Raw genomic sequence first — 110799 nt, 5'->3', positions numbered from 1 at the left:
ATCCGCGTGTCGCCGTCGATCATCACCCACGACGCCCAAAGGGTGCTGTTACCGTCGAACAGGCCACGACCGGAAAAGTGCTGCGAAGGGGTGGCGACGAATTGAAGGCCATCGACCTCGGTGCTCTGCCACCAATCCAGTTGGCGCACTTTGCTGGCATCGATTCCCCATTTGATCAGGGTGTCGCCCACACCCAGCGGGGTGAGGAAGTATTGCGTTTTGTCCGCCAGTTTGAGCACGGCCTGATAATCGAGGTGGTCGTAGTGATCGTGAGACAGGATCACCGCTTCAATCGGCGGCAAATTTTCGAGGCTGATCGGCGGCTGATGGAAACGCTTCGGGCCGGCCCATTGCACCGGAGAGGCGCGCTCGGCGAAGACCGGGTCGGTGATCCAGAATTTGTCTCGCAGTTTCAGCAGTACAGTGGAATGACCAAGGCGATAGACGCTGTGGTTGGGCGCAGCGATCAGCGCTGCCTGGGTCAGGGTTTGCACCGGGACGGGGGCGGACGGCCGGGTGTCGCGCGGTTTGTGGAAGATGAAGTTCCACAGGATGCGCAAGGTTTTGCGAAAGCCTTCGCGCTTCAACGGTACATGATTTCGATACTGCCCTTGCGCCTGTCGTGAAGCTTCAGGCGTTGAGGCGTTATCCGCTGGAGAAGTTAAAGTGGCCATGACTGAATGACTCCAGGAAAACCGCAGTTCGCAATTTTCCCCTTGGGGACGATAGATGGCCAAAGCACGCACGCATCAGCCGTAGATTCTATTTTTTACTGGTCAGGATTAACAAAACATTACACTGCACAGTGTAGTTTCAAGGTTGCATCAAAGCCGTTCACAAGTAAACTGCCAAGTGTAGTTCTCCACTTCTTTCTGCCTAAGCGTATTTATGACAGCTCCACAACGCCTCACCGACCGTAAACGCGAAGCCATCATCCAGGCGGCGATTGCTGAATTCCGTGCCAATGGTTTCGACATCACCAGCATGGACAAGATCGCCGCCACCGCTGGCGTGTCGAAGCGCACCGTGTACAACCACTTCCCGAGCAAGGAAGAGTTGTTCGCCGAAATCCTCAATCAACTGTGGGCGCGGGTAACGGCCGAACAGGAAACCGCCTACCGCCCTGACCTGCCCCTGCGCGACCAGCTGCGTCGGATGTTGCAGGCGAAATTGCAGATGCTGGCCGATGACAATTTTCTCGACCTGGCGCGAGTGGCGATCGCCGCCACCATCCATTCTCCCGAGCGCGCGCAGAACATGGTTGCCCGAATGGGTGAACGCGAAGAAGGAGTGACTGTATGGATTCGCGCCGCTCAGGCCGATGGCCGATTGAAACCGGTCGCACCCGAATTCGCCGCACAACAGGTCCAGGGATTGCTCAAGTCCTTTGCGTTCTGGCCGCAGATCTCCATGGGCCAGCCAGGCTTGTCGCCCGAGATGCAGCACACCGTTGTGGAGTCGGCCCTAGACATGTTCCTGGCCTGTTATCAGCTCTGAATCGGGTTGCAAAAAATGACAATGTCCGCCGCGTTATCGCTGACAGGTCGCTCTGAGTAGAAACACCGAAATGTGTTTCAGAATGAAACTGGCGCTGGGTCTATAGTGAGCCTCAGTCCCAGCGGCCATGCAGAGAGCACCATGAGCACCCCGACCCGCGAAATCGAAACCGAACCCACTGGCCCCGTCGATCACCTGCGCTTCCATCGCCCTCACGCTCATCTGGCACCTACTTTCGGTACCGACCGTTTTGCCCTGCGCGCCGAGGCCTTTGCGCGATTCTTCGGCACGCCGACTTTTCTCGGCGCCCAAACCCTGATTGTGGTGGTCTGGATTTGTCTGAACCTGTCCGGCGTGACCGATTTCGATGTGTACCCGTTCATCCTGCTTAACCTGGCGTTCAGCCTGCAAGCGGCCTATGCCGCGCCGCTGATTCTGCTGGCCCAGACGCGCCAGGCGGCGCGGGACAAGGCCCACTCAGACGCCGATGCGCGACATCGTGAAGCCTTGGCCGTGGCCAACAGCGATCGTCAGGCCCAGGCCGCGCGACACACCGCGCAACTGTTGGAACTGCTGGAGCAAAACACCCGGCTTACCGAAATCACCAAAACCCTGACCGAGCGTATCGAAAGTCTGACGTCGGAAATGCATCAACACTTCGTAGGCAAAGAGCCACCGAAGGCGTGATCCGACTCAAGGCAACTTCAGCGCGCGCCCCAACTCATCGAACAACGTCACCACCGAGCGCAATGCGCGGCAGTCTGGGCGAGTCAGCAGCCACAGGGCCGTGTCGTAACCGTGCAAGGGCTCGGTCAACGGTTGCAGTCCGTCACCGATGAGGAAGTCTGGCAACGCCGCGACACCCAGCCCGGCCCGCACTAACTCGGTCACTGACAACATGCTGTTACAGCGATAACCAGGCGTCACGCCAGGCAACTGCTGACGCCGCCAGGCGACGGTGGGGTGATCGGGCAAGAAGTCGTCCGGGGCGATCCAGGTCAATGCAGCCAGGTCGTGGGAATCGACTGATTGCAGATAGGCCGCGCTGGCACAGACCCGGTAGGAAATATCCGCCAACCGCCGACCCACCAAATGTTCGGGCGGTGTGCGGGTCAAGCGCAAGGCGATGTCGGCGTCGCGACGGCTGAGATTGGCGAAGTCGTTGGAGGTGCAGAGTTCAATGGTCAGCGCCGGATAGGACGGCATGAACCGCGCCAGCGCCGGCAACAACAAACTTTGCAGGACTGAATCGGTGCACGTCAGGCGCACAGTGCCGCTGATGACTTCACCGCCCTGCTCCACGCCAATGCGCGCCGCCTCCAGCGCTTGTTCGGCGCGTTCAGCCTGCTCGGCCAGGGCCTGCGCCAGCGTGGTCGGCAGGTAACCGGCGCGGCTCTTCTCGAACAGTTGCTGACCCAACGCGGCTTCCAGTCGGCGGACGGCGCGAAACACCGTCGACACGTCGACCTTCAACAACGCCGACGCCCGGGCCAGAGAGCCGCCGCGCACCAGGGCGAGGATCAGGGACAGGTCCGGGTAGTCCAGTCGATAGTGCGTCGGTGCATTGATCACTTGGGATAACGCCAATATTGATTGCGTGAACGCCAATCTATAGTGGGTGCCAGGAATCAACAAGCGTCGAGATCACTCATGGAAACCAGCGCCATCCGCATCGCCCTGATCGGCGATTACGACCCACAGGTCACCGCCCACCAAGCCATTCCCGTCGCCCTCGGCATGGCCGCCGAACACTCAGGCCAAGACATACAGTTTCAATGGTTGGCCACCGACCGCATCAACGCCGAGACGCCACTGGATGGCTTCGATGGTTTCTGGTGCGTGCCCGCCAGCCCTTATCGCGACATGGACGGCGCATTGCGGGCGATCCGTTTTGCCCGCGAGCAGCAGCGACCTTTCCTCGGCACTTGCGGCGGTTTTCAGCACGCAGTACTCGAATTCGCCCGTAACGTTCTGGGCTGGAGCGACGCCGAACACGGCGAGACCTCGCCCGACGCGACGCGGGCGTTACTCACGCCGCTGACCTGTTCGCTGGTGGAAGCCGTCGACAGCATTCATTTGGTTGAAGGCTCGTTGATCGCCAAGGCGTACGAAAACGCTGAAATTCGCGAGGGATATCGCTGCCGTTATGGTGTGAATCCCGAGTTTGAACGGGAGCTGCTGAAACAACAGTTGCACGCGGTGGGCCACGATTCAACGGGAGGGCTGCGGGCGGTGGAGCTAAAAGATCATCCGTTCTTCGTCGCGACGTTGTTCCAACCGGAACGCGCCGCGCTCAAGGGCCATCTGCCGCCGTTGGTTCGCGCGTTGATCGAGGCTTGTGCGAGGTAGAAATCATGTCCAGCGGGCGTATCTGTTTGAGCAGTAATAATTGCGGCGTGCTTTAGGCCGCCATCGCGAGCAGGCTCGCGATAGGGCCAGCCAAGTCATCGCAATACTCACCCCCGCACCAAACTCCTCACCGCCGAAATCTGCGGCACTTCCCGCCGATTCATATACACCCGCAACGGTTCGGTGATGTTGATCCGGTCATCGATGTTCTGGTCCAGCAGCAACTGGATCAGTTCTCGCTTGAGCGTCATGGTCTGCTCGGGGCCAGGAGCCCAGACGAATTCACTGGTGGGGATGATGCCGTCATCAGCCACGTCCATGCCGAACGAGTCTTCGCTGAAGCGCACGATGTACTGGCCGGTCTTGCGATTGAGGCCGACGAAGCCTTTGAGTTGGTCGGCGGCCTGGCAAATGAGCTGGGAAGTGATGCGCATGATAAACCTCACAAAAGGTCGCAAAGGACCGGTGATCGATGGTTTACACGCAGGGCAAGCGAACGGGTTTCCCTCTGCCGGGGAAATTGCCGGGGCCAAGAGTACTGCAAAGAACCGCACAAATGCGCTGAAAAAACTCCTTTAAACACGTTTATGTCGGTCTGGCGATAGCGCAAGCGGCGCTCAGTTGTTAAAAGATACGTCTTTGAAAACCCATCGCAAAAGGACTTCGAGCATGCCTGTTAACTTCACCAAGAGCGCCTTGCTGCTGAGCCTGATGCTCGGCCTCGGCCAGGCACAGGCCACCAACGAACCAGGCCCCACCGCGCTGGCGACCCGTCTGGGCATTCCGCACCCGGCGGTGATCGCCCACCGCGGCGCGTCTTTCGATGCACCGGAATCCACCGCTGCGGCCTACAAACTGGCCCGTGATCTGGGTGCCGATTACCTGGAATTGGACCTGCAACGCAGCAAGGATGGCGTGCTGTTCGCCCTGCACGACAACAACCTGCAACGCACCACGGATGTCGCCACCAAGTTCCCTGAGCGCAAGGACAGCCTGGCCAACGAGTTCACTATTGCCGAACTCAAAACCCTGGATGCCGGCAGCTGGTTCAACCGCGCTTACCCGGATCGCGCGCGTCCGGGCTACGCGGGTCTGAAGATCCTGACCCTGGACGAAATCATCGATATCGCCCAGGGCAACCCGCTGCACAAGCCGGGCCTGTACATCGAAACCAAAGAGCCCAAGCAGTTTCCCGGCATCGAGCGCGACCTCAAGGAGAAACTCCAGGATCGCGCCTGGCTGAGCCCGGTCGGTTCGAAACTGGCGAAGAGCGAACTGGCAGTCGGCCAGGGTAAAGGCAAGGTGGTGTTGCAAACCTTCGAGAAGAGCAGCCTCGAACTGCTTGAGAAGGAAATGCCGCAAGTGCCGAAAATCCTGCTGTTGTGGGTGGGCGAAGGCAGCATCGAGCCGAAATCCAAAGTGACGTTCGCCGAATCCGGTGACAAGGATAAAGCGAGTTACTACGCCAAACAGGAGCCAAAAGACAAAGCCGAATTCCAGCAATGGGTCGAGTACGCCAAGGCCCAAGGCGCTATCGGTACCGGCCCTTCGGCCGCACTGACCAAGGGTGGCGATCAGAGCTACTCGGATCTGGTGAAACCGTGGATGAATCAGTACACCCACGATCAGGGCCTGTTGGTGCACGTCTACACCATCGACGATGCGGTGGATTATCAGAAAGTGGCGGATGCCGGGGTCGATGGCATCTTCACCAACCGCGCCAGCGAACTGCTGAAGTTCTATAAGCGTCCGGCGGCGGCGAGTGTTGCGCAGTTGTTGCAGAACAACGGTTACTGAGTGACGCAAAATACCGAGTGGACAGGCCACCTGTGGTTAGGGCGTGATTATGGTCTGATCCACGGAAAGCTGGGGCGCACTGCGCCCCATGCCCATTACGCCCATCAACTGATCCTGGCCCCTGATCGACCGGTCACCGTCAATCTCGACGGCGTGAACCAAACGGCCCATCGCCTATTCATCCCCTCTCAAATCTGCCACTCCATTGTCGAGGCACCGGATGCGGTGTTCACGGTCTATGCAGAACCACTGATGTTCGACAACCAGGCGCTGAACAACGTCGTCTTCAAGGCCGCATTGTCCCTTGAAGGCCTCGACCACGCCGTTCGCCATTGTCCACGCCGATCCCTTGGCGATCCTCGGATCGAGCGCGCCTTGTCCACCCTCGACGGGTTGCTGACGACCAAGGTGCCGGCAAGTGCATTGGCTGCCGAGGCACACCTGTCCTTAAGTCAATTACAACGGCTGTTCGCCAGCCACCTGGGCCTGCCTGTGCGCAGGCTGGTGCTATGGCGGCGACTGCGGCTGTCGATGGTGCTGATCCTGGCCGGCAGCGCCGTGACTGACGCCGCGCACGAGGCCGGGTTTGCCGATTCTGCGCACTTCTCCCGGAGTCTGAAAAAGCTCTTCGGCGTGACCGCTCGCCAAGCGTTGCAACACATCGATCTGCGTCTACTGGCTTGATTCAGCGCCGCAACGGCTCAGGTACCGCGGGTTCTTTGCTCAACGACACCGGCCCGAACGGGTCCAGCAGTTGCGCTACGTAGTCCCGAGGGAAGTCTGGTCGGCTGCCGATGCCCAGGTCGCCCTGACGGATTTCATAATCCGCCGTGTAAAACCCGGTCCCCAGAAGCCAGTCCCACAGGTTGAAGAACAAGGCGAAATTCACGTCGCCGGCCCGTCCATATTTCATGTGATGAAAGCGATGCACCGGCGCCCAGGCGAATATCCAGCGCAAGTACCCCAGCTGCATATCGACATTGGAATGTTGCAGCAGCAACTGGATGGCGATGGCAAATGCCAGCAGTGCCGCCACGTCCAGCGGGATGCCCAGCAGCAACAACGGCAACAGCCCCGCAGAGGCTTCCAGCAGTTGATGCAACGGATGTTTCATCAAGCCATTGAAGCCGTATAGCCGTTGAACGCTGTGATGCACCGCATGCAGACGCCACAACCACTGCACGCGGTGGCTGGCGTAGTGCATCAGGCTGAGACCGGCGTCGGCGATGAAAATCGCCAGCGCCAGTTGCAACCACAGCGGCCACCCCCTTGGCCATGCCCCATCGAACGACAGCAGCGCCACCAGGCCCGGTAACGCCAGCAAACCGAGAGCATTCAACGCCTCGTTGACCAACCCGTGAACGATGTCACGAGCGCGATCACCGACCGAGCGATTCCAGCACACCTCATAGGGTAAAGCCCATTCGGCCAGAAACGACAGGGCCAGGGCTGCGAGAAACAGCGGCAACAGCCACCCCTCTCTTAACCCGGCAACTCCCGTTAGCCAAAGGCTGGCCCCAATAAATCCGCCCCAGAACGCTGGGGCATAGATCCGCGCAAAGATGTATTTCATCACCACCTCCATTGATCGAGGTCGCAGCATGAAAGATTGTCGGGATGACGGAATTGAACAAACGGCGCAATCGAAGCCCGAAACGTTTTTTAAGGGTGAATTAAGTTGCGCGAGCTAACCTGATCCCACTTAAACAGTTCACCCAAGGAAAGAACTTCATGAAAACTTTAACTGCCCTGTTCACCGCTGCTGCCCTGACCCTCACCGCTGGCCTGGCCCAGGCTGACGTTCGTGTCGACCAGATCCCCGAGTTGGTCAAGAGTGGCAAGATCAAACCCCTGGAAGAACTGAACCAGGCTGCCTTGAAGTTGCACCCGGGTGCCACGATTACCGACACCGACCTGGATAACCACTTCAACGGTTACGAATATGAAGTTGAACTGCGCAAGGCTGACGGCACCGAGTGGGATGTGGACTTCGATGCCACTACCGGCAAGGTTCTGAGCAACAAACAAGACAAATGATTCAACTGCAAAAAAAGCCGCACGACTTTAGGGTCGTGCGGCTTTTTTGCGTTCGGTTCAGGCCGTTCGCTGAAGCGACGAACGAAGTCGCGACAATTCACACAAGCCCGCTAGAATCCCACAAAACCATTCGGCATGTTGAAGCAGAGAACCAAGGATATGGGGCAAACAGCGGCAGCAGACATCGCCACAATTGGCCGAATCAGCGCGGTGCCGGCGATTCTCCGGGTGATCAGTGAGTTGACCGGTTTGCGATTCGCCGCGGTAGCCCGTGTTACCGAAGGCTCCTGGACCGCCTGCGCGGTGCTTGATCGACTGGATTTCGGTTTGAAGGTGGGCGATGAGTTGGACCTGGTGTCCACCCTGTGCAACGAAATTCGCCAGGGCCACCACTCGGTGGTGATCGACAAGGCCAGCGAAGATCCGCTCTACCGCGATCACCACACGCCTCAGACCTATCAATTCGAAAGCTACATTGCCGTCCCGATTTTGCGCACTGACGGACGCTTTTTCGGCACCATTTGTGCCCTTGATCCCAATCCGGTGCCGCTCAAGTCCAGCACGATCCAGAGCACCATGGAATCGTTCGCCCGGATGCTCGCGCTGCAGATCGAGGCCGAAGAAGCCCTGCAACAGACCGAAGCGGCGCTGATCAAGGAACGCCAAACCGCCGAACTGCGCGAACAATTCATCGCCGTGCTCGGCCATGACCTGCGAAACCCCTTGTTCGCCATCAGCGCCGGTGCCGAAATGCTCCTGCGTAAACTTTCCGACCCCGCGAATGAGCAGCGCGCCCGACACATCCTCACCAGCGCCCGACGGGCAATCAAACTGGTGGACGATGTGCTGGATTTTGCCCGGGGGGCACTGGGCCGAGGCATCCCCGTACATATCGAGCCATGCCCGGATCTGGCGGATGCATTGCGGCATGTGATTTCCGAGATCCAGAGCATTCACCCTAAACGCATCATTCAATCGTCGATTGGCGACCTGAGCAACATCCATTGCGATCGCGAACGGGTGGCGCAATTGCTATCCAATCTGGTGGCGAACGCCGTTGTCCACGGAACTCCCGATGACCCGGTCGAGGTCAGTGCGCAGGTCGAAGATGGACACTTTGTGTTGAGCGTGAAGAACCAGGGGCTGATTGCCGAAGATGCGCTGCCGCATCTGTTCCTGCCCTACTCGAAACCAGCCGGCGGCACACCGCAGGTCGGCCTCGGGTTGGGGTTGTACATTGCCAGTCAGATTGCGCAGTCCCATGACGGGAAACTGGAGGTGCTATCGACCGAGCAACAGGGCACGACGTTCACCTTCAGCTTGCCCTCACGGGCTTAAGCAAATCCGTCATCGACGGGCGCGGCACGAACTTGAGAGTGACTGTGTACCGACTCGGTAACCGAACCGATACACAGCCCATTTCACTAGGCGCTCAACCGCGCCGTCACTTCATTCAACTGCCCCGACAAGCCATGCAGATTGTGGCTGGCCGCTTCGGTGCGCTGCACGTTGTCCAGGTTGGTACTGGCGATGCAGGTGATTTCGGTGAGGTTGCGCGAAATGTCTTCGGCCACTGAAGTCTGCTCTTCAGCGGCGGTGGCGATCTGGCGGTTCATGTCGCGAATGGCCTCCACGGCATGGGTGATGCGCTCGAGCATGGCGCCGGCCTGGGTCACTTGCTCGACGCTTTCTTCGCTGCGCGACTGACCGCTTTCGATAGCCTGGGCCGCGTCCACTGCGCCGGTTTGCACGGTTTGAATGATCTGGTTGATCTCGATGATCGACGCCGCCGTGCGCTGGGCCAGGCTGCGTACTTCATCGGCGACCACCGCAAAACCACGCCCGGCTTCACCGGCACGGGCCGCTTCGATTGCGGCGTTGAGCGCCAGCAGGTTGGTCTGTTCGGCGATGCCGCGAATCACTTCCAGCACTTTACCGATGCGCCCGCTGTCGGCTTCCAGACGACGGATGACCGTGGCGGTGTTGGCGATTTCGCCGCGCATTTGGGTGATGGTGTGAATGGTGCCCTGCATGACTTTTTCGCCCTGCTGGGCGGACTGGTCGGCGTCATCGGCCGCACGTGCCGCGTCGGCTGCGTGGCGCGCGACTTCTTGCGCGGTGGCGGACATTTCGTTCATCGCCGTGGCCACCTGATCGGTGCGGTTGAATTGCTCGTTGGTGCCGCTGGCCATGAGGCCGGCAATCGAGTTCAACTCGCCGCTGGCGCTGTCCAGATCCGTCGCACTGCGCTGCAAACGGCTGAAGGTTTCGGCGAGGAAATCGCGCAAGGTGTTGGCGGCCTTGGCGAGGTTGCCCAACTCGTCCTGACGGGTGCTGGCCACGCGCTCGGCGAAGCGCCCTTGGCTGAGCTGCGCCACGTAGTCGATCAGTTTGCGGATCGGCTCCACCAGGTTGCGGTTGACCAGCCACAGGCTCAACAAGCCAATCAGCAGACCCGACACCAGCATCACCACGAGCCCCAGCAACACCGTCTGATCGGCGCTGGCACTGATCAGCTTCGATTGCTCGATGCTCTGCTTGCGCAGTTCGCTGACCAGTTCATTCATCTGTTCGCTGGCGGCACGGTCCACGCCTTTGACCGCATTGTCGCCGGCCACTGGGTCGGCACCGGCCGCCACGTAGGCATCACGGCCCTTCTGATAGGCCGCGCCTAATGCACGATGCTCTTCACGCAGGCGTTCGATGCGGGTCTTGAGTTGCGGCTCGATGCCCTTCTGCCCGGCCAGCTCACTCAGGATGCCCTGTACGTCGCGCTGACCGTTCTCGAACTGCTTCCAGTATTTGTCCAGGTTCGCAGGTTCCTTGCCGCGCAGCAGAACGTTCTTCCACTCCTGAACCTGCACCTTGAATTGCAGGTTGGCTTCATCGATCAATTGCGACGTGTGCAACGGACCTTCAATCAGGTTCGCGTAGTTCTGAACGCCATTGGACAGGAAGTGAAAGCAAGCCAAAGCGATCAGCAACATCGCCAACAGGCTGCCGCTCAACAGGGCGAGGATTTGCGCTCTCAGGGATTTTTGCAAAAACATCGAGTGATATCTCATGACAGGGATAAGGCACGCCCAAGTGGCGCGCAAGTCTGGACATCCCTGTCAGCGACGCTGGTTCACCACCAGAATCGGAAGATCGACATCAGCGTCATCGGCGGGCCAGAGCCTTTCTTGAGCCCTTCCGACCATCGGTAGGAGGCCGGATTTGCGGCGCCCTCCAACTGTCACAAAACCTTCAAGGTACGTTGCGATGATGAGGCTCAAGTGAACCTGTGAAACCCGCGACAGGCGCTTCCTCGCAGCGAGACCTCATGAACCACAGCATCGACCAGCGCCATCGCGATTCCGACCTGTTCGGCCTGCTTTACGGTTTCAGTTTTCGCCCTGGTGAACGCGGCCGGGAGATCGACTCGGCCAAGGCTCTGCACCGCCTGCACCAACCTGAGGACAGCGACGAATTCCTCTGGCTGCACCTGAATCTGGCCCATGCCGCCTGCGAGCGCTGGATGAAAAGTCATCTGGCATTGCCCGATGAATTTTTCGAAGCACTGCACGAAGGTTCTCGCTCGACGCGCATCGAGCATGTCGATTCGGCGTTGCTGGCGGTGGTCAACGACGTGGTGTTCAACCTCAGCAGCATGGTTTCCTCGGATGTCTCGACGCTGTGGGTCTGCGCTCGCAGTCGGCTGATCGTCAGCGCACGCCTGCAACCGCTGCACTCGGTGGACAAGCTGCGTTCGTCGGTGAAGGCCGGTGAATGCTTTCGCTCACCGCTGGAGCTGCTGGTGCATTTGCTGCGCGATCAGGGCGAAGTGCTGACGCAGATCGTGCGCAAAACCAGCCTCAGCGTCGATCAGATCGAAGATGAGTTGTTGTCTTCGCGCCTGTCGACCAACCGCGCTGAACTGGGCGCCAACCGCCGGGTGCTGGTGCGCTTGCAACGGTTGCTGGCGCTGGAGCCGGGCTCGTTGCTGCGCCTGCTCAATCGCCCACCGCAATGGTTGCAGAAGGAGGACGTCAAGGAGCTGCGCAAGTCCACCGAGGAGTTTGCGCTGATCATCAACGACCTCACGGCCCTCGGTGAACGGATCAAGCTGTTGCAGGAAGAAATCGCCGCCAACCTCAACGAACAGAGCAACCGCACGCTGTTCACCCTGACCGTGGTCACGGTGCTGGCGCTGCCGATCAACATCATTGCCGGCTTCTTCGGCATGAACGTCGGCGGCGTGCCGCTTTCCGGTGATCCGGAGGGGTTCTGGATTCTGGTGGCGCTGGTCGCGACGTTTACCCTGATTGCCGGGCGCTGGGCGTTTCGCAAGCGGCAGGATTATTAAGATCGAAAGATCGCAGCCTTCGGCAGCTCCTACGCCGATTGGGTACATCCGTGATTATGGTTGTACTCAATCAATGTAGGAGCTGCCGAAGGCTGCGATCTTTGCTTTTAAACCTCGCAAGCCCTGCGCACCAAAAACCGCTCACGCACCACGTCGTAACCCCAGTGGTACACGTAGGTGTAGGGCAGGAAAAACAACAGCACGCCGATGTCCAGCAGGAACGCCTGCCACAGGCTGACCTTCAGCCACCAGGCAATCAACGGCACGCCGAACGCGACCAGACCGCCTTCGAACAACAGCGCATGCACCACACGCACCCAAGCGTTACGCACAATCGCAAAGCGTTTGAGCAACCGGTCGAACAGGCCGTTGAAGACCACGTTCCAGGCCAGCGCAAGGGCTGCAATGGCCATGGTGACCGCACCCATTTCCAGCATGGGTTTGTCCATGATCCAGGCCAGCAGCGGGGTACAGATCAATATCGCCAGCAGTTCGAAACCGATGGCCTGGAAAATTCGTTCAGTGATGGATTTGTTGGCGTTCATGGCCAGACTCCCTGAGTGACTATGGTTGCCATGATCCGTGATCACACCGATACTTCATAACCAATAACCATCGATCAGGGCGATAGTTCATGGCTTCCCACGAAGTGCTGCTGGCGTTTGTCCAGGCGGCGACTCAAGGTTCGTTTTCCGCCGCGGCGCGCAAGCTCGGTCGCAGCCAGTCAACCATCAGCGCCGCCGTGGCCAGCCTGGAAATCGACCTGAACCTTGTCCTCTTCGACCGCAGCAGTCGCAAGCCGAGCCTCACCCCGGCCGGGCACGTCATGTTGCAGCGGGCCGAGGAGATTCTGGCCGCCACCAGCCGCCTGGAAATGACCGCCAGCCAACTGTCCCAAGGTGTCGAGCCGAAGCTGACCGTGGCGATTTCCGACACTTACCAGTCCGACCGTTTTGAAGCGGCGCTCAGTGCTTTTGAGCAGCGCTATCCAGACCTGGAATTGGAATGTCTGATCGCCGAATGCGATGACCTGGTGGCACTGGTGCAACGCGGTCGAGCGCATGTCGCCTTCGCAGAGATGCAGGACAGCTATCCACCGGATCTGGTCAGTTCGACGGTGGACGAGCGCACGGAAATCGCCCTGTTCGTGTCCCACGCTCACCCGTTGGCGAAGCTGAACGCAATCGATCAAGACGTGCTGCAACAGCACCGTGAGCTGCGTCTGGCGACAATCGTCAATCCGTATGAAAGCCGGGCGAAGGGGCGCGTCTGGTCGGCACCAAGTTACCTGATGCTGCTGGAAATGGCCCAGGGCGGGTTCGGCTGGGCACCGTTGCCTCGGTGGTTGGTGGGGCGGTTCGGGGCCGGCTCGCTGGTGGAGCTGAATGTGCGCGGCTGGCCGAAACCGGTGTGCGTCGATGCGCTGTGGTCACGGCTGCACCCGCCGGGGCCGGCGGGGAGTTGGTTGCTTGGCAAGATGCTGGAATAGCGGTGCTGCCATCGCGAGCAGGCTCGCTCCCACATGGGTTCTGTGTCGGACACAAACTTTGCATACATCATCGATCCACTGTGGGAGCGAGCCTGCTCGCGATGGGGCCGGTGAAATCACATCACTCCAACGCCCGCAGCCGCCCCTCAATAAACCGCCGCTCCGGCACCTGCTGCGTCAATTCCAGCGCCCGCTCATACGCCGCTCGCGCCTCTTCCACCCTCCCCAACTGCCGGTAAAACTCTGCCCGCGCCGAATGCGCCAGGTGGTAATCCAGCAATTCGCCCCGCGCCAGAATCCCTTCGATCAACATCAACCCGGCCTGCGGGCCATCGCGCTTGGCCAGCGCCGCCGCGCGGTTGAGTTCGATCACCGGTGATGGCACGGCCCGCAGCAGCACGTCATACAGACCGACAATCTGCGGCCAGTCCGTCTCCGCCGCCGTCGGTGCTTCGGCGTGCACCGCCGCAATCGCCGCTTGCAGGCAATATGGCCCGAAGCGCCGCGTTGTCAGCGCCCGTTCCACCAGTGCACAGCCTTCGGCAATCAGTTCGGCGTCCCACAACGAGCGATCCTGTTCATCCAGCACAATCAGTTCACCGCTCGATGAGGTCCTGGCCGGGCGCCGGGACTCATGCAACAGCATCAGCGCCAGCAGCCCCATCACCTCCGGTTCGGGTAGCAATTCCATCAACAACCGACCGAGACGAATCGCTTCACGCGTCAGGTCTTCGCGGGTCAATTCGTTGCCGATAGACGCCGAGTAGCCTTCGTTGAACACCAGGTAAATCACCCGCAGCACGCTGTCGAGACGTTCAGGCAGTTCCGTCAGGGTGGGCACCTGATAAGGGATTTTCGCGTCACGAATCTTCGCCTTGGCCCGCACGATGCGTTGGGCGATGGTGGCCGGCGCCGAGAGAAAGGCCCGGGCGATTTCTTCGGTGGTCAGGTCGCAGACTTCACGCAGGGTCAACGGCACTTGAGCATCCGCCGCCAGTGCCGGGTGACAACAGGTGAAGATCAGCCGCAAGCGATCGTCTTCCACATCTTCATCACTCCAGTCAGCCTGCTCCAGCTCTTCCAGTTGAGCGATCAACATCGGCCGGGACGCATTAAAACGCGCGCGCCGACGCAACACATCGATGGCCTTGAAACGCCCGGTGGACACCAGCCAGGTACGCGGGTTGTCCGGCACACCGTCACGCTGCCAGCGTTCGACCGCGACGAAGAACGCCTCGTGCAGCGCTTCTTCGGCGAGGTCGAAATCGCCGAGCAGACGGATCAGAGTCGCCAGAATCCGCCGCGAATCTTCGCGGTAGACCTGCTCGACTCGCGCCTGTACCGACTCGCCGGACATCAGTACGGCATACCTTCGACGGGCATTCGTTGCAGGGGTGGCAGACTCATGAAAGAACTCCTGTTGTGCTGGTTATTCAGGGATTGAGCTGGCGAACGGGCCGCACCTCGACACAGCCGACCCGGGCCGCCGGGATGTTGCCGGCGACCTGGAGGGCTTCATTGAGGTCCTTGGCATCAATCAGGTAGAAACCGGCCAACTGCTCCTTGGTTTCAGCGAACGGGCCATCGGTGATCGACATCTTGCCGTTGCGCATGCGCACGGTGGTCGCGGTCTGTACCGACTCCAGCGCTTCGGCGGCGAGCATCCGCCCACTGCCCTGGATCGATTCGGCGTAGGCCATGCACTCAGCGTCCTGGGGGCTTTCGGGCAGCGAGTGCAATTCCTGCTCATTGCTATAGACCAGGCATAAATACTTCATGGGGGCTCTCCATTTCTTGGGGACTGTGCCCTGATCGAACGGATCAACTATGGCTGCGGATTGGCATTTTGGCGCCCTTTCCAGACGATCAGCCCGACGATCAGGGTTCCAGGTTGAACAGCACCGCGCCGCTCGTCATGTCGAAAGGTGCCGACCAGTGTTCGTGGACGATTTGCCATAGCCCCGCTTCCTGGCGGTAGCACGCGGTGACGCGCATCCAGCAGGCCTGGGTTTCACCCTTCTCATTGGTGCCGCCGCAATGCGCCAGCCAGTGCGCGAAAGCGATCTCCTGCGACGGCACGATGTCGATCTCGTGGAACTCGAAAATGTGCGGACCGGGGCACATCTCCATGCATTCCTGCCAATGCGCACGGTAGGCCGCCTTGCCCTTGAATTGCAGGGCTTTGACCGCGTCGAAGGAGACGATGTCGTCGGCGTACAGGTCCATGACCTTTTCCACGTCCTTGGCGATGACCGCCTGACGATAGTTCTCGATCAGGTTATGAATTTGTGTCCGAGCATTCATGATGGTTCTCCGTGGTTTTTTTGTTGAAGACACCCTTAGTCGTCTGGCGAACAGCCAAATCGACAACCGAAATAAAAATAATCCATGGGAGCAAATTCGCTAGAATCCGAGGCTCATTTCCGTTGGAAAAAGGACACTCCAGTGACAGCCCGACTCGTGCCTTACGAAAGCCTGAACGCCCTGCAGCGCCAACAGGTCGAGGCCATCGAAATCCACGCCGAACAAATCAAATTCTCCGGCGACATTCATGGTGCGTTGCACACGTTGTTGTCCAAGCCTGGCCCCGGCGTCAAAGGCTTTGCCCTGTTGGTGGAGGATGTTCCGGTGGCCTTCCTGCTGCTCAAGCGCCCGCCAGTGCTGCCGGCCTGGGCCAATGAACACAGCGCGACCCTGCACGCCCTGCAAGTCGATCGCCGCGCCCAGGGCAAAGGCTATGGCAAAGCCTGCCTGCAAGCCCTGCCCGAGGTTGCGCGCCAGGCCTGGCCGGAAATCAAAGGGCTGGAGTTGTCGGTGGATGCGGACAATGAGTCGGCCATCGCGCTGTATGCCAAATATGGCTTTGTCGACAGCGGCGAAGCGTACAAGGGCCGGATCGGTTATGAACGGCGGATGGGGCTGGTTTTCTGATTCGTAGAGGGATGAACGATGTTGAATTCAATCGAAGCGCTGGAAGCGATCTACGGCCTGCCCCATGAGCGTGCGGTGCGCAAGCAGATCCCGTTTCTGAACGAGGACTATCAGGCGATGGTCCGCGCCTCGCCACTGGTGATAATCAGCTCGGTCGGCCCCGACGGCATGGACGGTTCGCCGCGTGGCGATACGCCGGGTTTCGTGCGGATCGTCGATGAACGCACGCTGGCGATTCCGGATCGACCGGGCAACAACCGTATCGACACGCTGCGCAATGTCGTGCTCGATTCGCGGGTATCGCTGCTGTTCATCATCCCGGGGATCGGCGAGACACTGCGGGTCAACGGCACGGCGCAGATCAGCGCCGAGCCCGAGTTGCTGGAGAGTTTTGCAGTCAATGGCAAACCGGCACGCACGGTGATGCTGGTGACGGTGCAAGCAGCGTATTTCCACTGCTCGAAAGCGATTGTGCGTTCGGATCTGTGGAACCCGCACAAACACCTCGAACGCTCTGCGCTGCCGACCGCCGGGGCGTTTCACAAGCGCCTGAACGATGGACAGTTCGATGCCGAGGCGTATGACCGGGAAGCACCGGTGAGAGTGCGGGATAGTCTCTACTGACACGATGACTAGCCACTGTGGGAGCGGGCTCATGTGGCGAGGGGGCTTGCCCCCGTTGGACTGCGAAGCAGTCCTAAACCCTGCCCCCCTCGTTCAGCCAGGCATACCGCATACGCCGGATTTGCGACTGCTTCGCAGCCGAACGGGGGCGAGCCCCCTCGCCACATAAGCCCGCACACATTAGATCAGCGAACCGCCACAACCCTTTAGACACAGGCTCCGGCGGTTTTTATGGTCACTGGAATTTCATTAAAACCCTGCTGTACTCAGCCAAGGTACTGGAGATGGTTCTGTAGTCCATCTGCTGGATGCACAACGACAGTGTTATCTCGACAGGGAAACTCGCTATGTCTTTGTTCAAACGTTCGGCTACAGAATTAGTAGGTACGTTCTGGCTGGTGTTGGGGGGTTGCGGCAGTGCGGTCCTGGCGGCGGCGTTTCCAGACGTAGGGATCGGTTTGCTGGGGGTGTCCTTGGCATTCGGTTTGACGGTGCTGACGATGGCCTTCGCTATCGGCCACATTTCGGGCTGCCATCTCAACCCTGCGGTTTCGGTCGGGCTGGTGGTCGGCGGACGATTTCCTGCCAAAGAACTGCCCGCCTACATCATCGCCCAAGTGATTGGCGGGATCATCGCAGCGGCTCTGCTGTACTTCATCGCCAGCGGCAAACCCGGCTTCGAACTGGCCAGCGGCCTTGCATCCAATGGCTACGGCGAACACTCGCCCGGCGGCTACTCGATGGCGGCGGGGTTTGTCAGTGAACTGGTGATGACCGCCATGTTCATCCTGATCATTCTCGGCTCCACCGACAAACGCGCCCCGGCCGGGCTGGCGCCCATCGCCATCGGCCTGGCGCTGACCCTGATCCACTTGATCTCGATTCCGGTCACCAACACCTCGGTCAACCCGGCCCGCAGTACGGGCCCGGCGCTGATTGTCGGCGGTTGGGCGATTCAACAACTGTGGCTGTTCTGGCTGGCGCCGATTCTGGGTGCGGTCATCGGCGGTGTGATGTATCGCTGGCTGGGCAAAGAAGACAGCTGACAAGGGACATAACGCGAAGATCAGCCTTGCCGGTAAGGCAAGGCAGTCTTCGCTTCTTCTGCATACCCCATGACCCCGACCCGCTCACGCTCAAGGAAGTCTTTCACCGCCGCCTTCAAGCCCGGGTGTCGCAGGTAATGCCAGGAATGGGTGATCACCGGTTCAAAGCCTCGAATCAACTTGTGCTCGCCCTGAGCGCCGGCGTCAAAACGCTGAAAGCCGTTGGCAATCGCGTAATCCATGCCTTGATAGAAACAGGTCTCGAAGTGCAAACGATCGAACTCCGCCAGGCAGCCCCAGTAACGGCCATAGAAGCTGTCGCCACCGACCAGACTGAAGGCCATGGCCACCGGTCGTGAACCTTGCTTGGCTAGCACTACACGGATCGACTCCGGCATGCGCTCGGCCAACAGACTGAAAAACTCCCGCGTCAGGTACGGCGCCTGCCGACGCACCGCGTAGGTATTGGCGTAGCAGGCATACACAAAGTCCCACTGCGCCTGATCCAGTTGCCGTCCTTCCAGCCATTCGAAGTCGATGCCCTGCCCCGCCACTTGCTCACGCTCCTTGCGCATTTGCTTGCGCTTGCGCGAACTGAGGGCGTCGAGGAAGTCCTGAAAATCCCGATAGCCGCGATTCTGCCAGTGGTACTGACAGCCAATGCGCTGCAACCAGCCAGGCTGTTCGGCCAATGCCGCGTCGGTGAATGGATCGGTGAAGTTGATATGCGCGCTGGAGAGTCCTTCGATCTCAAGGTAACCCGGCAGGCTCTGCAGGAGCTCGAAACCGTCCTCGATCGTCGCCGCCAGCAATCGCGGCCCGCTGACCGGGCTGAACGGTACCGCCGTCAACAACTTGGGGTAGTAGTCGATGCCGGCACGCTCACAGGCTTCGGCCCAGGCATGGTCGAACACGTACTCGCCGTAGGAATGCCATTTGCGGTAACTGGGCAGCGCGGCGATCAGACGATCGCCTTCAACATGCAACAGATGCTCGGGCTGCCAGCCGGAATGCGGGCCGAGGCTGGCGCTGTCTTCCAGCGCGCTCAGAAAGGCATGACGCAGAAACGGCTGAGTTTCCGGTACCAGCGCGTCCCAGGTGTGCGGCGCGATTTCGGACAGACTTTCCAGACGTTGCAGCGGCATCAGTATCCCCGACCATCATTTTCTACAGATGGGAGGAGTATCGCTTATCTGATTGCCTAACCCGAAACAAAAAAAAACCCCGCCGAAGCGGGGTTAAACGAGAGGAGCTTTAACGGATGAAGAAAGAGCTCTTACAGCGTTTACTGCAATTTAGAACACGTATTGAGCGCGGACCACGAAGCCGTCACCGCTGTCATCACCGGTGCGACGGGCAGGCGTCGTGCCGCTGGCCGCAGTGGCGTTGGTCACGTTGTCCGTCTTGGCCTTGAGGTAGGCGCCAGTGATTTTCACCGCTTCGTTGGCGTACCAGTTGACGCCCAGGGTGTGCACCTTGGCTTCGGCATCGCCGACATCGCGGGTCAGGCTGGCGGTGGTGATGTTGTCGTCTTCGACGGTCAGGCTGTCGTAACGATAGAACAGCTCCCAGGCGCCGATGGATTTGTTGGCTGGCTTGATCGCGTCGAACTTGCCGACTTTATAGCCACGGGCTTCGCCGGTGAGGGTGTAGGCACCCTGAACGTAGAAACCGTGACCTTTGATGTCTTCACGGCTGCTGTCATCGGCCTTGGTTTTGCGGGCGACGTATTCACCCTGGATCGAGGCCGGGCCCATGGCGAATGCGGCTTCCAGGCCGACAGCGTCGTCACGGTCATAAGAGCCGGCAGGTGATGTGGAACTGCCACCCAGCACCGGACGGTTGCCGTTGGTGCCGGCATCGTTGCCGCCGAGGGTTTCAACGCCACGCATGCCCATGCGGGTGCGATAACGCGAATCGAAGGCCGTGTCGGAGACATCACGGGACGCGACGTTCACACCGAAGTGCAGCACATTGCCGGCGTCATGCATCGGCGCGAAGACAAAACGGCCGTTGACCTGTTTAACGCTGTTGCCATCGGTATCGTCGGTGTCTTTGCTGAACACGCCGGCGGAAGCGTAGAACGAATCAGCGAAGGTGCTGGAGGCTTGCAGGCCCAGACCATTCTGGTGGCTGTTCGCCCAATCGACCATGTCGTACGCCATGTTGCGTTCTGGCGCAGTGACCCACTTGGAGCTGGTGGCTTTTTCCAGGCCGAAGTCCGGGTCGAAACGACCGACTTTGATCGAGACCGGTTTGAAGCCGTTGTAGGCCAACGACGCTTCGTCGAAGTAACCGTTATCGGAATCGCCGCTGTTGTGGGAGAAGTCGTAGTTGATGGTGTAAGCCCAATCCGTGTACAGCACACCAGACAGCTCCAGGAAGCCACGACGGATGTAGGCAGCGTCAGCGGTATCACCGTTTTTGGTGTAGACACCATCGAACTGGCTGTAGTCAGCCTGCAAGCGACCGCCGAGTTTGAAGCTGAATTCTTTATCGGTGGTGGCGACTTCGAGGCCGCCCTTGGTTTTGACTACGATATCGGCGCCGTCAGTGGTGACGGTGCCAGCGAAAGCCTGGGCGGTTACTGCCATGGCCAATGCGCTGGCGGCAAAACCGGCGAAGTGCTTACGGATCATCGAAGAGTTCCCCTAATTGGTGGTCTGTAGCTTGGAAACACGCGGGTCTGGCCCGCTTGTGTTGGGAGGGAATCTTGGAGGCGGGGTATTTCAGCCGGGTTGCTGATAGATAAAGATTTTATGACAGGGGAACTTTTTTACTTCGAATCGAAATAACAGAAAAGGGATGAGCTGCAAGCCGCAAACCAGAGCGGCTGAAGGGATATGTTACGGGCGGAAAAAACTACGGTTTGTTCTTCAAATGTTCCTTGGCGAGTCGCTCAGCCAGCGCATCCAGGTCAGGCACAGGCGGCTCGGGCATCACTTTCAGGGTGGCCTGCATCAACCGCATCTGCCGAATGAACCGCCGGCAATTAGGGCAGAACATCAAATGATGCCGCACCATCAGTCGCTCTCGAAAACTCAACTGGCCATCGAGATAATCACTGGAGCGCGCCACTTGTTCCTTGCAGGTCAACATTCGCCGGTTTCCTCAAAATGCTCCACGGTCGCAAAGACCTTCAACCGTGCCCGATGCAGCAGCACACGAACATTGGAGAGCGAGATCTCCAGAAGATTACAGATCTCCTCCAGCTCCAACCCCTGTCGCTCACGCAACAGCAAAACACTGCTTTGCAGTTCCGACAGGCTGAGCAGCGTGTGCTCCAGACATTCGCGCAGCTCGTTTTCGGTCAACAGGGCCTCTGGCGTGTCCTGATGCCAGGCGTACGGCGCCACCAGCCAATGTCCATCAGTCGATGAAAAACGATCGTCATCGAGGGTGCCGTGAGGCGACGGCAGGTCATCGAGCAGCACTTCCCGGCGGTTTTGCTTGTAGCGGCTCTTGGCCGAGTTGGCGGTGATGGTCAGCAGCCAGGTCTTGAGGCTCGAACGCCCCTCGAACCCGCCGAGATTGCGCACCACCGACAGCCAGGCATCCTGTACCACCTCGTCGACATGTCGGTTGCCGACGATGGCATAGGCCACCGCGCGCATGGCGCTCTGGTAAGTGCTGACCAGTTCCTTGAAAGCCCTCTGCTCGCCCGCCAGCAGGCGTTCGAGCAATAGGGTGTCGTCAGCTGCGGCCATGCAAACCTCGTTTCAGAACCATCGATGTTCCAGCATCAGACAACATTGTGGCGAGGGGGCTCGGTGGCGAGGGGGCTTGCCCCCGTTGGGTGGCGAAGCCGCCCCAAAATCAGCCAGCGCGGACATTCAGGCAAATCGCGGTAATGGGTTTACGACTGCTTCGCAGCCGAACGGGGGCAAGCCCCCTCGCCACAACAGCCCACTCACCACAAGCTCACTCACCACACAAGCATCAGCGCTTGCGCAGAATCACGCTGCCAATCGAGTAGCCGGCGCCGAACGAGCTGAGTACCGCCAGCGAACCGCTGACCAGATCGTCCTGATACTTGTGAAACGAAATCACCGAACCGGCAGAACTGGTGTTGGCATAGGTGTCGAGAATCACCGGGGCTTCTTCTTCGGTGGCTTCGCGGCCCAGCAGCTTCTTGACGATCAAGTGGTTCATGCTGAGGTTGGCCTGGTGCAGCCAGAAGCGCTTCACGTCGCTGACGTTGAGCTGGTTTTCTTCCAGGTGCGTGGCGATCAGCTCGGCGACCATCGGGCAGACATCGCGGAACACCTTGCGGCCTTCCTGGACGAACAGCTTGTCGGGGGCACCGATGCCCTCTTCCGCAGCGCGGTTGAGGAAGCCGAAGTTGTTGCGGATGTTGTTGGAGAACTTGGTCAGCAGTTTGGTGCTGACCACGTCGAACTGGTACTTGGACGTCGCGAGATCCGCACGCTCGATGATCACCGCCGTGGCGGCGTCGCCGAAGATGAAATGGCTGTCGCGGTCGCGGAAATTCAAGTGACCGGTGCAGACTTCAGGGTTGACCATCAGGATCGCCCGAGCCTGGCCCAGTTGCACGCTGTTGGCCGCTGCCTGGATGCCGAAGGTCGCCGAGGAACAGGCGACGTTCATGTCGAAACCGAAACCCTGAATGCCCAGCGCTTCCTGGACTTCGATGGCGATGGCCGGATAGGCGCGTTGCAGGTTGGAGCAGGCGACGATTACGCCGTCGATGTCAGCGGCGGTCTTTCCGGCGCGCTGCAAGGCTTGTTCGGCCGCGCCGATGGCCATCTGGCAAAGCACTGACCACTCGTCGTTGGAACGTTCTGGCAGGCGTGGTGCCATGCGCTGCGGATCGAGAATGCCGTCCTTGTCCATGACAAAGCGGCTTTTGATGCCGGACGCTTTTTCGATAAACGCCGCGTTGGATTCGGTCAATGCCTCGACTTCGCCGCGCGCGATGGCTTCGGCGTTGTCGGCGTTGAACTGCGCGACGTAAGCGTTGAAAGACTGCACCAGCTCTTCATTGGAAATGCTGTTGGCCGGGGTGTACAGGCCGGTGCCGCTGATGACGACGTTATGCATGGTCGTTTCTCTAATCCGTTCAGGCAGAAAGCGCTGGCACCGACGTACCAACACACAAAGGGTCTATTCCAGGTCCGGACGCAAACCTGGCATCGCTTTATTCCGATCCGCCCGGGCCCGTGAAGGCTCAAAACCGCGGGGCTGGCGTTTATAGGCGCGAAGTTTGCCATAAACGCTGGCTTTTGGCGCCTTTTGCAAAAGCACAGCATACGTGTGGGAGCCGGTGTGGCGAGGGGGCTTGCCCCCGTTCGGCTGCGTAGCAGTCGTAAAACCAACGCACTCGGTATACCTGATACACCGGGGCCGCAGGTTTGGGGCGGCTTCGCCACCCAACGGGGGCAAGCCCCCTCGCCACAAAAGCTCGCTCCCACCGGGGTTATGGTTCGACCTGGCTCCATTGCTTGTTCAGGCGCTTGTCGGAGATCGGCACCTTGGTCCCCAATTGCTGCGCGAACAGCGAGACCCGGTATTCCTCCAGCCACCAGCGATAGAGTTCCAGCTGCGGATCGCGCTTGCCTTCCTGGGCGTGTTTGTTGGCGCGGGTCTGGTATTGGGCCCAAAGGCCGGACAACTCGCCGCTCCAGACCCGATCCCGCTGTACCTGCGCACCGATTTTCTCGAAGCGCTGCTCGACTGCTTTCAGATAACGCGGCAGCTCCTTGAGCCACAGCATCGGCGTTTCACGCACGAAGCCCGGATACACCAGATGGCTGAGCTGCTGCTTGATGTCGTTCAAGGCCACGGCTTGCGCCAGGTCGATCTTGCCCTTGAAGCGTTTTTGCAGGCCGTGCCAGAGCTTGAGAATCTCCAGCGTCAGCTTCGCCAGCCGTTCGGCGTGCTCGGTCCAGCCGCCACGTTTGCGCTCGGCCAGCGACGCCAGCCCGGCGCCATCGCGTGGCAACGGGTCTTCGCCCTCGAGAATGCAGCTGTCGAGACTGGCCAGCAGAATGTCTTCCACCAGGCTGTCGACTCGCCCCATGTCGCGGTACATCAGGCCCAACTCGGTCAGCCCCGGCAACTTGCCGCGCAGGAACTTCGCCGGTTCCGCCAATTGCTGCATCAGCAAGCGCTGCAAGGCCCGGCGATGCTGGAACTCGGCTTCGGCCGGGGTCGAGAATCGACCTTCCTTGACTGTGCCGCCCTCTTCCACCAGCGCCGGATACACCGTCATCGATAGCCCGGCGATTTTCTGCTGGGTTTTCTCGGCCACGGCGGCAAAGACTTTCGGCTCCACCGGTTGTTGGCTCTTCGCCGTTTGCGGCACCGCCAACGCAGCCTGGCTCGCCTCGGCAAAGCGTGCGGTCAGCTCGGCCAGGTCACGGCCTTCGCCGAGGAACTTGCCCTGACCGTCGACGATTTCCAGGTTCATCCGCAAATGACTTTCGACCTGTTGCGACGCTTCGGCCCACGCCTCATCGCTGACCCGCGCACCAGTCATGCGCAATAACTCGCGGCCCAGCGCCAGAGGCAACGAGCCCTCGGCAAACGTGATGCGCTGCAAGGCGGCTTTGACGAAGTCCGGCACCGGCACGAAATTCTTGCGCAACGCTTTAGGCAGGTTGCGCACCAGCGCAATGCACTTGGCCTCGATCACGCCCGGCACCAGCCATTCCAGTCGTTCCGGCGGCAGCATCGGCAACAGCGGCGCCGGCACGCGCAAGGTCACGCCGTCGCGAGGATGGTTGGGTTCAAAGTGATAACTCAGCGCCAGTTCCAGATCACCGATGTGCAGGGTGTCCGGGTAATGCGCGGCGGTGACTTCGCTGGCTTCGCGGGCCAGCACGTCTTCTTCGCGCATGATCAGCAGCTGCGGGTCTTTCTGACTGTTGACCCGGTACCAACTGTCGAAGGTCGCAGTCTGGTGAATCTCTGCTGGCAGTCGCGCATCGTAGAAGGCGAACAAGGTTTCTTCGTCGGCGAGGATGTCGCGGCGGCGCGCCTTGGCTTCCAGTTCGTCGAGCTGTTCCAGCAACTGTGCATTGGCAGACAAACACTTGGCCTTGGATTGAATCTCGCCGCGCACCAGACCTTCGCGAATAAAAAACTCACGAGACACCACCGGGTCAATCGGCCCGTAATGCACCGGCCGGCGCCCGACCACGATCAGCCCGAACAGGGTGATTTGCTCGAAGGCCACGACCTGACCGCGCTTCTTCTCCCAATGGGGTTCGAAGTGGTTTTTCTTGATCAAGTGCCCGGCCAGCGGCTCGATCCAGTCGGCGTCGATCTTGGCGACCATCCGCGCGTAGAGTTTGGTGGTTTCCACCAGTTCGGCGGTCATCAGCCATTGCGGACGCTTCTTGCCAAGGCCCGACGACGGGTGAATCCAGAAGCGCCGCTGACGGGCACCGAGGTAATCGCCGTCTTCGGTTTTCTGGCCGATCTGGCTGAGCAATCCGGACAACACGGCTTTGTGCAGTTTCGGGTAATCCGCCGGTTCTTTGTTGAGGCTCAGCTGCATGTCGCGACAGATCAGGCTCAACTGGCGATGGGAGTCGCGCCACTCGCGCAGGCGCAGGTAATTCAGAAAATTCTTGCGGCACCAGTTACGCAGCGGGCTGGCGGTCAAGGCCTGGCGTTGCTCTTCAAAACCACGCCACAGATTAACCAGCCCGACGAAGTCCGAGTCCACGTCTTTCCACTGCGCGTGGGCTTGATCGGCGGCTTGCTGACGCTCCGGCGGACGTTCGCGGGGGTCCTGAATCGACATGGCACTGGCGACGATCAGCACTTCCTGCAAGCTGCCAAGTTTCGCTGCTTCCAGCAGCATGCGGCCCATGCGCGGGTCCACAGGCAGCCGTGCCAGCTGGCGACCAAGCGGCGTCAACTGACTGTTGCGGTCCACCGCCGAGAGTTCTTGCAGCAGGTTGAAACCATCGCTGATGGCCTTGCCATCCGGCGGCTCGATAAACGGGAAATCGGTGATCTCGCCGAGGCGCAGATGGAGCATCTGCAAAATCACCGCCGCGAGGTTGGTACGCAGGATTTCCGGGTCGGTAAATTCCGGGCGGCCGATGAAATCTTCTTCGCTATAGAGGCGGATGCAAATGCCCGGTTCGACCCGCCCGCAACGGCCTTTACGCTGGTTGGCACTGGCCTGGGAAATCGCTTCGATGGGCAGGCGTTGCACCTTCGCGCGGTAGCTGTAACGACTGATGCGCGCGGTGCCACTGTCGATCACGTAACGGATGCCCGGCACCGTCAGCGAGGTTTCGGCGACGTTGGTCGCCAGTACCACGCGACGTCCAGGGTGAGACTGGAAAATCCGCTGCTGCTCGGCCGGCGACAGCCGCGCGTACAACGGCAGAATCTCGGTGTGTTTGAGCTGGGCCTTGCGCAGCATGTCGGCGGCATCACGAATCTCGCGCTCGCCGGGCAGGAACACCAGCACGTCGCCGGGGCTCTTGCGCTCGCTGCGTTCGAACGCGGCAATCTCGTCGAGGGTGGCGAGAATCGCCTGATCCACGGTCAGGTCATCCTCGACGCGGTTGCCCTCCTCGTCCTGCTCCAGGGTCAGCGGGCGGTACCAGGTTTCTACCGGGAAGGTACGACCGGAGACCTCGACGATCGGCGCATCATCGAAGTGCTTGGAGAAACGCTCCAGGTCGATGGTGGCCGAGGTGATGATGACTTTCAGGTCCGGACGACGCGGCAACAGGGTTTTCAGGTAACCGAGCAGGAAGTCGATGTTCAGGCTGCGTTCATGGGCTTCGTCGACGATGATCGTGTCGTAGCGTTCGAGGTAGCGGTCGTTCTGGGTTTCCGCCAGCAGGATGCCGTCGGTCATCAGTTTGATCAGGGTGTTGGAATCGCTCTGATCCTCGAACCGCACCTGATAGCCGACCAACGCGCCCAACGGCGTCGCCAGTTCTTCGGCGACCCGGCTCGCCACGCTGCGGGCGGCGATTCGACGGGGCTGGGTGTGGCCGATCAGGCCGTGCTGGCCGCGACCGATTTCCAGGCAGATCTTCGGCAACTGGGTGGTTTTACCCGACCCGGTTTCGCCGGCAATGATCAGCACCTGATGCTTGAGCAGCGCCTCTTTGATTTCGTCGCGCTTGGCGGCGATTGGCAGGCTGTCGTCGTAACGAATCACCGGCAGGCTGGCGCGCCGCGCCAACACCTGATCGCAAGACGCCTGCGTGCGCGTCACCCACTGGGCCAGTTTGGCCTCGTCAGGTTTCTTGCGCAGCTCCAGCAACTGCCGCCGCAGCCGGTGGCGGTCGGCGAGCATGGCGTGATCGAGGTTTTTCAGAAGTTTGTCGATTGAAGGCGATTCGTCAGTCATCAGGTACGCAAAAGTCGTCTAGTGGCGCAGGGGGCGGATTGTCGCAGATTTGCGCCCCCATGTGATCGTTCCCACGCTCTGCGTGGGAATGCAGCAAGGGACGCTCTGCGTCCCAAGAGCGGACGCGGAGCGTCCGGGGAGGCATTCCCACGCGGAGCGTGGGAACGATCAGTGTCAGGTGCGGGCTACTCGTTATCGAGGCCTTTACGGCGGTAGGGGAACACATCAATCACCTTCCCCGCCCGTATCGCCTCCTGCAAACTCTTCCAGTAATCAGCGTTGTACAACTCGCCATGCAACTGATCAAACAACCGCCGTTGCCCCGAATCGGCAAACAGGAACGGTGGAAATTCCTCGGGGAATACATCCAGTGGCCCGATCGAATACCAAGGCTCGGAAGCCATTTCGTCTTCCGGTGTACGCGGTTGCGGGATGTGGCGGAAGTTGGCCTCGGTCAGGAAACAGATCTCGTCGTAGTCATAAAACACCACACGACCGTGACGGGTGACGCCAAAATTCTTCAGCAACATGTCACCGGGAAAAATGTTCGCCGCCGCCAGTTGCTTGATCGCCAGACCGTAATCCTCCAGCGCCTCGCGAACCTGCGCCTCGTTGGCGTGTTCCAGATAAAGGTTCAATGGCGTCATCCGGCGTTCGGTCCAGCAGTGACGAATCAGCACCGTATCGTCCTCCACCGAGACCGTGGACGCGGCCACTTCGAGCAACTCCTCAAGGCATGCCGGCTCGAACTTGCTCAAGGGGAAACGGAAGTCGGCGAACTCCTGGGTGTCGGCCATCCGTCCGACCCGGTCGACGCTTTTCACCAGGCGATACTTTTCGATCACTGTGGCGCGGTCGACGTTTTTCGACGGCGAGAAGCGGTCCTTGATGATCTTGAAGACGGTGTTGAAGCCCGGCAGGGTAAACACGCTCATGACCATGCCGCGCACGCCGGGGGCCATGATGAACTGGTCGTCAGTGTTGGCCAGGTGATTGATCAGCGCGCGATAAAACTCGGACTTGCCATGCTTGTAGAAGCCGATCGAGGTGTACAGCTCGGCGATGTGCTTGCCCGGCAGGATGCGTTTGAGAAAACCGATGAATTCCGCCGGCACTGGCACATCGACCATGAAGTACGAACGGGTGAAGGAGAAGATGATCGACACCTCCGCCTCGTCAGTGATCAGCGCATCGATCTGGATGCCCCGGCCTTCGCGGTGCAGCAGCGGAATCACCAGCGGCCATTGCTCGTCGGGGGTGTAAATGCGCCCCACCAGATAGGCGCCCTTGTTGCGGTAAAGCACCGAGGAAAACAGTTCGACGCTCAGCTCCGGGTCCTTGCAGACCCAGTCCGGCAGGTTCTCGCGCAATTGCGCTTCGAGGCGACGCAGGTCGCCGGCCAGATCGGCGTAATCTTCGCTGAAGCGGTAGTCGGCAAAGATGCTCGTGAGCATACCGGACAACTGCCCCTGCGGCTTGTAGGTGCGGGTTTGCGCGGCCCGGGCGCGGCGCAGGCTCGGCCGCGTGGTGTGAATGAACATGCAGCCATCGCTGATCAGGTCGTGGCTGAACAGGCCGCAGAAAATCGAGTTGTACCAGGTCTCGGACAGTTCATCGTCGAAGCGCAGGTCGATCAGGCTGATGTAAGCGCTTTTGACCAGCGGCCAGTTGCTGACGTCCATCAGCACATCGGTCTCGAACGAAGCATGCAAGCGCCCTACCGTTTCGCCGACCTTTTCTTCGTAGAGGTTGATCCGCGCCGCCGACGCGACTTGCGTCTCCTGCCATTGGGCCTGCTCGAAACGGGCTCGGGCGCCGTCGGTGATCTGACGGAAATGCTCGCGGTAATCGTCAAAGCCATCGAGGATCATTCGGGCGATGTCGGCGGCTGGCCATTGCTGCGGCATAGGTAAAACCTCGGCGGCTGTTCTTGTCGTTGGAGCCTGAGCTTAGTGGCCCTGTGTGACGCAACGCAACCATTGCCTTGCGCCCTGACTGGCGCGACACTTGCGCGCCAATCAAGGAAGGAAAGCGCTGTGAACCCCGTCGATATCCTGCGTATGTTGTCGCTTGCCGCCATTTGGGGTGCGAGTTTTCTGTTCATGCGCGTTATTGCCCCAGTGATTGGCACAATCCCCACTGCTTTTTTTCGCGTGTCGATTGCCGCCGTCGGGCTGCTGGTGATCCTTGGGCTGATGCGCATCAACTGGGATTTCAAAGGCAAACTCAAGACGGTGATGCTGCTCGGGCTGATCAACTCCGGGATTCCAGCAACCCTCTATTCCGTGGCCGCCCAGGTGCTGCCGGCCGGTTACTCGGCGATTTTCAACGCCACCACGCCTTTGATGGGGGTGTTGATTGGCGGATTGTTCTTCCATGAAAAACTCACCGCCGCCAAGTTGGGCGGCGTCTTTCTCGGCCTGTTGGGCGTGGGCATCCTCACCCGCGCCGGGCCGGTGGCGTTCAACATGGAACTGCTGATGGGCGCACTCGCTTGCCTGATGGCCACCACCTGCTATGGCTTTGCCGGGTTCCTCGCCCGGCGCTGGCTCGACCATGCCGGGGGTCTCGACAGTCGCCTTTCGGCGCTGGGCAGCATGCTCGGCGCGACGTTGTTGTTGCTGCCGTTGTTTGGCTACAGCGTGATCAGCCAGCCACCGGTGAGCTGGGGCGGCTGGAGTGTCTGGCTGTCGTTGCTGGGGTTGGGTTTGGTCTGCACAGCCTTTGCCTACATTATTTATTTCCGTTTGCTGACGTCGGTTGGCCCGGTGAAATCGATGACCGTGACCTTCATGATCCCGCCGTTCGGCGTGTTGTGGGGGGCGCTGTTGCTGGATGAGCCGCTGTCGATGGCGCACCTTTATGGCGGGGTGTTGATTGCGCTGGCGTTGTGGCTGGTGTTGAAGCCGGCAGTGGTGAAGGCGCCTGAGGTGGTTGCCAGGTAGTGATGTGGTGTTGCTGATGACGCCTTCGCGGGCAAGCCTCGCTCCTACACCGGAAATGCATTCCCCCTGTAGGAGCTGCCGAAGGCTGCGATCTTTTGATCTTGCTCTCCGGCAGCCCCGAAAAGATCGCAGGCTACGCCAGCTCCTACACTGGATCGGTGTTACGACGAAGATCCAGTGCAGGAGCTGTGCCTGGAGCGGCCTTTCGGTTTCAAGCGCTCTTACGGAACACAAACACCAGGCCGACGATGATCAGCCCCATTCCCAGCAGGCTCAACGCCGCCAGTCGGTTGCCAAAGATCAGGTAATCCATCACCGCCGTCACCGCCGGCACCAGGTAAAACAGACTGGTGACATTCACCAGATTGCCCCGGGCGATCAGCCGATACAGCAGCAGCGTCGCCAGCACTGATACCACCAACCCCATCCACAACACCGGCACGATGAACCCTGTGCTGTGTTCGAATTGAAACGGCTGGAACGGTACGAAGATCCCGCAGAGCAACAACCCCGCCAGATACTGCACCGGCAGTGTGCCGAGAGGATTATCGGTGATGCGTTTCTGCATGATCGAGCCGAACGTCATGCTCGCCAGCGCCAACAGACCGAAGAGCATGCCAGCCAATGACATGCCGGCCAGACCGATGCCTTGGTAAACCACCATAATCAACCCGGCCAGGCCTAGCGCAAGACCGAAGATCCGGCTTATTGATCGGTGCCGCTCCATGATCACTACGGTGAGAATCGGTTGCACGCCCATGATGGTTGCCATCATGCCGGGGGTGACCTTCAGGTCCAGGGCCAGCAGATAGAAAATCTGATAAGCCCCCAGCAACACCACGCCCGTGGCCATTGCATACAACATCGGCTTGCCGCCCTTGGGTAGTTTCAGCTTGAGCAACGGCATCAACAGCACCAGCCCGCACAGGGCGATGGCGAAACGAATCAGCAAAAAGGCGAAGGGTGATGCGTGCGCCAACCCCCATTTGGAGAAGATCGCCCCGCTGCTCCACAGCAAAACGAACAGGCTCGTGGACGCCGCCGCGAGCGCGGATTTTTTCGAAAGGACAAACATGAATACCACCTGTAGTCAGGCACAAAGCCAACTCAGCCGAAGCTGAAATTCAGTAGTTTTTTCAGGCGCTTTTTCAGATGGGCACAGGAACAGCAGAAAAAAGCTGATCAGCCCGAGAAGCCAACGCCTGGCGGTGATACGACTGCGCACACCGGCGTGCTACTGACAGGTGGGGGGTAATGACTGATCTGCGCAGGCTGCTGATTCCCGCACGGCAAGACGCCAGCGTTGACCGCTGAATCGACTACCGCGTTGATGGGGGAAGCTGGCATGGGCTGATCTTTTTTGATGGGTGAAAGGGTGGTTCGGGAAACCACCGAGGGCCGACTATAACCAGCGTGTGACATGGATTGCAATGAGTTAACGTCAGAGCCGAGAAACAGGAGCCTGACACGATCCCTGTGGCGAGGGGGCTCGCCCCCGTTCGGCTGCGAAGCAGTCGTGAACCAGGCATTGCATTGGTTCTGAAAGAGATGGGATCGTTGTTTTTTGGGGCCGCTTCGCGACCCAACGGGGGCAAGCCCCCTCGCCACAGGTCGCTCAGTAATCGGTCTCAACCAAACAGCCAATACCCCAACAACGCCAACACCACCACCGCCAGCACCGGCCGCAGTACGCGGTAAGCCTTGGGATTACGACGCTTCCACTGTTTGACCACACCGCTGAACTTGTCGCTGAAGTTCTTACTCCAGGCATAGGCCTGATTGATCCCGCCAACGCGTTCATCGTCAAGGTTCTGGGGTGCCGTGGCGCGCCCCAGCAAGCCGCTGATCGAGCGGTTGATACCGGTCATGAGGCGGTTGCTCATCGGTCGCTCGATGTCGCAAAACAGGATGACCCGGGTTTGCTCGGTTTCGTTCTTGACCCAGTGCACGTAGGTTTCATCGAACATCACGTCTTCCCCATCACGCCAGGCATAGACCTGACCATCGACGAAGATGCGGCAATGATCGGAGTTCGGTGTCGACAGCCCCAAGTGATAACGCAAAGAACCGGCGAACGGATCGCGATGCGGGTTGAGGTGACTGCCACCGGGCAGTAGCGCAAACATGGCGCCTTTGACGCTGGGAATACTGCTGACCAACGCCACGGTTTTCGGGCACAAGGTTTCGGCCGACGGCAGGGGTTTGTCATACCACTTGAGGTAGAAACGCTTCCAGCCCTTCTTGAAGAATGAACCGAAACCGGCGTCGTTGTTCTTTTCGGCAGCGCGAATGTAGCCCTCGTCGAACAAGTGCATGGCTTCGTCGCGAATAACTTCCCAATTGTCCCTGAGCACATCCAGTTCGGGGAACTTGCTGCGGTCCAGGTAGGGTTTGGATGGCACGCTGGAGAACAGGTACATCAGGGCGTTATAAGGTGCGAACAGGGCCGAATGATTGACGAACTGACGCAGAACCGGCAAACGCGCCTTGCCACGCAAGTGCACATAGAGCGTGCTACCGAGAAACAGCAACAACACCGACGCCTTCGCGACAAAGGAAAAGTTCATCTACAACTCCTTGATAGTAGGTAACTTTGCACAACGCCATTTACCCGACGTGGCAATCGGCCATGATAAACACTACCGGCCTCGGGAAATACCCGCATCACTCAACATTCAGTGTTAAGGATTACGCAACAAACACTTATTAACACAAAGTTCCTGAACGGGGGCTGACCTGAATCACCCCCCTTTCATACGCGATTCAAAAGCAAGATCAAAAGATCGTCCGAACGCGGCCCGAACCTTCGGCAGCTCCTACTGCTGATTCTCCTGTTCGGTAAACAGATCACTGAACAGCATGCTCGACAGGTAGCGCTCGCCAGAGTCGGGCAGAATCACCACGATGGTCTTGCCCTGCATTTCCGGAGTTTCGGCCAGCCGCACAGCCACCGCCATGGCGGCGCCGCACGAGATACCGCTCAAAATCCCTTCTTCCTGCATCAGGCGCAGGGCCATTGCCTTGGACTCATCGTCGCTGACCAGTTCGACCCGGTCGACCATCGACAGGTCCAGGTTCTTCGGCACAAAACCAGCGCCGATGCCCTGAATTTTGTGAGGGCTCGGCTTGATCTCTTCACCCGCCATCGCCTGGGTGATCACTGGAGACACCACCGGCTCCACCGCCACCGAGATAATCGGTTTGCCCTGGGTATTCTTGATATACCGCGAAACCCCGGTAATGGTTCCACCTGTCCCGACACCCGCCACCAGTACGTCGACCGCACCGTCGGTGTCGTTCCAGATTTCCGGCCCGGTGGTTTTTTCGTGAATGGCCGGGTTGGCCGGGTTTTCGAACTGCCCCGGCATGAAGTAGGTCGATGGATCACTGGCGAGGATTTCGGCGGCTTTCTCGATCGCGCCTTTCATGCCTTTGGCCGGTTCCGTCAACACCAGTTCGGCGCCAAGGGCTTTGAGCACCTTGCGCCGTTCGATGCTCATGGACGCGGGCATGGTCAATACCAACCGGTAACCGCGGGCAGCGGCAACGAACGCCAGGCCGATGCCGGTATTGCCCGAAGTCGGTTCGATGATGGTCATGCCAGGCTTGAGTTTACCGGTGCTTTCGGCGTCCCAGATCATGTTCGCGCCGATCCGGCACTTGACCGAATAGCCGGGGTTACGCCCTTCGATCTTGGCCAGGATGGTGACACCGCGCGGGGCGATACGGTTGATCTGAACCAGCGGCGTATTGCCAATGGAATGGGCGTTGTCAGCATAAATACGGCTCATGGCTGGGTCCTTATACAGCGTTGAATTAGCTGTCCAAGGTATGCCTGTTACCCGTGGTCGTCCAGTCAGTCGAACGTCCGCTTACCCCCGCAGTCAATCGCTTTATACCGCCAGAGATTTGCCGCCATGAAGCGTCGATACAGTTGGCCCCTGTGGACCCTCGCCGGCCTCGTTCTGCTGCTGGTTGCCCTGCACATTGCCCTGCCCTACGTGGTGCGCGATTACCTCAACGAAAGATTGGCGAACATGGGTGACTACCGCGGGCAGATTACCGACGTAGACCTGGCCCTGTGGCGCGGCGCCTACAAAATCAATGGACTGAAAATCGTCAAGGTCAATGGCAAGGTTCCCGTGCCTTTCGTCAACGCGCCATTGATTGATCTCTCCGTCAGCTGGCACTCGCTCTGGTATGACCACGCGGTGGTGGCCGAGGCGCAGTTCGACAAACCCGAGGTGAACTTCGTCGACGGCGGTGCCAACAAGAAAAACTCCCAGACCGGTGAGGGCACCGACTGGCGGGCACAATTGGAAAAATTGCTGCCGATTACCCTGAACGAAGTGCGGATCAACGACGGGCGGGTCACCTTCCGAAACTTCAACTCAAAACCGCCCGTGAACATGAATGCCACTCAGGTCAATGCCAGCATTTACAACCTGACCAACGTGGTCGACACCAAAGGCAAACGCGACGCCCGATTCGACGGCAAGGCTCTGTTGCTGGGCCATGCGCCACTGGAAACAACGGCAACCTTCGATCCGCTAAGCGACTTCCAGGACTTCGAATTTCGCCTGCGCGCCAGGAACCTTGAACTCAAACGCATGAACGACTTCGCCTCGGCCTACGGCAAGTTCGACTTCAATGCCGGCCATGGCGACGTGGTCATCGAAGCCGAAGCCAACAAGGGCCAACTCACCGGCTACATCAAGCCGCTATTGCACGACGTCGATGTGTTCAACTGGCAACAAGACGTGGAAAACAAGGACAAAGGGATTTTTCGCTCCATCTGGGAAGCACTCGTCGGGGGTACCGAGAATGTGTTGAAGAACCAGCCGAAAAACCAGTTCGCCACTCGCGTCCAGCTCAGAGGGAGCGTGCATCAGAAAGATATCAGCGCATTCGAGGCTTTTTTGCAGATTTTGCGAAATGGTTTTATCGAGGCGTTCAATGCCCAGTACGAGCGGCCCAAGCCGGATACAGACTAGGATTTACGTGTAACGGTGTAGCGACCGGTATCCTCCGCCGCTCGCGCCGGGTTTGATTGCTGTTGCAGAAAGTCCCAGCCCAGACAGGCCAGCGCCAACGACCGCGGCACAGCTTCACGACCACTGCTGTAGCGACTGATACTGCGGGCACTAACCCCCAACGCCTCTGCCGCCTGATTCAACGGTAGCCCGGTGCGAGCACGCCAATCGATGAAAATACGGGTGTTTTCATCTGCCGCATTTTGCGCCAGAGCATCCAGATACAGCGTGTCTGCGCCTATCTGGATATCCAGTTCGGGCCACTCCACGCTCCAGCCATCGTCACCCAAAGCGGCGCCTTCAAAAGCATGCCCCTCCAGCAATGGTTGCAATCCTGGGTACGAACGCAGATCACGACTTAAATCCAGGCTCAGTTGCTGACCATCGATAAAGGTCAGCGCCAGACGGTAATCCGGCAGTACCTGCACAGCCGACAGCCGTGGTCGTTTCATGGGTAACATCGTTTCCAATCCTCCAGCAATTGCACCTGATGGGCCCTGACCCACTCCAGCGCTTCCTTGATAATCAGCGGCGGCGCCTTGCCCATCATCACTTCGAGGGTTTGCAGGCTGAGCATCACGTCCAGGCCGCCACCTGTCAGATGGACATGGGGCGGCGGGTGATCCTTCTCGCGCAACTGAATGCGGTACGTATCGCGAAATCGGTATTTAGTAGACATGCCCCGCAAGCTATCGCCAAAATGGCGATAGCTCAATACTGGCTAGCGGCCGAGACTGAGTCAAGATGTGACGCCCCATTCAGAGACTGAATAAGCCGTCTGCGTTCACAGTCGACCGGGCACCGCGTTATAGTCGGGTACTACAATTATTGCGCCCCGCCCTGCCTCGTTCAGGTCGGCGTTACCGTTCGAGGATTAGCAGATGAAGTTCGAAGGCACCCAGGCCTACGTCGCCACCGATGACCTGAAGCTGGCGGTCAACGCCGCCATCACTCTGGAACGGCCACTGCTGGTCAAGGGCGAGCCAGGCACCGGCAAGACCATGCTCGCCGAGCAACTGGCCGAGTCCTTCGGCGCCAAGTTGATTACCTGGCACATCAAGTCCACCACCAAGGCGCATCAAGGCCTGTACGAGTACGACGCGGTCAGCCGCCTGCGAGACTCGCAGCTGGGCACGGAAAAGGTTCACGACGTTCGCAACTACCTGAAGAAGGGCAAGCTCTGGGAGGCTTTCGAGTCCGAAGAGCGGGTGATTCTGCTGATCGATGAAATCGACAAGGCCGACATCGAGTTCCCCAACGACTTGCTGCAAGAACTCGACAAGATGGAGTTCTACGTTTACGAGATCGACGAGACCATCAAGGCCAAGAAGCGCCCGATCATCATCATTACCTCCAACAACGAGAAAGAGCTGCCGGACGCCTTCCTGCGCCGCTGCTTCTTCCATTACATCGCCTTCCCGGATCGCATCACGATGCAGCGGATCGTCGACGTGCATTACCCGAACATCAAGAAAGACCTGGTCAGCGAAGCGCTGGACGTGTTCTTCGACGTGCGCAAGGTGCCGGGGCTGAAGAAGAAGCCATCGACCTCCGAACTGGTGGACTGGCTGAAACTGCTGATGGCCGACAACATCGGTGAAGCGGTACTGCGCGAGCGCGATCCGACCAAGGCCATTCCGCCACTGGCCGGCGCCTTGGTGAAGAACGAACAAGACGTGCAATTGCTTGAGCGTCTGGCGTTCATGAGCCGTCGCGGCACTCGATAAGGGTCAACGCCATGTTGCTCAACCTGTTCAATGAAATGCGCGCAGCCAAGGTGCCGGTCTCGGTGCGTGAGCTGCTGGACCTGATCAACGCGCTGAAACAGCGCGTGACTTTCGCCGACATGGACGAGTTCTATTACCTGTCCCGGGCGATCCTGGTGAAGGACGAAAAGCATTTCGACAAGTTCGACCGGGCGTTCGCTGCCTACTTCAATGGCCTGGAAAAGCTCGACGATCACCTTCAGGCATTGATCCCGGAAGACTGGCTGCGCAAGGAATTCGAGCGTTCCCTGACCGATGAAGAGCGGGCCGCGATCCAGTCCCTCGGCGGCCTGGACAAGCTGATCGAAGAGTTCAAGAAGCGCCTGGAAGAACAGAAAGAACGCCATGCCGGCGGTAACAAATGGATCGGCACCGGCGGCACCAGCCCGTTCGGCTCCGGTGGCTTCAACCCGGAAGGCATTCGGGTCGGCGATGCCGGCAAGCGTCAAGGCAAAGCGGTCAAAGTCTGGGATCAGCGCGAGTACAAGAACCTCGACGATTCGGTCGAACTGGGCACGCGCAACATCAAGGTCGCCCTGCGGCGCCTGCGTAAATTCGCCCGTCAGGGTGCGGCGGAAGAACTGGACATCGACGGCACCATCGACCACACCGCTCGCGATGCCGGGCTGCTGAACATCCAGATGCGTCCGGAACGCCGTAACACCGTCAAGTTGCTGTTGCTGTTCGACATCGGCGGCTCGATGGACGCCCATGTGAAGATCTGCGAAGAACTGTTCTCGGCCTGCAAGACCGAGTTCAAGCATCTGGAGTACTTCTACTTCCACAATTTCATTTATGAATCGGTGTGGAAGAACAACATGCGTCGCACCTCTGAGCGCACCGCCACCCAGGACCTGCTGCACAAGTACGGCGCCGACTACAAAGTGATCTTCATCGGCGATGCCGCCATGGCGCCCTATGAAATCACTCAGGCCGGCGGCAGCGTCGAGCACTGGAATGAAGAAGCCGGGTACGTGTGGATGCAGCGCTTCAAGGAAAAGTACAAGAAGCTCATCTGGATCAACCCATATCCGAAAGACACCTGGGGCTATACCTCATCGACCAACATCGTGCGGGATTTGATTGATGACCAGATGTTCCCGCTGACGTTGCGGGGGTTGGAGGAAGGGATGCGGTTTCTTTCCAAATAGAGCGCTGATCGTTCCCACACTGCTGATCGTTGATCGTTCCCACGCTCTGCGTGGGAATGCATCAAGTGACGCTCCGCGTCACAGGGACGCGGAGCGTCCCGGGCGGCATTCCCACGCGGAGCGTGGGAACGATCAGTGCGAGGCAAACCGGCGCAGGTACTCGACTTGCTCCCGATGAGCGACATCCTGCACCACCGGCCTCAACCGCACCTTCGCCCCCGGCAAACACTGCGCCAATCGCGCCAAGGCCAATGGCGTCAACGCCCCCAGGCGCGGATAACCGCCAATGGTCTGCCGATCATTGAGCAGCACAATCGGCTGCCCGTCCGGCGGCACCTGGACCGCGCCCAGCGGGATGCCCTCCGAGATCATCGGCTTGCCCTGGTACTGCAACGCCGTTCCCAACAGGCGAATACCCATGCGGTCGGCGCGGCTGTCGAGGGTCCAGACGCTGTTGAATGCGTCGAACAAACTCTGTCCACTGAACTCGCCGATCTGTGCGCCGAGCACCAGGTCCAGCGGCGCATTGAGTTTGAAATCCGGCACTTGTTCGGGCACCAACTCCCGCAGCAGTAGCAGCGAGCTCCCCGAGTAGCTCAACTGCGCCTCTTTGGCCAACGCCCGACCCATGCCATCCAGCCCACCGAGCTCCTCACGGACCACCGTTGCGCTACTGCCCAACACCTTTGGCGCATCAAATCCGCCCGGGGCCGCCAAATAAGCCCGAGCGCCAAGCAGTGGCTGGGTGAATTGCAATTGCTGACCTTTGTTCAGCCTGAAACTGCGCCACGGCGCCAATGCCTCGCCATCCACTTGCGCCCCCAGATCCGCCCCGGCCAATGCCAGCACGCAATCTTCCTGAGCAACGACCGTAAACCCGCCGAGGGTGATTTCGATCACCGACGCATCCAGCCCATTGCCCAGCAGCCAATTGGCCCACGACATCGATCGCCAATCCGCCGCCCCGCCCTGAGTCACGCCCAGATGCCGCACGCCAAACCGCCCGGCGTCCTGCAACAGGCACAGCGGTGTACTTGCTTCAATCGTCAGTCGGCTCATGCCAGGGCCTCCAACGGCGTGTCATCACCGCCCAGGTTGATGAACTCGGCATGGCTGACCGCTTCGAACCGCACGGTGTCGCCCGGTTGCATCAGGCTGTAGCCGTCGCGTTCGCGGTCGAACAATTTGGCCGGGGTGCGGCCGATCAGGTTCCAGCCGCCGGGGGACACCACCGGATAAGCCGCCGTCTGGCGTTCGGCGATACCAACACTGCCGGCAGCCACTTTTTTGCGCGGAGTATTCATACGCGGTGCAGCCAATATTTCCTCTACCAATCCCATGAAGGCAAACCCCGGCGCGAAGCCCAACGCGAACACTTGGTACTCATGTCCGCTGTGGCGGTGGATCACCTCTTCCACCGTTAATCCGCTGCGCTGAGACAGTAACGTCAGTTCCGGACCGACGCTCAGGTCATACCAGACCGGCAACACATGGCATTTACCGCTAGTGCGAGCATTGGGCGACAGATCGATCAAGGCTTCAGTAATCAATTCCCGCGCCTGAGCCGGGTTCAGCGCCATCAAATCGTAATGCACCATCAGTGTCGTGTAGGACGGCACCAGATCGATCAAATGGCTGGCGAACGCTTCTCGCAGACGCTCGCTGGCCGCGAGCATCCACGGCATGTTGGCTTCGCTGATTTCATCGAACAGACGCACCATCAGGCAATCCAGCGCCACCACTTCTACCCGTGGCTTCATGATGCACTCTGCTGATTCAAGGCTTCGCGAATGCGCTGCACGGCGGCCACCGAACTGGCGTTGTCGCCGTGTACGCACAAGGTATTGGCCTGCAAGTGCAAGGCGCTGCCATCGCTGGCCGTGAGCATGCCACTGCGGGCAATGATCAGCGCCTGTTCAATGATTTTCTCGGGGTCGTGATGCACGGCTCCCGGCAGTTGCCGCGAGACCAGCCTACCTGCGCTGTCGTAAGCGCGATCGGCGAAGGCTTCGAACCACAACGTCACGCCATATTCATCGCCGAGTTGCTGCGCGGCACTGTTGTCGCGGGTCGCCATCAGCATCAATGGCAGCGTCCGGTCATAGGCCGCCACGGCCTGAATCACCGCGCGCAATTGCGCCGGGTTGGCCATCATGTCGTTGTACATCGCGCCGTGGGGTTTGACGTAACTCACCCGCCCGCCCTGTGCCCGGCAGATGCCGTCGAGGGCGCCGATCTGGTAATGCAACAGGTCCTGCAGTTCCTGGGCGGTGTAAGCCATGGATCGGCGACCGAACCCCACCAGATCCTGATAGGCCGGATGAGCGCCAATCTGCACCCCGTGGCTCAGGGCCAGGCTGACGGTCTTGCGCATGATGCTCGGGTCGCCGGCGTGGAAGCCACAAGCAATGTTGGCGCAGTCGATGAAGGGCATAACCTCGGCGTCCAGACCCATGGTCCAGTGGCCAAAACTTTCGCCGATGTCGCAGTTCAATAGCAGGCGGTTCACGGTGAACACTCCTGTAGGCTTTTATCTTCTTAGCTGAAGGACATATGCCCCTCAGATTATCAGTTACCGGATATTCGGTTATTGAGCGTCGAGTTGCTTGCCACGGGTTTCCGGCAGGCTCAGGGCCGCCAGGATCACTACCCCGTAAGACACCGCCGCAAAAGCCCCGATTCCCACACTCAGCGGCACCTTCTGGCTGAGCAAGCCGATCAACAGCGGGAACAGCGCCGCCAATGCCCGACCGATGTTGTAGCAAAAACCCTGGCCCGAGCCGCGAATCCTCGTCGGAAACAGCTCAGTCAAAAACGCACCCATGCCGCTGAAGATCCCCGAAGCGAAGAAGCCCAAAGGGAAACCCAGCCAGAGCATCACACCGTTGCTGACCGGCAATTGGGTGTACAGCAGAACAATGGTGAACGAGCCGACCGCGAACAGAATGAAGTTCTTTTTACGACCGAGGATGTCAGTCAAATACGCGCTGATCACGTACCCGACGTAGGACCCGACGATCACCATCGCCAGATAGCCACCGGTGCCGAGTACGCTCAAGCCCCGTTCGTTTTTCAGAAAGGTCGGCAGCCAGGAAGTGATCGCGTAGTAACCGCCGAGGGCGCCGGTGGTCAGGATCGAAGCGCGAATCGTAGTGAACAGGATGCCTGGGGCGAAGATCTCGTAGAACTTGGCCGGGTTGCTTGGCTCTTGTTTAGCTTTGGCTTCGCGATAGATTTCCGGATCCTTGACCAAGCGACGGACGAAAATCACGAAGATCGCCGGCACGATGCCAAGGAGGAACAGAGCACGCCAGGCGTCTTCCGGCGGGAGCACCGAGAACAGCAGCGCATACAGAATCGCCGTCAGTCCCCAACCCAGCGCCCAGCCCGATTGCACCATGCCGACGGCTTTGCCACGGTCCTTGGCGCGAATCACCTCACCCATCAGCACCGCGCCAGCGGTCCATTCACCGCCGAAACCGAAGCCCATCAACGTGCGGCTGATCAACAGTTGTTCGTAGTTCTGGGCAAAGCCGCAGAGGAAGGTGAAGAAGGCGAACCAGAGCACCGTCAGTTGCAGGGTGCGTACCCGACCGATGCGGTCAGAGAGAATCCCCGCCACCCAACCACCGATGGCCGAGGCGATCAGGGTGCTGGTGTGAATCAGCCCGGCTTCGCCAGTGGTAATGCCCCACATGGCAATCAGGGTCGGCACCACGAAGCTGAGCATTTGGGTGTCCATGCCGTCCAGGCCATAGCCGATCTTGCAGCTCCAGAACGTACGACGTTCCTGCTTGTTGATGTTGTGGTACCAATCGAAGGGTCCCGGGCGAGCCGTAGCTTTAGGAACGAGGGTGTCGGGCGCACTCATGGCAAGTCTCCGTGCAAATTTTATTGGTATTGTTCTGAGCCCCGACGACGCCTATCGTGGGAACCGGATGCGTCGATTTTTGGACGCTTGGCCCTGCTGCGTCCAACTAATAAAAACCCGGCCAAGGCATAAGAAAAAGTTGATCCCATGAACCTGAAGTTTCTCGAGACCTTTGTCTGGGTCGCCCGACTCAAGAGCTTTCGCCTGACGGCAGACAAACTCTTCACCACCCAGGCGTCGATTTCCAGCCGTATCGCCGTGCTCGAAGGCGAGCTCGGGGTGAAGCTGTTCCTGCGCGATTCTCGCGGCGTGAGCCTGACGCCCGAAGGCTTGAAAGTGCTCGAATATGCCGAGCAGATGATGGACACGATGCAGGCGCTCAAGCACTCGATCGAGACGCGTTCGAGCAAGGTCGGGCGGGTCCGGATCGGTGTCATGGACACCGTGATCCACACTTGGCTTAGCCCCTTGGTGGCGCAGATGATGGATCACTACCCGCTGGTGGAAATCGAGTTGGTGGCCGATACCGCGCTCAACCTCTGCGATCAGCTGCAAAAAGGCTTTCTCGACCTGATCCTGCAAACCGACCTGTTGCGTCAGGAAAGCGTGCGTAGCCTGGAGCTGGCCAGTCATCCGATGGGCTGGATCGTCGCCAGCAATTCCATCTACAACCGCGAGTATTCGGGTGTCGCCGATCTGGCGCGGGAGCGGATCATCACCTATTCGAAAAATTCCCAGCCACACCAAGAGATTCTTGCCCTGATGCAGGCCAACGGGGTCATGGCGCCCCGGCTCAACTGCGTGAATTCAGTGTCGGCGATTACCCGATTGCTGAGGGACGGCTTCGGCATTGGTGCGTTACCGCCGGTACTGGTGGCCGAAGAGTTGGCACGAGGGGAATTGACCTTGCTGGCCATTGATCAACGACCGCCGAATTTGCAGGTGGTGGTGTCGTGGCGGGTTGGCGTGGAATGGGTCGAAGAAATCGTGGCGTTGTGTCAGCAAGTCGTGGAGCGCTATGCGCATAAAGTGGGCGAGCAGTACATCGTCTTGAGCAAACCATAGGCCGGAATCTGAAGGATATTTCTCAAACTCTAAATATGAACCACTATCATTTGCATTATTTTTTCAAGACGGTATTCTCTGCGCGCTTTCAGCTAATCAATTGTCCAGAAGGAGTCGGACCTGATGCGCGGCTACACGCAAAAACAGCAACAATTGCTCGCTCACTGGAGCGAAGCGCTTGGCACTCAGGCTTTCCAGTCCCACCGCATTACTCTCGATCATTTGAGCAATGCGCTGGAGCCCGCCGCTCAACGCTGTTTCCAACGCCTGATCCAGGCGCTGTTTCGTGAAGATCTGATCAACCCCGCCACCTGCGAATACGACGACTCTAGCCGTTGCTGGCTGCCACTTGGCGATGGCGCGCATCTTTGCTTCGAGCACTTGTCCGGCGGCAGAATGAACAGCTGGGACGTACGCGGTAGCATCGTCCTGCACACCCCCGACAGACTGCCCCACAAAATCCAGTTGCCCAGCGAACTGCTCGCTCATCTGAGCACTCAGCTCAACCCGCCAGCCTCCCCGCAGGTACTGGAACGTCTGGCCCGGGAGCTGGATGACAGCTTCAGCAACGACACCCTTTGCCTGGCGTTTCATCATGGATGGACCGAGCGCCTGAGAGAGCAGATCGATACCGGGTACGACGACAATCTGCTCGCGTGGCTCAAAGCCGGCTCCAGCCACCAGAACCCTACGTCATTGCTCGAACAGTGGGGCACTCTCGGCCATCCGTGGCACCCGAACTACAAGACCAAACTGGGCTTGAGCGCCGCTCAGGTCATCGCTTTCTCGCCAGAATTCGAAGCGAGCTTTCCGATTGTCCTGTGCGCCCTGCACCGCCAGTACGCACACGTCGAAGCGCTGGCCGGCACCACCGATTACTGGGACTGGTGGCAAGGTCACTTCCCACAGGCCGCCGAACAATTGCAACGCCACTTGCAGCAACTGGGCCTGGACGCAAAGGACTACCTCCCGCTCCCGTCGCACCCATGGCAAGCCCATGAAGAACTGCCACATTCGTTCGCCAACGAGATCGCCGACAACCTGCTGATCGTCACTGACATCGTGGCTTTTACCGGCCACCCGACCATGTCCTTCCGCACAGTCCTGCCGCAGGCCAGTCGCACGGCGCCGATGGTCAAACTGCCGGTGGCTCTGCGACTGACCAGCGTGCAGCGCACCGTGTCGCCGCGCTCCGCCCGGATGGGGCCGCGCATCAGCCAACTGGTATTGGATATTCTCGATCAGGAGCCGCAGATTCAGCGTCTGCTGAACATCGTTCCAGAGCGCATCGGCGTGCACTACGCACCACTACCGTCCGATGACGAGCGCTCCCGGCATGCTGGCGTGCTGTATCGCGACAACCCGCTTACCCTCCTGCAAGAAGGCGAGTTGGCGGTGCCGGTTGGCAGTCTGTTCGCCGTCAACGAATTCGAACAACCGTTGCTGCGTGATTGGGTAAGGCTGGCTCAGGGCAGTGACGACAGCGAGGCCATGTTGGCGTTCTTCGAGGATTACCTGTCGATTGCCGTACCGAGCCTGCTGGGCATTTACCTGATGTACGGCGTGGCGTTCGAAGCGCATCAGCAAAACAGTTTCATGGTGATGGGCGCTGACGGGCAGTTGAATCGGCTGCTATTGCGTGATTTCGGCGACGTTCGTATCGATCGCAAAACCCTGCACGCCAAGGGCCTGGATATCCAGTTGCACGATCCGAAAATGACCCTGTATGACGACGCAGGTTTTGTCCGTGACAAACTCCTGCACACCACCTTCATGTGCCACCTCGGTGAGCTGACGTTGCTTTGTGCCCGTCACTGGAATGTGCCGGAAAGTAGCCTTTGGGAGCGGTTGGCATCGCACGTTGCACAGTGCTTCGAGACCTTGCGCGAGCGCGTTGAACCGACACGTTGGGAAAGCGAGCGCCGGGCCTTGCTGGAACAGGATTGGCCCGCCAAATCGTTCATGCGCATGCGCTTGCTCGACAGTCATGCCGACATCGTCGGACGCCTGAGTAACCCGCTGCGACCCAACCCCCATGCTCGCTGACGGTCGCGCCTTGCGACTGCTGATCGTCATCCAGTTTGTCTCCATGGGCGCAATGGAAATGAGCGGCCCGTTCTGGCCCTTGCAGATCCAGCATCTGCTCGGGCCGGAGGGCGCCGGCTACACCGCGCTGTTATCGGCGATGGTCTATGCCGGTCCGATGCTGGCGGCCATGCTCCTGACGCCCATGTGGGGCCGGTTGGGGGATCGCACCGGACACAAACCGATGATTGTCCGGGCGTTGCTGGCCCTCGCGCTGTGCCAAGGGTTGGCGGCCATCACTCTCGATCCCTGGCTGCTGGTGGGTATTCGCGTGATGCAAGGCGCATTGGCCGGTTTTCTCGCTGCCGCGCAAGCCTATGCCCTGGCCTGCTGCGACAGTTCCAGCCGTGGTCACACCTTGGCGCGCCTGCAGTCGGCCACCGCCGTCGGCTCATTGATCGGCCCAGTGCTGGGTGGCTGGCTGATGGACGTCTCGGGGTTTGCCCTGCTCTGTTATGGCGCGACGGCGATTTGCCTGCTGTGCGCACTGGGGAGTTTTTTCCTGCCGGCCGACAAGGCCAGGACTTCGAAGAAAAAAGCCGTTGAAGCGGTCGCCCTGCCCAAAGGCTGGCTCGGTGGAATCCTGTTGGTGATCGTGTTGATTCAGGCCGCGAAGATGATGCCGCAGTCGTTTTACGCGCTGTATGTCGCGAACATTCTGCATGCCCCAAGCTGGCTGATCGGCGCCACCTACGCGGCGAGCGCCGCGACCCTGGCCATTTCAGCACCACTGTGGGGACGCCTGTTCGACCGCTGGCAGCCGGCCTACACGTTGCGTGTCATCGAAGGCGTGGCCTGGCTGTGTGCGCTGACGCTGGCGGCCACGGCATTGGCCAACGAATGGCTGGGTTTTCTCGTCAGTCGACTCGTCTGGGGCATCTGGCAAGGCGCCCTGCTGCCCGTCGCCTATGCCCTGATCGCCAACTCCATTTCCATCACCCAGCAGGGCTTCGCGCTCGGCCTCGGCAATAGCGCGGCAAAGGCTGGCGCTCTGCTCGGTGTCGTCCTTGGCGGGATCGGCATGGGCCTGGTTGGCCTGGCTCACAGTTTCTGGCTGGTGGCGCTGACCTACGCCATAGCCGCCATCGGGATCCGCTGGGTGCGCTCGTTAAACTCCGCGCCCGACCGCTCGACCTTATCGCCCCACACTTATCACAACTAAAAAAGACCACGTCATGATCCGAACCAAACTCTCTCTGCTGATCCCGCTGCTCGGTACCTTCAGCGCCCAGGCCTGGGCCGAGGATGCTGAACAGCAACCCGGCACCTTGAACATGCAACCCACCGTCGTCTCCGCTACTCGCAGTGAAGCGAGCATTGCGTCGATTCCGGGCTCGGTCCAGGTTATCGACGAACAGCAGGTCCGTGAGCAGAGCGGCGCGGGTCGCCGGGTCTCCGACATTCTCGGACAATTGGTCCCCGGTCTTGCGCCGTCCAGCGGCGGGATGAGCAACTTCGGTCAGACCCTGCGCGGGCGCAACATGCTGGTGTTGATCGACGGCGTATCGCAGAACGCCACGCGCGACAACTACCGCCAGCTCAACAGCATCGCCCCGGCCAGCATCGAACGCATCGAAGTGATCTCCGGCGCCAGCAGCATCTACGGTGCCGGCGCTTCAGGCGGCATCATCAACATCATCACCAAGCGTAATCAGGGCCAGGACATTGCCTACAGCAGCAAACTGGGCCTGACCAGCGGCAACAACCTCAACCGCAAAGGCTTCGCCTACGAAGCCTTTCAGAGTGCGACGGGGCGCAAGGATGCTCTTGACTGGTACGTCTCCGCCGACCTGACTCAGCGTAACGATCAGTACGATGGCAACGGCAAGCGCATCCCTCAGGACACTTCCCAGGGCAGCAACATGGATACCGAAACCTATGACCTGCAAGGTCGTTTCGGTTACGAACTGGATGCCGACAAAAAACTCAGCCTGTCGCTGCAGGACTACAAGGACAAGCAGGACACTGGCTACACAAAAGACCCGACAAACCGGCAGGAAGCCGTGGCAGTCAAAGGGCTGAAACTCGACGACCAGCCCTATACCCATAACCAGGCGGTCAACCTCAACTACACCGACAAGGACTTCTACGGTCAGGGCCTGCAACTGGAAAGCTACTGGCGTCGCGCCGATGCATTGTTCTTTCCAGACCTGTCGCGAGGCAGGGCCGGGATCTCCGACAACAACAGTGTGCAAGATGTCTACGGCCTGCGCGCGGCCATCGACACGCCGCTGCCGGCGATCGGGAGTGCCACGGGTAATCTGGTCTGGGGCGCCGACTATGATAATGAGCGCTCCCGCCAACGAGGTGATCAATACAGGCTCAATGGCCTGACCTACTCCAAGACCGGCACCACCTACGAGCTGGGCCCGGACATCGAAACCACCACCAAGTCGCTGTTCGGGCAGATGTCCTGGGACATCGGTGACTGGACTTTGCGTGGCGGTGTGCGCCGTGAATGGATCGAAAGCGACGTCTCCGACAGCATCGCTTATGGTCAGATCGTCCAGACCGGCATACGCGCAACGCTGCCTGGCGACACCCTCAAATACGATGCCACCCTGTACAACCTGGGGGCGGTCTACCACCTGAGTGAAAACCAGGACGTCTTCGCCAATTACAGCCAGGGGTTTTCGCTACCGGATATCCAGCGCTTCATGCGTGATGTCAGCAGCACCTTCGACATTCAGACCCTCAACGCCCAAGCCATCAAGGTCGACAGTTACGAACTGGGCTGGCGCGGTAACTGGGATCAGTGGCAGGCCGATGTCACCGTGTACGAAAACACTTCGGACGTGACCCAGTTCTACGATGCCAATGATCGCGTATTGCGCCTGATCAACCAGAAAGAGCGAGTTCGCGGCATCGAAAACAGCCTGACCTACCGCGCGACCGATCACTGGTCGGTGGGTGGCACTTATGCCTGGGCCAAAGGCGAGACCGAGCAGAACGGCAAATGGATCGATCTGCCGGCTACGCGCATCTCACCGGCCAAGACCACACTGTTCGTCGGCTACACCGAAGACGACTACACCCTGCGCCTGCAAGGCATGCATTTGTCCAGTTACGACGCCGCCGCCAAGGACAACAACGGGCGCGAGATCGAAGGTTATACGCTGGTGGACCTGCTCGGCTCCGTGCAACTGCCGGTCGGTCGTCTTGAAGGCGGCGTGTACAACCTGACCAACCGCACGTACCAGAACCTGTTCACCCAAGCCAACGCCAGGGCGCCGTACGCCAACGCCGAAGGTCGCACGTTGAGCATGAGCTACTCGGTGGATTGGTAAAAGACAGGAGCCGGCTTGCCAGCGATGCGATCTGCCAGGCATTCGTGTCGCGGCAATCGCCGGCAAGTTGGCTGTAGGAGCTGCCGAAGGTTCGGGCCGCGTTCGGACGATCTTTTGATCTTTTTCTTACAACCCGCGCACATCCCGGTCTTCAATCGGCCGACTCTGGCGCAAACGCTTGCCGCCCAGCACCACCCAGTCGATCAGCCGGAACAGGCATTCAATGCCGAACGACAGCAGCAACGCGCCGCTCATGCCCCAAATCATCGCTTCCGGCGTCAGCAGGATCTGGTAGCTGTAGCCGTTCCAGGTTTCCTTGCGAATATCCGGGTCGGCGGCCAGTGCAACTTGCAGGACGCGTATGTACCACGGACCCTGCATGGCCTGGAATTGCTTGTCCAGGGCCAGTTGACGGGTGAGCAAGGTGCTCAGGCTGTCGGCATCGCTGCGAAAGATCGGGTCTTCGCTGGCACGGTAATGGGCCACCAGCGCTTGCATATCGCCCTTGAAAAACTGATTGGCGGTGCCCTGAAAACCGCTCAGACCGGTCTGCGCCTCGACCAGATGCGCCTCGACCCGCTTGGCATAATCACTGATGAACCCAGGCACCTGGACACCGATCAACAGGCCTGCCGCGAACAACACCAGCCGAAGATAACTGAGCAACATGGGGGAGAGATCCTTATTCGGTCTTGCCTTGGCTGACGCATTCACCGCGTCGCCAGAGGCTCCATTGGCCCGGTTCGTAGCGGGTCCAGGTTTCGTTTTCGGTCAAGGGTTCTGTGGCGATCACCGTGACGACGTCGTTGGGCGTGGTTTCGGCCTGGAAGTCGACGATCACATCGACGTCCTTCAACCGCGCCGGGCCGAACGGTGCTCGGCGGGTGATCTGCGCCAATTTGCTCGAGCAGTAGCAGAACAGCCAGTCGCCATCGCTGAGCAAGCAGTTGAACACGCCTTTGCTGCGGTACTCGGCGCAGGCGGCCACCAGGTCCGGCAACAGTGCTTCGATCTCTACCGGCTCGGGGAACGCAGCGCGTACCCGATTGAGCAAATCACAAAACGCCGCTTCGCTGTCGGTGTCGCCAACGGGGCGGTAAAAACTGGCGGTCGGGTTGAAATCGGCCAACTGGCCGTTGTGGGCGAAACACCAGTTGCGCCCCCACAACTCGCGCACGAACGGGTGGGTGTTGGACAGGCAGACCTTGCCGACATTGGCCTGGCGGATGTGCCCGATCACCACTTCGCTTTTGATCGGATAGCGCTGTACCAGGTTCGCCACTTCCGACTCGCTGCTCGCCGCCGGGTCCTGGAACAGCCGCAGGCCACGGCCTTCATAAAAAGCGATGCCCCAGCCGTCACGGTGCGGCCCGGTGCGGCCGCCACGCTGCATCAGCCCGGTGAAGCTGAACACGATATCGGTCGGGACATTGGCGCTCATGCCCAATAACTCACACATGCTCGGACTCTCGATTCAGTACAGGGGCGCGGTTACAGGCGCGGTTCGACCCGCGAACGCTGAGGGTTGCTCGGCACCGGTGGCCGGCCGTAACGATCATCGCCGGCACCGCCGAAAGGCTGTTCGTCATCAGGCTCGTCGGCCCGCGCCGCTGCCTTGGCGGCAGCCGCCTGTTCCTTGCGAGCGTTGGAGGCGCGCTCGATGGGAAAACGGATGGCCACGAAAACCAGGTAAATGCCGAAGGCAATCATGCCGTACATGAACAGATCAGAAACCGCCCGCCAGGCGTTGTTGCCGACCTTGAACAGCAAGTCGAGGGCCGTAATGGCGATGGCCGGGGCGACCTTTTCTTTCACCGGGTCGATGATGGTCGGGCTGAACAGCAACACCGCCACCAGCAGCCGCAGCGGCTCACGCAGCCAACGCCACATCCAGCGGGTGATGCGCATCCACACCAACAGGCAGCCTAAAGCGGCAAAGGCGTAGAGGCCCCAAGCGATCAGATAGTCGTTCTCGGTCATGGTGTCCATGGCAAGGCAGGCAAGTCGGGTAGAGACAGACCATTGCTGGTCTGCCTCCCCCTAAGAACCGTACGTGCGCCTTTCGGCGCATACGGCTCAAGTCTTTAGAAAGCCCCTTGCGGAGCCGGCTTGTTAACTGTCAATCCACGGCTGTGAAGCTGTTGGTGACAAACTGGATGCAATAGTACCCGGTTATCCAAGGTGTCTCCACCGCCTTGGGAGCGGTGGATTATGTGATGGTCGTGCCATCCACTGACCTTGGTTATGGGTTGCATGCATAACGGACACACTCCTTTTTGGCTCTGGTATAGGCTAAGTATCTGCTTCCGGTACTTCAGCTTTTTACGCATCCGCTCCATCCGCAGCTTCTCACCCATTTCTTCCATGGAAGGATCAAAGGGGTTATATCCCCCGCTCACCTTCTTGTGCCGCTCAATCGGTGTACTCGCTATCGAATACAGCGATACCAAGCGTTCCTTCCCAACTTCATCCCTTACCATGGAGGCGAAGACCCAATTCCTTCCTTCATGACTCAGAAAATAATTCTTCCTGATCCAATCCAGCGATTTGTTCGGGTGACGCCGTTTCGCCCAATGCCATAAAACGTGGAAAATGGAATTGTCCATGCGACTGTACGCTTTCTTGGCTACTACGGGCTGGTGATATAACGCCCAACCTCGCAGCATCGGGTTCAATAGGCGGATCAGATCCTCCTGCCTCGCCGTCTTTTGGGTACTGATGACTTCCTTCACTTTGCAATAGAACGTTTTAACGTTTTTCTTGCTCGGTTTGATCAGGAGCTTCCCGTCGTACTTGCGGAAATTCCATCCCAGAAAGTCGAAGCCTTCATCAATATGGACGACATGGGTTTTCTCCGGTGACAGCTGCAGTCCCCGTACCGTAAGGAACTGCTCCACCCAAGGTTTGATCTCGTTTTCCAGTATCTCTTTCGAGCTACCAGTGATCACAAAATCATCCGCATATCGCACCACATTGATCTTCAGCTTCTTGGCCCTTGTCACGCCCAGATGTTGCTTGAGCTGTGTTTCCAGACCATCCAGCACCATGTTTGCCAAGGTGGGCGAGATAATCCCGCCCTGCGGCGTACCCGCATTCGTTGCCTGTAGCTGGCCTTTGTGAATCACACCAGCTTTCAACCACTTCCGAAGGATCGTTTTGTCCGTAGGGACGTTGGCGATCAGCCAGTTGTGGTTGATATGGTCGAAGCAACCTTTGATGTCCGCCTCCAGTACCCATTCGGCCGAAACCTTCTTGGATAGGCAAACGAACAGCTGGCCCATCGCATCTGCCGTCGAGCGTTCGATCCTGAAGCCGTAACTATTCGGATCGCCCGTGGTTTCTGCAATGGGCGCCAGCGCCAGCAGGTATAAAGCCTGCATGGCTCTGTCCGCCATGGTCGGAATGCCCAAAGGGCGTTCCTTCCCATTCGACTTCGGAATGAACACACGCCGTAAAGGCCGTGGCTGATATCCGTGGCGCTTCAATCCGTTTGCCGCTTTCCATTTAGCGTCGGGTGTATCCCAGAGCACGCGGTCGACTCCCGCCGTGCGCTTACCCTGGTTTTCAGTGACTCGCCGTACGGCCAGGTATCTGGCCATTCGAGAGCGGGTCAGCATCCGTTGCAAGGCTTTCACCCTGCGCCATCGGCCTTCCCTACAAGCCTTCGCAATCCGTACCTGCATTGCCCGAACATTCCGCTGAACACGACGCCAATCGATGTCGTGCCACTGCTGCGGAACGCCGGAGGGCGCAGACACGGCCTTTAGGCTGTGTTCTATCATGCTGCCTTCCTCTCAAGTTTCCCCGGACAGAAGACGTACGCATCCCCCGACGGGAATGGACGTTCCCGTCAGGGTTGGTTTAATTGGAGACCACTACTGCTGGCCTCTAAGATCATTGAGACAGGTTCAGTCAGAGTTCATGCGACGAAAGACCACGCAGAAGTCTGCCCGGTTTCCCGTGGGGTAATGTCCCAACCCCTATCCGAGCCATTACAGCCCGGCGTTCGCTTTCTCTGCGATCCCATACCCGCACAGCCAACAGATCCCCTTGCGGTTCACCTGCCCGAAGGCAGCTATACGGGCTTACCACGTTCCCTGCCTGTCACACGATTGGATTAGGGTCTGCCTTTCCACCGGTGGCGTTGATGACGACGTACCTCCAGCCTCTACAGAGGTAACCGACCACATGCCTTTTGGCGCAAGCCTGATAGCAGTTTTGGCTTGTTTATAATTACGACGTTTATCAGCAGTTCACATGAGTTACCCAAGCCAATCAGCCTAGCGCCTCAACCCGGTACTGCTCCGAGCATCCACACTCCCACCTCACGGCGAAAGCACACCCTGACGGGGGCTACATTGTAAGAAGAGCTTCACACCCCACCGTTACCAGTGACGCATGTCTTCGTAGGCTATCGTTGGTCGCACAACGAGTCCGCTGCTACCTTGCAAGCAAGCTAGATGGACAATGACAGACAGAGCTTTCGCTCATGTCTCCGAGAGTTGACGAGAGCAGGAACTGCTTATGCAGCATGCTCGAAGAAGTGTTGCCTCGTGTGTCTGAGGCGGGAAATAACCCCTGCGGGAATTATTTTCCGCAGGGTTGTGCCTAGAAACGGGCTGGGATGAAACGAGATGAAAGTGCACTCAAGAACCGGGAGTACCGGTACTTTGGTCAGCGAATAGAGTGCGATCCGACCAGGGCATTTGCAACCGCCGCAGCGGCCAAGTCCTTGAAGCATATGGACTTCTGGGTATTTCTCAGGCTTGTCACCTGAGCTCAAGTTCTCTTCAGAGAGAACCCTTCTGGATGCTTTGCACCCCGAAGTTCGGAGACACGCTACGCGTGTCGCACAGAGGCGCTTATAGTAACGACTTTTCGCACGTCAGGCTTGTCCCAATACCAGTCGGGCAAGACACAGACCCTGTGGGAGCGGGCTTGTGTGGTGAGAGGGCTTATCTGTGGCGAGGGAGCTTGCTCCCGTTGAACTGCGCAGCAGTTCCTTTTTAGGGGCCGCTGCGCAGCCCAACGGGAGCAAGCTCCCTCGCCACAAAAGCCCCCTCACCACAGGCCCGCTCCCACAGGTTGCGAAGCCCTTATTCCGTACATTGTTCGAGAGCCATTCATGCCCCTATCCGCCAACGTCACCAGCGCTCCAATTGCCCACAAGGCCGACGGTTGCGACCCGTATGCCTGGCTGCAGGAGCGCGACACCGACGCGGTGCTCGATTACCTGAAAGCTGAAAACCGCTATCAAGAGGCACAAACCGCCGATCAGACCGGCCTGCGTGAAACCCTGTTCGAAGAGATCAAGGGGCGGATTCTCGAAACCGACCTGTCGTTGCCCTCGCCCTGGGGCCCCTACCTGTATTACACCCGCACCACCGCTGGCGACGAATACGCCCGCCACTACCGCTGCCCGCGTCCGGCCGATGGTAGCCTGCAGATCGACGAAAGCCAGGAACTACTGCTGCTTGATCCGAACGTGCTGGCCAAGGGTGGCTTCTTTTCCCTGGGTGCGTTCAGCATCAGCCCGGACCACCAGCGTCTGGCCTATAGCATCGACTCCAGCGGCGAAGAGATTTACACGCTGTTTGTGAAGGAATTATCCAGCGGCCGTGTCAGCGAGCTGGAGTTCCAGAACTGCGACGGCAGCATGACCTGGGCTAACGACAGCCTGACGCTGTTCTTCGGTGAGCTCGACGACACCCATCGCCCGCACAAACTGTTGCGCTATCGGCTGGACGGCACCGCGGCCGAAGAAGTGTTCCATGAGCCGGATGGCCGATTCTTCCTGCATTGCTATCGCTCAAGCTCCGAACGGCAACTGCTGTTGTCGCTGGGCAGCAAGACCACCAGCGAAGTCTGGGTACTCGACGCCTCGCTGCCGCATCAGGCCTTTACCTGCCTGGCGCCGAGGGTCGAAGATCATGAGTACGATGTCGACCACGGCAAACTCGATGGCGAGTGGACGTGGCTGATCCGCACCAACCGCGACGGCATCAACTTCGCCCTGTACCAGGCCGCCGATACTGGCGTCGCGCCGACCGAAGCCGACTGGCAGAACCTGATTCCCCACAGCGACACGGTGATGCTCGACGGCATGAGCCTGAACGCCGAGGCCATGACCCTGAGCCTGCGCGAAGGTGGCCTGCCGATCATCGAAGTCCGCCCACGGGATTTAGTGCCCTATCGCGTGCAATTGCCGGACGCGGCCTACAGCCTGCATGTGCAGAACAGCCTGGAATTTGTCAGCGACCGGATCCGTCTGCGCTACGAAGCCTTGAACCGTCCGGCGCAGATCCGCCAACTGATTCTGACCACCGGCGAGCAGCAAGTCCTCAAGGAAACCCCGGTGCTCGGCCCGTTCGACGCCGATGCGTACGTCAGCCAGCGGCTTTGGGCGACGGCACCGGACGGTACGCAAGTGCCGATCAGCCTTGTGGTCAAACGCGAGTTCCTCGGCAAGCCGACGCCGCTTTATCTGTACGGCTACGGCGCCTACGGCGAAAGCCTCGACCCGTGGTTCTCCCACGCGCGCCTGAGCCTGCTGGATCGCGGCATGGCGTTTGCCATCGCCCATGTGCGCGGTGGCGGTGAGCTGGGCGAAGCCTGGTACCGCGCTGGCAAGCAGGAACACAAACACAACACTTTCAGCGATTTCATCGCTTGCGCCGAACACCTGATCGCCAACGGTTTCACCACCCCATCGCAACTGGCGATCAGCGGTGGCAGCGCCGGTGGTTTGCTGATCGGCGCGGTACTCAATCAACGGCCGGAGCTGTTCGGTGCAGCAATTGCCGAAGTGCCGTTCGTCGACGTGCTCAACACCATGCTCGACCCGGAGCTGCCGCTGACCGTCACGGAATACGACGAGTGGGGCAACCCGCAAGAGCCGGACGTCTATGATCGGATCAAGGCCTACGCACCGTACGAAAACGTCACCGCGCAAGCCTATCCGGCAACGCTGGTGATCGCCGGTTACAACGACAGTCGCGTGCAGTACTGGGAAGCGGCCAAGTGGGTGGCGAAATTGCGCGCGACCAAAACTGACACCAATCCCCTGCTGCTCAAGACTGAACTGGGCGCCGGGCATGGCGGCATGAGCGGTCGTTATCAGGGATTACGTGACGTAGCCCTCGAATACGCATTTGTTTTCAAGGTTTTGGGCATCGCCTGAGGAACTTGGCCCGGCGTGCCGGTCTTAACACCAGACACCGGATGCCGATACAACACACATCCCCTGTGGGAGCGAGCCCGCTCGCGATGAGGGCATCACTTCAATATCCATGTTGAATGTGCCTCCGCCATCGCGAGCAGGCTCGCTCCCACAGGGATGATGGGTGACTGAGGGCCCGGAACAGACACAGACACAAGAAAAAGACCGTGACGACATGTCAGAACCGACCTTACTGAACAACGAAATTCGCGACTGGCTGATGGACTGCGGCCTGTTCGATCAACTGTTGCCGGCAGACTTCGTGGCGGCTTCGGGTTACTTCAGCATCAGCACCATCGCCGAAGGTGAAGAGATTTTCCATGAGGGCGATGCCGGCAGTTTCATGTGCATCATCCACACCGGCCAGGTCGCGGTGCAGAAGACCAACAGCGACGGGCAACGAGTGACCATGGCCACCTTGCGCAGCGGTCGGGCGTTCGGCGAAATGGCTGTGCTCGACGGTGAACGACGCTCAGCCAGTTGCGTGGCCGCGAGCAATTGCCAGTTGCTCAACCTGGGCAAGGACTCCCTGGAAAAGATGCTCAACGACGCGCCGAAAATCGCCGCCAAGATCATCCGCGCCCTCGCCGTCTCCCTTTCCAAACGCTTGCGTATGGCCGATGGGCAACTGCTCTCGCAACAGGTCTAGCCTCCCGGTGTTTTGATTTTCGTCGTGTTCGGTTCAAGGCCCGGCAGGGTCTGGTCCTTGGGTGGATTGGGCATTTCGATCGGCGGCAACAGCGGTGGCCCGCCACTGCCGGTACCGGCCTTGGGCACGCTGGTCGGGGTGATCTGCGGATACGGTGTCGGAGTGGCGGTGCCGGGTGAACCGGGTATCGGCGCGGGACTGGTGGGGATGGTTTGCAGCTCTTGGGCCTGCACTGCAGTTATCGAGAGCGCGGCCAGGGCAATGACCGTTAGAATGGTGCGCTTCATCAATGGCTCCGTTGGCCTTGTGGTCTTTTTGCAGGCTACTCCCAACTGCGCGTGTTTGCCTTCCTCCGTATGTCAATTTCTCCTCAAGAGCGCCCCATGAAACGTTTCGTTCTGCTCGACACCACCCCCATCCCTGAAAACGGCGGTGCCTTGTGCCTGTTCGAATACGGCGAGGACTTCGTTATCAAGATTCAGGGTGGTGACGGCGGGCAGTTGATGAATACCCGCATGCACGGCTCCGAAGATGCCCTGGCCGAAATCCCCTGCCGCAAGGTCGCCGGCCGGCCGAATTCGCGAGTATTGATCGGTGGCCTGGGCATGGGCTTCACCCTCGCCTCGGCGCTCAAGCATTTGGGCAAAACGGCTGAAGTGGTGGTCGCCGAATTGGTGCCCGGCGTGGTGGAGTGGAATCGCGGGCCGCTGGGCGAAAAAGCCGGCAACCCGCTGCTCGACCCGCGCACGGTGATCCGTATGGAAGACGTGGCCAAGGTGCTGCAAGCCGAGCCACAAGGTTTCGATGCGATCATGCTCGACGTCGACAACGGCCCCGAAGGTCTGACCCAGAAAGCCAACAGCTGGCTCTACTCTGCCGGTGGCCTGAGCGCGTGTGCCAAGGCCTTGCGGCCAAAAGGCGTGCTGGCGGTGTGGTCGGCCAGCGCCGACCGGCAGTTTTCCGACAAGCTGAAAAAGGCCGGCTTCAAGGCCGAGGAAGTGCAAGTCTTCGCCCACGGTAACAAGGGCACCCGCCACACCATCTGGATTGCCGAGAAGCTCAAGGGCTGAGCTAAACTCACGTCATAACCGTCATCAGTCTTTTTTTCAAAGGTGAACCCATGAGTTCGTCCACCCCAACCAACACGTCAAAGCTGGACCGCATCCTTGCCGACAACCAGCGCGACAAGGAAATGGGTTACCGCGACAAAGCCCTGAAGATGTACCCGCACGTGTGCGGCCGCTGCGCCCGTGAGTTCTCCGGCAAACGCCTGAGCGAACTGACCGTGCATCACCGCGACCACAACCACGACAACAACCCTCAGGATGGCTCGAACTGGGAGCTGTTGTGCCTGTATTGCCACGATAACGAGCACTCACGGTATACCGATCAGCAGTATTTCGACGAAGGCTCGCTGAGTACGCCGAAGATTGCCAAGGCAACGCACAACCCGTTTGCGGCGTTGGCCGGGTTGATGAAGAAAGAAGATTAAAGATCTTCGGTGCCCTAACTGGCCTCATCGCGAGCAGGCTCGCTCCCACAGGGGATTGATCGTTCCCACGCTCTGCGTGAGAATGCATCCCGTGACGCTCTGCGTCACATTCGGAAGCGGAACGCGGAGCGTCCCTGGCGGCATTCCCACGCAGAGCGTGGGAACGATCACTGAACACCCCTCCCCCAATCCCCGTATAATCGCCGTTTTTTCCCCGAAGGCACCCCGCTCGTGGCAGACAAACGGTACAGCTGCATTGGTTTGTATAACCCCAAATCACCGGAGAACGTCGGTTCGGTAATGCGCGCCGCCGGCTGCTATGGCGTGGCGTCGGTTTTTTACACCGGCAAGCGCTATGAACGCGCCGCCGATTTCGTCACCGACACCAAGCGAGTCCACTACGACATCCCGCTGATCGGCATCGACGACCTGAAGAAAATCCTGCCCTTGGGCTGTGTCCCGGTCGCCGTGGAACTGGTCGACGGTGCCCGCTCGCTGCCGGAATACACGCACCCGGATCGCGCCCTCTACATCTTCGGCCCCGAAGACGGTTCGCTGGATAAAGAAATCCGCGACTGGTGCGAAGACGTGGTCTACATCCCGACCACCGGCTGCATGAATCTGGCGGCCACCGTCAACGTTGTGCTGTACGACCGCATGGCCAAAGGCAACAACACCCGCTCCGGGCCGAAATTCCGCTGAATTGCCGCATATTCGATGGAACAAGCCGCTCGCCCAGGCAGTCAGCTAAATATCTATTGCTGAAGCAACCCTTCCCTGCCTGGAGACCGATCATGCGCGAGTTCAATCCTGTAGAACGTATCGAAACCACCCCGTTCCAGAGCCCTTCCGAACAGAACGTTCATGGTTGGGAACGCGCCGGCTCCCTGGCGGGTGGTGTGGTCATGCTAAGCAAAGGTCTGCGACGCGGCGGCGTATTCGGATTGATTGAAATAGCCATTGGCGGCATGGCCCTGGCCCGGGGAATCACTGGGCATTGCTCGGCGAAAAGACTGTTGGAAAAGAACCGTCAAGACATGGAAAACGCACGCGCGAGGATCGAACGCGCCGGGGATGAGCTGGCCCGCATGAAAGCCAATGCAGAAGCCGCGACCAGCACGGCGACCGTGACGGGAAATGATTCGTTGAACTCGCCGAAGGCTGGGGTCTGATCCGGAATCGATGCAGAAGCTCAGGGCCTCTTCGCGGGCAAGCCCGCTCCCACAGGATTTGTGGCGTACACAACATGTGTGAACACCGCCAATTACTGTGGGAGCGGGCTTGCCCGCGATGGCGATGCTACTGAAGCAACCCGGTATCGAGCACCTTGGAAGACTCGCCAATAACGTTTTGCGCGAGCTGGACGAATTCCTTCGTATCCACACTTTCCAAATGCATCGCTCCACGCAGCACATCATCGAGCGAGCGCTTGTTGCGGGTTTTCAGACGAATCTCGCGGTCCAGTTCCTGTAGCAACACCACCGCTTTGGCCACCTGCGCCGGGTTGATCTGTTCACCGCGCAACGTGCTGACCTTCTGGCTGTCCTTGACCAACTTGCTGTGCAGGCTTTCATACCGCTCATCACTCATGCCGCCTGCGCGGCGCACCAGTTCGATGGCGTAGTACTCGGCAAACCCTTCGCTGATCCAGTCACTGCGCTGGCTGTCGTTGATCCGCCCGAACACCTGAGCCAATTCGCGCACCAAGGCACTGGTGCCGCTTTCGCTGACCAGCGGCAGACGGCTATTGAGGTAGATCGAGTCATGGGCGCCCAGGCTGCCGCGCCACATCGGGTCGTTGCCGCCGACAATCAGCAACTTGCCGGGATGACGCGGAAAAACTGCCTGCACTTGCGGCCAGACAAAGGTCAGCAGCGTCAGCACGTCCATGCGGCGCATGCCCTGACCTTGAGGCGAGGCGACGGTGACTTCGGTTTCCCCCAGCCGCGCACGACGACTGCCGAGATGGCCGGCGAGCATCCAGCCAGTGGGACGGTCGAACAGACGCGAGGCATTGTCGATCCGGAACCTGTTCTTGCCGATCCGCGGCCAGGCGGTTTCGACGCTTTTCCAACCGCTGGGTAATTCGAATTCAAGGCGTGAAACCAGTTCGATGCCGTCCTGCTGATCGAGTTTGGCCGCAGGCACCAGGTCATCGCCACGCATCAGCGCCCAGGTCGGGGTCATGCGGGTGTCGAAGCTTCCGCTCTTGCGCCCATGGCTGATGCGCACGCGGTAGGTCAGGCTGGCCTTGTCGCCGGCGGGGCGCCAAACACCACGGGCCTGTTTGCCGGGTGTGAGTTGCCATTGGCCATCGGCCTTGAAATCGCTGTAGTGACCGCCATCGCCCAAGTCGAAATCCAGACTGCGCACCGCCGAGCCCTGGGCCAGGGTCAGGCGCACTTCGGCCTGATCGCTTTGCGGCAGCAGGCGCACGTGATAATCCAGATCGACTTTCTTCGCCGCCCACACCGGCAAACTCAGGGCCAGCAGCCCGACAGTCAACGCCAGCCGCACTCCCACAGCCATACACACTCCTAGTGTGGCGAGCGAGCTTGCTCGCGCCGGGCTGCATAGCAGCCCCAAATTCTTCTAATCACTGCTGATTTTGTGAGTGCTACGCACTCAAGCGGGAGCAAGCGCCCTCGCCACAAAGCAGTGGGAATTAACCCGCGCGAAAAATCAGATGGTCTTCCCAATCCTCTTCAGCCACGCTGCCCTCGGCGAGCATACGCCCGGACTGGGAAATACGTTCGTGATGCACCGCCTCGCGATCACCGCATACCAGATGATGCCAGAGCGGCAAATCCTTGCCTTCGCTGACCAGTCGATAACCGCAGGTCGGCGGCAGCCATTTGAACTCATCGGCCTTGCCCGGCGTGAGCTGAATGCAATCGGGCACCGAGTCGCGACGGTTGGGGTAATCGGTACACTGACAGGTTTTGAGGTCGAGCAATTTGCAGGCGATACGCGTGTAGTACACGGAGTTGTCGTCTTCGTCCTCGAGTTTTTGCAGGCAGCACAGGCCACAGCCATCGCACAGCGACTCCCATTCCTCTTGATCGAGTTGATCGAGGGTTTTGCGTATCCAGAACGGTTCGACTTTGGCGGCCATGGCTCAAGCATCAACATCAGGTGGTGAAAAGGCCGCCAGTCTAGTACCAAGGCACCGACGGGCCAAGCATTGGCGACTGCCGGTACAACGGAACTTGTCAGTTATAGCGCCCCCAAGTAGCTTTGCCGTCGCAAGGAGCCATGCTCAAATGCCATTAACGCTCAACCGCGTTGCATTCAGGTGAACTACCCAGGCTCTCGAAAAACCTCATCGCTCAGCTCAACTGCGCCCGCAGGTTTCAGACGACCCTCACTTTCAAACGTAAAGGAATCTCTTGATGAGTGCTAATCCACGCGTTGCCGACTACGCCATTCACCCTCAGTTCACTGATCGCTGGTCGCCCCGCGCGTTCACCGGCGAAACCATTCCCGTCGAGACCCTGCTGAGCTTCTTCGAAGCCGCGCGCTGGGCGCCATCGGCGTACAACTCGCAACCTTGGCGGTTTCTTTACGCACGTCGCGACACGCCGAACTGGGAGCGTTATCTGGGTCTGCTGAACGAGTTCAACCGCAGCTGGGCACAGCACGCCTCGGCGCTGGTGATAGTTGTCTCGAAAACCACCTTCGCGGTACCTGGCGCCACCGAAGAAACACCGGCGCTATGGCACACCTTCGACACCGGTTCGGCCTGGGGCCACCTGGCGCTGCAAGCGAGCATCAGTGGCTGGCACACCCACGGCATGGCCGGTTTCGATCAGGAGCTGACCCGCAAAGAGCTGAATATTCCTGAGGGCTATGCGCTGCACGCGGCGGTGGCGATCGGCAAGCTGGGCGACAAGGCGACGCTGGCCGAGTACCTGCAAGCGCGCGAAGAGCCAAGTCCGCGTCGTCCGCTGAGCGAGTTGGCGGCCGAGGGTGATTTCACCCTCTAAACGCGCCGGACTCGATCGTTCCCACGCGCAGCAAAGGAATGCATCCCGTGACGCTCTGCGTCACATCCGAAGCGGAACGCGGAGCGTCCCTGGCGGCACTCCCACGCGGAGCGTGGGAATGATCAGCTGGGTGAATTCAATACCCGCGATTGAAATCCACTTCCCCACGCAACGCTTCACCCGCCTGATACGCCCGCAGGTTTTCGACGAACAACTTCACCATCATGGGTGGCGAAGTCGGTGCCGAACTGTGCCCCGTCAGCAGCAGGCCCCACGCGGTCCAGAACGGATGGCGTTGCGGCAGCGGCTCCTGACGGCAGACGTCGATCACGGCCCCGGCCAGATGCCCTTCCTTCAAGGCTTCCACCAGATCCGCATCGACCACCGCCACGCCGCGCCCGACGTTGATGAACAACCCGGTCGGCTTGAACTGCTTGAACAGCGCGGCGTCGTACAGGTCGTGAGTATTCGGGGTGTTCGGCAGCAGATTGATCACGTAATCCACTTCGCCGACCAGTCGCGGCAAGTCGCTCAGCGCGCCGACTTCGACAAAGGGCGCCTGCTCGCGGGCTTCGCTGGCGATGCCGTACAACTCGACACCAAATGGCACAAGGAACTGCGCCACGGTCTGGCCGATGTCACCGGTGCCGACGATCAACACCTTGCGTCCAGCCAGGCTTTGCCCCTGGCGACTGTCCCACTTTCGCTCGACCTGGCTCACCAACCGCGGCAGTACTTCGCGCTCGTGGCCTAGCATGTAAGTCAGTACGTATTCGGCCATGACCTGACCGAAAATCCCTACCGCGCGAGTCAGGCGATAGTGCCGTGGCAGGCCGTCGGCCAGCAATGGCGTAATGCCGGCCCAGGTCGACTGCAGCCATGCCGGCGTGTGGCCCTGACGCAGCAGCGTCGCCAGCAGGTCCGGCTGACCGAGCCAGACCTGGCACTCGGCGGCCTGACGGGCCAGTTCGGCGGAGTCGCCGCTGGTCAGTACTTCCAGATCAGGCGCTGCCTGACGCAACAGTTGGGCATACACAGGGTGGTCGTGTTCAGCAATCAGAACGCGCATGGTTCAAACCTTTCAAAAACAGTGCAGACGGCCGCCGACGGAGTATCACTCCATCGCCCTGGCCATCGCCAAAATCATTCCAGTGTTTCATAAAGGCTCTGAACAGAGCCTGTCTCGATTACATCGGGTCGTTGCGTCGCAGCAATTCTTCCGGCAGATGCTCGATGTATTCGTCTTCGGCCGGCGGCATTTGCAGGTGATAGCCCTGCTTCTCGAGGTTTTCCAGCACCACGGCGATGTCTTCGCGCGACAGCTTGCGCTCGGGCGTCAGCACCAGATCGAAAGCGTGGTGCGGTTTGCCGAAGGCCGCCATCAGACTTTCCGGAACGCGCTCCAGTGCATCGCTTTTGAGCACATAGAGGTACATCTCGTTTTTCTTCAGGCTTCGATAGATGGAGCAAATACGTTTCAAGGCTGTTCTCCGGCGGTGGCCAGGCTGTCGAGCAGCGCCTGGCCCATCAATTCGCGGCGCCAGCCACGCAGCGAATCAGGCAATTGGTAAGGACCATTGGGGAAGCCGCTCTTGAGCAGCGCTTCCAGGGTTTTCTTGCGCAGCATCAGTTCTGGCGCGATGTTCAGGCGTTCGGCTTCGGCCTGGCCGATGGCGCGCAGCTGTTTGACCAGCGCGGCGGCGTCCACCGGCAACGGCTCCGGCACCGCCGGTGGCCATTGATCAGGCGACACACTGCCAGAGCGCTTGATCAGATCAAGCAGAAATTCGCCGTCCTGACGCACGGTACGCGGGTGCATGTCTTCGATTTTCGCCAGCGCGCCGAGGTTGTCCGGTTGCGTGCGCGCCAACGGCCACAGGGAATGTTCACGGACGATGCGGTTGCGCGGCAGATCACGGGCACGGGCTTCGCGTTCGCGCCAGGCGCAGAGTTCACGCAGCACGGCGAGTTGGGCGCGGGACAGCTTCCAGGCCAGTTTGGCGTCGCGATAGACCTCATACGGGTCGACCTCGCGACGCAGATTGGCCACCAGCTCGGCACCGTCTTCCAGGACCCAGGCGTATTTATCGTCAGAAAGCTTCGGACGCAGCTGTACGAAAACTTCCGCCAGATGCAAGGCATCCTCGGCGGCGTAGCTGATCTGGGTGTCGGACAGTGGACGTTGCAGCCAGTCGGAACGGGTTTCGCCCTTGGGCAGGTCGATGCCGAGCACTTCCTGCACCAGCCGCGAATAACCCATGGAAAAACCCAGGTTCAGGTAAGCGGCGGCCAGTTGGGTGTCGAACAACGGCGCTGGCAGGCTGCCGGTCAGACGCAGTAGCACTTCGAGATCTTCGCTGCACGCATGCAGGACTTTGACCACGGCCGGATTTTCCAGCAACGCGGCCAACGGCTGCCAATTGTCGATGGTCAGTGGGTCAATCAGGTAAGCGCGTACGCCATCGCCGATCTGCAGCAGGCCTGCGATCGGGTAAAAGGTGTCGACCCGCATGAATTCGGTGTCGAGGGCAACGAATGGCAACTGCTGCCACTCGGCGCAAAACTGACCGAGGCTATCGTTGTCGCGAATCCAGTGAATATCGATGGCCACACGGCTCTCCCTTGAAGAATGGCGCGCAGTATATATCGCCCCCGGCGATTTCCGCGCATCCACTGAACAAGAGCTTTAGCGAAAATACCTGCTGGACCGCAAGAATAGTCTGACAGAAGGGAACTAGCTGCCCTTACGCAGCACGTAGACGCGCATCCGCGCACAACCCGGCAGGAAGTCCTGATGGCTGAGCAAGTGGAAACCCGCCTGCCTGAACTCGGCCTCAAGCTCGGCCTTGCTCGCCTGTGGCTGGGCCTGTGCGCCTTCCACACCGGATCGGTGCAGTTTGAAATGCGCATCAGCCCGCACCGCCACGATCACCGTGTCGCGACTGACCCGATGGAACTCGCCCAGCATGGCCAACCGATGCTCAGGACTGGCGATGTGTTGAAACAGTTGCATGCAAAAAATGCAATCAACCGCGTTCGCCGACAAACCGATGGTGAAGGCTGAACTCTGAAAGGTCTTGATCCGCTCCAGCAGGTGTGGCGGATGGTGGGTGCGGGCATGATCGAGCATGTCCTGAGACGGATCGGTCGCAAGAATCACCCGATTCGCATGCTCGGCCAGTATCGACCAGAAGCGCCCGACACCGCAGGCTACATCAAGAATCAATCCCGGTTCGCCAGCGACCTGAAGCGCATTACGCACCAGTTGCTCGTCGCGCCAGAACGTCAAACGCCCCGCCAGCCCACGCGGTCGCGACTGAAGGCAGACGCGGGCATGTTCCTGATCGTAGCGCCGGGCGAACTCAAGTTCGATGGCGGATGGGGGCAGCGCAGACATGTGCAAGGGCTCTTGTTGGAATATCGACTGGCGGCAGGTTAACGACTGGCGCGTGAAAAAAAGGTCGACGGACTCATTTTTTGGCCAGCACACCGTCAATCACTGCGCCGCGGCAGCCGGCAAACATGTCCAGTCCCGGGTCGTAGACCTTGCTGTTGACCTCCAGCAGGCCAAGCATGGAATGGAACAGGTTGTCCTGGCTCAAGGGCTTTTCGCGACTTAATTGCAGGCAATGAGTGTCCACCGAGAACGATTTTTGATAGCTGTCGGAGAACCACGCCAGCATCGCTACATGCTTCTGTTGTTCCGGCGCCAGCATGTAAGGCGTGCCATGAAGGAACAGGTTGTATTCGCCCAGGGATTCGCCGTGGTCCGACAGATAAAGCATGGCGGTATCGACTTTGTCCTGATTACTGCGCAACAGGTCGATCAGGGTCGACAGCACATGGTCGGTGTACACCAACGTGTTGTCGTAGCCATTGACGATACTTTCGCGGCTGCAATTGTTCAGTGCATTGCTTTCACACACCGGGGTGAAGTGTTCGTATTCTTTCGGGTAGCGCTTGAAGTATTCCGGACCGTGACTACCCATTTGGTGCAGTACCAGCACGGTGTCTTTATCCAGCGTGTCGATGAAGTGCTGCAAACCTTGCAGGAGAATTTCATCGCGGCACTCGCTATTGGCACACAACACCGGGTCTTTCAGATTACTCACGTCGTCGACAGTGACCCGATCGCAAGTACCTTTGCAGCCCGACTGATTATCCCGCCAGATCACCTCGAGACCGGCGTGCTTGAGCACGTCCAGCAGACCTTCCTCATTCTTTGCCTTGCTGGCGTTGTAATCCTTGCGGCCCATGTTGGAGAACATGCAGGGCACCGACACGGCCGTTTCCGTGCCGCAAGAATGCACATCGGTGAAGGCAATCAGGCCGGCTTCCTTATCCAGTTGGGGGGTGGTGTCGCGGTTATAACCCAGGATGCCGAAGTTCTCGGCCCGGGCACTTTCGCCCACCACCAGTACCGTCAGGGATTTACGGCCGTGGGTTTGCCAGACCGGGTTTTTCTCGGCATCTTCACCGAGTTTGACAAAGGGTTGCCGGGCAGAAACGACTTGCTCGCGCAGATAACCGAGCGAGGCACCGATGTAGTTGCTTGGCACCACCATCAGGCGCAATTCATGATGATTGCGAAACAACGACGACAAGCCTTGATAGTTGACCAGGGCGACACCGCCGATCACCGCAACCGATGCGACACTCACCAGCACTTTACTTAATAACTCACGGTGCCAACGACGGTAATTAACCGGCGTCTTCCACAACAACCACGTCGGTAAAACCCCGAGAAACATAATATAAACAAACAACTTCACGGACAGTAAGTCACGCACTTCTGTCACATTGGTTTCTGCGAAGTTACGAAACATACCGGCGTCGATCAATACACCGTATTGGCTCATGAAATAGGCCACGCCGGCACTGACCAAAAAGATCAGCGTCAACACGGGTTTCATCACAAACCGGAATGCCAGCAAGGTCAGCACAATGTTGAAGACCGCCAGGATCATCACCCCGAAAGCGACACGCATGGTGATGCCTTGACCGTCTGCAGCGGTGATATCGAAGAGGTGTTGCCAGAGAACTGAATTGAACCCTGCCAATAAAAAGGCACTGGCAATCAACGTCACCCACTCGGGGCGTACGGCTTTTAACTTCAACATGATGATCGGCTGTTCCTGGAAGAAGTGCCCGCGGCAAATGTGAAAATTTCATTTACCGCGACAACACAAATCTTAGGCAGCCAACCATCAATTTTTCGTGAAAAAGAAGCCAACGATTAGTTGGCTCATGGCATCAGGCTCAAACTTTCAATTTCAATAATGCAGACTCGTTTCAGGCCTGATGCAGATACCAGCGCCAATCCTGCTCACCGACTTCACCCATGAACTGCCGGTATTCGGCACGTTTCACCGCCAGATACACACCAAGAAACTCACTGCCGAATGCCTCCCGCGCCCAGTTCGACGCCTCCAGCGCTCGCAACGTGGTCAACCAGTCGGTGGGCAGCAATTCCGTAGCCTGGGCGTACCCGTTGCCCTCCACGGGTGCTCCAGGGTCAAGCTGCTCGCGGATGCCGCGATGAATCCCGGCCAGGATCGCCGCAGCCGCCAGGTACGGGTTGGCGTCGGCACCACAGATGCGGTGCTCGATATGCCGGGAGAATGCCGGCCCGCCGGGCACTCGCAAACTCACGGTGCGATTGTCCACGCCCCAGGTGGCCGCCAGTGGTGCGTAGCTATTGGTCTGGAAACGACGATACGAGTTGGCATTCGGACAGAACAGCAGCAACGAATCCAGCAACGTGCTGAGCATTCCGCCGACCGCTTGTTTAAGCAGCGGCGTACCGTCCGGGGCTTCGCTGGCGAACAGGTTATTGCCCTCCTTGTCCGCCAGGCTGACGTGCATGTGCATGCCGGTGCCGGCCAGATCATCAAAAGGCTTGGCCATGAAACAGGCCGCCATCCCATGCTTGTGGGCCACGCCCTTGACCAATCGTTTGTAGCGCACCGCTTCGTCCATCGCCTGCAAAGCATCGGTGCGGTGTTCGAGGGTGATTTCCACCTGCCCTGGCGCGTATTCGGAGATTGCCGTGCGCGCCGGAATGCCCTGCAGTTTGCAGGCGCTGTAAAGGTCGGCCAGAAACGGCTCTATTTGCTCAAGCTCACGTAAGCCATAGACCTGCGTGGAGCGTGGCCGCCCACCATCGACATCCCGCGCCGGCTGCGGCCGACCGTTGCTGTCGCGCTGCTGATCCAGCAAATAGAACTCCAGCTCCGCCGCCATCACCGGGTAATAACCGTCGGCCTGCAAGCCTTCGATGACCTTGGCCAGCAGGTGCCGTGGGTCGGCGATGGTCGCGGGCATGCCCTCTTTTGGATGCATGCTGACCTGCACCGCCGCCGTGGGAATCAATCGCCACGGCATACGCTGCAAACTGCCGCTGATCGGGTAAGCCCGGCAATCGATATCACCGACGTCCCAGACCAGCCCGGAATTTTCCACGTCATCGCCATTGATGGTCAGGCCCAGAATGGTACTCGGCAGCGGCCGCCCGCTCTCGTACACCGCCAGCAGTTCATCGCGATGCAGCAACTTGCCCCGTGGCACACCGTTGTTGTCGAGGATGAACAGCTCGAACATCTCGATATCCGGATTGTGTTCCAGGAAGGACAGGGCTTCTTCTTTCGTGGCGAAGGATGTCGTGGCACAGCTCATGGGAATTCTCGTCTATCCGCGTCAGGCAAACGCACAGGCGCCGCCGGTTTGATCCCGGCGCACAGCGCGGGACCTGTCAGAACAATCAGCGGGACAGGCAAGAATCCGGCGGGCGGGCGTGGCGGCAGTGCCACAATGCCCAGAAGGCCAGTTCGGAAGGGAGTGCGACCGGACGACCGTCCATAGAGAAGACCGCAGTAAACAGATGACCAGCAGCGTCACACGGGTGGTTAAGTCGTTAAATCGGGATTTGAAGAACCTTGGGTATGGATTGGCTAAACATTCACTAAATACCTTAAGTGAACAAAATCTACCGAACACTCCATCCCCTGTGGGAGCGGGCTTGCTCGCGAAGGGGCCGTCACATCCGACATTTCTATTGACTGACACTCCGCTTTCGCGAGCAAGCCCGCTCCCACATTGGACCTGTGTTGCATCAAGCTATTTAATTTTTAAATACCGCTCCAGACTTTCTGATTTGCGGCCTCCGGGGCTCGCGCGCCTAATCGGCTCCTTGTTTTTGAAGGTCCGATTATGGAAAACGTTCGCGCAACCTCCCGCCCTGCCTTCTGGCTGATGTTCGGCATCATTCTTGTCGCCCTGAACCTGCGTCCATCCATGGCCGCTGTCGGTCCTTTGCTATCAGCCATCCGCGGTGATATCCCGCTGAGTTTCAGCCTGGCCTCGCTCCTGACAATGTTGCCAGTCATGGCCATGGGACTGGCGATGTTCTTCGGTATCGGTGTCAGTCAGCGGCTGGGCGAGCAACGCACCGTGGTGCTGTCGCTGCTGATCATCGGCCTGGCCACGGTGTCGCGGCTGTTCCTCGATTCTGCGGCGGAACTCATCTTGAGTGCCGTGTTGGCTGGCATCGGCATTGCGTTGATCCAGGCGATAATGCCCACCCTGATCAAGTCCCGTTTCAGCGACAACGTTTCCGTGTGCATGGGCCTCTACGTGACGTCGATCATGGGCGGCGCGGCAATCGCCGCGTCGTTTGCGCCGCTGGTGATGACCCGCACCGACAGTTGGCGAGTGGGTTTGGCGATCTGGGCGGCGCTGGCGCTGTTGGCATTGCTGTTCTGGTGCGCTCAACGCTCGGGAATGCCTGCGCGGGATGCCAAATCGTCAGGCAAAGAATCCTTTTTCACCCATTCCCGCGCCTGGCTACTCGCAATCTTCTTCGGTCTCGGTACGGCGTCCTACACCTGTGTGCTGGCCTGGCTGGCGCCGTACTACGTGGAAAAAGGCTGGAGCGAACAACAGGCCGGTTTGTTGCTGGGCTTTTTGACGGCCATGGAAGTGTTGTCGGGTCTATTGGTTCCCGCCATCGCCAACCGCAGCCGAGACCGGCGCCTGGTGCTGGTGGTGTTACTGACGCTGATCATGGCCGGTTTCTGCGGGCTGATTCTGAGCCCGCAACACCTGAGCCTGCTGTGGCCCTGCCTGCTCGGACTGGGCATCGGCGGGCTGTTCCCGATGAGTCTGATCGTGTCGCTGGATCATCTGGACAATCCCCAGCGCGCGGGCGGGCTGACTGCCTTCGTGCAGGGCATCGGTTACCTGATTGCCGGCCTCTCGCCGCTGATGGCCGGGATAATTCGCGATCAGCTGGGCAGTTTCGAATGGGCCTGGTGGTCACTGACCGGCGTTATGGCGTTGATGATTCTGATGGCTCTGCGCTTCGATCCGCGGCATTACGCCAAACACATTCACTGACCCGGAAACCCCATCATGAAACGCACAGGTTTTGCTGCGGCTCACGTCGGCATGCTGCTCTGGGCACTGTTGATTGCCGTCTCGTTTTCCGCGGCAGCCCAGGTCAGCCAGGCCATCGACCCGATTCTGCTGACCGGTTTGCGCTTGCTGTTTTGCGCCCTGGTATTTTTGCCCCTGCTACTGTTCAAGGGCGATACCGCCATGAACATCCAGGGACTGCTCAGCCACGCTGTACTCGGTATGCTGCTGGCGCTGTATTTCGGCTCATTGTTCGAAGCACTGCGCTACACCTCGGCGGTCAACACCGGAACGATGTTCACTCTGGTGCCGTTGCTGACGCTGCTGTTCGAAGCCTTCCTGATGCCCGACAGCAGCCTGAAAAAGCGCGTATTGCCCATGCTGACTGCCGCAGCGGGTGCCGTGCTGCTGGTGTTAAAAGGTGCTGGCCCCGATGAGCTGCCGTCGTTGTATGCGCTATCGGTGTACGGGATCGGTTGTTTGGCGATGGCGCTCTACTCGCCCCTGAGTCAACGGCTCAAGACCAATAGCCTCAAGGGTCGCGGCCCGGTGGGCATGACCTTCTGGAATATGCTGTTTGGTGCGCTGTTTCTATTGGCGTTCTGTGGGTTCAGCGGCGGCTGGCGATCGGCTTCGTTACTGACCGCGAGCGATCTTTGGTGGTTGATGTACCTGGCACTGTTCGCCACGCTGGCGACCTTCTGGCTACTGCATCGAGCGATTGGCGTCATCGCCCCTTCCTCGGTCATTTCCTACATCTACCTGAGCACTCTGTTCATCACGCTGTTCCACTGGTTCTGGCTACGCGAGTCACCACTAGCCCTGGAAATCATCGGCGCATTACTGGTGTGCATCGGCATGTTGGCGCTGCTAATATCCAGCCGCGACGCGATCCCCGCGCAGCCATCAGCGTTAAAGGCCTCTGGCCAGCTTTCAAGAGATTGAATTCATAGGTCGTGTTCGCAACATTTTCTGTCCCACAACTGACCATGAAAAATCCTACAAGGCATTCTCTTGGCACCATCGTTCCGTTAGGATCGTTCGCACACGTTTGCGCACAGTCAGCGCAAGGAGCACAGCGAGACAGAACGGATGCTGAACAGTAACTTGCTTAGAAAGCTCGATATGCAGGACCTCATGGTGTTTGTCGCCGTGTATGAGCAAAGCAGCGTCACCGGTGTGTCGGAGGCGCTCTGCGTCAGTCAGTCCACCGTGAGTTACTGCCTGAAAAAACTGCGCACCAGTTTCGAAGACGAATTATTCATCAATACCCGTATGGGTATGCGCCCCACCTACAAAGCCAGCACCATGCATACCCATGTGCTGAAAATCCTCGAAAGCATCAACCTGTGTCACGCCGGGATACCGACCTTCGACCCGACCTTGCAACCGGTCACCTTCAATATCTGCGCGCCGGAGTACTTCGAGCAGTTGATCCTGCCGCGCCTGTTGAAGAGCTTCGATTTTGCCGACCTGCCAGTGATGGTCAACATGCACAAGTTCGAAACCGACATCCCGGCCGAAGAACTGCGCGACGGCAGCCTCGACCTGGTGATCTGTTTCGGCCCGAATTTTCATCGCAGCCACACCGATTTCAACTCCAGGAGGCTGCTGGAAGATGACTTGGTCTGCGTCTTCGACAAACGCGCCACGCCGCTGGAACCGCGCTTGAGCCTGCAAGCGTTCACTCAACGCCGGCATGTGTTCCCGACGCCTTGGACATCTACCACCAATATGGTCGACGGTTGGCTTGCTCAACAGGCCCACAAACGACAGATAGTCGCGCGATCCAACAGTTATAGCGCGGCGCTGAAGATGATCACCGGCACCGATTTCATCCTGACCTTGCCTCGACGCATCCAGCAATTGCTGGCCAACGAGGCAATCTTCAATCACTGCGAAGCGCCCAACGGCTTGCCGGGCTTCACCCTGGACATGCAGTGGAGTCAAAGCGTCGATCAGGACAGCGCCAACACCTGGCTACGCGAGCAAGTGATCAAAGCCTGCGCCGAGCAGGAAATGGCCTGAAACTCAGTGGCCGATGGCGGTCTTGGTGTAGGACTCTCGATCGATATCGAGGATTTCAACACACAGCTGGACCTCAACTTCTGCCGGCCACTCACACACATCCTGCACCACGGCCAGCAGGCTTTCAGACAACTGCTTTTTGATCTCCGGCGAACGACCGCTCAACAGCGCCAGCTTCACATGCACGAACGCCCGCTCGCCCAGTGCCGTGCCCACCTTGAAAGTCTCGACCTTCACTGCACGAGACTTGATATCGAACTCAGCACCGAACTGGCCGGACGCGACCAGCGCGTTGTTGAGTCGCATCAACGCCACATCGGCATTCAACTCGGGCAAGTTGGCGGTGTATTCCATGTGCAGGTGGGGCATAACGGGGCTCCTGAAGATTGGTAGAAAGGTCGTACATATAACACAGAGCCGCCCTACTCACTGGGACGGCGCAAGAGTCGCACGCTCACTCATGAACGCCTCCAGACGCGAGCGCAGCCAGCGTTCGGCCGGATCGCTGTCGACATGACTGAGCCAGACCATGGACAGGTCCAGGGTCGGCGTCTTGAACGGAAACGGCTCCTTGAACAGTTGGCCGGACGCGGCCATCGCCTCGGCCGTGTAATCCGGCAGGCTGGCGATCAGATCGGTGCCGGCAAGCAAGGCCGGCAACGAGCTGTACTGCGGAACGGACAGCACTACCTGGCGTGTACGACCGATCTCCGCCAGCCATTCATCGGCGTAGCCACTGACATTCGCGGTATGGGACACCAGCACGTGCGGCCGCGAGCAATATTCATCAAGGGTCAGCGGTGTGTCCGAGGCGTCTGCGCGCAAAATACTGGGCTGGATGTGTCGCAACAATTTGCGCTTGGCGTTGGCCGGCAGGCCGCGGGTCTGGCTGATACCAACGGTGATATCACCAGACGCCAGCAGGTCGGGAATGCGCCAGTAGTCGACATGCTGAACCACAAACACCACCTTCGGCGCTTCCTGGCGCAAAGCACGCAGCAATGGCGGCAACAGGCCGAACTCGACATCGTCCGACAGCCCGATGCGAAACGTCATGGTGCTGCTGAGCGGATCAAAATCATGGGTCAGGCTCAAGGCCACCGACAGCGAGTCCAACGCCGGTGACAGGTGCTGAATAATCTCCTCGGCCCGCGCCGTCGGCTCCATGCGATGTCCGACCCGAATGAACAGCGGATCGTTGAACATCGTCCGCAAGCGGTTCAGCGCCGCACTGATGGTCGGCTGACCGAGGAACAGTTTCTCCGCCGCCCGTGTGACGTTGCGTTCGAGCATCAATGTCTCGAACACCACCATCAGGTTGATGTCGGCCTTGCGCAGTTCATTGCGATTCATCCATTACCCCCCGATCCCAGACGGCGGACAGTTTAGGGAGGTCTTGCGATCGGCGTCTATGCAGGTTGGCAAATGACCCGATCCCTAAAAATCCGCGGCACTTATACGAGCGTTCGGAAAAAAAAAGAAGCTGCTCTGACTGAGCAGCTTCACCGCCCTGGAGTCTATATCTCCTTGACCGGGGTCTGATCATGAGTCCCTTTGATCAAACTGATGGCATGCACGCAATCAGACTTGTTGACGTAAGCCTCCCCACTGGCAATCGTTTCATGGTTCCCCGCCCGCAAACGCCAGCGCCATTGGCCCTTGCCAGTTTGTGCGATACCACGGGTTTGCCTGTAAATCTCAAAATACATTGATCGCTCCTTGCGACTGCTGATTACGACAGGTCAGTGACCTGCAGAACCAGAGTAGATGAGGAATTTTTGCGGCAATGTCTTTCAATGTGAGGGGATATTTCGAAGATAACTTCTTGATTCACGAAGCGATCAACAAATACAGGGGGTGGTAATTAAAGCGACTCAGCGGAGGTACTTTTCTTGGGAACAGGCATATTTTTCTTACGCTGTTGAGCTGATTTATCCGACGCTGAAAACCTGAGGCAAATGCAGTGAAAGTGGCCAGTCGGAAAAATCCGCGTAAACGAAAAAGCCCCGTAGATTTTCATCTACGGGGCTTTTTCTATGTAATGGCGGAGAGATAGGGATTCGAACCCTAGGTACCGGTGAAGGTACAACGGATTTCGAATCCGTCCCATTCGGCCACTCTGGCATCTCTCCAACGGCGCGCATCATAACAACACTTTTGCCGGAAGCGAACCCCCTAAGCGAAATTTTTCCGTGCTATCAGATGCTTGCGTCGATTACAGCGGTACGCCCAGACGATTGGCGACTTCTTCGTAAGCTTCGATGACGTCACCGAGGCCCTGACGGAAGCGGTCCTTGTCCATTTTCTTGCCGGTGGCCTTGTCCCACAGGCGGCAGCCGTCCGGGCTGAACTCGTCGCCCAGGACGATGGAGCCGTCGGAGAAAACGCCGAATTCCAGCTTGAAGTCGACCAGCAGCAGGCCGGCGTCGTCGAACAGTTTGCTCAGGACTTCGTTGACCTTGAGCGACAGTTCTTTCATGCGAACCAGTTGCTCGGCGGTGCCCCAACCGAATGCCACGACGTGGGATTCGTTGATGAACGGGTCGCCCTTGGCGTCGTCCTTCAGGAACAGTTCGAAGGTGTAAGGGTTGAGCTTCATGCCCTCTTCAACGCCCAGGCGTTTGACCAGGCTGCCGGCGGCGTAGTTACGCACGACGCACTCAACCGGGATCATGTCGAGCTTCTTCACCAGGCATTCGTTGTCGCCCAGCAGTTTGTCGAATTGAGTCGGCACGCCGGCTGCTTCGAGTTTCTGCATGATGAAGGCGTTGAACTTGTTGTTCACCATGCCTTTGCGGTCGAGCTGCTCGATGCGCTTGCCGTCGAACGCCGAGGTGTCGTTGCGAAACAGCAGGATCAAGCGGTCAGCGTCGTCGGTCTTGTAAACCGATTTGGCTTTGCCGCGGTAGAGTTCTTCACGTTTTTCCATGATGGGCTCCGCTTGCTAAGTAGGTGGGCTAGGCGATGTGTCGCCAGTCGAGCCCTGAATCTTGATCGGCCAGTTGCAGCCAGTCCGGGTCGCACCCGAGGGTGTCGACAAAACATTGCCGGGCCAGCTGCGGCAGGTTGTTCTTGCTGCTCAGATGGGCCAGGACCAGGTGTTGCAGGCCTTGCCAGCCCAACTCGGCCACCAGGAATGCCGCCTGATGGTTGTTCAAATGTCCCAATTCACCGCCCACCCGCTGCTTGAGAAAGTACGGGTAGTGACCGCGAGCCAGCAAGTCACGGCAATGATTGGACTCGATCATCAATGCATCGAGGTCCCGATAGCCGTCCAGCACCTTGTTGCAATATGAGCCCAGGTCGGTCAACAAGCCGAAACGCCGCTGACCGTCGCTGAAGACATACTGCGTCGGCTCCTGTGCATCATGGGCCACGGCAATGACGCCGATGCTCAGGTTACCGATTTGCAGTTGCTCGCCGCCAGCCAGAAAGCCTGCGGGTTCAATCGGTTTGCGCATCCCGCGCAGGGTCCCGCGACTGAGGTAGACAGGCAGATTGTAACGCCGAGACAGCAAACCCACGCCATGCACGTGGTCGGCATGTTCGTGGGTCACGAGTATCGCGCTCAGCTGCGAAGGGTTCACACCCAGTCGCAGTAGGCGTTTTTCGGTTTCCCGCAGGGAGAAACCACAATCCACCAGCACATACGTGTCGTCGCTGGCTATCAGCGTGCCGTTCCCTTGGCTACCGCTGCCGAGAACGGCAAAACGCATGTGATCAGCCCAGGTTGTCCTGAATCACGCTCAACACTTTGCGCGCCACTTCTGCTGGCGCCACGGTGTTGATGTTTTTCTCGACGGTGACTTGCACGTTCTCGCCAACCTTGCTCAGGCGAACCTGATAACGCTCGGCGCGGGCTTCAACTTCTTCCTTGTCCGGCTTGCTGCCGAACAGACTGCCGAAGAAACCTGGCTTCTCGTCCTTCTTCTCGGCTTTTTCGGCGAGGTTGATGTAGTACAGGCCCAGGCTGCGGTTGATGTCTTCAACACGCCATTCGCCCTGCTCCAGCGCACGACCGACACTCGACCAGGCACGATCCAGATCGGAACCGACGTTGAGCACCGGGTTGCCGCTGCCATCTTCGGTCAGGCTGACACGACTTGGCGTATCGAAATCACGAGAGGCCAGCATGGAGACCGAACCGCCCTTCTCCGAGGTGCGGCTCATGCTTGCCAGCATGTCGTCGACCAGTGCTGCGTCCAGGCCGGTGTTAACCGAACGATTGGTGAAATCCACATTGGCGGTGCTGCCGGCAGGACGCTCGGCGCTGACCACGTAGACTTCACTGGTGTTGCGCTGCACGCCTGGTTCGATACGCACCCGCACACGGCTTTCACTGTCGGCGCCGACACCGGCTGCGCTCAAGCGCTTGGCCATTGCTGCGGACAGTTCGTCGGAACGCTGCCAGGTGGTGGTGAATTCGCCAGTTTGCGGGCGTTGCTCGTCCAGACGGAAACCGTTGTCCTGGAAGAACTGCACGGCCACGGGCCAGACTTCGGCCGGTGGGTGCTGGGCCATGACCCAACGCGAATCGCCGCTCTTCTGCAGGGTGTAGTCGCTGGCATCAGCCGCGGCCGACAGCGGCTGCGGACGAGGCACGATGTATTCGCCCTTGGCGGTGTCGTCAGCCACGTTGCGCGGGATCGGCAACAGCGGATCCAGACGCTTGGCGGTGCTGACGTCCGGTGGCAGTTGCATCGGTGCAGTCTGTTGCGCTTCCAGGTAGTCGCTACCACGGTCACGGAAATAACCTTCCGGGCCCCAGATCCATCCGCAGCCACTGGTGCTGGAGATAATCAAGGCAAGTGCGGAAAGTCCGGCCAATCGCTTCATGCGTAGTACTTCCTCAATTAAACCAGGACGCCGGACTGGCGCATGGCCTGCCGCAGCGGTTCGTGACAGGCAGCGCTGAGCCAGGTGAGCGGCAGACGGATACCGTCCGGCATCAAGCCCATTTCATGCAGTGCCCATTTCACGGGGATAGGGTTGGATTCGATAAACAGGGTTTTATTGAGCGGCATCAGCTTTTCGTGGATCGCCCGGGCTTTGACGGCATCACCGGCCATGGCCGCGGCACACAACTCGCTCATGGCGCGCGGTGCGACGTTGGCGGTCACCGAAATATTGCCCTTGCCGCCGAGCAGCATCAGCTCGACCGCGGTCGCGTCGTCACCGGAATACACCAGGAAGTCGCTGCTCACGCCGGCCAGGATGTCCTTGGCGCGCTGCAGGTCGCCCGTGGCTTCCTTGATGCCGATGATGTTCTTCACGGTCGACAGGCGGATCACCGTCTCGGCCTGCATGTCGCAGGCGGTACGGCCCGGCACGTTGTAAAGGATCTGCGGGATGTCGACGGCTTCGGCGATGGCCTTGAAGTGCTGGTACAGGCCTTCTTGCGTCGGCTTGTTGTAATAAGGGGTTACCAGCAGGCACGCGTCGGCGCCGGCGTTCTTCGCGTTGGTGGTCAGTTCGATCGCTTCGCGCGTCGAATTGGCGCCCGTACCGGCGATCACCGGAATACGCCCTGCAACCTGGGCAACCACGCGACGAATCACTTCGATGTGTTCGTTCACGTCAAGCGTGGCCGACTCACCTGTAGTGCCGACCGCCACGATGGCGTTGGTGCCCTCTTGCAGGTGGAAGTCCACCAGTTTGCTCAGGCTGTCCCAGTCGAGACGACCCTGTGCATCCATGGGTGTGACCAGTGCCACCATACTGCCCGCAATCATGCAACCGCTCCTGCCGGAAAAAGAGAGCGGTAATGGTACTGGCGCCAAGATGCTTGTACAAGCGAAGTACTGCGCTGCTGCCATTCCCCTTGGCGCTGCTTTTCGCTACCCTTCAGACTTTGATCGGTACTGATAAGCTCGTACGCCGCGTTCCAGCCTCCATTTTCGGCATCACAAGCCCCGATCCAGCGTTGCCACCCCTCGCTCTCGCCACTCTGGAGCACGTCGCAACCTTCGGCCGGGTTTTCTGAATTCGCATCCGCAGGCTCGTCCCGGTAAAAAAGCCCATAAAAGTATCGACCGCTCATCGCTTTAGGAATGCTGCATGTCCACCCCCACAGTTCGCGAACAATTCCTTGTCATCAGTGCCCTCGGCGCCAACCCCATGGAGCTGACTAACGTCCTGTGCCGCGCCAGCCATGAAAACCGCTGCGCCGTGGTCACCTCTCGCCTGACGCGTCATGGCGAATGCAGTGCGTTGATCCTTGAAATCTCGGGCAGCTGGGACGCCCTGGCGCGCCTCGAAGGCAGCCTGCCAGTGCTGGCCAAACGGCATGCCTTTACCGTTAACGTAGTCCGCAGCGCTGCCCTGGAGAACCGTCCCCAGGCCCTGCCATACGTTGCCTACGTCAGCTCGGCCTACCGCCCGGACATTATCAACGAGCTGTGCCAGTTCTTCATGGATCACAACGTCGAACTGGAGAACCTGACCTGCGACACCTATCAGGCCCCGCAGACAGGCGGCACCATGCTTAACGCCACGTTTACCGTGACCTTGCCGGCCGGCACCCAGATCAGCTGGTTGCGTGACCAGTTCCTGGATTTCGCCGACGCCATGAACCTGGACGCACTGATTGAACCGTGGCGCCCACAAAACCCAATGTAAGGAAGCTTTCATGGCCGTAGCCATCGACCAACCGGTTGCCGACTTCGAAGCACCCGCCACCAGCGGGCAATCCGTCAGCCTCGCGGGCCTCAAAGGCAAGCAAGTGGTGATTTACTTCTATCCGAAGGACAGCACGCCGGGCTGCACCACCCAGGGTCAGGGTTTTCGTGATCAGCTTGACGCCTTTAAAGCCGCCAATACTGAAGTCTTCGGCGTGTCTCGCGACAGCCTGAAATCCCATGAAAACTTCAAAGCCAAACAGGCTTTCACCTTCGAGCTGATCAGTGACAAGGAAGAAGCGCTGTGCCAGCTGTTCGACGTGATCAAGCTGAAGAAGCTCTACGGCAAGGAATACATGGGCGTTGATCGCAGCACGTTCCTGATCGACAAGAACGGCGTGCTGCGTCAGGAATGGCGCGGCGTGAAGGTACCGGGGCATGTGGATGCGGTTTTGGCTGCTGCTCAGGCGCTGAACAAGGCCTGATTCATCTAGTGCCTGTTCGGACGCCATCGCGAGCAGGCTCGCTCCCACAGGATTTGCGCAAACTTTGTGGGACCGAGCCTGCTCGGGATGGGGCCATCAGCCTCACCGCATAACCAGTACTGACCGTTAAAGCAGCGGCGCCACCACAGGTTCCTTGCGCGGCCAGGCATCCAGCACAGCCTTGAACAGCGTCGCCAGGGGAATCGCAAAGAACACCCCCCAAAAGCCCCACAACCCACCAAACAACAGCACCGCGCAAATGATCGCCACCGGGTGCAGGTTGACCGCTTCCGAGAACAGCAGTGGCACCAACACGTTGCCGTCCAGTGTCTGGATGATCCCGTAGACCGCCATCAAATAGATGAACTGATCGCTCCAGCCCCACTGGAATAGTGCAATCAGCAGCACTGGCACGGTCACCACCACCGCCCCGACGTAAGGCACCACCACCGACACACCCACCAGCAACGCCAGCAGCGCCGAATAGTTGAGCCCCAGCGCCACGAAGGCGATGTAAGTCACGCCACCGCAAATGAAGATTTCGATGACCTTGCCACGAATGTAATTGGCGATCTGCCGATTCATTTCCTGGGCGACCCGGGTAATCAGCGCCCGCTCGCGCGGCAGATAACCGCGGACCCACTGGCCGATCATCTCCCGGTCCTTGAGAAAGAAGAACACCAGGATCGGCACCAGCACCAGGTAGATCATGATGTTCACCAGCAGCGGCAGGCTCGACAACGAGAATGTCAGCGCCCACTGGCCGAACTTGCCGATCTCACCTCGCGCCACTTCGATCGCCTGCAGCACTTGCTCATCCGACACCAGATGCGGATAGCGCTCGGGCAGCAGCAACAGCAGCGACTGCCACTTGGCGAGCATGCCGGGCAATTCGTTGAACAGCGTGATCAATTGGTGCCAGAGCAGTGGTACCACGATGATGATAAAAACCAGCAACAACCCCATGAATAACGCGAAAACCAGCCCCACCGCCGCGCCACCCGGCACGCGCAGGCGCTCGAGGGTCACTACCAGCCCCTGCATCAGATACGCCAGCACCATACCGGCCAGTACGGGCGCGAGCATTCCACCCAGGGTGAGCACCGCGGTAAATGCCAGAAACAGCAGCACCGCCAGCACCACGGCTTCTTCATCCGAGAAGTAGCGCTGAATCCAGTCGCGTAACACCTTGAACATCAATAATCCTTAGAAACGAACGCAGCAGGTTTCAGGCTTTTTTCAACCAATAGCGGTAAACACCCGCCTCATCTTCTTCACGAAGCAGCGTATGACCGGCCAATCGGGCAAAGGTGCGAAAGTCGCGCTGGGAACCTGCATCGGTGGCGATCACCTTGAGTACCGCACCGCTGGCCAGTCGGTTGAGCTCCAGTTTGGCTTTGAGCAACGGCAACGGGCAATTCAGACCGCTGGCGTCCAGTTCGGCGTCGTGGGTTACTGTGTCAGTCATTGAATCACTCCGGGGCGGGGGTTAAGCCGCTTAGAATATCTGGTCCCAAGCGTAGTGTCCGGCTACAGTAAGGTCTTTGTCGACTAAGGCTTTGTGCATGACTTTTTTGCGCCCTACCCTGCTGACGCTCGCTTGCCTGCTCGCCTCACCGGGCTTCGCCGACGACTTGCCGTCACTTGGTGACGCCAGTTCTGCCATCGTCTCGCCGCAACAGGAACACCAATTGGGCCGTGCCTGGCTGGCGCTGTTGCGCAGTCAGGTGTCGCAGCTCAACGATCCGCAGCTCAAGGATTACGTCGAATCCAGCGTCTACCGCTTGGTAGAAACCAGCCAGGTCAATGACCGGCGCCTGGAGTTCATCCTGATCAACAGCCCGCAGCTCAACGCTTTTGCTGCGCCGGGCGGAATCGTCGGCGTCAACGGTGGCTTGTTCCTCAATGCCCAGACCGAGGGCGAATATGCTTCGGTAATGGCCCACGAACTGGCTCACTTGTCGCAGCGTCACTTCGCCCGCGGTGTCGAAGCGTCGCAACGCATGCAAGTGCCCATGATGGCAGCACTGCTGGCTGGCATCGTGATTGCCGCGGCCGGTGCAGGCGATGCCGGGATCGCAGCCATTGCCGGTACTCAGGCGGCGGCGATTCAGGAGCAACGACGCTTCTCGCGCCAGAATGAACAGGAAGCCGACCGTATCGGCATCATGAATCTGGAAAAGGCCGGCTACGACCCGCGCTCGATGCCGACCATGTTCGAACGGCTGATGCGCCAGTACCGCTTCGACGCTAAGCCACCAGAATTCCTGCTGACTCACCCGGTAACCGAATCGCGGATCGCCGACACCCGTAACCGCGCCGAACAGGCCAAACCGGGCGGTATCGAAGACAGCATGCGTTACCAGCTGATTCGGGCGCGCGTGCAACTGATCTACGAAGAAACCCCAGGCCTGGGCGCCAAGCGCTTTCGGGCCCAACTCGATGAAAACCCGAAAAACGATGTCGCGCGCTATGGCTTGGCAATCGCCCAGATCAAGGGTGGCCAGCTAAATGAGGCTCGGGAGAACCTCAAGCTGCTGCTGGCCAAATCGCCGAACGAGATCATCTACAACCTGGCGCAGGTCGATCTGGACATCACCAATAATCGTCTGCCCGATGCTCAATCTCGGGTCGACCGGATGCTCACTCAATACCCCGGCAACTACCCGCTGAATCAGGTGCGCGTCGACCTGCTGCTCAAGCAGAACCGAGCGAGCGATGCGGAAAAAGCGCTGGAAACCCTGCTCAAGAGCCGACCCGATGATCCGGACGTCTGGTACATGGTGGCCGAGACTCGTGGCCTGTCGGGCAACATCATCGGCCTGCATCAGGCTCGTGCGGAGTACTTTGCGCTGGTGGGCGACTATCGCCAGGCAATCCAGCAACTGGACTTCGCCAAGCGCAAAGCTGGCAGCAACTTCCCGCTGTCATCGCGGATCGACGCACGGCAACGTGAGTTGATGGAGCAGGAACGCATGGTCAAGGACATGATGGGCTGACCGCTTCAGAAACAAAAAATCCAGGTACAAAAAAACCGCCTCTTTCGAGGCGGTTTTTTATTCAGCCGACAACCGGTTTACTCAGCAAGTTTGAAGGTGATGAAGCTGGCGCGACCTTGACGCAGAACCCGCATCGACACCGAGCGGTTCTTCGGCAGTGCCTTGGCAATGTCCGTGAATTCCTTGGAGGAGCCGATTGCCTGGTTATTCAGGTGAGTGATCACATCGCCCGGCTGCAAGCCGATCAGGGCAGCAGGGCCATCCTGAACTTCCTTGATAACCACGCCACCCTTGAGGTCGAGGGTTTTCTTCTGCTCTTCGGTCAACTCGGCCACGGAAACACCCAGGCGATTGCTGCTGCGCTCGACGCTGGATTTAGGCAGGGCTTCCAGCTCTTTGCCTTCCTCAGGGATAGCGCCGACGGTCAGCTCGACGTTCTTGCGTTTGCCTTCGCGGATCACTTCAAGATCGGCTTTCGAGCCAGCCTTCAGCGCGCCTACCAGGTGCGGCAGATCGGCGGACATGACGATCGGTTGACCGTTCATGCTGAGGATCACGTCGCCCACTTGCAGACCACCCTTCGCAGCCGGACCATCATCCTGGATCTGAGCCACCAGCGCACCGGCCGGCTTCTCGAGACCGAACGACTCGGCCAGATCCTTGTTCACTTCCTGGATCACTACCCCCAACCAGCCACGACTGACTTTACCGCCGCTTTTCAGCTGATTGGAAACGTCCATCGCCACATCGATAGGGATCGCGAACGACACGCCCATGAAGCCGCCGGAACGGGTATAGATCTGAGAGTTGATGCCGACCACTTCACCGGCCAGGTTGAACAGCGGACCACCGGAGTTGCCCGGGTTGATCGGCACGTCGGTCTGGATGAACGGCACATAGTTTTCGTTTGGCAGGCTACGGCCGATGGCGCTGACGATACCTTGGGTCACCGTGTGATCAAAACCGAACGGCGAACCGATGGCCACGACCCACTGACCAGCTTTCAGGTCCTGCGACTTGCCAAGCTTCAGAACCGGCAGGTCCTTGCCTTCGATTTTCAGCAAAGCAACGTCGGAGCGCGGATCGGTACCGATCAGCTTGGCCTTCAACTCACTGCGATCGGCGAGGCGCACGAGAATCTCGTCGGCATCGGCAATCACATGGTTGTTGGTCAGGATGTAACCGTCGGACGAAATGATAAAGCCCGAGCCCAGGGATTGCGCTTCACGCTGACGATCGCCACGAGGGGAACGCGGCTGCTGCGGCATGCCCCGTTCAAAGAACTCGCGCAGCATCGGCGGCAAGCCTTCAAGGTCAGGCATTTGTTCGCTGGACACCTTACGGTCCGGCAACTTCTGGGTAGTACTGATGTTAACCACCGCGGGCGAGGCTTGCTCGACCAACTGCGTGAAGTCAGGCAACTCGACCGCTTGCGCAGCGACCGCCTGACCGAGCACTAGCACGGTGGCAAAAATGGAGAGATAAGACTTCAAGCGTGGTATCGACATACGGCTCCCGTTACGACGAGCATGGTTAAGCGATATGGAGCAAGGAACACCGGAAACGATACGCCGGTATTTTTGTTCCGGGAACAACAAACAAGGCCAGAGCCGAGGGGGCTCTGACCTATAAAAAATTTTCGGGATATTTGCAAATGAAAATGCTCGGCAAAACATTTCGAGACATTAATGGCGCGACAGCCATTACCGATCCCCGCTCCAACCAGCCCCAGATGGGCGAGGCTGATCAGCTCACTGCTTGCTGGTAGCCGCGGCATCGTTGCGCATAGACAGCGCAATCCGTTCGGCGGTGCCAATCGGTATTTCACCGACAACGGTCACCATCATCTCGCCTTGCGGTGTAGTCAATCGCCGGGAGACAGCAACGGTTGGCCCCAGCTGGGTACGCGTATCAGTGACTGTTGCGCCATTCAACGGCTCAAGGAATACCGAGAATCGGGCCAGACCGTCGTCGAACATCAGACTGTTGACCTGGGCTTTGGTCTCCGGGTCCTTGTGAGAGGTACTGCTGGTCAGCTCGAAACCTGGCGGTAACCAGTCCGAATGCCAGACCTGCGCAGTTTTGACGGCGGAAGCCTTGTCACTGTCGAGGGTAATGGTTTTGCAGTCAGAACCTGGCTGCAAATCGCTGTCGGAAGGCATCTCGGCAGTGTCCAGTCGGGTGAACTGGAACCGCTCCAGCAGTTGCCCTTTGTCATTGAGCAACAATGACTTCAACGGCAAACCGGTTTCCTTGTCCAGATGCAGCTCAAAACCGTAACGATGCTGATCGCGAGGCTTTAACGACACGATCACCGCCGCACGCCCGGCCACACGCGACTTGCCAATGACGGCAAGGTCATACCAATTCTTTAGCTTTTGTGGATCGAGTGCACGAGCGGTGGAGTTGGGTGAGTCCCCCAGCCCTGCTATCAGGGTGCCGCTCACGCATTGAGTATGCCCATCAATGCGCACGACTTCCTGTGCCGAGCCGTCGAGCTGGAGTAAACGCTCGCGGACCTTGCCATCCTGGACGCGATGCCAGATGTTATGGGTAGAGAAACTACCGTTACGCTCGTAGACGAAAGTACCGTGGAAGCTCTGCGTTTGCTCCGCCTGTCCCAGACGCTTCAGCCAGTCCTGGGCTTCATCGGCGTGGGCTGGAACAACAAACCAGCCGCTGAGCAGAAGCGTAAGTAGAGGTATGGCGCGCATGATCCTCCTTAACGGTTTTCCAGACTTGCTGCACGAGCGTAAGGCAGAGCGCTCTCAGTACCTTTCAATGCAGCCTGTTGAGCATGTTGGCGCAAGTAACCTGGCAGACGCTGATCGTGCCAGCCTGGCTGACCTTGCAATACGCCGTTGGCCATAGGGCCAGTGGCTTCCGAACTCTCATTGTAGCCTGCCAATACAGCGGGACCCTTGACCTGAGGAGCGGTCAGACCCGGTTGACTGGATTGCTGGGCCAACTCGACACCGGCGATCTCGTCCTGGTTATACAGACGAACACCTGCCAGCACGGCAACGGTCACCGAAGCAGCAACTGCCAGACGACCCAGGCTGCGCCATGGACCGCGAGAAGCTTTTGCCGGTACGGCTTCGTCAGCCAGCGCAGCAGAGACTGCCGCAGCGATGTCCAGACGAGGAAGCAACAAATCTTTGTGCATAACTGCCCGAGCGATCTGGTAACGAGCCCAGGTATCGCGGGTTTCAACATCGTCGAAGGCATTCAACACCCGACGCAATTCCAATTCGTCCGCTTCGTTATCCATCACTGCGGACAGCGATTCCTGCAGGGCTTCACGACTCATGGCGTTCCTCTCTTGGCTGTCGCCGCTGTCTCAGTTTTCCTGCAACAACGGCTGCAGGGCTTTATCGATGGCTTCCCGGGCGCGGAAAATCCGGGAGCGCACGGTACCCACCGGACACTGCATGACGCTGGCAATGTCCTCGTAACTCAGACCATCGAATTCACGTAAAGTTAAAGCCGTACGCAAATCTTCTGGCAGTTGCTGAATGGTTCGATGGACGGTGCCTTCGATCTCATCCCGCAGCAATGCACGTTCTGGCGACTCGAGATCCTTGAGGCCATGATCGCCGTCGTAGAACTCTGCATCCTCGGAACTGACATCGCTATCCGGCGGCCGGCGGCCGCGTGAAACCAGATAGTTTTTCGCCGTGTTGATGGCGATGCGGTAAAGCCACGTATAAAACGCGCTGTCTCCGCGAAAATTACCAAGTGCACGGTATGCCTTGATAAAGGCTTCCTGTGCGACATCCTGGGCTTCATGGGTGTCGTGCACGAACCGCACGATCAACCCGAGAATTTTGTGCTGGTATTTCAGCACTAGCAGATCGAAAGCTCGCTTGTCGCCGCGTTGAACGCGCTCGACCAGCTGCTGATCCTCTTCCTGGGTTAGCATGAACACTCCTCGATAAGCTCGAAGGAGGCTTGCATTACTGAACGACCAGACTTGCAAACATAGACTCGGGCTTTTCGCAAAAGTTCTCCCCCTCCAAGCAAGTTTCCTGCGGGCTCTGATTTGGCACGCACGAAAAGCGCAGCGCGGGATAACCCGGCTGCGCGAATAATCTTGTCATCGGATTCATCAGCAAGGACCCAATCGCAAGTCCTGCACCGAAGCCGACGCTGTCCCTTGTTTCAGGCAACCGTCTATTGATCTTGGGCCTTTGGCAAAAGTTCCATATTTATAGCTGCCCGAAACCGACATTGTGCAACCGTGAAGAGAAAAAGACTGTTAAATCCGCGATACAGTCCTCTTGTCGCCGAAGCCATCAAAAAAACTTCCGACGAAGTGTCCAGCCTTTTCCGTCACAGTAGTTTCACAATGCCATGCTGGCCCGGCTATTGTGCCGCTCCCCCCCTCTATATACTAGTGGGCTGTGTGGCTGTCTTGACTCGCCGATCCAGCTGTCTTGCGCCAACCCCGACCCGGGTCGCTTTGAGCGGAATCCTGAAATGAGCCAACAGTTTCAACACGATGTTCTGGTAATTGGCAGCGGTGCTGCCGGCTTGAGCCTTGCGCTGACCTTGCCCGGTCATTTGCGCATCGCCGTATTGAGCAAAGGCGACCTCGCCAATGGCTCAACTTTCTGGGCCCAGGGCGGTGTCGCTGCCGTTCTGGATGACACCGACACTGTCGAATCCCATGTCGATGACACCCTCAACGCCGGCGGTGGCCTGTGCCATGAAGACGCTGTGCGCTTTACGGTCGAGCACAGCAGAGAGGCGATTCAATGGCTGATCGACCAAGGCGTGCCTTTTACCCGCGATGAACAGTCCGGCACCGAAGACGGTGGTTTCGAGTTTCACCTGACCCGCGAAGGCGGTCACAGCCATCGGCGCATCATCCACGCAGCTGACGCAACGGGCGCAGCGATCTTCAGGACCCTGCTCGATCAGGCCAAGCAGCGTCCCAACATCGAACTGCTGGAGCAGCGGGTCGCGGTCGACCTGATCACCGAAAAGCGCCTGGGCCTTGAAGGCGACCGTTGCCTCGGCGCCTATGTGCTTAACCGCGGCACCGGTGAAGTCGACACCTACGGCGCACGCTTCGTGATCCTTGCCTCGGGCGGCGCGGCAAAAGTCTACCTCTATACCAGCAACCCCGACGGTGCTTGCGGTGATGGTATCGCCATGGCCTGGCGTTCGGGCTGCCGGGTGGCAAACCTGGAGTTCAACCAGTTCCACCCCACCTGCCTTTATCACCCACAAGCCAAGAGTTTCCTGATCACCGAAGCCCTGCGCGGCGAAGGCGGCCATCTGAAGCTGCCCAATGGTGAACGCTTCATGCAGCGTTTCGACCCACGGGCCGAGCTGGCACCACGGGACATCGTCGCCCGCGCCATCGACCATGAGATGAAGCGCTTGGGTATCGACTGCGTCTATCTGGATATCAGCCACAAACCCGAAGATTTCATCAAGACGCACTTCCCGACGGTTTATGAACGCTGCCTGGAGTTTTCCATCGATATCACCAAGCAACCGATCCCGGTGGTACCGGCGGCGCACTACACCTGCGGTGGCGTGATGGTCGATCAGCGGGGTCGCACCGATGTGCCGGGCCTGTATGCGATTGGCGAAACCAGCTTCACCGGCCTGCATGGCGCCAACCGCATGGCCAGCAACTCGCTGCTGGAGTGTTTCGTTTACGCTCGTTCGGCGGCGGCGGACATTCTTGAGCAGTTGCCAGAAGTATCGATTCCAACCGCCCTGCCCGTTTGGGATGCGAGCCAGGTCACCGATTCGGACGAAGACGTGATCATTGCGCACAACTGGGATGAACTGCGGCGATTCATGTGGGACTACGTCGGCATCGTGCGCACCAACAAGCGCCTGCAACGGGCTCAACACCGAGTGCAACTGTTGCTGGACGAAATCGACGAGTTCTACAGCAACTATAAGGTCAGCCGGGATTTGATCGAGCTGCGCAACCTCGCTCAGGTAGCAGACCTGATGATCCGGTCAGCCATGGAGCGCAAGGAAAGTCGCGGCCTGCATTACACCCTCGACTATCCGAACATGTTGCCGGTCGCCCTGGACACTATTCTGGTGCCGCCCACCTACGCCGACTGAACTTGAGCCGAACCCGCAGGCGTCGGTGCACATCCGCCGCCTGCGAATCGCGCGGCACACAGATCGCCCTGATCCGTCGCTCATCGCGCAGACGAAAACGCAGTACCACAATCAATGGCAACGCCAGACTGTCCGGCCGCAGCTGCACGGGCTGCCAACCTACCGCCTGATTCCACAACTGCCAACCATCGGCATCGCGACGCAAGCCGCGAAACGCCTGTGGGTGTGTCAGCAAAATCTGTCGCGGCAATGCCCAGACGCCATGAGCCAGACAGCAAAAAGCGCCGAGCAAACTGGCCCAGACCGGTATGAAAAGAAGAAACAACGAACCCAGCGCGAACAGCTGGGCCAGAAGATACGCCGCCAGCAACTGCCGTGAGGCATGCCAGCGGCATTCGAACACGTTACTTGGGCTGGACACGATCCAGGATCATGCGAACCATGCGCTGAAGCTCCGGATCTTCCGACTCGGCACGCTCCATGAACCAGCCGAACATGTCCTGATCTTCGCATTCGAGCAGCCTGACGTAGCACGCGCGATCGACCTCGTTGAGGTGCGGGTAAACCTCTTTCACAAACGGCACCAGCAACACGTCAAGCTCAAGCATGCCGCGGCGGCTGTGCCAGTAGAGGCGATTCAGTTCAACATCTTCGACCATGGAGCGCTCCTCAAATAGGCGGCAAGTATACAGCCCCGGGCCCGCTCGAACAGTCGGCGTTGGTCGCCCCCATCGATCCTTTGTGAACTACCCATTTCATGGGCGCCCCCTTATGATGTCCCTCGGACTCTTTACCCTGCGATGACCCATGGCCGATTCTGCTTTTTTCTGCACCCTGTCTCACGAAGGCGTTCTCGCGGTACGCGGCGCGGATGCCGGCAAATTCCTGCAAGGCCAATTGACTTGCAACCTTAATTACCTGAGCGACACCCAGGCCAGCCTTGGCGCGCGTTGCACGCAGAAAGGCCGGATGCAGTCGAGTTTCCGCATTCTGCTGGAAGGCGACGGTGTGCTCATGGCGATGGCCATCGAGCTGCTGGAGCCGCAACTGGCGGACCTGAAAAAGTACGCGGTGTTCTCCAAATCGAAACTGACCGATGAAAGTGCCTTCTGGGTTCGCTTTGGCCTTGAGCATGGCGATGCGGCACTGACCAGTCTGGGCCTGGAACTACCGGCAGAAACCGACAGCGTAGCGCGCAATGACGGCCTGATCGCCCTTCGCGTCTCGCCGAACCGCGCTGAACTCTGGGTTCGCGCCGATCAAGCCGACGCCATAAAGGGCAAGCTGTCCGCTCTGTTGGCCGAAGGTGAATTGAACCAATGGCTGCTGGGCCAGATCCGCGCCGGGATCGGTCAGGTCATGCCGAGCACCCGCGAGCTGTTCATCCCGCAGATGCTCAATCTGCAAGCCGTCGGTGGTGTGAGTTTCAAGAAAGGTTGCTACACCGGCCAGGAAATCGTCGCGCGCATGCAATACCTGGGCAAGCTCAAGCGCCGGTTGTATCGCCTGCAACTGGAGGCCAGCGAATTACCGGAGCCCGGTACCCAACTGTTCTCCCCGACCCACGGCAGTTCGATCGGTGAAGTGGTGCTGGCCGCCCGCACCGGGCAAAACATTGAACTCCTTGCCGTGCTGCAAGCCGAAGCTGCAGAAGATGGCAACCTGCACCTTGGCGCACTCGAAGGTCCGGGCCTGCATCTGCTCGACCTGCCTTACCAACTGGATCGTGATCGCGAAATCCAGCGTTAACAGCAGCACTTGTCGCAATACCCTAGAGAAAAGAAATGAGCGAGCTGGCGGATAAGGTCCAACAGGATTTGGTTGAGGCCATCGATAACGATGACCTGGTTCTGCCAACGTTACCGGAAGTGGCCCTGCAGATTCGCAAGGCCGCCGAAGACCCGGAAATCAGTGTCAGCACATTGAGCAAAGTGATTGGCCGAGATACCGCGCTGTCGGCGCGCCTGATCAAAGTGGTCAATAGCCCGTTGCTGCGCGCAACCCAGGAAGTGACTGATCTGCACACGGCCATCACCCGTCTGGGCGTCAATTACAGCAGCAACCTGGCCATCGGCCTGGTGATGGAACAGATCTTTAATGCCCGTTCCGAAGTGGTGGAACAGAAAATGCGCGAAGTCTGGCGCAAGAGCCTGGAGATCGCCGGCGTCAGCTATGCGCTGTGCCGCAATTACACACAGCTCAAGCCTGATCAGGCCGCGCTCGGCGGGCTCGTGCATCAGATTGGTGTACTGCCGATCCTCACCTACGCCGAAGATCACTATGAATTGCTGTCTGACCCGGTCAGCCTCAACCATGTGATCGACCGGATTCACCCGCTGCTCGGCGATAAATTGCTCAGGGTCTGGGAGTTTCCGGAAATGCTGGTGCAATTACCGGGGCTGTATCTGGATTTCAAGCGGCAATCGGAACGGGTCGATTATGTCGATCTGGTGCAAGTGGCCAGCCTGTACTGCCACAAGGACACCGATCATCCACTGGCCCGTATTGATCCATTTAGCGTGCCGGCCTTCAAGAAGCTGGGGATCGATCCGGAGAACAAGGCGATGTGCAAGGATCTGGAAGAGTCTCGGTCGATGTTTTATTGATTTCTGTGGCGAGGGGGCTTGCCCCCGTTCGGCTGCGCAGCAGTCGTAAAAACCTGCTAGATACCAGACGGACGCCGGGGACCGCTTCGCGCTCCAACGGGGGCAAGCCCCCTCGCCACAGGGCTGTGTTCACTCTCCGGCAATAAAACTCACCCGCACCTTCAACCCCGCCCGCTCGCCATCGTGCAGGCTGATCTGCGCCAGGTGGGCGCGGCAGATCTCGCCGACGATGGCCAATCCCAGTCCTGATCCGGCCACCTGATCGTTACGCCGATAAAAACGCTCGAACACCCGATCCCGCTCTTCAAGGGGAATTCCCGGGCCATCGTCCTCAACCTCCAGCACCGCCGGTGCCATGACCCGCAGGATTACATTGCCGCCCGGTGGCGTGTGGGCCAGCGCGTTGTCCACCAGATTGCTCAACAGTTCGTTCAACAGCGTCGGCTCGCCGCGCAGCCACACCGGTTCGTCGGCTTCCAGTGCCAGCGCCACGCCACGCGCATGGGCCAACGGCGCCATGGCCATGCCCAGCTCACGGGCCAACTGACTGAGGTCGAGCAACTGCGCACCGCCCTCGGCGATTGCCCGGGCGCCATTCTCGACCCGTGCCAGCGAAAGCAATTGATTGGCCAAATGGGTCAGGCGATCTGTGCCCTGGGCGGCGGTTTCCAGGGTGCTGCGCCAGGTTTCGGGTTCGTTCGACCGCATACCCAGTTCGAGCCGTGCCTTGAGCGCCGCTAACGGGGTACGCAATTCGTGGGCGGCGTCAGCGATGAACTGCGCCTGGCGCTCGAACTGTCCGCGCAAACGCTCAGTAAAGTGATTGAGCGCACGCACCAGCGGCCCCAACTCGTGCTGCACTTCCACCAACGGCAAGGGCCGCAAGTCATCGGGCTGACGCTCTTCCACCGCCGTGCGCAAGCGCTCCAGCGGGCGTAGCGCCGCACTGACCGCAAACCACACCAGCAGCAGCGCACCGATCGCCAACATGCCCAGACGCAACAACGTGTCGGCCATCAGGCTGCGAGCCATGCGGACCCGTGCCTCATCGGTTTCCGCCACGCGGATTTCCGCCATGCCGTTCATGTTCGGCTCGCTGACCGCTTTGAGCAGGCTGACCACTCGCACGTTCTGCCCTTGATAAGTCGCGTTATAGAAACGCGCCAGCGCCGGATAATCATCGGTACGCGGCGTTCCCGGCGGCGGCGGTGGCAGGTTTTCGTAGCCCGAGATCAACTTCTGGTTGATGTCGTTGACCAGGTAAAAAATTCGCCCGGCACTGTCGTAGGCGAATGTATCGAGGGCCACGTAAGGCACGTTGGCGCTGAGGCTGCCGTCGCGCTGGGACAGGCCGGCGGCGATGGTCCGCGCCGAGGCCAGCAAGGTCCGGTCATAAGCAGTGTCAGCGGCTTCGCGACCGTTCCAGTAAGCGCTCAAACCACTGGCGAGCATCAACACCACCAACAGCAGCGCGAGGTTCCATAGCAGCCGCCAGCGCAGGCTGCTGAGCTTATGCATCGCGGCTTTCCAACAGGTAGCCAAGGCCGCGGAACGTCACGATGGCTACCGGCTGGCCATCGAGTTTCTTGCGCAAGCGGTGGACATAGATTTCGATGGCATCGGGACTGGCCTCCTCGTCCAGACCGAAGACCTGGGCGGCCAGTTGCTCCTTGCTCATCACCCGACCGGGACGGGCGATCAGGGCCTCGAGCACCGCCTGCTCGCGGGAGGTCAGGGTCAGCAATTCTTCGCCAAGGGTAAAGCGCCGGGTGTCCAGATCATAGGCCAGCACGCCACAACGCTGCTGACGTTCACCGCCGAGCACACTGCGGCGCAGCAAGGCTTTGACCCGGGCTTCGAGCTCTGTCAGTTCGAAGGGTTTGGCCAGGTAATCGTCGGCCCCAAGGTTCAGGCCATGGACCCGATCCTTGACGTCGCTGCGGGCGGTCAGCATCAGCACCGGCAGGTTCTTGCCCCGGGCCCGCAAGCGCGCCAGCACTTCGAAGCCATCCATGCGCGGCAGGCCGACATCGAGGATCGCCACGGCGTATTCCTCGCTGCTCAAGGCCAGATCGGCTGCCACACCGTCGTGCAGCACATCCACGGTCAAGCCGGTGCTCTTGAGCGCCTGGGCGACACTTTCGGCAAGCTGCAGGTGGTCTTCGACGAGCAGAACACGCATGGATCTTTACCTCATTCAGGGATGGTCGACGCCATTCTTTGGCGCGGAGTTTACAGCCGCATCCGTCGCTGTGAAGCCCGAAAACAGGGAAAGTCAGCTGAAAGGTTAGCGAAAGGTTGGCCGGTTAGAGTCCAGCCACGGACAGTTTCGACTGCCGTCGCTGTACGAAAAACGCCTCGAAGCGTTTTCGCCAATAAGAACAATAAACGGAGTACGTCACCATGCTGTCCATGCAGCTTCAGGCTCGTCCGCCTGCTCGTTTTTCCCGTCTCAGCCATACCGCCCTTGCCAGTGCCGCCGCCCTCGCCGGCTTTTCGCCGTTGAGCCAGGCTGCCTTCTTCGAAGACAGTACGGCAACCTTCGAAACCCGCAACATGTATTTCAACCGCGACTTTCGCGATGGCACCAGCGCCCAGCAATCCAAGCGGGACGAATGGGCTCAGGGGTTCATGCTCAATCTGCAATCGGGTTACACCGACGGCACCGTGGGGTTCGGTGTCGATGCGCTGGGCATGCTGGGGGTAAAACTCGATTCAAGTCCGGATCGCACCGGCACCGGCCTGTTGCCGACCCATGACGACGGTCGCGCGGCTGACGAGTATTCCAAGCTCGGCCTGACCGGCAAAGTGAAAATCTCCGCCACTGAACTGAAAATCGGCAGCCTGATTCCGGAACTGCCGATCCTCAAACCCAACGACGGGCGCATTCTGCCGCAGACCTTTGAAGGCGGCCTGCTGACCTCCAAAGAGATCAAGAACCTGACCTTCACCGGCGGGCGTCTGGAGAAAGCCAAGGACCGCGACAGCACCGACTTCGAGGACATCGCCCTCAACAACAAGAACAGCCGTTTCGCCGGTACCGTGGCCGGCAAGCACTTTGACTTTGGCGGCGTGGACTACAAGTTCACCGACAAGATCACCGGCAGCTACCACTTCGCTCAGCTCGATGAAGTCTACAACCAGCACTTCCTCGGCGTTGTCGCGTCGCAACCGTTCGGCCCCGGTACGTTCGGCACCGATCTGCGATTGGCCATCAGTGACGACGAGGGCGCGGCCCGGGGCGGCAAGATCGACAACAAATCCCTGAACGGTCTGGTGAGCTACGCCTTGAACGGGCATAAACTCAGCGCCGGCTATCAGCACATGTCCGGCGACAGTGCCTTCCCCTACGTCGATGGCAGCGATCCGTACCTGGTCAACTTCGTGCAGATCAACGACTTTGCCGGCGCCGAAGAACGCTCCTGGCAAGCGCGTTACGACTATGACTTCTCCAAACTCGGTATTCCGGGCCTGAGCTTCATGAGCCGTTACCTGAGCGGTGACAACATCAAGCTCAAAAACGGTGATGAAGGCAAAGAGTGGGAACGCAACACCGAGATCAAATACGTCGTACAAAGTGGCGCCCTGAAAGATGTCGCCGTACGCCTGCGCAATGCCACCTACCGTTCCAACTACTCCGCTCGCGATGCCGATGAAGTGCGTCTGCTGGTGAGCTATAGCGTTGCACTTTGGTAATTCAGTACGTCCATAACAAAAATCCCAAGGAGACTTGAATGAACCTGTCATTGCGTAAAGTTGCTCTCGCCGCCAGCGTCGTGCTGTTCGCCGGCCAATTGATGGCCGAACCGAAACGCCCGGAATGCATCGCCCCGGCGTCGCCAGGCGGCGGTTTCGACCTGACCTGCAAACTGGCGCAAAGCGCGCTGGTGAACGAAAAACTGCTGACCAAACCGATGCGCGTGACCTACATGCCCGGCGGTGTCGGCGCGGTGGCGTACAACGCGGTGGTCGCTCAGCGTCCAGCCGACGCCGGCACGCTGGTGGCGTGGTCCAGCGGTTCGTTGCTGAACCTGGCGCAAGGCAAGTTCGGTCGTTTCGATGAAACCAACGTCCGCTGGCTGGCCGCCGTCGGCACAAGCTATGGCGCCATCGCGGTGAAAAGCGATTCGCCTTACAAGACCCTGGACGACCTGGTCCAGGCGCTGAAGAAAGATCCGAGCAAAGTGGTGATCGGCTCCGGCGGCACCGTCGGCAGCCAGGACTGGATGCAAACCGCTCTGATCGCCAAGGCGGCCGGAATCAACCCGCGCGACCTGCGTTACGTCGCCCTCGAAGGCGGTGGTGAAATCGCCACCGCCCTGCTGGGTGGCCACATCCAGGTCGGCAGCACCGACATCTCCGACTCCATGCCACACATCCAGAGCGGCGACATGCGTCTACTCGCTGTGTTCTCCGAGAAGCGTCTGGACGAGCCGGAAATGAAAGACATTCCGACGGCTAAAGAGCAAGGCTATGACATCGTCTGGCCGGTGGTTCGCGGTTTCTATCTCGGGCCAAAAGTCAGCGACGAAGACTACGCCTGGTGGAAAGACGCCTTCGACAAACTGCTGGCCTCCGAGGACTTCGCCAAGCTGCGCGATCAGCGTGAACTGTTCCCGTTCGCCATGACCGGCCCGGAGCTGGACACCTACGTGAAGAAGCAGGTCGCGGACTACAAAGTGCTGGCCAAAGAGTTCGGCCTGATCCAGTGATCGCCTCTGTCTAGCGGCCACGACCCCGGTTCTCGGGGTCGTGGCCCAGGAGTTCCTCATGCTCATACAACGCATTTTCGCTTCGGTGCTGTTGCTGGCCTGTATCGGCCTGGCCCTGATGGCGTGGCCGTATCAAGCGGCTTTTTCCTACGAACCGGTCGGGCCTCGGGCCTTCCCTCTGTTGATGCTCGGCCTGATGGGCCTGGCTTTGCTGTACATGGTGTTTCGACCGGCGCCGATCGTGCACAGCGACGATGACCCGAAACTGGACCGCGAAACCCTGATCAAAATCGGTATTTGCGTGCTGCTGTTGCTGGTGTTCGCCGGGACCTTCGAACCTCTTGGTTTCATCGTCGCCAGCATTCTGATCGGTGTCCCGATGGCACGCCTGTATGGCGGCCGCTGGCTGCCCAGTGCGGTGATCATCAGCCTGATGGCCATCGGTCTTTATCTGCTGTTCGACAAGTTGATGGACGTGCCACTGCCGCTGGGCGTGCTCGACGTTCTGGAGAACTGATATGGATACTCTAGGCTATTTGGGTCAGGGCTTCGGCGTCGCGCTGACCCCATACAATCTCGTGACCGCGCTGTGCGGCACCCTGATCGGTACCGTCGTCGGTCTGTTGCCAGGGCTGGGCCCGATCAACGGCGTGGCGTTGCTGATTCCGATCGCATTCGCCCTCGGCCTGCCACCGGAGTCGGCGTTGATCCTGTTGGCGGCGGTGTACCTGGGTTGCGAGTATGGCGGCCGGATCAGCTCGATCCTGCTGAACATTCCGGGCGAAGCCTCCACCGTGATGACCACCCTCGACGGTTATCCGATGGCCCGCAAAGGCCTGGCCGGTGTAGCGCTGTCGCTGTCGGCGTGGAGCTCGTTCATCGGTGCATTCATTGCGACGTGCGGCATGGTGCTGTTCGCCCCGCTGCTGGCGAAATGGGCGATTGCCTTCGGACCGGCGGAGTATTTCGTGCTGATGGTGTTTGCGATTGTCTGTCTCGGCGGCATGGCTGGCGACCGACCGCTCAAGACCTTCATTGCAGCGCTGATCGGTCTGTTTCTGTCCAGCGTCGGGATCGACGCCAACAGCGGCGTATACCGTTTCACCGGGGATAACATTCACCTGACGGACGGCATTCAGTTTGTCGTGCTGGTATTGGGCCTGTTCTCCATCAGCGAAATCCTCCTGCTGCTGGAAAAAACCCACCGCGGCCAGGAAGCGGTGAAAGCCACCGGGCGCATGATGTTCAACTTCAAGGAAGCCTCGGCGGTGTTCGTGGTGAACATCCGTTGCGGTTTGCTGGGCTTCATCATGGGCGTGTTGCCGGGTGCCGGCGCGACATTGGCCAGCGCTGTGGCCTACATGACCGAGAAACGTATTGCCGGCGCCAAGGGCACGTTCGGACAAGGCGATATGCGCGGTCTCGCGGCTCCGGAAACCGCCATCGGCGGCGCCGCCTGCGGTGCACTGGTGCCGATGCTGACCCTCGGCGTTCCGGGTTCGGGCACCACGGCGGTGATGATCGGCGCGCTGTCGCTGTACAACATCACCCCTGGCCCGCTGTTGTTCCAGCAGCAACCGGACATCGTCTGGGGGCTGATCGCGTCGTTGTTCGTCGCCAACGTGATGCTGGTGATCCTCAACATTCCGATGATCCGCATCTTTACCCGCATTCTCGCCGTGCCAAACTGGGCGCTGGTGCCGGTGATCGCGATCATCACCGGGATCGGTGTCTACGCGGTGCATGCCACCACGTTCGACCTGTTCCTGATGATCGGCATCGGCATCTTCGGCTACATCCTGCGCAAGCTGGACTTCCCATTGTCGCCGGTACTGCTGGGTTTCATCCTTGGAGGTCTGATGGAGCAAAACCTGCGTCGCGCCCTGTCGATTTCCAACGGTGCGCTGGAAATCCTCTGGTCGAGCCCGATCACATTCGGTTGCTGGGTGTTGACTGCAATCATGTTGCTGATGCCGCTGCTGCGTATCTGGCGCAAACGTTCGGTCTCCCGGCGCGCTATCGCCGATGTCTGATCGCACCCCGTTCAAAAGCTGGTGGGGAACACCGCTGGTCGGTCTGCTGGGCGGTTACCTCGCCAGCCAGATCGGCTGGCCGCTACCGTGGATGGTCGGCTCGTTGCTGGCGATCATCCTGGTGCGCTGCCTGACTCCCTGGCAATTGGCGGAAATCCCTGGCGGGCGCAAGTGCGGCCAGTGGATCGTCGGCATCGGCATCGGCCTGCACTTCACCCCGGTGGTGATGGAGCAGGTGTTGAGCCACTTTGGTCTGATCTTCTTCGGTGCGTTGGTCACCAGCCTGTCCGCGGTGGTCGGGGTCTGGTTGATGCGGCGTACCGGGGAAGATCGCGCCACCGCATTCTTTTCCAGCATGCCCGGTGGCTCCGGCGAAATGGTCAACCTTGGCGCCCGCAACGGCGCGGTGCTCAGCCGTGTCGCGGCGGGGCAAAGTTTGCGGGTGTTGGTGGTGGTGCTGTGTGTGCCGGCGGCGTTCAAGTATCTGTTGGGCGACGGTGCGCCGGTCTTGCATCCAACGACCGTCAATTGGTGGTGGCTGGCCATTCTGTTTCCGGCGGGCGCCCTTGCCGCCTGGGTCTGGGAGCGGCTGCGACAACCCAATCCCTGGCTGTTCGGACCGTTGCTGGTGACTGCGACGGTGAGCATTGCCTGGGACCTGCACATCGGTCTGCCCAATGGCGGCAGTCAGATTGGCCAGTGGCTGATTGGCAGCGGGTTGGGGTGTCACTTCAATCGGCAGTTCTTCCGGCGGGCGCCGTCCTTCATGGGCCGAACCCTGCTGGGCACGGTGTTGACCATGTTGATCGCCACTTTGGCGGCATTGGGTTTGAGTGCGCTGACCCATCTGGATCTGCGCTCACTGACCTTGGGCATGATGCCCGGCGGGATTGCCGAGATGAGTTTGACGGCAGAAACCCTGCAATTGTCGGTGCCGTTGGTAACGGCGATGCAGGTGATGCGGCTGTTGTTTGTATTGTTTCTGGCGGAGCCTTTGTTTCGGTATTGGAACCGGGAGCCGGATTCTCCCTGACATGAGTCCTGTGGCGAGGGGGCTTGCCCCCGTTCGGCTGCGAAGCAGTCGTAAAATTTGAGAAATGCAGTGTGGCTGGTTTTGGGGCCGCTGCGCGACCCAACGGGGGCAAGCCCCCTCGCCACAATCTTCAGACCGACGGCAACCGCCACTCGATCGGCGTCTCGCCGTTCTGCTCCAGAAACTTGTTCGCCCGGCTGAAGTGTCCGCAACCGAGGAAGCCGCGATAGGCGGACAGCGGCGACGGGTGAACCGAGGTCAGCACCAGGTGTTTGGTGGCGTCGATGAGTTTCTGCTTGCTCTGGGCATGTGCGCCCCACAGCAGGAATACCAGATGTGGCTGGTGCTCGCTGACCACTTCGATAATCCGGTCGGTAAAATATTGCCAGCCCTTGCCCGCATGGGCGTTGGCATTCGCGCGTTCCACGGTCATGGTGGTGTTGAGCATCAACACGCCCTGCTCTGCCCAACTCTGCAGGTAGCCGTGATTGGGTATGTCGATGTTCAGGTCGCGCTTCAACTCTTTATAGATGTTCACCAGCGATGGCGGTGCCGGAACACCCGGTTGTACCGAGAAGCACAACCCATGGGCCTGACCCGGGCCGTGGTAAGGGTCTTGACCTAGAATGACCACTTTGACCTTGTCCAGCGGCGTGGAATTGAGCGCGTTGAAGATCATTGGTCCGGGAGGATAGATCTCTTTGCCCGCCGCGCGCTCCTGTTGCAGGAATGTGCGCAACTCTGCCATGTAAGGCTGGTCGAATTCGGCACGCAGTGCCTCCTTCCAGCTCGGTTCGAGTTTGATACGGTCGTCAGCAGTCATGGTTACATCCGGCAAAAACAATGGGGCGAACCCTAGGAAACCCTATCTCCCTTGTCAATTGATCTGATACAGATCCGGCACTTTCCTATAGAGCGATCATACTAAACGCTCAATTTACCGATCGAGGTCATGATGAATCTGCACTTCGAAGAACTCACCGGCACCGACGGCGCACGCATCGGCATCGCCAGCCTGGATGCCGAAAAGTCCCTCAACGCCCTCTCCTTGCCGATGATCAACGCCCTGCGCGATCAACTGGACGCCTGGGCCAAGGAGCCACAGATCGTTTGCGTGCTGCTGCGCGGCAATGGCGGCAAGGCTTTTTGCGCCGGCGGGGAAGTACGCAGCCTGGTGGAGGCGTGTCGCGCCCTTCCCGGAGAAGTGCCGCCCTTGGCTGCACACTTCTTTGCGGCAGAATATCGCCTCGACTTCAACCTGCACACCTACCCGAAACCGCTGATCTGCTGGGGGCATGGTTACGTGCTGGGCGGTGGCATGGGGCTGCTGCAAGGGGCGAGCATTCGGATCGTCACGCCAAGCAGCCGGCTGGCGATGCCGGAGATCGGCATCGGCTTGTACCCGGACGTCGGCGCCAGCTGGTTTCTGTCGCGGTTGCCCGGCAAGCTCGGATTGTTTCTCGGCCTGACCGGCGCCCAGATGAACGGTCGCGATGCGATCGATCTGGACCTCGCCGACCGCTTCCTGCGCGATGATCAACAGCATGAGCTGATCGAAGGTTTGCTGCAATTGAACTGGCAGGAACAGACAGCCATGCAGCTCAACAGCCTGCTCAAGGCCTTGCAGCAGGAAGCGATCGCGCAGATGCCGCAAGCGCAGTGGTTGCCTCGACGCGAGCTGATCGACGAACTGTTGGATGTCAGCGACGTTCGTTGCGCCTGGAAGGCCATCAGTGCGCTGCGCGATCATTCCGACCCGCTGCTCGGTCGTGCCGCCAAAACCATGGCTGAAGGCTCGCCCCTGACCGCTCATCTGGTGTGGGAACAGATCGTTCGCGCCCGGCACCTGTCACTGGCTCAAGTCTTTCAGATGGAATACACCATAAGCCTCAACTGCTGCCGTCATCCGGAGTTCAGCGAGGGCGTACGAGCGCGGTTGATCGACAAGGACCAGAAACCTCACTGGCACTGGCCGGACATCAACAATGTGCCGGAAGCGGCGGTGGAGGCGCATTTTCGCAAGGTATGGGAAGGTCGGCACCCTCTGGCCGATCTGTCTGAGTACTGAAATCCAGGCACAAAAAAAACGGCGCTTCATGCGCCGTTTTTAATTGAATGGTTAACGGTGGCCGTCTCGGCCATCGTGATCGCCGCGACCGCGGTGATCGCCTCTTCCATCACGGTGATCCCTGTGGCCTCGATAGCCATCGCCCCGGCCGCCTCGGTTCCGGCCATCCCAATCGCCCCGGTTACGACCGTCCCAACCACCGCGGTCATGACGGTCCCATCCGCGATTCTGGTAGCCGCGGTAGTCGTAATAGCGCGGTGCCGGTTGATAAACCCGCGGCTGGGAGTAATAACGCGGCGATGGCTGATAATACCGTGCAGGCGGTGAGTAATACCTGCGCGGGGCCGAGTAGTAACCACCATCAGAGTAGTAAGACCCGCCACCGGAGTAATACGGCGCTGGGGACGTGTAAACCTCGGAACGGTAGTAGCTGTCTCCTCCGTCGGAATAGGGCACGCACGCACCAAGAAACAATCCCGATAGAGCAATCAGCAGAATTTGGTGGAGCTTTTTTTGACAGAGCATGGCGGCCTCCTGGACCGCGAGTGAGCCACACCAGCGACGCTGGCAGGCGACAGTCAATTGTTCACAACTGTCGAAAGATCAGACAGTGAATTCGGAATCTGGTGCGTTCCTGTAACACGTTGAAACAAGTAGCCGATGAAAGGTTCTTCATCTTTCACACAAGAAAAACGGCGCATCCGGGAACCCGGACGCGCCGCTGCATTCATGAGCTGATCAGCGGTGCCCGCGATAGTGTCCGCCGCGATGGTAATGACGGGGACCACTGAAATAATAGTAACGATAGCCGCCGTAAAAACGCGGGCCGCCGTAGTAGTAAGGTGAGTAGTAATAGCCGGGATAGTAATAGGGTGTCGGATAAATATCACCGCCACCTGCATAGTAGTAACAGCCGGACAGGCCCAAACCAAAAAACACGCTGAGAAACATTTGGCGGAGCTTTTTTTGACAGAACATGGAGGCCTCCTGAAAGACCTGCAACAGCAGTCGACTCACACCTGTTTTGACTTTCAAACCTGCACCGAGTGCCAAACGGTATCGGCCTTCAGATCAGCGGCCAGCCCGTCCATCTACGGTGCACGGTTGCGCGCCAGCGCACCATGACAAGGCAAGGCGCACGCCCCCTTTATCCGCCCTCTTCCCTGCATGCCCCCACCCAGAGGGTTCAAGCCGAGTTGGCACGGCTCTCGCTTAACCAAAGGCGTGCAGGAGTCATCACAGGTTCGCGGCACCACAATTTGCAATGGCTGACTAGGGTTCCGGCTCGCTTAGGCGAGTGGCTGGTCCGAGAGTTGGCGACCTCCAGTTGAGGTTACACGGCGGGACAAAAGCCCGGGAGACAAGCCACCGTTCGCGGTGCCGCTGCCTTCCTGTCCGCCCTTGATCAACTGGAGAACCACACCATGTCCCGACTTCGTTTACCCACCCTGCTCGCCGCTGCTTTTGCAGCCCTCGTGAGCGTCTCGTCCCAAGCCGCACAGAAAGACCATTTCAGCGTCTGCTGGACTATTTATGCCGGCTGGATGCCCTGGGAATATGCCGGCAGCCAAGGCATCGTCGACAAATGGGCGAAAAAGTACGGCATCAAAATCGATGTGGTGCAGCTCAACGATTACGTCGAATCCATCAACCAATACACCGCCGGCCAGTTCGACGGCTGCACCATGACCAACATGGACGCGCTGACCATTCCGGCGGCCGGTGGCGTCGACAGCACAGCGCTGATCGTCAGCGACTTCTCCAACGGCAACGACGGCATCGTGCTCAAAGGTGAAGGCAAGAAAGTCGCCGACCTCAAGGGCATGGACGTCAATCTGGTTGAGCTCTCGGTGTCCCACTATCTATTGGCCCGGGCACTCGATTCGGTGGACCTCACCGAGAAAGACCTGAAAGTGGTCAACACTTCCGACGCCGACATTTCGGCCGCCTTCAACACCGATCAGGTCAACGCCGTCACCACCTGGAACCCGATGCTTTCGGACATCAAGGCCAAGCCTGGCGTGACTGAAGTCTTCAACTCCAGCCAGGTCCCCGGCGAAATCATGGACATGATGGTGGTCAACAGCGCCACCCTCAAAGACAACCCTGCGCTGGGCAAAGCGCTGACCGGCGCCTGGTTCGAAGTGGTGGAATTGATGAACGCCAAAAACGCCGCCAGCAAAGCTGCCCTCGAACACATGGCCAAAGCCTCGGGCACCGACCTGGCCGGTTTCCAGGCGCAACTCGACACCACCAAGCTGTTCGCCACCCCCCAGGAAGCCTTGGCGTTTTCCACCAGCAAGCAATTGCCCGACACCATGCGCAAGGTCGCCGAGTTCTCCTTTCAGCACGGCTTGCTGGGTGAAGGCGCCAAGGACACCAGTGCCATCGGCATGGCCTTCGCCAATGGCGTGACCAGCGGCGACAAGGCCAACCTCAAGCTGCGCTTCGACCCGAGCTATGTGCAGATGGCTGCCGACTCCACGTTGTAACAACGGAGGACTAGGCCATGCGCCTGATCAATCGCCACCCGGATCGCCCGAGTCGCCTGCTGTTGGTGATCCTGCCGTTCGCCCTGGTGTTGTTCGCCTACTTCATGGGCTCGGCCGATCGGCTGATGGACAACCCCAACGACAAACTGCTGCCCAGTGCCGTGCAGATGACCGACGCGGTGAAACGCCTGGCCTTCACCGCCGACACCCGCACCGGTGAATACCTGCTCTGGCAAGACAGCGCCGCCAGCCTGCGACGGCTGGCCATCGGCCTCGGCATCAGTGCATTGGCCGGGCTGTGCCTGGGCATCGCCGCCGGGACCCTGCCGCTGTTTGGCGCACCGTTGTCGCCGGTACTTACCGTGCTGTCGATGGTGCCGCCGCTGGCGATCCTGCCGATTCTGTTCATCGTGTTCGGGCTGGGGGAGTTGTCGAAAGTGATGCTGATCGTGATCGGTATCACCCCGTGCCTGGCCCGGGATCTGGAACAGCGCGCCCGGGAAATTCCCGTCGAGTTGCTGATCAAGGCACAGACGCTTGGCGCTTCGACCTGGACCTTGATGCTGCGCGTGGTGCTGCCGCAATTACTGCCGCGTCTGCTGATCTCGCTGCGACTGATGCTGGGCTCGGCGTGGTTGTTCCTGATCGCTGCCGAAGCCATCGCCTCTACCGATGGTCTCGGCTATCGGATTTTCCTGGTGCGCCGCTACCTGGCGATGGACGTGATTTTGCCCTACGTGGTGTGGATCACCCTGCTCGCCTGGCTGATGGACTGGGGCCTGAAACGCCTGACTCTGCGTGCTTTTCCTTGGTATGAAGGAGCGCGCGCATGAGCTTCATCACGGTGAAAAACGTCTGGCAGCAATATGCCGATCAGGTGGTACTCGAGGGATTGAACCTGAACGTCGACGAGGGTGAGTTCTGCACCTTGGTGGGTGCTTCAGGTTGCGGTAAATCGACTTTCCTGCGGCTACTGCTGGGCCAGGAACGGGCCAGTCGCGGCGAAATTTTGCTCGACGGCCAGGCCCTGGCCAGCGAACCGGATGCCAGCCGTGGCGTGGTGTTCCAGCGCTATTCGGTGTTCCCGCATTTAACGGTGCTGGACAACGTCGCCCTGGGCCTCGAACTGCCGCGCTCGCCCTTGCTGGGGCGGTTGTTCGGCAGCGCCAAACGCGAGGCGCGGGAACAGGCTTCGGTGTTGCTGCACAAAGTCGGCCTCGGTCACTCGCTGGACAAATACCCGGCGCAGCTCTCCGGCGGTATGCAGCAACGGCTGGCGATTGCCCAGGCGCTGATCATGAAGCCGCGTGTGTTGCTGCTCGACGAACCCTTCGGCGCGCTCGATCCGGGGATCCGCAAAGACATGCACGGCTTGCTGCTGGAACTGTGGCGCGAGACCCAGCTAACGGTGTTCATGGTCACCCATGACCTGTCCGAAGGTTTCAGCCTCGGCACCCGTTTGCTGGTGTTCGACAAGGTCCGCATCGATCCGCATGCCCCCGGCGCCTATGGCGCACGCATCACCTACGACATCCCTTTGAACAGCGACCGCCGCGCCAATCGCGCCGCCGTCGACGCCCTGCCGGCTCCGTTGGCAGGTTCGCTTCGCATCGCTTAGAGGAATTTACACATGACTGATTCGACCCAACTATTTGCGCCCTTCGCCGAAGAAATGCTCCCCGGCGGCGGCCATCGTTCCTTCGTTCTGAAACGTGGCCAATTACTGCGCCTGACCGACCTGCGCGGCGGTGCCAACGTCAGCCTGACGCTGCTCAATGCGCATGAAAAAACCGAACGCCTGAATCTGCCCGACAGCCTCAAATGCCAACACACCGCCAAGCTCACCACTGGCCATTGCCTGTACTCGGACATGGGTCGCGTATTGGCGGCAATCACTGCCGACACGTGCGGCTGGAGCGACAGCCTCGGCGGCGTGCTGTGCGCTGAAGAGGTCGCGCAAAAGTACGGTGCGGGCCGCTATCAGGAACTGCGCAACGGCTTCTTCCGCAACGGCACCGACAACCTGTTGGTGGAACTGGGCAAATGGGGGTTGCGCCTGTCCGACCTGCTGATGACCCTCAACCTGTTCAGCCGCGTGAACGTCGATGAGGCCGGACATTTCCACTTCGTCGAAGGCCATTCCAAGGCCGGTGACTACATCGAGTTGTATGCACCGATGGACACCCTGGTGGTGCTCACCGCGCTGCAACATCCGATGGATCCATCCCCCGAATACGCGCCGAAACCGCTGAAGCTCAGCTGGATGAACGCCGATGCGAGTGTCGCCGAACACTGCCGCACCTCGCGCCCGGAAAACGAGCGCGGCTTCATCAACACCGACCGTCTGTTCGCCTGAGGATCGCTGCCATGTCACTCGCAATCGCTACTGCTCACCAGCAACCAGAAACTGCGATCTACCGCGCGACCATCCCGGCCGGCGAACCGTGGCTGATGGAGGTCAAGGCCGGCCAGACCTTGCGCATCCTCGACCTGGAAGGCAATCAGGCCGTCGACACTCTGTTCTACAGCCTCGCCAATCCCAAGGAGCGCTATGACGTACAGCGCACGTTGCGTCGGCAGAACAGCGTCTACCTGAGCACCGGCAGCGTGCTCTATTCCAACCTCGGTAAACCGATGCTGACCATCGTCGCCGACACTTGCGGGCGTCACGACACCCTCGGCGGTGCTTGCGCCCAAGAGAGCAACACCGTGCGTTATGCGTTGGAGAAACGCTACATGCACAGCTGCCGCGACAATTACCTGCGCGCCTGTGTCCACGATGGTCGGCTGGGCAAGGGAGACATCGGGCCGAACATCAACTTCTTCATGAACGTGCCGGTGACGGCCGACGGCGGGCTGACGTTCGAAGACGGGATTTCGGCGCCGGGCAAATACGTCGACCTGCGGGCCGAGATGGACGTGATCGTGCTGATCTCCAACTGCCCGCAACTGAACAACCCATGCAACGCCTACAACCCGACGCCTGCGGAGCTATTGGTATGGAACTGAAATTTTCGCGTTTGCGGCGGTGGTTGTTTGTCTTGTGTCAGGCCCGTTCAGGCCAGTGCATCAAAAAGTAAGAACACCACTAAACCCTGTGGGAGCTGGCTTGTGTGGCGAGGGGGCTTGCCCCCGTTGGGGCGCGAAGCGGCCCCCGACGCCCGTCCAGACAGACCAAGTTGTCTGGATTTACGACTGCTTCGCAGCCGAACGGGGGCAAGCCCTCTCGCCACACAAGCCCGCTCCCACAGGGGGTCAGTGGTGTTTTGAAGAAAGTTGATTCTGCCGCCGGGGACGACCTCGGCGCCTATCGAAAAACTGCGGGACGGCCCGCATCCCAGGTCGAGGCTGATGCGTTATCGCCTCCGGGGGTTATGCCATGTTCGAAAAAGTCCTCATTGCCAACCGCGGCGCCATTGCCTGCCGCATCCTGCGTACCCTGCAAGAGTTGCAGGTCAAGGGCGTCGCGGTTTACTCCGAAGCCGACGCCGCCAGCCTGCATATCCTGCAAGCCAATGAAGCCCACAGCCTGGGCGAAGGCGCTGCCGCTGGCACTTATCTGGCGGTCGACAAAATCCTCGCCATCGCTAAATCCAGCGGCGCCACGGCGATTCATCCCGGTTACGGTTTTCTCTCGGAAAACGCCGCATTCGCCCAAGCCTGCGAAGAGGCCGACATCGCCTTCATCGGCCCCACACCGGAGCACCTGCGGGTGTTTGGCCTCAAGCACACCGCCCGTGCGCTGGCCAAGCAACACGGCGTGCCAATGCTCGAAGGTACCGAGCTGCTCGATAGCCTCGATGCAGCGTTGATAGCGGGCGAACAGGTCGGTTATCCGGTGATGCTCAAAAGCACCGCCGGCGGTGGCGGTATCGGTATGCGCGTGTGCCGCAGCGCCTGCGAATTGAGCGAATCATTCGAAGCCGTCAAACGCCTTGGTCAGAACAATTTCAGCGACGCCGGCGTGTTCATCGAGAAGTACATCCAGCGTGCCCGGCATCTGGAAGTGCAGGTGTTCGGCGATGGCCGGGGTGAGGTGATTGCCCTCGGCGTACGCGACTGCTCAGTGCAGCGACGCAACCAGAAAGTCCTCGAAGAAACCCCGGCGCCGAACCTGCCCGAGGGCATGGCCGAGGAACTCTGTGCAGCGGCCATCAAACTGGCCAAAGCGGTGAATTACCGCAGCGCGGGCACTGTTGAGTTCGTCTTCGACAGCGATGCCCAGCGTTTCTATTTTCTTGAAGTGAATACCCGTTTGCAGGTGGAGCACGGCGTCACCGAACAAGTGTGGGGCGTGGATCTGGTGCGCTGGATGGTGGAACTGACGGCCGGTGATTTGCCGCCGCTGCGCGAGTTGAGCCAGGGATTGAAAGCCAACGGTCATGCGATTCAGGCACGACTCTATGCCGAAGATCCGGGTAGGGATTTCCAGCCGAGTCCCGGTTTGCTCACTGCCGTCAATTTCCCGGTTACCGATGGCAAACACCTGCGCATCGACACTTGGGTCGAGGCAGGTTGCGAGATCCCGCCGTACTTCGATCCGATGATCGCCAAGGTCATCAGCTGGGCACCGACTCGCGAAGCAGCGCGCGCCGATCTGCATCAGGCTCTGGGCGACAGTCTGTTGTACGGGGTGGAAACCAACCGCGATTACTTGCGGCAGATTCTGCTCGATACACCCTTTGCCAGCGGCCAGCCGTGGACCCGTTGCCTGGAAGGCCTGGTCTATCAAGCCAACACCTTTGAAGTGCTCAGCGCCGGCACGCAGACCAGCGTTCAGGACTATCCGGGACGCCTCGGTTACTGGGCGGTGGGTGTGCCGCCGTCGGGGCCGATGGACAGCCGGGCGCTGCGTCTGGGCAATCGCTTGCTGGGTAATGATGAAGGTGCAGCAGCGCTGGAAATCACCATGAGCGGGCCGCTGCTGCGTTTCAATTGTGAGGCGGTGGTGGCCGTTATGGGTGCGGTGATTGCGTTGATACTGAACGGTGAGGCGGTGCCGATGAATACCGCACTGTTGATTCCCGCCGGTGCCACTTTGAGCTTCGGCACCATTGGCGGTGCAGGCGCGCGCAGCTATCTGTGCCTGCGCGGCGGCGTGCAAGTGCCGGATTATCTGGGTAGCAAAAGTACCTTCACCCTCGGCCAGTTTGGTGGCCATGCCGGTCGTGCATTGCGCACTGGCGACGTATTGCATATTCCGGCCTTGAGCGACCACAGCGCCGGGCAAGACCTGGCGATCCAGCACATTACCGAGTTGCCCGCCGTGCGGCAGATTCGGGTGATTTACGGCCCCCACGGCGCCCCGGAATATTTCACCGAAAACTACATCGGCACCTTCTTCGCCACGCAGTGGGAAGTGCACTTCAACTCCAGCCGCACTGGTGTGCGGCTGATCGGACCGAAGCCTGAGTGGGTGCGGGCCGACGGTGGTGAAGCGGGATTGCATCCGTCGAATATTCATGACAATCCGTACGCGATTGGCGCAGTGGATTTCACCGGTGACATGCCGGTGATTCTGGGACCGGATGGCCCGAGCTTGGGCGGGTTTGTCTGCCCGGTGACGGTGATCGAGGCGGACCTTTGGCAGCTGGGGCAGCTCAAGGCTGGGGACAAGGTGCAGTTCGTCCCGGTCGATCTCAAGACCGCGCGCAATCTCGCCTTGAAATGGGATCAATGTGGGAGTGGGCTTGCTCACGAAGAAGTTGATGTGGTGCCTGATCTGGCCCCTTCGCGAGCAAGCCCGCTCCCACAGGGGATTGTGTCGCCTGTAGTGTTGGATATTGGTCAGGGGAATACGCGGCTGGTGGCAAGGCTGTCGGGCGACACTCATCTGTTATTGGAAATCGGTGCCCCCGAGCTGGACCTGGTCCTGCGCTTTCGCGCCCACGCATTAATGCAGGCATTGGAAAGCAAAAACCTGCACGGCGTGATCGACCTGACGCCGGGCATTCGCTCACTGCAGGTGCATTACCAACCGGAGCAATTGCCGCTGGCCGATCTGCTGGGGATTGTCGCCGGCGAATGGGATGCCGTGTGTGCCGCCAAGGACCTGCAGGTGCCCTCGCGCATCGTCCATCTGCCACTGTCCTGGGATGACCCGGCCTGCCAATTGGCGATCGAGAAATACATGACCACCGTACGCAAGGACGCGCCCTGGTGCCCGAGCAATCTGGAGTTCATCCGCCGCATCAACGACCTGCCGAACCTCGACGAAGTGCAACGCACAGTGTTCGACGCCAGTTATCTGGTGATGGGCCTGGGCGACGTCTACCTCGGCGCACCGGTCGCCACCCCGCTCGATCCGCGGCATCGCCTGGTGACTACCAAGTACAACCCGGCCCGCACCTGGACCGCGGAAAACTCAGTAGGCATCGGCGGCGCCTACATGTGCGTGTACGGCATGGAAGGCCCCGGTGGTTATCAGTTCGTCGGCCGCACCTTGCAGATGTGGAACCGCTACCGTGAGGTTGCAGCGTTCGACGGCAAGCCGTGGCTGCTGCGCTTCTTCGATCAGATCCGCTTCTACCCGGTGAGCGCCGATGAACTGCTGCGTATTCGTCGGGATTTCCCGCTTGGGCGTTTTGATCTGAACATCGAACACAGTCAGCTGAATCTGGCGGATTACCAGGCGTTTTTGGCGAAAGAAGCTCAGAACATCGCGGCATTTCGGGATCAGCAAAAAAGCGCGTTCAACGCCGAGCGCGAACGCTGGATAGCCAGCGGCCAGGCGCATTTCGACAGCGAAGAGCTGGCCCCGGAAGTGACCGAAGATGCACCGCTGGCCGACGGTCAGCAGAGCATCGACAGCCACATCGCCGGCAACCTCTGGCAGGTTCAGGTGCAGGCTGGCAGCCGGGTCGCGGCGGGGGATGTGCTGGTGATTCTGGAGTCGATGAAGATGGAAATCCCGCTGCTCGCGCCCATGGCGGGCGTGGTGCGCGAGATTCGCGTGCAACCGGGTTCGGCGGTGCGCGCCGGGCAGCGTGTGGTGGTGCTGGAACTCGACTCAAGCCATTGAAAAAGGATTAACGCCATGAACATCAATCTGCAACTCGACGCCCTGCGCAACGCTTACCGTGACGGCAGCACTACGCCTCGGCAACTGCTGTTGAACCTGCGGGAAAAAGCCGCGGCACTGAACCCGGACTATCACCTGTTCATCCATTTGCTCAGTGTCGAGGAACTGGAACCGTACCTCGCCG

107 protein-coding genes, 1 tRNA gene and 1 riboswitch (2 of these 109 only partly in view) are annotated in these 110799 nt (G+C 59.5%); of the genes, 49 read left to right on the top strand and 59 right to left on the bottom strand.

Translation table 11 applies throughout. The annotated features are described in order from the left end of the window. On the bottom strand, positions 1-674 hold the 5' portion of the coding sequence (locus ACZ9IM_RS05965; RefSeq protein ID WP_476223539.1) for an MBL fold metallo-hydrolase. It extends 385 nt beyond the left edge of the window; 674 of the gene's 1059 nt are visible here — the first part of the coding sequence; its start codon is at positions 672-674; its stop codon lies off the left edge, out of view. A 214-nt stretch (positions 675-888) separates the two neighbouring features. Here ACZ9IM_RS05965 and ACZ9IM_RS05960 point away from each other — a divergent pair, with 214 nt between their 5' ends. Beyond that, the gene (locus ACZ9IM_RS05960; RefSeq protein ID WP_427625493.1) at positions 889-1497 is read left to right on the top strand and encodes a TetR/AcrR family transcriptional regulator; all 609 of its coding nucleotides are present in this window, start codon (positions 889-891) and stop codon (positions 1495-1497) included. Between the two features lie 141 nt (positions 1498-1638). Beyond that, positions 1639-2184, top strand: a complete 546-nt coding sequence (locus ACZ9IM_RS05955) for a DUF1003 domain-containing protein (RefSeq protein ID WP_476223538.1) — start codon at positions 1639-1641, stop codon at positions 2182-2184. 6 nt (positions 2185-2190) lie between these two features. Here ACZ9IM_RS05955 and ACZ9IM_RS05950 read toward each other — a convergent pair whose 3' ends face one another. Then, on the bottom strand, positions 2191-3132 hold the full coding sequence (locus ACZ9IM_RS05950) for a LysR family transcriptional regulator (protein WP_476223537.1): 942 nt from the start codon (positions 3130-3132) through the stop codon (positions 2191-2193). A 15-nt stretch (positions 3133-3147) separates the two neighbouring features. On the opposite strand from ACZ9IM_RS05950, the gene ACZ9IM_RS05945 reads away from it, so the two are divergent. Next, a complete protein-coding gene (locus tag ACZ9IM_RS05945; RefSeq protein WP_476223536.1) occupies positions 3148-3846 on the top strand; it encodes a CTP synthase C-terminal region-related (seleno)protein in 699 nt (232 codons plus the stop codon). Positions 3847-3953: 107 nt separating this feature from the next. Here the strand turns inward: ACZ9IM_RS05945 and ACZ9IM_RS05940 are convergent, their stop codons facing one another. Then, positions 3954-4280, bottom strand: coding sequence for a DUF2025 family protein (locus ACZ9IM_RS05940; protein WP_063342812.1), 327 nt, complete (start codon positions 4278-4280; stop codon positions 3954-3956). Positions 4281-4515: 235 nt separating this feature from the next. On the opposite strand from ACZ9IM_RS05940, the gene ACZ9IM_RS05935 reads away from it, so the two are divergent. Then, positions 4516-5643: a glycerophosphodiester phosphodiesterase gene (locus ACZ9IM_RS05935; RefSeq protein WP_476223535.1), complete on the top strand. Its 1128-nt coding sequence runs from the start codon at positions 4516-4518 to the stop codon at positions 5641-5643. Beyond that, entirely contained in the window at positions 5644-6327 is a 684-nt protein-coding gene (locus tag ACZ9IM_RS05930; RefSeq protein ID WP_476223534.1) for a helix-turn-helix transcriptional regulator, read from the top strand. A 1-nt stretch (position 6328) separates the two neighbouring features. Here the strand turns inward: ACZ9IM_RS05930 and ACZ9IM_RS05925 are convergent, their stop codons facing one another. Next, complete coding sequence (locus ACZ9IM_RS05925) at positions 6329-7216, bottom strand: sterol desaturase family protein (RefSeq protein WP_401174247.1); 888 nt, start codon at positions 7214-7216, stop codon at positions 6329-6331. 158 nt (positions 7217-7374) lie between these two features. Between ACZ9IM_RS05925 and ACZ9IM_RS05920 the strand changes: the two genes are divergently transcribed. Together ACZ9IM_RS05920 and ACZ9IM_RS05915 are read left to right on the top strand one after the other, a co-directional pair. Then, positions 7375-7680 carry a PepSY domain-containing protein gene (locus tag ACZ9IM_RS05920; RefSeq protein WP_427625488.1) on the top strand — a complete coding sequence of 102 codons (306 nt, stop codon included), beginning with the start codon at positions 7375-7377 and terminating at the stop codon, positions 7678-7680. 159 nt (positions 7681-7839) lie between these two features. Then, positions 7840-9018, top strand: coding sequence for a GAF domain-containing sensor histidine kinase (locus ACZ9IM_RS05915; protein WP_476223561.1), 1179 nt, complete (start codon positions 7840-7842; stop codon positions 9016-9018). Between the two features lie 86 nt (positions 9019-9104). On the opposite strand, the gene ACZ9IM_RS05910 is transcribed toward ACZ9IM_RS05915, so the two are convergent. Further along, positions 9105-10730 (bottom strand): methyl-accepting chemotaxis protein, encoded by a 1626-nt coding sequence (locus ACZ9IM_RS05910; RefSeq protein ID WP_427625487.1) that lies wholly within the window; start codon positions 10728-10730, stop codon positions 9105-9107. Positions 10731-11002: 272 nt separating this feature from the next. Between ACZ9IM_RS05910 and ACZ9IM_RS05905 the strand changes: the two genes are divergently transcribed. Continuing rightward, positions 11003-12025, top strand: coding sequence for a transporter (locus ACZ9IM_RS05905; RefSeq protein WP_427625486.1), 1023 nt, complete (start codon positions 11003-11005; stop codon positions 12023-12025). Positions 12026-12132: 107 nt separating this feature from the next. Here the strand turns inward: ACZ9IM_RS05905 and ACZ9IM_RS05900 are convergent, their stop codons facing one another. Beyond that, positions 12133-12570, bottom strand: a complete 438-nt coding sequence (locus tag ACZ9IM_RS05900) for a multidrug/biocide efflux PACE transporter (protein WP_008071909.1) — start codon at positions 12568-12570, stop codon at positions 12133-12135. An 89-nt stretch (positions 12571-12659) separates the two neighbouring features. On the opposite strand from ACZ9IM_RS05900, the gene ACZ9IM_RS05895 reads away from it, so the two are divergent. Then, a complete protein-coding gene (locus ACZ9IM_RS05895; RefSeq protein ID WP_427625484.1) occupies positions 12660-13514 on the top strand; it encodes a LysR family transcriptional regulator in 855 nt (284 codons plus the stop codon). 121 nt (positions 13515-13635) lie between these two features. Here ACZ9IM_RS05895 and ACZ9IM_RS05890 read toward each other — a convergent pair whose 3' ends face one another. The 3 genes from ACZ9IM_RS05890 to ACZ9IM_RS05880 all read right to left on the bottom strand — a co-directional run bounded on the left by ACZ9IM_RS05890 (position 13636) and on the right by ACZ9IM_RS05880 (position 15818). Next, the gene (locus tag ACZ9IM_RS05890; protein WP_427625483.1) at positions 13636-14871 is read right to left on the bottom strand and encodes an RNA polymerase sigma factor; all 1236 of its coding nucleotides are present in this window, start codon (positions 14869-14871) and stop codon (positions 13636-13638) included. 76 nt (positions 14872-14947) lie between these two features. Next, a complete protein-coding gene (locus tag ACZ9IM_RS05885) occupies positions 14948-15292 on the bottom strand; it encodes a YciI family protein (protein ID WP_008071916.1) in 345 nt (114 codons plus the stop codon). 100 nt (positions 15293-15392) lie between these two features. Then, complete coding sequence (locus tag ACZ9IM_RS05880; protein WP_218398111.1) at positions 15393-15818, bottom strand: YybH family protein; 426 nt, start codon at positions 15816-15818, stop codon at positions 15393-15395. 141 nt (positions 15819-15959) lie between these two features. Here ACZ9IM_RS05880 and ACZ9IM_RS05875 point away from each other — a divergent pair, with 141 nt between their 5' ends. The 3 genes from ACZ9IM_RS05875 to aqpZ all read left to right on the top strand — a co-directional run bounded on the left by ACZ9IM_RS05875 (position 15960) and on the right by aqpZ (position 18115). Next, positions 15960-16445 (top strand): GNAT family N-acetyltransferase, encoded by a 486-nt coding sequence (locus ACZ9IM_RS05875; RefSeq protein WP_427625480.1) that lies wholly within the window; start codon positions 15960-15962, stop codon positions 16443-16445. A gap of 18 nt (positions 16446-16463) precedes the next feature. After that, positions 16464-17069: a pyridoxamine 5'-phosphate oxidase family protein gene (locus ACZ9IM_RS05870; RefSeq protein ID WP_476223533.1), complete on the top strand. Its 606-nt coding sequence runs from the start codon at positions 16464-16466 to the stop codon at positions 17067-17069. A gap of 347 nt (positions 17070-17416) precedes the next feature. Beyond that, positions 17417-18115 (top strand): aquaporin Z, encoded by a 699-nt coding sequence (gene aqpZ / locus ACZ9IM_RS05865; RefSeq protein WP_008071923.1) that lies wholly within the window; start codon positions 17417-17419, stop codon positions 18113-18115. A 20-nt stretch (positions 18116-18135) separates the two neighbouring features. Here aqpZ and ACZ9IM_RS05860 read toward each other — a convergent pair whose 3' ends face one another. The 7 genes from ACZ9IM_RS05860 to aceK all read right to left on the bottom strand — a co-directional run bounded on the left by ACZ9IM_RS05860 (position 18136) and on the right by aceK (position 29371). After that, positions 18136-19260 (bottom strand): GNAT family N-acetyltransferase, encoded by a 1125-nt coding sequence (locus ACZ9IM_RS05860; RefSeq protein ID WP_427625478.1) that lies wholly within the window; start codon positions 19258-19260, stop codon positions 18136-18138. A gap of 150 nt (positions 19261-19410) precedes the next feature. Next, a complete protein-coding gene (locus tag ACZ9IM_RS05855; protein WP_476223532.1) occupies positions 19411-20754 on the bottom strand; it encodes an OprO/OprP family phosphate-selective porin in 1344 nt (447 codons plus the stop codon). Positions 20755-20977: 223 nt separating this feature from the next. Next, positions 20978-21214, bottom strand: coding sequence for an anti-sigma factor family protein (locus ACZ9IM_RS05850; RefSeq protein ID WP_427625476.1), 237 nt, complete (start codon positions 21212-21214; stop codon positions 20978-20980). Continuing rightward, the gene (locus ACZ9IM_RS05845) at positions 21208-21822 is read right to left on the bottom strand and encodes an RNA polymerase sigma factor (protein ID WP_007898730.1); all 615 of its coding nucleotides are present in this window, start codon (positions 21820-21822) and stop codon (positions 21208-21210) included. Before ACZ9IM_RS05845 ends, ACZ9IM_RS05850 begins: the two co-directional genes overlap by 7 nt. Positions 21823-22054: 232 nt before the next feature. Then, the gene (locus tag ACZ9IM_RS05840) at positions 22055-23176 is read right to left on the bottom strand and encodes a beta-ketoacyl-ACP synthase III (RefSeq protein WP_427625475.1); all 1122 of its coding nucleotides are present in this window, start codon (positions 23174-23176) and stop codon (positions 22055-22057) included. 376 nt (positions 23177-23552) lie between these two features. After that, positions 23553-27464, bottom strand: coding sequence for an ATP-dependent RNA helicase HrpA (gene hrpA, locus ACZ9IM_RS05835; RefSeq protein WP_476223531.1), 3912 nt, complete (start codon positions 27462-27464; stop codon positions 23553-23555). Between the two features lie 185 nt (positions 27465-27649). Continuing rightward, a complete protein-coding gene (gene aceK, locus ACZ9IM_RS05830; RefSeq protein WP_008071935.1) occupies positions 27650-29371 on the bottom strand; it encodes a bifunctional isocitrate dehydrogenase kinase/phosphatase in 1722 nt (573 codons plus the stop codon). Between the two features lie 129 nt (positions 29372-29500). Between aceK and ACZ9IM_RS05825 the strand changes: the two genes are divergently transcribed. Further along, positions 29501-30409, top strand: coding sequence for a DMT family transporter (locus ACZ9IM_RS05825; RefSeq protein WP_476223530.1), 909 nt, complete (start codon positions 29501-29503; stop codon positions 30407-30409). Positions 30410-30620: 211 nt separating this feature from the next. Here ACZ9IM_RS05825 and ACZ9IM_RS05820 read toward each other — a convergent pair whose 3' ends face one another. The 3 genes from ACZ9IM_RS05820 to cysK all read right to left on the bottom strand — a co-directional run bounded on the left by ACZ9IM_RS05820 (position 30621) and on the right by cysK (position 34200). Continuing rightward, positions 30621-31484 carry a DMT family transporter gene (locus tag ACZ9IM_RS05820; RefSeq protein ID WP_427625472.1) on the bottom strand — a complete coding sequence of 288 codons (864 nt, stop codon included), beginning with the start codon at positions 31482-31484 and terminating at the stop codon, positions 30621-30623. Positions 31485-32037: 553 nt separating this feature from the next. After that, the gene (locus tag ACZ9IM_RS05815; RefSeq protein ID WP_476223529.1) at positions 32038-32976 is read right to left on the bottom strand and encodes an aspartyl/asparaginyl beta-hydroxylase domain-containing protein; all 939 of its coding nucleotides are present in this window, start codon (positions 32974-32976) and stop codon (positions 32038-32040) included. Positions 32977-33225: 249 nt separating this feature from the next. After that, a complete protein-coding gene (gene cysK, locus ACZ9IM_RS05810) occupies positions 33226-34200 on the bottom strand; it encodes a cysteine synthase A (protein WP_008067581.1) in 975 nt (324 codons plus the stop codon). 126 nt (positions 34201-34326) lie between these two features. Between cysK and ACZ9IM_RS05805 the strand changes: the two genes are divergently transcribed. Then, a complete protein-coding gene (locus ACZ9IM_RS05805; RefSeq protein WP_427625469.1) occupies positions 34327-35403 on the top strand; it encodes a DUF748 domain-containing protein in 1077 nt (358 codons plus the stop codon). Here the strand turns inward: ACZ9IM_RS05805 and ACZ9IM_RS05800 are convergent. Further along, entirely contained in the window at positions 35400-35903 is a 504-nt protein-coding gene (locus ACZ9IM_RS05800) for a DUF2442 domain-containing protein (protein ID WP_427625468.1), read from the bottom strand. The two genes, ACZ9IM_RS05805 and ACZ9IM_RS05800, sit on opposite strands and share 4 nt — an antisense overlap. After that, positions 35891-36121, bottom strand: coding sequence for a DUF4160 domain-containing protein (locus tag ACZ9IM_RS05795; RefSeq protein WP_063342788.1), 231 nt, complete (start codon positions 36119-36121; stop codon positions 35891-35893). The genes ACZ9IM_RS05800 and ACZ9IM_RS05795 overlap by 13 nt, the downstream gene beginning before the upstream one ends. A gap of 202 nt (positions 36122-36323) precedes the next feature. On the opposite strand from ACZ9IM_RS05795, the gene ACZ9IM_RS05790 reads away from it, so the two are divergent. Both ACZ9IM_RS05790 and ACZ9IM_RS05785 read left to right on the top strand, forming a co-directional pair. Continuing rightward, positions 36324-37169, top strand: coding sequence for an AAA family ATPase (locus ACZ9IM_RS05790; protein ID WP_008067574.1), 846 nt, complete (start codon positions 36324-36326; stop codon positions 37167-37169). 11 nt (positions 37170-37180) lie between these two features. After that, entirely contained in the window at positions 37181-38359 is a 1179-nt protein-coding gene (locus tag ACZ9IM_RS05785; RefSeq protein ID WP_427625466.1) for a vWA domain-containing protein, read from the top strand. A gap of 132 nt (positions 38360-38491) precedes the next feature. Here ACZ9IM_RS05785 and ACZ9IM_RS05780 read toward each other — a convergent pair whose 3' ends face one another. The 4 genes from ACZ9IM_RS05780 to ACZ9IM_RS05765 form a co-directional block, all read right to left on the bottom strand. After that, entirely contained in the window at positions 38492-39418 is a 927-nt protein-coding gene (locus ACZ9IM_RS05780) for a 5-oxoprolinase subunit C family protein (RefSeq protein WP_476223528.1), read from the bottom strand. Further along, complete coding sequence (gene pxpB, locus ACZ9IM_RS05775) at positions 39415-40119, bottom strand: 5-oxoprolinase subunit PxpB (protein WP_476223527.1); 705 nt, start codon at positions 40117-40119, stop codon at positions 39415-39417. The genes ACZ9IM_RS05780 and pxpB overlap by 4 nt, the downstream gene beginning before the upstream one ends. Next, entirely contained in the window at positions 40116-40868 is a 753-nt protein-coding gene (locus ACZ9IM_RS05770) for a 5-oxoprolinase subunit PxpA (RefSeq protein ID WP_427625460.1), read from the bottom strand. The genes pxpB and ACZ9IM_RS05770 overlap by 4 nt, the downstream gene beginning before the upstream one ends. A gap of 78 nt (positions 40869-40946) precedes the next feature. Continuing rightward, complete coding sequence (locus tag ACZ9IM_RS05765) at positions 40947-42230, bottom strand: MFS transporter (protein ID WP_427625458.1); 1284 nt, start codon at positions 42228-42230, stop codon at positions 40947-40949. Between the two features lie 147 nt (positions 42231-42377). Between ACZ9IM_RS05765 and ACZ9IM_RS05760 the strand changes: the two genes are divergently transcribed. From ACZ9IM_RS05760 to ACZ9IM_RS05745, 4 genes are all read left to right on the top strand, one after another. After that, positions 42378-43295, top strand: coding sequence for a LysR family transcriptional regulator (locus ACZ9IM_RS05760; RefSeq protein ID WP_476223526.1), 918 nt, complete (start codon positions 42378-42380; stop codon positions 43293-43295). Between the two features lie 123 nt (positions 43296-43418). Further along, on the top strand, positions 43419-45341 hold the full coding sequence (locus ACZ9IM_RS05755; RefSeq protein ID WP_476223525.1) for an IucA/IucC family protein: 1923 nt from the start codon (positions 43419-43421) through the stop codon (positions 45339-45341). Next, positions 45331-46542, top strand: a complete 1212-nt coding sequence (locus ACZ9IM_RS05750; protein WP_427625454.1) for an MFS transporter — start codon at positions 45331-45333, stop codon at positions 46540-46542. Before ACZ9IM_RS05755 ends, ACZ9IM_RS05750 begins: the two co-directional genes overlap by 11 nt. 13 nt (positions 46543-46555) lie before the next feature. Further along, complete coding sequence (locus ACZ9IM_RS05745) at positions 46556-48667, top strand: TonB-dependent receptor (protein WP_427625453.1); 2112 nt, start codon at positions 46556-46558, stop codon at positions 48665-48667. Positions 48668-48793: 126 nt separating this feature from the next. Here ACZ9IM_RS05745 and ACZ9IM_RS05740 read toward each other — a convergent pair whose 3' ends face one another. The 4 genes from ACZ9IM_RS05740 to ltrA form a co-directional block, all read right to left on the bottom strand. Continuing rightward, a complete protein-coding gene (locus ACZ9IM_RS05740; protein ID WP_476223524.1) occupies positions 48794-49336 on the bottom strand; it encodes a DUF2937 family protein in 543 nt (180 codons plus the stop codon). Positions 49337-49349: 13 nt separating this feature from the next. Further along, positions 49350-50126 carry a class II glutamine amidotransferase gene (locus ACZ9IM_RS05735; protein ID WP_007898710.1) on the bottom strand — a complete coding sequence of 259 codons (777 nt, stop codon included), beginning with the start codon at positions 50124-50126 and terminating at the stop codon, positions 49350-49352. Between the two features lie 32 nt (positions 50127-50158). Then, on the bottom strand, positions 50159-50656 hold the full coding sequence (locus ACZ9IM_RS05730) for an MFS transporter (protein ID WP_427625452.1): 498 nt from the start codon (positions 50654-50656) through the stop codon (positions 50159-50161). Between the two features lie 95 nt (positions 50657-50751). Further along, positions 50752-52449 (bottom strand): group II intron reverse transcriptase/maturase, encoded by a 1698-nt coding sequence (gene ltrA, locus ACZ9IM_RS05725; protein ID WP_476223523.1) that lies wholly within the window; start codon positions 52447-52449, stop codon positions 50752-50754. A gap of 1343 nt (positions 52450-53792) precedes the next feature. Here ltrA and ACZ9IM_RS05720 point away from each other — a divergent pair. Together ACZ9IM_RS05720 and ACZ9IM_RS05715 are read left to right on the top strand one after the other, a co-directional pair. Then, positions 53793-55847, top strand: coding sequence for a S9 family peptidase (locus ACZ9IM_RS05720; RefSeq protein ID WP_427625451.1), 2055 nt, complete (start codon positions 53793-53795; stop codon positions 55845-55847). Between the two features lie 214 nt (positions 55848-56061). Beyond that, positions 56062-56535, top strand: coding sequence for a cyclic nucleotide-binding domain-containing protein (locus tag ACZ9IM_RS05715; protein ID WP_008067546.1), 474 nt, complete (start codon positions 56062-56064; stop codon positions 56533-56535). Here ACZ9IM_RS05715 and ACZ9IM_RS05710 read toward each other — a convergent pair. Next, complete coding sequence (locus tag ACZ9IM_RS05710) at positions 56532-56822, bottom strand: hypothetical protein (protein ID WP_063342779.1); 291 nt, start codon at positions 56820-56822, stop codon at positions 56532-56534. The genes ACZ9IM_RS05715 and ACZ9IM_RS05710 overlap by 4 nt on opposite strands. Positions 56823-56918: 96 nt before the next feature. On the opposite strand from ACZ9IM_RS05710, the gene ACZ9IM_RS05705 reads away from it, so the two are divergent. The 4 genes from ACZ9IM_RS05705 (at position 56919) to ACZ9IM_RS05690 (ending at position 59199) form a co-directional block, all read left to right on the top strand. Then, positions 56919-57605, top strand: a complete 687-nt coding sequence (locus tag ACZ9IM_RS05705; protein WP_007898703.1) for a spermidine synthase — start codon at positions 56919-56921, stop codon at positions 57603-57605. A gap of 50 nt (positions 57606-57655) precedes the next feature. After that, complete coding sequence (locus ACZ9IM_RS05700) at positions 57656-58027, top strand: YajD family HNH nuclease (RefSeq protein WP_007898702.1); 372 nt, start codon at positions 57656-57658, stop codon at positions 58025-58027. A gap of 231 nt (positions 58028-58258) precedes the next feature. Then, complete coding sequence (locus tag ACZ9IM_RS05695; RefSeq protein ID WP_032830521.1) at positions 58259-58729, top strand: RNA methyltransferase; 471 nt, start codon at positions 58259-58261, stop codon at positions 58727-58729. A gap of 92 nt (positions 58730-58821) precedes the next feature. After that, the gene (locus ACZ9IM_RS05690) at positions 58822-59199 is read left to right on the top strand and encodes a YgaP family membrane protein (protein ID WP_008073137.1); all 378 of its coding nucleotides are present in this window, start codon (positions 58822-58824) and stop codon (positions 59197-59199) included. A gap of 127 nt (positions 59200-59326) precedes the next feature. Here ACZ9IM_RS05690 and ACZ9IM_RS05685 read toward each other — a convergent pair whose 3' ends face one another. Both ACZ9IM_RS05685 and ACZ9IM_RS05680 read right to left on the bottom strand, forming a co-directional pair. Next, positions 59327-60556 carry a hypothetical protein gene (locus tag ACZ9IM_RS05685; RefSeq protein WP_427627680.1) on the bottom strand — a complete coding sequence of 410 codons (1230 nt, stop codon included), beginning with the start codon at positions 60554-60556 and terminating at the stop codon, positions 59327-59329. Between the two features lie 136 nt (positions 60557-60692). Continuing rightward, positions 60693-61142, bottom strand: coding sequence for a YcgN family cysteine cluster protein (locus ACZ9IM_RS05680; RefSeq protein ID WP_008073139.1), 450 nt, complete (start codon positions 61140-61142; stop codon positions 60693-60695). 277 nt (positions 61143-61419) lie between these two features. On the opposite strand from ACZ9IM_RS05680, the gene ACZ9IM_RS05675 reads away from it, so the two are divergent. Further along, a complete protein-coding gene (locus tag ACZ9IM_RS05675) occupies positions 61420-62013 on the top strand; it encodes a nitroreductase family protein (protein ID WP_007898696.1) in 594 nt (197 codons plus the stop codon). A 136-nt stretch (positions 62014-62149) separates the two neighbouring features. Here ACZ9IM_RS05675 and ACZ9IM_RS05670 read toward each other — a convergent pair whose 3' ends face one another. From ACZ9IM_RS05670 to ACZ9IM_RS05645, 6 genes are all read right to left on the bottom strand, one after another. Beyond that, entirely contained in the window at positions 62150-63082 is a 933-nt protein-coding gene (locus tag ACZ9IM_RS05670) for a D-2-hydroxyacid dehydrogenase (protein ID WP_427627682.1), read from the bottom strand. A 118-nt stretch (positions 63083-63200) separates the two neighbouring features. After that, on the bottom strand, positions 63201-63494 hold the full coding sequence (locus tag ACZ9IM_RS05665; RefSeq protein ID WP_131060409.1) for a YcgL domain-containing protein: 294 nt from the start codon (positions 63492-63494) through the stop codon (positions 63201-63203). Beyond that, positions 63491-64624 (bottom strand): ribonuclease D, encoded by a 1134-nt coding sequence (rnd, locus tag ACZ9IM_RS05660; protein WP_427627684.1) that lies wholly within the window; start codon positions 64622-64624, stop codon positions 63491-63493. Before rnd ends, ACZ9IM_RS05665 begins: the two co-directional genes overlap by 4 nt. Before the next feature lie 123 nt (positions 64625-64747). Next, positions 64748-65410, bottom strand: coding sequence for a class I SAM-dependent methyltransferase (locus ACZ9IM_RS05655; RefSeq protein WP_476223522.1), 663 nt, complete (start codon positions 65408-65410; stop codon positions 64748-64750). A gap of 73 nt (positions 65411-65483) precedes the next feature. After that, positions 65484-67133: a phosphoethanolamine transferase gene (locus ACZ9IM_RS05650; protein WP_427627688.1), complete on the bottom strand. Its 1650-nt coding sequence runs from the start codon at positions 67131-67133 to the stop codon at positions 65484-65486. Positions 67134-67305: 172 nt separating this feature from the next. After that, on the bottom strand, positions 67306-68688 hold the full coding sequence (locus tag ACZ9IM_RS05645) for a glutamine synthetase family protein (RefSeq protein WP_476223521.1): 1383 nt from the start codon (positions 68686-68688) through the stop codon (positions 67306-67308). Between the two features lie 534 nt (positions 68689-69222). On the opposite strand from ACZ9IM_RS05645, the gene ACZ9IM_RS05640 reads away from it, so the two are divergent. The 3 genes from ACZ9IM_RS05640 (at position 69223) to ACZ9IM_RS05630 (ending at position 72453) form a co-directional block, all read left to right on the top strand. Next, the gene (locus tag ACZ9IM_RS05640; protein ID WP_476223520.1) at positions 69223-70407 is read left to right on the top strand and encodes a cyanate transporter; all 1185 of its coding nucleotides are present in this window, start codon (positions 69223-69225) and stop codon (positions 70405-70407) included. Positions 70408-70422: 15 nt separating this feature from the next. After that, a complete protein-coding gene (locus tag ACZ9IM_RS05635) occupies positions 70423-71370 on the top strand; it encodes a DMT family transporter (protein WP_476223519.1) in 948 nt (315 codons plus the stop codon). A gap of 147 nt (positions 71371-71517) precedes the next feature. After that, on the top strand, positions 71518-72453 hold the full coding sequence (locus tag ACZ9IM_RS05630) for a LysR family transcriptional regulator (protein WP_476223518.1): 936 nt from the start codon (positions 71518-71520) through the stop codon (positions 72451-72453). Between the two features lie 3 nt (positions 72454-72456). Here the strand turns inward: ACZ9IM_RS05630 and ACZ9IM_RS05625 are convergent, their stop codons facing one another. The 8 genes from ACZ9IM_RS05625 to dapA all read right to left on the bottom strand — a co-directional run bounded on the left by ACZ9IM_RS05625 (position 72457) and on the right by dapA (position 78185). Further along, positions 72457-72822 (bottom strand): 5-carboxymethyl-2-hydroxymuconate Delta-isomerase, encoded by a 366-nt coding sequence (locus ACZ9IM_RS05625; protein ID WP_476223517.1) that lies wholly within the window; start codon positions 72820-72822, stop codon positions 72457-72459. A gap of 57 nt (positions 72823-72879) precedes the next feature. Continuing rightward, a complete protein-coding gene (locus ACZ9IM_RS05620; RefSeq protein WP_476223516.1) occupies positions 72880-73806 on the bottom strand; it encodes a LysR family transcriptional regulator in 927 nt (308 codons plus the stop codon). A 164-nt stretch (positions 73807-73970) separates the two neighbouring features. Beyond that, the gene (locus tag ACZ9IM_RS05615; RefSeq protein WP_008074435.1) at positions 73971-74162 is read right to left on the bottom strand and encodes a YegP family protein; all 192 of its coding nucleotides are present in this window, start codon (positions 74160-74162) and stop codon (positions 73971-73973) included. Positions 74163-74495: 333 nt separating this feature from the next. Beyond that, a tRNA-Ser gene (locus ACZ9IM_RS05610) sits at positions 74496-74585 on the bottom strand. Between the two features lie 83 nt (positions 74586-74668). Then, on the bottom strand, positions 74669-75382 hold the full coding sequence (purC, locus tag ACZ9IM_RS05605) for a phosphoribosylaminoimidazolesuccinocarboxamide synthase (RefSeq protein ID WP_007898671.1): 714 nt from the start codon (positions 75380-75382) through the stop codon (positions 74669-74671). Between the two features lie 28 nt (positions 75383-75410). After that, complete coding sequence (locus ACZ9IM_RS05600; protein ID WP_427627699.1) at positions 75411-76169, bottom strand: MBL fold metallo-hydrolase; 759 nt, start codon at positions 76167-76169, stop codon at positions 75411-75413. Positions 76170-76173: 4 nt separating this feature from the next. Then, on the bottom strand, positions 76174-77289 hold the full coding sequence (gene bamC, locus ACZ9IM_RS05595) for an outer membrane protein assembly factor BamC (protein WP_427627701.1): 1116 nt from the start codon (positions 77287-77289) through the stop codon (positions 76174-76176). 17 nt (positions 77290-77306) lie between these two features. Beyond that, positions 77307-78185, bottom strand: coding sequence for a 4-hydroxy-tetrahydrodipicolinate synthase (dapA, locus tag ACZ9IM_RS05590; protein ID WP_007898664.1), 879 nt, complete (start codon positions 78183-78185; stop codon positions 77307-77309). Between the two features lie 325 nt (positions 78186-78510). Between dapA and ACZ9IM_RS05585 the strand changes: the two genes are divergently transcribed. Beyond that, entirely contained in the window at positions 78511-79071 is a 561-nt protein-coding gene (locus ACZ9IM_RS05585) for a glycine cleavage system transcriptional repressor (RefSeq protein ID WP_007898662.1), read from the top strand. 10 nt (positions 79072-79081) lie between these two features. After that, positions 79082-79555 (top strand): peroxiredoxin, encoded by a 474-nt coding sequence (locus ACZ9IM_RS05580; protein ID WP_007898660.1) that lies wholly within the window; start codon positions 79082-79084, stop codon positions 79553-79555. A gap of 126 nt (positions 79556-79681) precedes the next feature. On the opposite strand, the gene ACZ9IM_RS05575 is transcribed toward ACZ9IM_RS05580, so the two are convergent. Together ACZ9IM_RS05575 and ACZ9IM_RS05570 are read right to left on the bottom strand one after the other, a co-directional pair. Then, positions 79682-80752, bottom strand: a complete 1071-nt coding sequence (locus ACZ9IM_RS05575) for an AI-2E family transporter (protein ID WP_008074469.1) — start codon at positions 80750-80752, stop codon at positions 79682-79684. Positions 80753-80783: 31 nt separating this feature from the next. Then, positions 80784-81023 (bottom strand): sulfurtransferase TusA family protein, encoded by a 240-nt coding sequence (locus ACZ9IM_RS05570; protein ID WP_008074470.1) that lies wholly within the window; start codon positions 81021-81023, stop codon positions 80784-80786. A gap of 97 nt (positions 81024-81120) precedes the next feature. Between ACZ9IM_RS05570 and ACZ9IM_RS05565 the strand changes: the two genes are divergently transcribed. Then, positions 81121-82554, top strand: a complete 1434-nt coding sequence (locus ACZ9IM_RS05565; RefSeq protein WP_008014851.1) for a M48 family metalloprotease — start codon at positions 81121-81123, stop codon at positions 82552-82554. A gap of 77 nt (positions 82555-82631) precedes the next feature. Here the strand turns inward: ACZ9IM_RS05565 and ACZ9IM_RS05560 are convergent, their stop codons facing one another. From ACZ9IM_RS05560 to rpoE, 4 genes are all read right to left on the bottom strand, one after another. Further along, positions 82632-84062 (bottom strand): DegQ family serine endoprotease, encoded by a 1431-nt coding sequence (locus ACZ9IM_RS05560; RefSeq protein WP_008014849.1) that lies wholly within the window; start codon positions 84060-84062, stop codon positions 82632-82634. A 243-nt stretch (positions 84063-84305) separates the two neighbouring features. Further along, positions 84306-85268, bottom strand: a complete 963-nt coding sequence (locus tag ACZ9IM_RS05555) for a MucB/RseB C-terminal domain-containing protein (RefSeq protein ID WP_427627709.1) — start codon at positions 85266-85268, stop codon at positions 84306-84308. Between the two features lie 8 nt (positions 85269-85276). After that, positions 85277-85864, bottom strand: a complete 588-nt coding sequence (locus tag ACZ9IM_RS05550) for a sigma-E factor negative regulatory protein (RefSeq protein WP_007898648.1) — start codon at positions 85862-85864, stop codon at positions 85277-85279. Positions 85865-85894: 30 nt separating this feature from the next. Next, positions 85895-86476, bottom strand: a complete 582-nt coding sequence (gene rpoE, locus ACZ9IM_RS05545) for an RNA polymerase sigma factor RpoE/AlgU (RefSeq protein ID WP_003172477.1) — start codon at positions 86474-86476, stop codon at positions 85895-85897. Positions 86477-87033: 557 nt separating this feature from the next. Here rpoE and nadB point away from each other — a divergent pair. After that, a complete protein-coding gene (gene nadB, locus ACZ9IM_RS05540; protein ID WP_008074472.1) occupies positions 87034-88650 on the top strand; it encodes an L-aspartate oxidase in 1617 nt (538 codons plus the stop codon). On the opposite strand, the gene ACZ9IM_RS05535 is transcribed toward nadB, so the two are convergent. Together ACZ9IM_RS05535 and ACZ9IM_RS05530 are read right to left on the bottom strand one after the other, a co-directional pair. Then, positions 88619-89071, bottom strand: a complete 453-nt coding sequence (locus ACZ9IM_RS05535; RefSeq protein ID WP_427627712.1) for a protein YgfX — start codon at positions 89069-89071, stop codon at positions 88619-88621. The genes nadB and ACZ9IM_RS05535 overlap by 32 nt on opposite strands. Next, a complete protein-coding gene (locus tag ACZ9IM_RS05530; protein WP_007898624.1) occupies positions 89055-89309 on the bottom strand; it encodes an FAD assembly factor SdhE in 255 nt (84 codons plus the stop codon). The genes ACZ9IM_RS05535 and ACZ9IM_RS05530 overlap by 17 nt, the downstream gene beginning before the upstream one ends. A 148-nt stretch (positions 89310-89457) precedes the next feature. On the opposite strand from ACZ9IM_RS05530, the gene ygfZ reads away from it, so the two are divergent. Then, the gene (ygfZ, locus tag ACZ9IM_RS05525) at positions 89458-90399 is read left to right on the top strand and encodes a CAF17-like 4Fe-4S cluster assembly/insertion protein YgfZ (protein WP_427627714.1); all 942 of its coding nucleotides are present in this window, start codon (positions 89458-89460) and stop codon (positions 90397-90399) included. A gap of 35 nt (positions 90400-90434) precedes the next feature. Next, positions 90435-91256: an HDOD domain-containing protein gene (locus ACZ9IM_RS05520; protein WP_427627716.1), complete on the top strand. Its 822-nt coding sequence runs from the start codon at positions 90435-90437 to the stop codon at positions 91254-91256. 129 nt (positions 91257-91385) lie between these two features. Here the strand turns inward: ACZ9IM_RS05520 and ACZ9IM_RS05515 are convergent, their stop codons facing one another. Beyond that, positions 91386-92774, bottom strand: a complete 1389-nt coding sequence (locus tag ACZ9IM_RS05515) for a sensor histidine kinase (protein ID WP_476223515.1) — start codon at positions 92772-92774, stop codon at positions 91386-91388. Next, positions 92767-93438 carry a response regulator gene (locus ACZ9IM_RS05510; protein ID WP_007898613.1) on the bottom strand — a complete coding sequence of 224 codons (672 nt, stop codon included), beginning with the start codon at positions 93436-93438 and terminating at the stop codon, positions 92767-92769. Before ACZ9IM_RS05510 ends, ACZ9IM_RS05515 begins: the two co-directional genes overlap by 8 nt. A gap of 221 nt (positions 93439-93659) precedes the next feature. Between ACZ9IM_RS05510 and ACZ9IM_RS05505 the strand changes: the two genes are divergently transcribed. The 5 genes from ACZ9IM_RS05505 to ACZ9IM_RS05485 are packed head-to-tail and all read left to right on the top strand — an operon-like array spanning position 93660 to position 99034. After that, on the top strand, positions 93660-94952 hold the full coding sequence (locus tag ACZ9IM_RS05505) for an OprD family porin (RefSeq protein WP_427627286.1): 1293 nt from the start codon (positions 93660-93662) through the stop codon (positions 94950-94952). Positions 94953-94990: 38 nt separating this feature from the next. After that, positions 94991-95968, top strand: a complete 978-nt coding sequence (locus tag ACZ9IM_RS05500) for a Bug family tripartite tricarboxylate transporter substrate binding protein (protein ID WP_427627288.1) — start codon at positions 94991-94993, stop codon at positions 95966-95968. A 58-nt stretch (positions 95969-96026) separates the two neighbouring features. After that, positions 96027-96485, top strand: coding sequence for a tripartite tricarboxylate transporter TctB family protein (locus ACZ9IM_RS05495; RefSeq protein WP_123499096.1), 459 nt, complete (start codon positions 96027-96029; stop codon positions 96483-96485). Position 96486: 1 nt separating this feature from the next. Then, the gene (locus tag ACZ9IM_RS05490) at positions 96487-98001 is read left to right on the top strand and encodes a tripartite tricarboxylate transporter permease (protein WP_476223514.1); all 1515 of its coding nucleotides are present in this window, start codon (positions 96487-96489) and stop codon (positions 97999-98001) included. Next, positions 97994-99034, top strand: coding sequence for an AbrB family transcriptional regulator (locus tag ACZ9IM_RS05485; RefSeq protein ID WP_427627290.1), 1041 nt, complete (start codon positions 97994-97996; stop codon positions 99032-99034). Before ACZ9IM_RS05490 ends, ACZ9IM_RS05485 begins: the two co-directional genes overlap by 8 nt. 130 nt (positions 99035-99164) lie before the next feature. On the opposite strand, the gene ung is transcribed toward ACZ9IM_RS05485, so the two are convergent. Continuing rightward, positions 99165-99857 carry a uracil-DNA glycosylase gene (gene ung, locus ACZ9IM_RS05480; protein WP_008074486.1) on the bottom strand — a complete coding sequence of 231 codons (693 nt, stop codon included), beginning with the start codon at positions 99855-99857 and terminating at the stop codon, positions 99165-99167. Between the two features lie 132 nt (positions 99858-99989). Here ung and ACZ9IM_RS05475 point away from each other — a divergent pair, with 132 nt between their 5' ends. After that, entirely contained in the window at positions 99990-101102 is a 1113-nt protein-coding gene (locus ACZ9IM_RS05475) for an enoyl-CoA hydratase/isomerase family protein (RefSeq protein ID WP_476223560.1), read from the top strand. Positions 101103-101153: 51 nt separating this feature from the next. Here ACZ9IM_RS05475 and ACZ9IM_RS05470 read toward each other — a convergent pair whose 3' ends face one another. Both ACZ9IM_RS05470 and ACZ9IM_RS05465 read right to left on the bottom strand, forming a co-directional pair. Beyond that, complete coding sequence (locus ACZ9IM_RS05470; protein ID WP_476223513.1) at positions 101154-101627, bottom strand: hypothetical protein; 474 nt, start codon at positions 101625-101627, stop codon at positions 101154-101156. A 213-nt stretch (positions 101628-101840) separates the two neighbouring features. Beyond that, a complete protein-coding gene (locus ACZ9IM_RS05465) occupies positions 101841-102080 on the bottom strand; it encodes a hypothetical protein (RefSeq protein WP_427627294.1) in 240 nt (79 codons plus the stop codon). Between the two features lie 283 nt (positions 102081-102363). Beyond that, positions 102364-102464: riboswitch (guanidine-I (ykkC/yxkD leader) on the top strand. Positions 102465-102526: 62 nt separating this feature from the next. Here ACZ9IM_RS05465 and ACZ9IM_RS05460 point away from each other — a divergent pair. The 7 genes from ACZ9IM_RS05460 to atzF all read left to right on the top strand — a co-directional run. Beyond that, a complete protein-coding gene (locus ACZ9IM_RS05460; protein WP_476223512.1) occupies positions 102527-103594 on the top strand; it encodes a putative urea ABC transporter substrate-binding protein in 1068 nt (355 codons plus the stop codon). 17 nt (positions 103595-103611) lie between these two features. Next, on the top strand, positions 103612-104427 hold the full coding sequence (locus ACZ9IM_RS05455) for an ABC transporter permease (RefSeq protein WP_476223511.1): 816 nt from the start codon (positions 103612-103614) through the stop codon (positions 104425-104427). Next, a complete protein-coding gene (locus tag ACZ9IM_RS05450) occupies positions 104424-105212 on the top strand; it encodes an ABC transporter ATP-binding protein (protein WP_476223510.1) in 789 nt (262 codons plus the stop codon). Before ACZ9IM_RS05455 ends, ACZ9IM_RS05450 begins: the two co-directional genes overlap by 4 nt. A gap of 12 nt (positions 105213-105224) precedes the next feature. Then, the gene (locus ACZ9IM_RS05445; RefSeq protein WP_476223509.1) at positions 105225-105950 is read left to right on the top strand and encodes an urea amidolyase associated protein UAAP1; all 726 of its coding nucleotides are present in this window, start codon (positions 105225-105227) and stop codon (positions 105948-105950) included. An 11-nt stretch (positions 105951-105961) separates the two neighbouring features. Next, a complete protein-coding gene (locus tag ACZ9IM_RS05440) occupies positions 105962-106603 on the top strand; it encodes an urea amidolyase associated protein UAAP2 (RefSeq protein WP_476223508.1) in 642 nt (213 codons plus the stop codon). Between the two features lie 370 nt (positions 106604-106973). Further along, positions 106974-110615: an urea carboxylase gene (uca, locus tag ACZ9IM_RS05435; RefSeq protein WP_476223507.1), complete on the top strand. Its 3642-nt coding sequence runs from the start codon at positions 106974-106976 to the stop codon at positions 110613-110615. A 15-nt stretch (positions 110616-110630) separates the two neighbouring features. Further along, positions 110631-110799 carry the start of an allophanate hydrolase gene (gene atzF, locus ACZ9IM_RS05430; protein ID WP_476223506.1) on the top strand. 1610 nt of this gene lie beyond the right edge of the window, so the window shows 169 of its 1779 coding nt (coding positions 1-169); its start codon is at positions 110631-110633; its stop codon lies beyond the right edge, outside the window.

This window comes from Pseudomonas sp. TE12508 (genome assembly GCF_056279485.1).
Note: the sequence above shows the minus strand (reverse complement) of the source record. Positions and strands in the feature narration are given on the sequence as shown.

What these genes read in the sequence shown, in the direction of transcription:
- ACZ9IM_RS05960 (WP_427625493.1), top strand. Translation starts at nt 889, where the DNA reads ATGACAGCTCCACAACGCCTCACCGACCGTAAACGCGAAGCCATCATC.
- ACZ9IM_RS05955 (WP_476223538.1), top strand. Translation starts at nt 1,639, where the DNA reads ATGAGCACCCCGACCCGCGAAATCGAAACCGAACCCACTGGCCCCGTC.
- ACZ9IM_RS05945 (WP_476223536.1), top strand. Translation starts at nt 3,148, where the DNA reads ATGGAAACCAGCGCCATCCGCATCGCCCTGATCGGCGATTACGACCCA.
- ACZ9IM_RS05940 (WP_063342812.1), bottom strand. Translation starts at nt 4,280, where the DNA reads ATGCGCATCACTTCCCAGCTCATTTGCCAGGCCGCCGACCAACTCAAA.
- ACZ9IM_RS05935 (WP_476223535.1), top strand. Translation starts at nt 4,516, where the DNA reads ATGCCTGTTAACTTCACCAAGAGCGCCTTGCTGCTGAGCCTGATGCTC.
- ACZ9IM_RS05925 (WP_401174247.1), bottom strand. Translation starts at nt 7,216, where the DNA reads ATGAAATACATCTTTGCGCGGATCTATGCCCCAGCGTTCTGGGGCGGA.
- ACZ9IM_RS05920 (WP_427625488.1), top strand. Translation starts at nt 7,375, where the DNA reads ATGAAAACTTTAACTGCCCTGTTCACCGCTGCTGCCCTGACCCTCACC.
- ACZ9IM_RS05915 (WP_476223561.1), top strand. Translation starts at nt 7,840, where the DNA reads ATGGGGCAAACAGCGGCAGCAGACATCGCCACAATTGGCCGAATCAGC.
- ACZ9IM_RS05910 (WP_427625487.1), bottom strand. Translation starts at nt 10,730, where the DNA reads ATGTTTTTGCAAAAATCCCTGAGAGCGCAAATCCTCGCCCTGTTGAGC.
- ACZ9IM_RS05905 (WP_427625486.1), top strand. Translation starts at nt 11,003, where the DNA reads ATGAACCACAGCATCGACCAGCGCCATCGCGATTCCGACCTGTTCGGC.
- ACZ9IM_RS05900 (WP_008071909.1), bottom strand. Translation starts at nt 12,570, where the DNA reads ATGAACGCCAACAAATCCATCACTGAACGAATTTTCCAGGCCATCGGT.
- ACZ9IM_RS05895 (WP_427625484.1), top strand. Translation starts at nt 12,660, where the DNA reads ATGGCTTCCCACGAAGTGCTGCTGGCGTTTGTCCAGGCGGCGACTCAA.
- ACZ9IM_RS05890 (WP_427625483.1), bottom strand. Translation starts at nt 14,871, where the DNA reads ATGTCCGGCGAGTCGGTACAGGCGCGAGTCGAGCAGGTCTACCGCGAA.
- ACZ9IM_RS05885 (WP_008071916.1), bottom strand. Translation starts at nt 15,292, where the DNA reads ATGAAGTATTTATGCCTGGTCTATAGCAATGAGCAGGAATTGCACTCG.
- ACZ9IM_RS05880 (WP_218398111.1), bottom strand. Translation starts at nt 15,818, where the DNA reads ATGAATGCTCGGACACAAATTCATAACCTGATCGAGAACTATCGTCAG.
- ACZ9IM_RS05870 (WP_476223533.1), top strand. Translation starts at nt 16,464, where the DNA reads ATGTTGAATTCAATCGAAGCGCTGGAAGCGATCTACGGCCTGCCCCAT.
- aqpZ (WP_008071923.1), top strand. Translation starts at nt 17,417, where the DNA reads ATGTCTTTGTTCAAACGTTCGGCTACAGAATTAGTAGGTACGTTCTGG.
- ACZ9IM_RS05860 (WP_427625478.1), bottom strand. Translation starts at nt 19,260, where the DNA reads ATGCCGCTGCAACGTCTGGAAAGTCTGTCCGAAATCGCGCCGCACACC.
- ACZ9IM_RS05855 (WP_476223532.1), bottom strand. Translation starts at nt 20,754, where the DNA reads ATGATCCGTAAGCACTTCGCCGGTTTTGCCGCCAGCGCATTGGCCATG.
- ACZ9IM_RS05850 (WP_427625476.1), bottom strand. Translation starts at nt 21,214, where the DNA reads ATGTTGACCTGCAAGGAACAAGTGGCGCGCTCCAGTGATTATCTCGAT.
- ACZ9IM_RS05845 (WP_007898730.1), bottom strand. Translation starts at nt 21,822, where the DNA reads ATGGCCGCAGCTGACGACACCCTATTGCTCGAACGCCTGCTGGCGGGC.
- ACZ9IM_RS05840 (WP_427625475.1), bottom strand. Translation starts at nt 23,176, where the DNA reads ATGCATAACGTCGTCATCAGCGGCACCGGCCTGTACACCCCGGCCAAC.
- hrpA (WP_476223531.1), bottom strand. Translation starts at nt 27,464, where the DNA reads ATGACTGACGAATCGCCTTCAATCGACAAACTTCTGAAAAACCTCGAT.
- aceK (WP_008071935.1), bottom strand. Translation starts at nt 29,371, where the DNA reads ATGCCGCAGCAATGGCCAGCCGCCGACATCGCCCGAATGATCCTCGAT.
- ACZ9IM_RS05820 (WP_427625472.1), bottom strand. Translation starts at nt 31,484, where the DNA reads ATGTTTGTCCTTTCGAAAAAATCCGCGCTCGCGGCGGCGTCCACGAGC.
- ACZ9IM_RS05815 (WP_476223529.1), bottom strand. Translation starts at nt 32,976, where the DNA reads ATGAACTTTTCCTTTGTCGCGAAGGCGTCGGTGTTGTTGCTGTTTCTC.
- cysK (WP_008067581.1), bottom strand. Translation starts at nt 34,200, where the DNA reads ATGAGCCGTATTTATGCTGACAACGCCCATTCCATTGGCAATACGCCG.
- ACZ9IM_RS05805 (WP_427625469.1), top strand. Translation starts at nt 34,327, where the DNA reads ATGAAGCGTCGATACAGTTGGCCCCTGTGGACCCTCGCCGGCCTCGTT.
- ACZ9IM_RS05800 (WP_427625468.1), bottom strand. Translation starts at nt 35,903, where the DNA reads ATGTTACCCATGAAACGACCACGGCTGTCGGCTGTGCAGGTACTGCCG.
- ACZ9IM_RS05795 (WP_063342788.1), bottom strand. Translation starts at nt 36,121, where the DNA reads ATGTCTACTAAATACCGATTTCGCGATACGTACCGCATTCAGTTGCGC.
- ACZ9IM_RS05790 (WP_008067574.1), top strand. Translation starts at nt 36,324, where the DNA reads ATGAAGTTCGAAGGCACCCAGGCCTACGTCGCCACCGATGACCTGAAG.
- ACZ9IM_RS05785 (WP_427625466.1), top strand. Translation starts at nt 37,181, where the DNA reads ATGTTGCTCAACCTGTTCAATGAAATGCGCGCAGCCAAGGTGCCGGTC.
- ACZ9IM_RS05780 (WP_476223528.1), bottom strand. Translation starts at nt 39,418, where the DNA reads ATGAGCCGACTGACGATTGAAGCAAGTACACCGCTGTGCCTGTTGCAG.
- pxpB (WP_476223527.1), bottom strand. Translation starts at nt 40,119, where the DNA reads ATGAAGCCACGGGTAGAAGTGGTGGCGCTGGATTGCCTGATGGTGCGT.
- ACZ9IM_RS05765 (WP_427625458.1), bottom strand. Translation starts at nt 42,230, where the DNA reads ATGAGTGCGCCCGACACCCTCGTTCCTAAAGCTACGGCTCGCCCGGGA.
- ACZ9IM_RS05760 (WP_476223526.1), top strand. Translation starts at nt 42,378, where the DNA reads ATGAACCTGAAGTTTCTCGAGACCTTTGTCTGGGTCGCCCGACTCAAG.
- ACZ9IM_RS05755 (WP_476223525.1), top strand. Translation starts at nt 43,419, where the DNA reads ATGCGCGGCTACACGCAAAAACAGCAACAATTGCTCGCTCACTGGAGC.
- ACZ9IM_RS05750 (WP_427625454.1), top strand. Translation starts at nt 45,331, where the DNA reads ATGCTCGCTGACGGTCGCGCCTTGCGACTGCTGATCGTCATCCAGTTT.
- ACZ9IM_RS05745 (WP_427625453.1), top strand. Translation starts at nt 46,556, where the DNA reads ATGATCCGAACCAAACTCTCTCTGCTGATCCCGCTGCTCGGTACCTTC.
- ACZ9IM_RS05740 (WP_476223524.1), bottom strand. Translation starts at nt 49,336, where the DNA reads ATGTTGCTCAGTTATCTTCGGCTGGTGTTGTTCGCGGCAGGCCTGTTG.
- ACZ9IM_RS05735 (WP_007898710.1), bottom strand. Translation starts at nt 50,126, where the DNA reads ATGTGTGAGTTATTGGGCATGAGCGCCAATGTCCCGACCGATATCGTG.
- ACZ9IM_RS05730 (WP_427625452.1), bottom strand. Translation starts at nt 50,656, where the DNA reads ATGGACACCATGACCGAGAACGACTATCTGATCGCTTGGGGCCTCTAC.
- ltrA (WP_476223523.1), bottom strand. Translation starts at nt 52,449, where the DNA reads ATGATAGAACACAGCCTAAAGGCCGTGTCTGCGCCCTCCGGCGTTCCG.
- ACZ9IM_RS05720 (WP_427625451.1), top strand. Translation starts at nt 53,793, where the DNA reads ATGCCCCTATCCGCCAACGTCACCAGCGCTCCAATTGCCCACAAGGCC.
- ACZ9IM_RS05715 (WP_008067546.1), top strand. Translation starts at nt 56,062, where the DNA reads ATGTCAGAACCGACCTTACTGAACAACGAAATTCGCGACTGGCTGATG.
- ACZ9IM_RS05710 (WP_063342779.1), bottom strand. Translation starts at nt 56,822, where the DNA reads ATGAAGCGCACCATTCTAACGGTCATTGCCCTGGCCGCGCTCTCGATA.
- ACZ9IM_RS05705 (WP_007898703.1), top strand. Translation starts at nt 56,919, where the DNA reads ATGAAACGTTTCGTTCTGCTCGACACCACCCCCATCCCTGAAAACGGC.
- ACZ9IM_RS05700 (WP_007898702.1), top strand. Translation starts at nt 57,656, where the DNA reads ATGAGTTCGTCCACCCCAACCAACACGTCAAAGCTGGACCGCATCCTT.
- ACZ9IM_RS05690 (WP_008073137.1), top strand. Translation starts at nt 58,822, where the DNA reads ATGCGCGAGTTCAATCCTGTAGAACGTATCGAAACCACCCCGTTCCAG.
- ACZ9IM_RS05685 (WP_427627680.1), bottom strand. Translation starts at nt 60,556, where the DNA reads ATGGCTGTGGGAGTGCGGCTGGCGTTGACTGTCGGGCTGCTGGCCCTG.
- ACZ9IM_RS05680 (WP_008073139.1), bottom strand. Translation starts at nt 61,142, where the DNA reads ATGGCCGCCAAAGTCGAACCGTTCTGGATACGCAAAACCCTCGATCAA.
- ACZ9IM_RS05675 (WP_007898696.1), top strand. Translation starts at nt 61,420, where the DNA reads ATGAGTGCTAATCCACGCGTTGCCGACTACGCCATTCACCCTCAGTTC.
- ACZ9IM_RS05670 (WP_427627682.1), bottom strand. Translation starts at nt 63,082, where the DNA reads ATGCGCGTTCTGATTGCTGAACACGACCACCCTGTGTATGCCCAACTG.
- ACZ9IM_RS05655 (WP_476223522.1), bottom strand. Translation starts at nt 65,410, where the DNA reads ATGTCTGCGCTGCCCCCATCCGCCATCGAACTTGAGTTCGCCCGGCGC.
- ACZ9IM_RS05650 (WP_427627688.1), bottom strand. Translation starts at nt 67,133, where the DNA reads ATGTTGAAGTTAAAAGCCGTACGCCCCGAGTGGGTGACGTTGATTGCC.
- ACZ9IM_RS05645 (WP_476223521.1), bottom strand. Translation starts at nt 68,688, where the DNA reads ATGAGCTGTGCCACGACATCCTTCGCCACGAAAGAAGAAGCCCTGTCC.
- ACZ9IM_RS05640 (WP_476223520.1), top strand. Translation starts at nt 69,223, where the DNA reads ATGGAAAACGTTCGCGCAACCTCCCGCCCTGCCTTCTGGCTGATGTTC.
- ACZ9IM_RS05635 (WP_476223519.1), top strand. Translation starts at nt 70,423, where the DNA reads ATGAAACGCACAGGTTTTGCTGCGGCTCACGTCGGCATGCTGCTCTGG.
- ACZ9IM_RS05630 (WP_476223518.1), top strand. Translation starts at nt 71,518, where the DNA reads ATGCTGAACAGTAACTTGCTTAGAAAGCTCGATATGCAGGACCTCATG.
- ACZ9IM_RS05625 (WP_476223517.1), bottom strand. Translation starts at nt 72,822, where the DNA reads ATGCCCCACCTGCACATGGAATACACCGCCAACTTGCCCGAGTTGAAT.
- ACZ9IM_RS05620 (WP_476223516.1), bottom strand. Translation starts at nt 73,806, where the DNA reads ATGAATCGCAATGAACTGCGCAAGGCCGACATCAACCTGATGGTGGTG.
- ACZ9IM_RS05615 (WP_008074435.1), bottom strand. Translation starts at nt 74,162, where the DNA reads ATGTATTTTGAGATTTACAGGCAAACCCGTGGTATCGCACAAACTGGC.
- purC (WP_007898671.1), bottom strand. Translation starts at nt 75,382, where the DNA reads ATGGAAAAACGTGAAGAACTCTACCGCGGCAAAGCCAAATCGGTTTAC.
- ACZ9IM_RS05600 (WP_427627699.1), bottom strand. Translation starts at nt 76,169, where the DNA reads ATGCGTTTTGCCGTTCTCGGCAGCGGTAGCCAAGGGAACGGCACGCTG.
- bamC (WP_427627701.1), bottom strand. Translation starts at nt 77,289, where the DNA reads ATGAAGCGATTGGCCGGACTTTCCGCACTTGCCTTGATTATCTCCAGC.
- dapA (WP_007898664.1), bottom strand. Translation starts at nt 78,185, where the DNA reads ATGATTGCGGGCAGTATGGTGGCACTGGTCACACCCATGGATGCACAG.
- ACZ9IM_RS05585 (WP_007898662.1), top strand. Translation starts at nt 78,511, where the DNA reads ATGTCCACCCCCACAGTTCGCGAACAATTCCTTGTCATCAGTGCCCTC.
- ACZ9IM_RS05580 (WP_007898660.1), top strand. Translation starts at nt 79,082, where the DNA reads ATGGCCGTAGCCATCGACCAACCGGTTGCCGACTTCGAAGCACCCGCC.
- ACZ9IM_RS05575 (WP_008074469.1), bottom strand. Translation starts at nt 80,752, where the DNA reads ATGTTCAAGGTGTTACGCGACTGGATTCAGCGCTACTTCTCGGATGAA.
- ACZ9IM_RS05570 (WP_008074470.1), bottom strand. Translation starts at nt 81,023, where the DNA reads ATGACTGACACAGTAACCCACGACGCCGAACTGGACGCCAGCGGTCTG.
- ACZ9IM_RS05565 (WP_008014851.1), top strand. Translation starts at nt 81,121, where the DNA reads ATGACTTTTTTGCGCCCTACCCTGCTGACGCTCGCTTGCCTGCTCGCC.
- ACZ9IM_RS05560 (WP_008014849.1), bottom strand. Translation starts at nt 84,062, where the DNA reads ATGTCGATACCACGCTTGAAGTCTTATCTCTCCATTTTTGCCACCGTG.
- ACZ9IM_RS05555 (WP_427627709.1), bottom strand. Translation starts at nt 85,268, where the DNA reads ATGCGCGCCATACCTCTACTTACGCTTCTGCTCAGCGGCTGGTTTGTT.
- ACZ9IM_RS05550 (WP_007898648.1), bottom strand. Translation starts at nt 85,864, where the DNA reads ATGAGTCGTGAAGCCCTGCAGGAATCGCTGTCCGCAGTGATGGATAAC.
- rpoE (WP_003172477.1), bottom strand. Translation starts at nt 86,476, where the DNA reads ATGCTAACCCAGGAAGAGGATCAGCAGCTGGTCGAGCGCGTTCAACGC.
- nadB (WP_008074472.1), top strand. Translation starts at nt 87,034, where the DNA reads ATGAGCCAACAGTTTCAACACGATGTTCTGGTAATTGGCAGCGGTGCT.
- ACZ9IM_RS05530 (WP_007898624.1), bottom strand. Translation starts at nt 89,309, where the DNA reads ATGGTCGAAGATGTTGAACTGAATCGCCTCTACTGGCACAGCCGCCGC.
- ygfZ (WP_427627714.1), top strand. Translation starts at nt 89,458, where the DNA reads ATGGCCGATTCTGCTTTTTTCTGCACCCTGTCTCACGAAGGCGTTCTC.
- ACZ9IM_RS05520 (WP_427627716.1), top strand. Translation starts at nt 90,435, where the DNA reads ATGAGCGAGCTGGCGGATAAGGTCCAACAGGATTTGGTTGAGGCCATC.
- ACZ9IM_RS05515 (WP_476223515.1), bottom strand. Translation starts at nt 92,774, where the DNA reads ATGCATAAGCTCAGCAGCCTGCGCTGGCGGCTGCTATGGAACCTCGCG.
- ACZ9IM_RS05510 (WP_007898613.1), bottom strand. Translation starts at nt 93,438, where the DNA reads ATGCGTGTTCTGCTCGTCGAAGACCACCTGCAGCTTGCCGAAAGTGTC.
- ACZ9IM_RS05505 (WP_427627286.1), top strand. Translation starts at nt 93,660, where the DNA reads ATGCTGTCCATGCAGCTTCAGGCTCGTCCGCCTGCTCGTTTTTCCCGT.
- ACZ9IM_RS05500 (WP_427627288.1), top strand. Translation starts at nt 94,991, where the DNA reads ATGAACCTGTCATTGCGTAAAGTTGCTCTCGCCGCCAGCGTCGTGCTG.
- ACZ9IM_RS05495 (WP_123499096.1), top strand. Translation starts at nt 96,027, where the DNA reads ATGCTCATACAACGCATTTTCGCTTCGGTGCTGTTGCTGGCCTGTATC.
- ACZ9IM_RS05490 (WP_476223514.1), top strand. Translation starts at nt 96,487, where the DNA reads ATGGATACTCTAGGCTATTTGGGTCAGGGCTTCGGCGTCGCGCTGACC.
- ACZ9IM_RS05485 (WP_427627290.1), top strand. Translation starts at nt 97,994, where the DNA reads ATGTCTGATCGCACCCCGTTCAAAAGCTGGTGGGGAACACCGCTGGTC.
- ung (WP_008074486.1), bottom strand. Translation starts at nt 99,857, where the DNA reads ATGACTGCTGACGACCGTATCAAACTCGAACCGAGCTGGAAGGAGGCA.
- ACZ9IM_RS05475 (WP_476223560.1), top strand. Translation starts at nt 99,990, where the DNA reads ATGAATCTGCACTTCGAAGAACTCACCGGCACCGACGGCGCACGCATC.
- ACZ9IM_RS05470 (WP_476223513.1), bottom strand. Translation starts at nt 101,627, where the DNA reads ATGCTCTGTCAAAAAAAGCTCCACCAAATTCTGCTGATTGCTCTATCG.
- ACZ9IM_RS05465 (WP_427627294.1), bottom strand. Translation starts at nt 102,080, where the DNA reads ATGTTCTGTCAAAAAAAGCTCCGCCAAATGTTTCTCAGCGTGTTTTTT.
- ACZ9IM_RS05460 (WP_476223512.1), top strand. Translation starts at nt 102,527, where the DNA reads ATGTCCCGACTTCGTTTACCCACCCTGCTCGCCGCTGCTTTTGCAGCC.
- ACZ9IM_RS05455 (WP_476223511.1), top strand. Translation starts at nt 103,612, where the DNA reads ATGCGCCTGATCAATCGCCACCCGGATCGCCCGAGTCGCCTGCTGTTG.
- ACZ9IM_RS05450 (WP_476223510.1), top strand. Translation starts at nt 104,424, where the DNA reads ATGAGCTTCATCACGGTGAAAAACGTCTGGCAGCAATATGCCGATCAG.
- ACZ9IM_RS05445 (WP_476223509.1), top strand. Translation starts at nt 105,225, where the DNA reads ATGACTGATTCGACCCAACTATTTGCGCCCTTCGCCGAAGAAATGCTC.
- ACZ9IM_RS05440 (WP_476223508.1), top strand. Translation starts at nt 105,962, where the DNA reads ATGTCACTCGCAATCGCTACTGCTCACCAGCAACCAGAAACTGCGATC.
- uca (WP_476223507.1), top strand. Translation starts at nt 106,974, where the DNA reads ATGTTCGAAAAAGTCCTCATTGCCAACCGCGGCGCCATTGCCTGCCGC.